This is a genomic window from Vibrio sp. KMM 9700 (assembly GCF_058545285.1).
Genome location: NZ_CM178589.1, coordinates 1 through 115,343, shown reverse-complemented (window position 1 = coordinate 115,343; position 115,343 = coordinate 1). Strand labels below are relative to the sequence as shown.

The window sequence follows — 115,343 nt, the reverse complement described above, 5'->3', positions numbered from 1 at the left end:
GAAAAGCTCAGCATAAGTTTCATAAGCTTTTTTACAGTTATCTAGGGCTTCTTCATTGATATCATACACAACGGCATGTTTATCTTTGTAGGCAACTTGCCACGCAATTTGTCCACCCAGTACACCTGAACCTAAAATAAGAACTTTATCAATTGGCATTATATCCATGCTGAAACCTTTTATAGAGTAAGAAATAACAAATTTTATCGTTTAACTAAGTGATGTATACCAAGCAAATATATGTGATGTCACTTGGTTAGTTTACTAGAGTTAAAAATTAAGATTGCATTTGTGTGAAGAACACTTAAATCTTACTCTTAATATTGGTATATAAAACATGAACAGGATCACGTTAGATTATTTTATACTATAAATTTAATAAAAAATAAGAAAAATAGTCTATGTAACCCACTCTGCTAAGCGAATTATTCTTCGTCTTTAAAGATAAATCTGTGTTTACCGTGTGAAGCCTTGGCTTTTAAGTAACCTTCGTTACCAGCTTTCATGTGTAAATGCGTTGGCACCACTTCTGCTAGTTCAATCCCTGCTTCTTGCAGTTCACGAATTTTCTTCGGGTTATTGGTAATAAGGCGAATTTTAGGCACGCCTAGCGCTTGAAGCATTTGCGCCGCTTCACCAAAATCACGTAGATCATCCGCAAACCCTAAATGGTTGTTGGCTTCATAAGTATTCATGCCTTGGCTTTGCAGCTCATAAGCATCAATCTTATTATAAAGTCCAATTCCACGACCTTCTTGACGTAAATAAAGTAAGATCCCGCCTTCTTTGCCCATGCGCTCGATGGTTTCATCAAGTTGTTCGCCACAGTCGCAACGTGAGGAATGGAATACATCGCCAGTCAAACATTCAGAGTGCATACGTACCAATGGCGTCTGCTCACTTTGATCCGCTTTGTTAAAAATCAGCGCAACGTGCTCTTTGTCTGTCGTGAGCCCACGAAAAGATAAGATCTCTGCATCAATATGACTTTGGCTACCTACTTTTAAATCAACTCGTGCTCTTACTTCAGCCATTTCTTCTCTCTTTACTTCAATTTCTTTGATCATGATCAAACATACTAATCAGCCAACAGGTATTGGCAAGCTATATTTTGATTTTCGTATTTAATTGGTTAATTTTTGATACCTTCAGCAGGCATCAATGGCGCTATATAGATCTGGGTAAATAAAGCGATAGCCTAAACCAATTAACTTGCTTGGGCTAACCTCTTTATTTGGCGTTTGATTCAAAGTGACAAAATCAGTCAAAGGCTCAGATCCAAGCGCTGCTTGATAAAATTGCGCCTTGGTCAAATCACTCGGGATGCTGACATTCAGCACTTGATTGGTAATGCTTTGCTCAATCATATACTGACATATGCCGATCACATCGGCTTGATGCACCATATTGGCTTTGGCAAGGCTGCTCACTGTCTTTAAATGCTGAACAAAACGCTTCGGATGACGATTGGGCCCAATGAGACCTGAGCAACGTAAAATACAATATGGCACTTGGCTATCAATGACAGCTTGCTCGGCTGCAAGCATAGCTTTGGATTTATCACTAAACGCATCGCTTTGGCTTGCTTGGATAAAACTTGCATCGTCTTCATGCATGAGTTTGGGCATATCTGGATATACGCCACTGGTGCTGATCATCAATACTTGCTTAACATCCAAAGCTTTGGCAAGGCTGCCTAAATGCTGCCAGCGATTGGCATAGCCGCGCATGGCGACATCCGTCACCGCGCGTCTTAGCTTAGGTGGAAATGCGCCAATAATAATATCAAAATGCGCTAACCCTGTTGCCGTTAATAGCTCATCTTTTTGCGCCTGCACTGCTTTCTTGGAGACAGGTTCTGCGCTTAAAGCTAATTCAAACCCTTGAATACCTTGCGCGGTGAGAGTAGCGACGCCTGCAACACTTGTGCGCGTGGCCCAAACCTGATGCCCTTGCTCGGCGAAAACTTTCGCCATCGGCGCGCCAAGCCAGCCTGCGCCAACAATTAAAATATTTTTTGAAGATCCCATCTCTTGCATCCTGTATCCATCAAGCGTTTGAATTAATTGATACCTGATACTAGCATATCAAGTTAACAATCCATGGCTTTAAAACAAAAAAATGCCAGCAAGGCGAACCCTACTGGCATGATTATCTGCGTGCGTTAACGATTACTCGTCGTTTGCATCATCTGCAGCTGGGCTTTCACCGGCTGCATCTTGATTTTGTTCAGCGTTTGCGTTTGTCTCATCCGCCGATTCTTCTGCTGCTTCATCGATAAGCTCTTCTTCGATCTCTTCGATGCGCTGCAGACCCACCACTTGCTCATCTTCTGAGGTGCGGATCAAGGTTACGCCTTGGGTATTACGACCCACTTGGCTGACTTCTGAAACGCGGGTACGAACCAAGGTGCCTGCGTTGGTGATCATCATAAACTCATCACCTTCAAGGGCTTGGATAGCGCCAACGACGCTGCCGTTACGCTCAGAAACCTTAATTGAAACCACGCCTTGGGTGCCACGACCTTTGGTTGGGTACTCAGCAATCGACGTACGTTTACCATAACCATTTTCAGTCACAGTTAAGATATCGCCTTCTGCATTTGGCACAATCAAAGATACCACTTGGTCGTTTTCAGCAAGTTTCATGCCGCGAACACCAGAAGCGGTACGTCCCATTGGGCGCACACCTTTGAACTTGATTTCAGGGTTACCGTTTTCATCAAGCACTGGGTTGCCGTTCTCATCAAGCACTGGCAGCTCTTCTGCTTCTTTAAAGCGAACCACTTTACCAGCTTGTGAGAAGAGCATGATTTCGTTTTCACCATTAGTGATATCAACGCCAATTAAGGAGTCTTCATCACGTAGGTTGACCGCAATCAGGCCATTTGCACGCACGTTTGAGAAGCTTGCAAGTGAGGTTTTCTTCACTGTACCGTCACCGGTCGCCATAAAGATAAACTTATCTTCGCTAAACTCATCAACACGTAAAATAGCTGTGATGCGCTCGTTTTCTTCCAATGGCAAAATGTTAACAATTGGCTTACCACGCGCAGTACGCGTCGCATGTGGCAATTGATATACTTTCAAGCGATACGCTTTACCACGGGTTGAGAAGCACAAGATATTATCATGGGTATTAGCAACTAATAGACGCTCGATGAAGTCTTCATCTTTCATCTTGGTTGCGCTCTTACCTTTACCGCCACGACGCTGCGCTTCATAATCACTTAGAAGTTGATATTTCACATAGCCTTCGTGTGACAGGGTCACAACAACATCTTCTTGCGCAATCAGCTCTTCCATGTCGATATCATGAGAAGCGGCTGTAATTTCAGTGCGGCGCTCATCGCCAAAGCCTTCACGAACAGTTTCTAGCTCTTCGCGGATCACTTCCATCAAACGCTCTGTGCTTGATAAAATGTGTAAAAGCTCTGCAATTTCTTCAAGCAATGTTTTGTATTCAGCTAAGATTTTTTCGTGCTCAAGGCCTGTTAGGCGGTGCAGACGTAAATCTAGGATAGCTTGTGCTTGTTGCTCCGTTAAATAGTATTGACCATCACGGATGCCATACTCTGGCTCAAGCCACTCAGGACGCGCAGCATCAGTGCCAGCACGTTCTAGCATTGCTGCCACATTACCTAAATCCCAACCACGAGCAATCAAGCCAGCTTTGGCTTCTTGTGGGGTTGGCGCTTGGCGGATAAGCTCAATGATTTCATCAATGTTTGATAAAGCCAGAGACAAACCTTCCAAGATATGCGCGCGATCGCGGGCTTTGCGTAATTCAAAAATAGTACGACGCGTGACCACTTCACGGCGGTGATCAACGAAACATTTTAGCATCTCTTTTAGGTTAAAGAGTTTTGGCTGGCCGTTATCTAGCGCCACCATGTTGATGCCAAATGTGGTTTGCAGTTGGGTCAGTGAATAAAGATTGTTTAATACAACTTCAGCAACCGCATCACGCTTACATTCAATCACGATACGCATGCCGTCTTTATCCGACTCATCACGTAGTGCGCTAATGCCTTCAACTTTCTTGTCTTTGACAAGATCCGCGATTTTTTCAATCAAGCGGGCTTTGTTTACTTGGTATGGAATCTCGGTCACGATAATGGTTTCACGACCATTTTTCTCGGTTTCGATATTCGCTTTAGAACGCATGTAAACTTTACCGCGGCCTGTTTTATAAGCGTCGATAATGCCTTTACGACCGCTAATTAATGCAGCCGTTGGGAAATCTGGACCTGGGATATGCGTCATCAGCTCATCAATGGTCACATCTTCGTTGTCGATGTAAGCCAAGCAGCCGTCGATGACTTCGCCAAGGTTATGTGGCGGAATATTGGTTGCCATACCGACAGCGATACCCGATGAACCATTGACTAAAAGGTTTGGGATCTTGGTTGGCAGCACTTCTGGGATTTTTTCAGTACCGTCGTAGTTATCAACATAATCAACGGTTTCTTTTTCTAGATCAGCAAGGAGTTCATGCGCCATTTTCGCCATGCGCACTTCGGTATAACGCATTGCTGCCGCGCTATCACCATCGATTGAACCAAAGTTACCTTGACCGTCCACCAGCATATAGCGTAAGGAGAATGGCTGCGCCATACGTACAATTGTATCGTATACCGCACTATCACCATGTGGGTGGTATTTACCGATCACGTCGCCAACAACACGGGCGGACTTTTTATAAGCTTTGTTCCAGTCATTGCCTAGTACATTCATCGCAAATAGAACGCGACGGTGTACAGGTTTGAGGCCGTCACGCACATCCGGCAGTGCACGACCCACGATGACAGACATCGCATAATCTAGGTACGAACCCTTGAGCTCGTCTTCAATATTTACTGGCGTAATTTCTCTTGCTAAATCGCTCATGGAGCCATTATCCCTCTAATTTTTGATCGTATATATATGCAGAAAAATTGCCAAGATTGCAAATTTTTGCATTTTGTACATCTTTTCACATATAAACGCACAAGAGCTAAAATATAACACAAAAATTTACCAAGCGGCACTAGTTTCCCTTGGCTTTTGTTTGGCGAGATCAAATTTAAATTCAAGTGCTTAAAAATCAAGCAAGGATTTTGCAAAAGCTTTACTTGGGCTAAATATTTGAGTTCAAATGCGCGCAAAAATACTGTGTTTGAATTTGTCTTGGCAAAAATTACTGCTATAGTGAAGCATCTTTTGTTAACCCTTTGACTTTTATCATGACACAGACCAATCAAAACCAAAATGTAGACCCAAGTGAAATCAAAAAATTTGAAGATATGGCAGAGCGCTGGTGGGACCCGTCTGGCGAATTTAAGCCTTTGCATCAAATTAACCCGCTACGACTTGGCTATGTCCTTGAAAAAGCAAATGGCTTATTTGACAAAAAAGTTTTAGACGTCGGCTGTGGTGGCGGCATTTTAGCTGAAAGCATGGCCCACGAAGGCGCAATTGTGACTGGTCTAGACATGGGCGCAGCGCCACTTGAAGTTGCGCGTCTGCACGCCTTGGAAACCGGCACTAAACTTGAATACATTCAAAGCACAATTGAAGATCACGCGGCGGCTCACCCACAAACCTATGATGTGGTCACTTGCATGGAGATGCTGGAGCATGTGCCAGATCCCCTTTCTGTGATCCGCGCGTGTAGCCAGTTGGTCAAACCGGGCGGGCATGTATTCTTCTCAACATTAAACCGTAATTGGAAATCATATCTGTTTGCGATTGTTGGCGCAGAGAAGCTGTTAAAGATCGTGCCAGAAGGCACTCATGAACATGAGAAGTTTATCCGCCCTGCCGAGCTCCTAGCAATGCTTGATACCACTGACTTAACCGAGCAAGGGATCAAAGGGCTGCATTACAATCCACTGACAGATACCTACAAACTTGGTGCGAATGTGGATGTGAATTACATTTTGCATACGCAATATCAATTGTAAATTAATCTTAATACGCTTATTTGAAACTAAGGGTGAACATTCACGAGATGTTTGCCCTTTTTTTAACCAAAAAACACCCATCCCTAAAACAGTGCATTGGCTCCCCAAACTCAGTCATTATTGATGCAAAATTGGTGCATTTTTCATACCAGTTTAAAGCAAGAAACCAAGCCCAAGTTTTCGTAAAGATCAAGCAAAATATTTTTGACAAATATCAATTTTGGCTAAACTTTATCCTAACTAAATTTACGGATTTTCGCTAAGTTAGAGCGGATAAAATCCACCTCGTAAGTAGTCACCAACCCAGAATCAAAAAAAAAATTTTATCCTCCGCTTATCCACAAGGCAAACAGACTTTGTCACTTGAAATATCCGAGCAAACGCATTATCTTGTATCCGCTAACACAATTACCCCTATATCTAGTGTTAAACAGATATTTGACATTCTTGTTTTGATCCACAAAAAACAGGAAGTGTAAACCTATTTTTTCCATTTTTTGCAGCAGGCACACGTCTCGTTGCACGACATATTTGTTAGGGACACAACTGACATGAATCAACATTTAACCGTCACCAAACGCGATGGCCGAGAAGAACCGATAGATCTAGACAAACTGCACCGAGTGATCACTTGGGCGGCAGAAGGTTTAGAGAAGGTTTCTGTCTCACAAGTCGCGCTCAAAGCTCACATTCAATTTTATGATGGCATCACCACCTCTGATATCCATGAAACCATCATCAAATCGGCGGCGGACTTGATTTCTGAAGAAACCCCTGACTACCAATATCTTGCTGCGCGCCTTGCGGTTTTCCACCTGCGCAAAAAAGCTTATGGTCAATTTGAGCCACCACGTTTGTTTGATCACGTGAAGCACTTAGTTGAAAAAGGTAAGTACGACAAACACTTACTTGAAGATTACACCCAAGCTGAATTTGACGAAATGGACGAGTTCTTAGTCCATGATCGTGATATGAATTTCTCTTATGCCGCAGTCAAGCAGCTCGAAGGTAAATACTTTGTGCAAAACCGCGTCACCAAAGAAATTTATGAGAGCGCACAGTTTTTATATATTCTGGTTGCTGCTTGCTTGTTTGCAAAATACCCAAGCGACACGCGTCTTGACTATATCAAGCGTTTTTATGATGCGGTTTCAACCTTTAAATTGTCACTGCCAACGCCTATTATGTCTGGCGTACGTACCCCGACGCGTCAATTTAGCTCATGCGTGTTAATCGAGTGTGACGATAGCCTAGATTCAATCAATGCAACGGCAGGTTCAATTGTACGCTATGTCTCACAACGTGCGGGCATCGGCATCAATGCGGGTCGCATTCGCGCACTAGGCTCTGAAATTCGCGGTGGTGAAGCCTTCCACACAGGTTGTATTCCGTTTTATAAATACTTCCAAACGGCTGTGAAATGCTGCTCACAAGGTGGCGTTCGTGGCGGCGCGGCGACTGTTTTCTATCCGCTGTGGCACGGTGAAGTACAATCTTTACTTGTGCTTAAAAATAACCGCGGGGTTGAAGAAAATCGCGTCCGTCATATGGATTACGGCGTTCAGCTAAACAAATTAATGTATACGCGTCTTATTCAAGGCGGCAACATCAGCCTCTTCTCACCATCGGATGTCCCAGGACTGTATGATGCTTTCTTTGAAGATCAAGCCAAGTTTGAGAAGCTGTATGTTAAATATGAGAACGATCCTAACATTCGTCGCCAAACTGTGCGCGCGGTGGAGCTTTTCTCATTATTAATGCAAGAGCGTGCCTCAACGGGTCGTATTTATATCCAAAACGTGGATCACTGTAATACCCATAGCCCGTTTGACCCAAGTGTTGCGCCTGTACGCCAATCAAACCTTTGTCTTGAAATTGCGCTGCCAACCAAACCGCTGCGCAATGTAGAAGATGAAGAAGGCGAAATCGCGCTGTGTACGCTTTCTGCGTTTAACTTAGGCAAAATTAAATCTCTGACTGACTTTGAAGAGTTATCTGATCTGATTGTCCGCGCGCTTGATGCCCTGCTGGATTATCAAGATTACCCGCTTCCTGCAGCAAAACGTGCGACCATGAACCGTCGTACTCTTGGTGTGGGCGTGATTAACTATGCTTATTATCTTGCCAAACACGGCGTGCGTTATTCAGATGGCAGCGCCAATGGCCTGACTCACCGCACCTTTGAAGCGATTCAATATTACTTGCTTAAAGCATCTATGAATCTTGCCAAAGAGCAAGGTGCATGCCCAAGCTTTAACGAAACAACTTACTCACAAGGTATTTTACCGATTGATTCTTATAAGAAAGATGTCGATAAAGTGTGTGATGAGCCGTTACACTTGGATTGGGAAACCTTGCGTGCTGAAATTCAAGAGCATGGTTTACGTAACTCAACTTTAACTGCGTTAATGCCTTCTGAAACCTCATCACAAATCTCGAATGCAACCAACGGTATTGAGCCGCCACGTGGGTTTGTATCGGTGAAAGCATCAAAAGATGGGATCTTAAAACAAGTTGTGCCAGACTTTTTAGAACTGAAAAACAACTATGAATTATTGTGGAAAATTCCAAACAACCAAGGTTATTTACACCTTGTTGGGATCATGCAAAAATTCATTGACCAGTCTATTTCTGCCAATACTAACTATGATCCAAGTGTTTATGAAAATGGCCGTGTACCAATGAAGCAATTGCTTCAAGATCTCCTAACGGCTTATAAATATGGCGTGAAGACGCTTTATTATCATAACACTCGTGATGGTGCAAAAGATGATCAAACCGAAGTCACTGTCCCAGAAGAAGATTGTGAAGGCGGCGGTTGTAAGATTTAATAGGCAGTATTGAACAGTCGCTTAAAATTGAGTTAGGGCGTATATCAGCGCAGCAAAGGTTTTGAGGCACATGGATGTGCCGAATGAAGTGCCCATGGATGGCTTGAACGCCTTTGCGAAGTCGATATATTCCTAACTCAATCTCAGCAGTCGTGATATACACTCATACTAGACACTATTTAAAAATTTAAGGTGAAAGGCAAATGTCCTATTCGACTTTTAATCAGACCAAAAATGACCAACTCAAAGAGCCAATGTTCTTTGGTCAATCCGTAAACGTCGCACGTTACGATCAACAAAAATTTGAAATCTTCGAAAAGCTTATCGAAAAACAATTGTCTTTCTTCTGGCGCCCAGAGGAAGTAGACGTCTCAAGTGATCGCATTGATTATAAAAACTTGCCTGAGCACGAACAGCATATTTTTATCAGTAACTTAAAATATCAAACCTTGCTCGACTCGATTCAAGGCCGTAGCCCGAACGTTGCCCTGCTGCCACTGGTTTCGATTCCAGAGCTTGAAACTTGGATTGAAACTTGGTCATTCTCAGAGACGATTCACTCACGTTCATACACGCATATCATTCGTAATATCGTCAATGATCCGAGCTTAGTGTTTGATGATATCGTTGAAAACGAACATATCCTAAAACGCGCCGCAGATATCTCGCATTACTATGACAAGCTCATTGAAATGAGTAATGACTATCATAGATTCGGTGAAGGCACGCATGAGCTCAATGGCGAGACAGTGACAGTGTCACTACATGAGCTTAAAAAGCAGCTTTATATTTGCTTGATGTCCGTCAATGCGCTCGAAGCGATCCGCTTTTATGTCAGCTTTGCCTGCTCATTTGCCTTTGCTGAACGTGAATTGATGGAAGGCAATGCAAAAATCATTAAGCTTATCGCACGTGATGAAGCCCTGCACTTAACTGGCACCCAGCACATGATCAACATTTTGCGTAATGGTCAAGATGACTTTAGCTTTATGCAAATTGCTGAAGAGTGCAAACAAGAATGTTTTGAGCTCTTTAGAAACGCCGCAGAGCAAGAAAAAGAATGGGCAGAATACCTATTTAAAGATGGCTCTATGATAGGTCTGAACAAAGACATCTTGTGTGAATATGTGGAATATATTACCAATATTCGTATGCAAGCGGTTGGCCTTGATATTGCGTATCCAAAAGCGACATCCAACCCAATTCCTTGGATCAACACTTGGTTATCGTCAGATAATGTGCAAGTGGCGCCGCAAGAAGCTGAAATTAGCTCCTACCTTGTGGGTCAAATTGACAACCAAGTCAATGCCAATGATTTTGACGGCTTTGAACTTTAAGTTAATTTTTTAAACGTTAAGCCCTCACTATCTAAAGAGCATGGGAATTTTTCATGCTCTTTTTTATTCTTTACACCCTGTCTATATTTTGAACGGTTACGCATGTCAAAACAAATCCATATCAATGCTCAACTTGTGATTAAATCAAAAGATCAAACGATTTTACAAGCGATGGAAGATGCAGGCCTTGAAGCTGAATACCACTGCCGTGATGGGCATTGTGGGGCGTGTCGCTGCAAGCTGAAAAAAGGTCAAGTCGAAGAAGTTGGCTTTGCGATGGCATATAAACATTCAGATGAGATCCTGCCGTGCATTAGCAAAGCAAGATCCGATATCGAATTAGAAGGCGTGAAGTATAAACATAACGAGTTTGTCTAAATTCACCCTCCTTTAGCCATTTAAACTGGCTGTCATCTATAAGATAGAGTGAGACTTAGCGCGATGAACTAAGCTTTAAACACTCAGCCAAAACCTTTTCATCAATATCCGCTAAACGATTGCAACCCGTTAACATCATCGCAATGCGCAGCTCTTCTTTGAATTGAGACAAAAGATGCTCGACCCCTGCTTGACCATTTGCTGCTAACGCATACACAAAGCTACGACCAATTAAAGTACAGTCTGCGCCAAGAGCCAACATTCGCAAGACATCCAGACCAGAACGTATCCCAGAATCTGCGAGAATTTTGATCTCCCCTTTGACCGCATCTGCTATTTTAGGTAAGACACTTGCTGTAGACGGCACACCATCAAGCTGACGTCCACCGTGATTAGAGACAATCAAAGCATCAGCGCCATATTGAACAGCATTTTTAGCATCATTCACCTCCATGATCCCCTTCACAACAAGATTCCCATCCCATTTTTCACGTATCTTTGCTAAGTCTTCCCAATCAAATGAAGCATCAAAATTCCAACCTATTGCATCTTCTAGATCAACCGGTTGCGAGCGAAAAACTGAGACATTGCCCAGCTCATGCGGTCGTCCAAACACGCCAACATCAAGCGCCCAACTTGGATGCATACAAGCTTGCGAGATACGGCGAATCGCAGCATAAGGGCCCATCATGCCATGTCTGACATCACGATAACGTGCACCCGGTGTCGGCATATCTACGGTAAAGACTAAAGTTTGTACACCACAAGCTTTCGCACGCTCAAGCATATTATCGAGAAAACTAGGCTCTTGTAACGGATATATTTGTAGCCATAAGGGACGGCTGATACTTTGACTCACTTCTTCCATTGAGCAGACAGAGACAGTAGAAAGCGTATATGGAATGCCTGCATTTTGCGCAGCTTTGGCTGATTGCACTTCCCCACGCCGCGCATACATACCATTGATGCCAATCGGCGCAAGTGCAATCGGCATTGATAACGCTTCACCAAAAAGTGAGCATTGCATATCCAGCGCAGACATGTCCTTTAACACACGCTGATTAACGGTCAGATTTTTTAGATCCTGAGTGTTTCGTTGCAGGGTTTCTTCTGCGAACGCGCCGCCATCTAAATAATGAAATAAAAATGCAGGTAGCTTTGACTTGGCAGCCAAGCGGTAATCACTGGGAGAGGAGATAATCATACCTAAATCCTTGAATATTTATTCTTAGTATGTGCGTAAATATCTCACAACTTTTACCCTTTGACCAGATGATAATAAATCTTTTCATATAAATAATAGGGATTTTATTTTTTAACTACTATTCATCTTTAATATATCTTTTTGTAAAGAATGAAACCCAATTTCAAAGTGTTATTTTTAACTAACAGATTTCTTTTTTAATTCTACATTGCAAACCAAATTTAATTACATACTCACTTATTTTGTAACAAAATTAACCGTCCTAAAAAATAAGACAATGAATTTCAATATTTAAAAGTGTTTTTAAATCTAAATTGATATTTTCGGCATAGCTCAAATATAACGAAGCAATATTGATCAAAATCATAGTTTGGTGACGCTATTGTCACATATAGCAGGACAGTGCTGTGCAAATTTGGATCTTATCGATCTAAGATCAAGTTGATAATATGCCACCAGCAAATACATATTATTACAAAGAAATATAAGAAGGCTTAATAATGTCCAGTAAGAAATCGTTAGCAAGGATATTTTCATATACCCTTGCCCTAGGTGCACTTTCCTCATCAATTTTATCTACGCCAGTTTTTGCCGAGGAAGAAATTTCACTAGAAGAAGCAGCTCAAAAATCAGCAAATCCAGTGTCTGACGTTTGGATGTTACTCTTACAAAATGATTACACGGCGCTTGAAAAAGAAAATGGCGCGCACGAGATGCGTAACCGTTTAAGCTTACAGCCTGTGATGCCTGTGCCGATCCTTGATGATTCTTGGAATATCGTGAACCGTGTGATTTTACCTGTTGTGACTGCGCCAGGATCAGGCGATTTGAACGGTTCACTAGAAGATATTTTCACCACAGATTCAACGACTGGTTTAGGTGACACTGTTGTCATGTCTGTGGCTGCGCCAAACCGTACTGATGGCTGGATCTGGGGTGTGGGTCCAACCATGATCATGCCAACCGCAACGGAAGATTCACTTGGTCAAGATAAATGGCAATTAGGTCCATCGGGTCTATTAATTCACTTAGGTAAAGAAACCGGTCAGCCATTTAACTTTGATAGCTGGAACATTGGTGTAATTGCACAACATTGGTGGAGTGTCGGTGGAGATGATGATCGCGCGCATACCAACCAATCTGATATCCAGTACCTATTGAACTATCGCTTAAATGCAACGGATCTATTAGGTATGACGCCAAATATCCAAATCGACTGGACCAAAGATGGCAAAGACAGATTTAGTGTGCCAATCGGTTTAGGTTATATTTCTATGTTCCGTATGGGTAACGTGCCTGTGCGTTGGGGTGTTGAGTTGCAATACTATGCAATGCGTCCAGATGCAGACAAATTCGATGAAAACTGGAAAGGCGATTCAATTGCTTATACGCCAGAATGGAACTTGAAGTTCATGATTGCACCTGTGATTAAAAACCCATTGAAATAATATAAGTTTCAATACAAGATAAACCAAGGGCCTAGAGTTAATCCACTTTAGGCTTTTTTGTTTTAGCAATCTAAGTCTTCTTTTTTACAGATTGCGTCAACGCTCGCACTTTTAAGCCCCTCACTTTCCTGCGCTCAACTAGACTCAAAGAGTACCCACTGATGAGACAGGAGTCCATTATGATTTATGCAAACCCAGGCACGCCAGATGCCATCGTCACCTTCAAAGATACCTATCAAAACTTTATTGATGGACAGTGGATTGCCCCAAGTGATGGGCAATATTTTGACAACATTAGCCCAGTCAATGGCAAAGTCTTTTGTAAAGTCGCGCGTTCCACTGAGGCCGACCTTGAAAAAGCAATCCACGCCGCGCAAACTGCGTTTGAAAGCTTTGGTAAAACATCTGTCCAAGAACGCAGTCATTTGCTGCTCAAAATTGCCGATCGTATGGAGCAAAACCTTGAAGCACTCGCTGTTGCTGAAACTTGGGACAATGGCAAGTCCGTGCGTGAAACCCTCGCCGCAGATATGCCACTAGCCATTGATCATTTCCGCTATTTTGCAGGTTGCCTGCGCGCGCAAGAAGGCAGCATTAGTGAAATCGATGCCAATACTGTGGCCTATCATTTTTATGAGCCTCTTGGCGTCGTCGGGCAGATTATCCCGTGGAATTTCCCAATATTAATGGCGGCGTGGAAACTTGCCCCTGCCCTTGCGGCTGGGAATTGCGTGATCTTAAAACCTGCTGAGCAAACCCCTGCTTCGATTTTATATCTCTTTGAGCTGATTGAAGATATTCTGCCTAAAGGGGTGGTAAATATCCTCAATGGTTTTGGGATGGAAATTGGTCATGCCCTTGCCACCAGCACAAAAATTTCCAAAATCGCCTTTACCGGCTCCACCGCAACCGGTGGCAAAATCTTACATGCCGCAGCAGATAACCTCATCCCATCAACTGTGGAGCTTGGGGGTAAATCGCCCAACATCTACTTTAATGACGTGTTTGCCAAAGACGATGCCTTCTTAGATAAATGTATTGAAGGCGCTGTGCTTGCCTATTTAAACCAAGGCGAAGTTTGCACTTGCCCGTCCCGCCTTTTGGTGCAAGAAGATATTTATGATGCTTTTATCGAGAAGTTTATTGCCCGCACCAAGCAAATTAAACGTGGCAATCCGCTTGATACAGAAACCATGGTTGGCGCCCAAGCCTCCAAAGCTCAGTATGAGAAGATCCTAAATTACATTGAGATAGGTAAAGAAGAAGGTGCAAAAGTCTTAATTGGGGGCGGCATTGAAAACATTGATGGGCTTAATACTGGTTATTATATCCAGCCGACCCTTTTAGAGGGGAATAACAAAATGCGGGTCTTCCAAGAAGAAATTTTTGGCCCTGTGGTCAGCGTGACCAAGTTTAAGGACATGGCGGATGCGATTGCGATTGCCAATGATACCGACTATGGCTTAGGCGCTGGGGTCTGGACGCGCGATATGAAAACCGCTTATCAAGTTGGGCGCGCGGTGCAAGCCGGACGGGTCTGGACTAACTGTTATCACGCCTACCCTGCGCATGCAGCTTTTGGCGGTTATAAAAAATCAGGTATTGGGCGCGAAACCCACAAACTTGCGCTGTCTCATTACCAACAAGTGAAAAACTTACTGGTGAGCTATGATGACAACCCACTTGGTTTTTTCTAACAGGCATTTTTAAAGCTAAAAAAAGGGACAACCAAACTGGCGTCCCTTTTATCAATTTAAGCTAACACTTTGCCAAGAGACAAAGTAATGCTTAATTATTCAAACTTTGGGCAAAATCTAACATGCGATTTAGCGGGATCAAAGATTTAACCCGAATCTCTTCATCAACAAAAATCTCATGTTGATTGCTCTCACCTGTCAGCGCAGATTCAATCGCGGCTAAACCATTCATCGCCATCCAAGGACAATGCGCGCAGCTGCGACAGGTTGCACCATTGCCTGCTGTTGGCGCTTCAATCAGCTCTTTTTCTGGCACTAATTGCTGCATTTTATAGAAGATGCCTTTATCCGTCGCCACCACCATTTGCTTATTCGGCAGCGCTTTTGCCGCTTTGATAAGCTGACTGGTTGAGCCGACTGCATCAGCAAGTGCGACGACACTAGCTGGTGATTCAGGATGGACTAAAATCGCTGCATCTGGGTACACTGCTTTCATTTTTTCAAGCGCTTGGGCAGAGAATTCATCATGCACCACGCACTCACCTTGCCAAAGCAGCATGTCTGCGCCCGTTTTATTGGCAATATAAGAGCCTAGATGACGATCTGGCCCCCAAATGATTTTTTTGCCTTCACTGTCTAAATGCTCGACAATTTCCAGAGCAATACTTGAGGTGACAACCCAATCCGCACGCGCTTTGACCGCAGCAGACGTGTTCGCGTACACCACAACCGTATGATCAGGATGCGCATCGCAAAATTTCGTAAAGGTATCAGCAGGACAGCCAAGATCAAGTGAGCATTCCGCCTCAAGGGTTGGCATCAAAATACGTTTTTCAGGGGTTAGAATCTTCGCTGACTCGCCCATAAAACGTACCCCAGCAATAATCAAAGTCTTTGCTGGGTGCTTATTGCCAAATTTTGCCATTTCAAGCGAGTCACCAACAAAGCCGCCGGTTTCTTCGGCTAAGGCTTGAATTTGTGGATCGGTATAATAATGCGCAATCAATACCGCATCTTGCTCCACCAATAAACGCTTAATATTTTCAATATGCGTCGCTTGCTGCGCATCCGTCAATGGCATCGGCTTTGGCGGAAAGGGATAAATCACACGCTCAGTTTTTACATCCAGTATATCAGTAGAAGTCATCTTGCTATCTCTACAAAATTTTAATTATTTAGGCATTGTACACCCCTGTTTGAAAAAGACAAAAAGGGGTGTTATTTAAGTTTAGGCAATATTTAAATATTTGTGGGTTTGAATCGACAAGCGCCAGTTACGTGCAATGCACACTTGCATACATAGCTGCGTTGCACGATCTTTTTGACTAATCGGCTGAAGCGCAATCTGTGCTTGGATATCTAGCCCTTCAAGCAAGGCATCAAGCTTTTCAATATCTTTTTGCGTGCCCACAGGATGCTTGATTTCATTCGCGCGTAGCAGTGCATCTTGGCGCACGTCAAGCTTACCTTTCATTGCAATCTTAGGTGACACCGTCACAAATGTATCCGCGCTGCAACGCACTTTGGACGTGCCACTGGTTTCTATTTGGCACTGACAACCAATGGCTTCAAACGCAAGCGTTAATTCTGTGAGATCATACAAACACGGCTCGCCACCTGTGATCACTATATGCTTGGCGGTGTAACCTTGCGCTTGATAATTGGCAACAATATCCGCTGCGCGAACAGAGCACCAAGTCGGTGAATCCGACGTTTTGGCAATAATTTGAGAAAGCCCCAGCTCATCTTCTGGGTTAGCATCCCAAGTTTGTTTGGTATCACACCAAGCGCAGCCGACATCGCACACTTGCAGACGAACGAAGACCGCAGGCACGCCAGTAAAACTTCCTTCCCCTTGAATGGTTTGGAACATCTCGTTGAGCTTATACATATTTTGACTCATTTGTTCTTCTTAACTATAAATAAAGTACGCATAAAACTAAAGTATGCAAAAGCTAAGGTTAAGCTTCACCACGGTAAATACAACCTGCAGTGCAAGTTTCTTTGATTTCAACTTTACTTAAAAGAGGCAATTGAGGCTTGATTTCATTCCAGATCCAACGCGCTAACACTTCACTGGTTGGGTTTTCAAGGCCAGGGATCTCATTTAAATAATGATGATCAAGGCGCTCATAAGTTGGCTTAAAGATTTGCTTAATCTCTGAAAAATCGATCAACCAACCTGTATGTTCATCCACTTCCCCTTCGATATAAAGTCGAACAAGAAACGAGTGGCCATGTAAACGACCGCATTTGTGGCCTTCAGGAACATGAGGAAGTTTGTGCGCAGCTTCAAAGATAAATTCTTTGTAGATTTCAGAGATCATTGAGTTTCCTAGATAAATCGAATTTTTAAATGGTGTTTATATCATATTTGGTTTAAATTCGACATCCAAAATAAATTTATTGACTGGACTGACCAATCAATGACAAAGCTTAGGTATAATCCTGCCTTAATCTTGTAACTTTTTATTTCTCTTGCTTAGCATTTTCTATACGGAAAACTTATGTTCTTGACCTCTTATGTGACGTGCCACAATCAAAGCTTTGAATTTACTCGCCAGCAAGCGAGCCAATTTGCCAAAAGAATTGCTGGGGATTTCAACCCGATCCATGACGAAGACAATAAACGTTTTTGCGTCCCGGGCGATCTGCTCTTTGCTGTGCTCCTCACTCAAGAAGGCATTAGCCAAAAAATGAGCTTTCGTTTCTCTGGCATGGTGAGTGATGGTATCTCGCTTAAAGTTGCCGAAAAAGGTGAACACGATAGCGCAGTTGTGGATGCAAATGAAAAAGAATATCTACACATGAGCCATCAAGGTGACAAGAGCCAAGATCCTGAATTAATTGAGCATGTGATCAAAAATTATGTCAAATTCTCTGGCATGAACTTCCCTCACATCATGGTGCCTTTAATGCAAGACGCTAACATGATGATTAACACCACACGTCCACTTGTGATTTATGAAAGCATGGATGTCGAGTTTACTCGCCTTGACATTAAAGCGCCTGAAGTTGAATTTAGTGGCGCAGATTTTAATGTGACAGGCAAACGCGGCGTCGTGACCTTAAACTTTGATTTCAAAGAAGGCAATGAAGTGGTTGGACACGGGATCAAACGTATGGTCGCCACCGGCTTACGTGAATATGATCAAGCGGCGATTGATGATTTAGTTGAGCGTTTTGAAGGTCGTAAAGCCCAGTTTCTAGCTGCTTAATTTACTAACTAGCTTGTATTCGTGAGCGAAGAATAAAAATTAAGGGCGCTGTTTCATTGTGACAGCGCCCTTTTTATTTAGCTTTTAAAGCTTAGTTCACAAATAAAGCTTAGACTCACAAAGCAAGCACTTGCAGTGGGTGTTTTAAGGCTTCTTTTTCAAAGCGTTTGACTTGCGAGCGGCATGAATAACCTGTCGCTAAGCAGCGCTCTTGCGGCAAGCTGTGAAGCTTATTTTGCCAGCTCATCTCATATATCCCTTTCGACAATTCAAGCTTATCCGCTTCATGCCCAAAGGTGCCCGCCATGCCGCAGCAGCCCACAGCGATATTATCCAAACGCTCACCAAAGAATTGGAAAATGCTTTGCCATTCTTTTTCGCTATTTGGCATTTTGGTTTTTTCCGTGCAGTGCGAGAATAAGTGCCAAGCTTTGGCTTCATATTCTGCAATCTGGGCGCTTTGCTTACGTATCTGCGCATAATTCACGACGCCTTTATCTTTCGCGTCAATCAATTTGATGAGCCACTCATGCACATGCAACACATTAAAGCTCGCAGGTTTATCTAGCACTTCTTTATACTCATCGCGATAACACAGCACCATCGCCGGATCGACCCCTATCATGTCGATCTCAAGCTGTGCGACTTGGCTTAAAAACTCAGCCGTTTGATTCGCGGTTTGTGTGAAATCTTTCAAAAAACCTTTGATATGCTGCGCTTTTCCGTTTGGATGAAATGGCAATAAGAGTGGCTGTTTACCTAATTTTTCAGCTAATTTAATAAAATCGGCGACAACCGATGCATCATAAAAACTGGTGAAAGGATCTTGAACAATCAGCACATAATTTTGACGCTCAAACTCAGGTAATGCTTGCAAGGTTTCCAAGTCAAACACAGGTGCAAGTGTGCCTTGATACTTAGTTTTAAGCATACTCTTTAACGTTGGGGTCGATAGCTTAGGCGTATCCACATAACCTATCACTTGTTTGGTTGCCCATGCGCTCACTGGATTGGTCGCAGCAAAGTTAACAAAGTTTGGCGCTTTCGCCATCCAAGGCAACAAGGTTTCGATTTTTGCAACTAAATAATCTTTCACAGGTCTTGGATTGCGTGAATGATATAAGTTTAAAAAGCGGCTGCGCATCAAAGGAATATCAACCTGAATCGGGCATTGGCTGGCACATGCTTTACATGCCAAGCATAAGTTCATCGCTTCAAATACTTGATTTGAATAGTCATTCTCATCTTTAGCTTTAAAGCGTAACAACTCCCTATCTAGCAAGGCTTTTAAGCTCAAGCCTTTGCTATTAATTTGCTGCTCAAGCGCCAAAATATCAAAATCTTGATTCGACAATAAGCGCAACCATTCACGCATCAGCCCTGCACGCCCTTTTGGCGAATGACGACGATCACGGGTGATCTTCATCGACGGACACATAGGTGAGTTCGGATCATAGTTAAAACACAGACCATTACCATTACAGTTGAGCGCTTGCGGGAAGTCCTCACGCACTGTAACGGGGATTTGTCTGTCATAAAAACCGCGTTTGGTCGCGCTGACTTTCACCAGCTCATCTTTGCTTTCAAGGGGCGTACAGATTTTCCCTGGGTTCATTTGGTTGAACGGGTCAAAGGCGGTTTTTAATGCGCGCAATTGCTCAAATAGCTCATCACCAAAGAACTCTGGCCCATATTCAGAGCGATACCCTTTGCCATGCTCGCCCCACATCAAGCCGCCGTATTTGGCAACCAGCGCCACCACTTGATCAGAAATTTGGTGCATTAAGAGCTCTTGCTCATGATCGCACATATCTAGCGCAGGACGGACATGCAAAACCCCAGCATCCACGTGACCAAACATGCCGTAATGCAAGTTGTGCGAGTCGAGCAAGTCACGAAACTCAACAATAAAATCAGCTAAGTTTTCAGGCGGTACGCAGGTATCTTCGGTAAACGGAATCGGCTTTTTACTCGATTTGGCTGCGCCAAGTAAACCCACCGCCTTTTTACGCATATTATAGATTTTGTTGATGCTTGGCAGATCGTCACAGACTTGATAACCAATAAAGCCCTTGATAAGATCTGCTGAGCCTGTCTCTTGCGCCTCTAAAGCATCGAGCGCAGCATCTAAACGCTTGGTCAGCGCCGCGACTCGCTCAGTCACTTCGCGCTCATCCGGCCCTGCAAATTCAACAATGTTGATCCCAAGCATAGTTTTGCCTTCCACGTCGGTCAGCAAGTCTTTCACGCTGTGCCAAACAATGTCTTCTTTGGCAAGGTTTAACACATTGGAGTCGACCGTTTCAACCGACAAGGCTTTGGCTTTGACCATATCCGGCGCACTGCGCAGTGCGGCATCAAAGCTGTCAAATTTTAAATTCACCAAAGCGCGCGCTTTGGGTAAAGGGGTTAAGTTCAGCTTGGCTTCAGTGATAAAAGCAAGTGAGCCTTCCGCGCCACACAACAGGCGTGTAAATTGAAACTCACCGGCATCGTCAATCGCATTTTTTAAGTCATAACCAGTTAAAAAACGGTTCAATGGCGGGAATTTAGCTAAAATGGCATCACGCTTTTGATGACAAATGTCATATGCTGTTTGAAAGGCTTTTTCAGCGCTCGAGCCTGCTTGTGGCGCGCCTTTTGAGCCATCGGTTTCATAGATAGAACCATCGGCAAAAATCGCTTCAAGGGATAAGACGTGATCGGATGTTTTGCCGTACTGAAGCGAGCCTTGCCCTGACGCATCTGTGTTGATCATCCCGCCAAGGGTTGCGCGGTTACTGGTCGATAAATCTGGTGAGAAGAAAAAGCCGGCGCTGCGCACAGCATCATTGAGCTGATCTTTTACCACCCCAGCCTGCACCCGCACCCAGCCTTCTTTGGTATTAATCTCAAGTACTTTGTTCATGTGCCTTGACACATCAACCACAATATCATGGGTCAAAGACTGACCATTGGTGCCGGTACCGCCACCGCGTGGGCTAAAACGAATCGCTTGAAACTCTGTTTGATGTGCAAGACGCGTTAAAATTTGTACATCTTGGCTATCTTTGGGAAACAATGCAGCCTGTGGCAGCGCTTGGTAAACGCTGTTATCTGTCGCTAAGCTTAAACGTGTGCCATAACTGGTTTCAATGTCACCTTTAAAACCTGCTTTGGCTAATGCTTCAAGATACTGAGAAACCAATGGCGCAACCGTTTGCGCGATATCTAAATTGGGGAGTTGACTCACTACGACCTCTTCCTTGGGGATATTTTTATTATATTTCCTATTTTTATCACTTTGCTCTGTAAAATAAAACCTAAAACCTGCGATCAATTTAGATTTCTACTCGCCTTGGCTTTTCCTTCGACCAAAAAAAGGCTAAAATACCCGCCCTTCACATTACCTAAGGTCGACATGGATAAACAAAAAGCGCTCAAAAAAATTGCCAAGTGCTTAGAGCTTGGTAACTCAGCAAACGTTAACGAAGCGGCGCAAGCGATTAGAATGGCGCATCGCTTAATGGCGAAGTATGGCTTGGATAAAGATGATATTGATCTTATCAAGATGGGGAAAACCCGTTCATCCAACCTTTTGCCTGCTGACATTGGCTCACATATTTTACGCCTGATCCGTGGGATTAACACACGTTTTGGCGTGGAAGCGGTTTTGCTTAACCATAAAGGTTTGAAAAAATTAGAATTTATTGGCGATGCCGATCGTGCGATTTTTGCTGCATTTGCCTTTGATATTGTTTACCGTGAAATGAACCAACAAACTGGCCAGTTTCGCAATAAGTTTGCCGGCACGGGCACTAGCACAGCAGATGTCACCAAGCGCGTGAATTCATTTTTAAGTGGTTGGATTGAAGGCGCACTTGAAAAACTGCCTGTGATTGCACCGGATGAAGACTCAAGCAAAAGCATCAACTCATATATTGATAAAGAGTTTGAAAATGTCGATCGTGAAACCTTTAAGCAGCAACTTGGTGAAGCAATGAAAAAACTCACCAAAGACTATGAAGTTGGGTTTAAACAAGGTAAGCGCATCAATGTGAATCGCCCTGTCGATGGCGCGGCTGAGAAAAAGCGCTTATCACAATCATAAGCCTTTCCTTGTTTCCAGACGCCACCAAAAACCTTAGGTAAACAATGACTAAGATTTGCTCCAAAGTATTAAATAGATGATAATTGAGAGAAATCTCACATATTTATTCCCGCACTCTGGGATCTTTGGAGCTTATGTGTACCAATCTCAACTCTTAATGTTGTTTGAAGTCTTAGAACGCGCAGCCTTAATGCTTACTGCGCTGTTTTTGCTCACTCAAGCCAAATCTTTCAAGCAAATCATGAATAAACAGGCCTCTGAGCGTAATGCGCTTGAAATTGGCCTTATCTCTGCACTATTCGTCTTTTTTGCTATTTTCAGTACTTATACCGGCGTTGATGTCGAAGGCTCTTTAATCAATGTGCGCATCATTGCGATTGTTTCTGGGGGGATTCTATTTGGCCCTTGGGTTGGCTTGCCTGCCGGAATTTTATCAGGCATTCACCGCTATTTGATTGATATCGACGGTCCCACTTCCCTGCCTTGCCTGATTACAAGTATTTTAGCCGGCGTGCTCAGCGTGCTGATTTATCGCTACACAAATAGAAAAGATAATATGTGTTATGGCATTGGTGCTGGGATCGTCTGTGAATGTCTCACCATGCTGCTGATTTTGGTTTTGGCGGAAGATAAAGCCCTTGCCAAGAGCATTGTTGCCAATATTGCTTTGCCTATGATTATAGGTTCCACATGCATCGGTCTTATCATTAAGCGGGTGCACGATATTGACGATGAAAAAGAGCAAGCGGCCGCCAGCCAAGCGAAAGTTGCGCTTGATATTGCGAACCAAACCTTGCCCTTTATGCGTAAAAATGATCAGCAGAGCTTACAACAAGTGTGTGAGATCATTTACCACGAAACGGGCGCAGATGCAGTTTCGCTGACCAATACCTCTGAAGTGCTTGCTTATACAGGGATTGGGCATGAGGATTATTTTGATCGCAGCCATGCGGTGATTCGGGATAAAAAAATTAGCCAACTCACGCAAAAAACCGTCCAAGAGCGCACCTATACCTTGCACAACAATCTCAAAACTGGTCAATTTAAATCCATATTGATTCTGCCTTTGTTTGAGAATAACCAAGTCACAGGCACACTTAAAATCTTTTTCGTCAAAGAAAACAAAATCGGCCAAGCAATCCAAGAAATGGCGCAAGGTCTTTCCCAACTCATTTCTACTCAATTGATGGCGTCCAAGCTTGAACAGGCGAATCACATGCTGCAAAAAGCTGAGTTTTCGGCGTTGCAACACAAGATCAACCCGCATTTTTTGTTTAATGCCCTCAATGCAATTTCGACCTTAATTCGTATTAAGCCCGATAAGGCGCGTGAGCTGATTGCCAATTTGGCCGACTTTTTACGCTATAACCTTGAGCGTGGTGATGACTTAATCGATATCTCGCAAGAGCTTCAACAAGTGAAAGATTACACAGCAATTGAGCAAGCCCGCTTTGGCGATAAGCTCACGGTTATTTTTGATGTCGATGATGTACATACACCCATTCCATGCCTGTTGATCCAACCTTTGGTTGAAAATGCCATCCAGCACGGGATCCAACCTGCGCGAGGCAAAGGCCAAGTGATTATTCGAGTCAAAAGTTTGGAAGACAGATTACGCGTTTGTGTGGAAAACACAGGTTGTGAAATTGCCCCTGAGATTGTGGAGAAACTACAAACCAATCAAATGGAAAAACATAAAATAGGTTTAATTAATGTTCATCAGCGCGTCTTGCTGCAATATGGTCAAGGCTTACACATAGACCGCATCACCCATAATGGACAAGATTTTACCCGCGTTTATTTTGATATTGTCGAAGTTGAAAGAGTAGAGGAAGTGACAGCATGAGCACCGCAATCATTGTTGAAGATGAATACTTAGCGCGTGAAGAGCTAAGTTATTTTATTCAAAAGTACAGTCAATTGGAGGTGCTTCATCACTTTGAAGATGGCCTTGATGCGTTTAAATATCTGCAAAGCGCGCAGGTGGATGTGGTTTTTCTCGATATCAATATCCCATCGATTGATGGCGTGATGCTGGCAAAAAACCTCCATCAAATGCAAAATCCGCCGCAAATCATCTTTACCACAGCCTATAAAGAGCATGCGGCTGAGGCCTATGAAATTGAAGCCTTTGACTATTTGTTAAAACCATTGAATGAGCAGCGCGTGATCCGCACCCTTGAGAAATTAAGCGCACAACTCACGCCGACTCACGTTGAGGAAGTCAAATCAGAGCCAACCCAAGATCACCTTGCCTTAAATCATGGCGCAAATATTCGCATCATAGATAAAAATGATATTTTATATGCCCATGCGCAAGAAAAGCTGACTTATGTCTACGCCATGGCAGAGAATCAAGTCATTGAACTCATTGCGCATTACAGCATTAGTGAACTGTGCACTAAGTTGCCTGAATCACAGTTTTATCGTAGCCATAGATCTTATTGCGTCAATCTTTCTAAAATCAGTCAAATCAAACCTGGGTTAAATAGCACTTATCTTTTAAATCTAACTGGCTCAGATGTGGAAGTGCCAGTCAGTCGCGCGAACATCAAGGCTTTTCGTCAAATCATGGGGTTATAAAATCCATAAGCTTCATATATGTATTTTGCATTTCATGCCTAAATATTGCATTTCATGAAGCTAAAATGCAGCTCATTTTATATATTTCCATACCTATTGCAGTTCTTTTTTTTCGGCGTAAATTCAATCCCAGAAACGAAATTTAGTCTTAGAAAATAAATTTTTGGGAGGCACTTATGCCAAATCAAATCGCATCACCTGAATCTGCAAACGCACCTGTTGCGCATAAAAATAGCACACGTCTTTGGACCTTGCTTGGCACTATTATTACTCAGTTCGCATTAGGCTCTGTATACACTTGGAGCCTCTTCAATGCGCCGCTTTCAGATATGCTCGATGAGCCAGTGAATCAAGTTGCACTTTCATTTGGTATCTTGAGTCTTTCACTTGCTGTTGCATCATCGCTTTCAGGCAAGCTTCAAGCTAAATTTGGCGTTCGTAAAGTAACAATTGCCGCAGGTATTGTGCTTGGTCTTAGTCTGATGGCTGTCTCGCATGTGACAGGCCTTTGGGCATTGTATTTGACTGCTGGCCTATTGGTTGGCTTTGCAGACGGTACAGGCTATTTGATGACGCTTTCTAACTGCGTGAAATTCTTCCCAGAACGTAAAGGCTTAGCTTCGGCTTGCGCCATTGGTGCTTATGGTTTAGGCAGCTTAGGCTTTAAATATATCAACTTGTATTTCTTAACGAATAATAACTTAAACGTGACTTTTGAAGTTTGGGGTATTTTAGTTGCAGCAATGGTTGTGATTGGCGGTCTGATGATGAAAGATGCACCATTAGTTGAAGCGTCAACATCTTCTGACAACGCGCAAGTAAATACTGAGTTTAGTTTAAATGAAGCAACAAAAACCACTCAATTTTGGTCACTTGCAATTATCTTCCTTACTATCTGTATGTCTGGTTTGTATGTCATCGGTGTGGCAAAAGATATCGGTGAAAGTTATGCGCACCTAAGTGTTGCCGCAGCGGCAAGCGCAGTAGCAGTGATTGCTGTGGCAAACTTAAGCGGTCGTTTAGTACTTGGTATTCTTTCTGACAAAATTGAACGTATGCGTGTGGTTGGCATTGCGGTGGTGATTTGTTTACTTGGCGTGAGCGCACTACGCTTTATGCCACTGACAGAAATCAGCTTTTATATTGCGATTGCTTGTGTTGCCTTTAGCTTTGGCGGCACCATTACTGTCTACCCATCACTTGTGAGCGACTTCTTTGGTTTAAATAACCTAACTCAAAACTATGGTGTGATTTACCTTGGCTTTGGTATCGGTAGCTTGCTTGGCTCTATCGTCGCGTCACTCTTCGGCGGTTTCTCTGCAGTCTTTGGCTTTATGCTTGCGCTACTTATCATCTCTCTTGCGATTTGTTTGATGATTAAAACGCCAACCAAAGCAAACCAACATAATCAAAACCATTTAGTAAATGCTTAATCAATAAGCACTCTATCTGGCTTGACGAATACAGAAACTGGCAATGCATCTTGTGTGTATTGTCAGTTTTTTTGTGTATGCTATTTTGCTAGATTCTGCGCCCTTAATCTGCGTTCAGTATACCTATATGCGACGTTGTCGTTCCTGCTAAGAAATGGACACATAATGGGCAGATAAAAAAATGCCCCTAGCATGACTGCTAAGGGCTCAAATTCAGCATAAGTCGGAGCGAAGATTAGGCTCTAGAAACAAAAAAACCTCCAGCATTTCTGCTAGAGGTTAAATTGGAGCGACATACGAGGTTCGAACTCGTGACCTCAACCTTGGCAAGGTTGCGCTCTACCAGCTGAGCTAATGTCGCATATTTTTTACTCTTCAACGAGTGATTAGATAATGGAGGCGCCTCCCGGAGTCGAACCGAGGTCCACGGATTTGCAATCCGCTGCATAGCCACTCTGCCAAGGCGCCATATCTGGTTTCATTATCTATTTGTAGATGGTGCCCCGGGCCGGACTTGAACCGGCACAGCGCGAACGCCGAGGGATTTTAAATCCCTTGTGTCTACCAATTCCACCACCAGGGCACGCAATTTCTTGCGATGGTTAGACACCATCTTCAGTTTCCCTACCCTTCGGGTAGAAAATAGAAAGTGGAGCGACATACGAGGTTCCCTATCTCAGGCTTAAGGCATGACCTCAAGCTTGGCAGGTTGTGCTCTATCGCAAAACTCAACATTAGCTGTTGAATTTAAATTTGGAGCGACATACGAGGTTCGAACTCGTGACCTCAACCTTGGCAAGGTTGCGCTCTACCAGCTGAGCTAATGTCGCAAAATATTGTACTCGTCTGATATGGATAGAAAATGGAGGCGCCTCCCGGAGTCGAACCGAGGTCCACGGATTTGCAATCCGCTGCATAGCCACTCTGCCAAGGCGCCATCTCTATCTCGCTGAGCAAATCTTTATTTCGTTTTGCTCTTGAGTACGGGGATGCATTTTACGGATTCTAGCTAGTACGTCAACACTATTTTTGAAAAAATAAATCGTTTGCCTAAAATACCGACGAAATCTATGTTATTGCCTAAAATAAATTCTATTTCTGAATAAAATCAGAGCATTTCAATGAGTTATTTTTCAAATAGAAATGGATAAAAAAGATATCTGCACAAAAAGTTCTTCTCTATTTAAAGGATATTTCAGCTGGATGTTGAAAAAATCGTCCATACGCTGCTTAAAAAATGAATCGTTAGTAATACACAAGTAATTAAAATTGTCATTGAGATAAGTTTTTTCGTATTGATAGATGCTGCTGTGGTGAGCGTCTTTTCCGTCAAAATCGCATCGCCTCGATAGACAGACGCATAATAGAGCCAAATCGATAAAAACATAAAAAACCAGCCACAAAACGTCACTAAGATCACATCTTCTTTCGCTCCGATACGCAGTAAGAGTAAGCTATTTACAAAAATAGAAAAGGCGGTACGAAACCAAGACAAAGTCGTGCGTTGGGGTTGCAGTCCGGTGTCACGCTTACGCTTTGGATAGGTTTGAGTATATTTGGGCAATAAAATTCGGCGCCGTTTATTTAACGTTTGGCTACGCTGATCTTCATTTTGCGGCTTAACTGCCCGGCCTCGAAATCGATTTCTAAGCTTAGGCGTTTCGACATCTGCAGGCTCACTAGGTTGCGCCTGAGGGCTTTCTGGCGGTTCAGTTTCTGTTTGCTCTTGAGGTAAAGGGTGCGGTGGCAATCGACGTTTCATAAGCGCCTCAAAGAGCGAGAATAACGATAAAGCCTAAGGCCAATGCAAGTACAGCAAAGCTGATAACAGCTAAGAAACGCGTATAATTTAGTTCACGATTAAAACGCATCGATTTTTCATTATCGCGCCAGCGGCGATAGGCATAAAAGGAAACAAAACCGGCAAAAAGTGTTAAGCCAGCTGAAATTAACTCTCGATACATAGGCGGGGCTAAATTTGGCGTAAGCTGATCAATGGCCACAGCCCCTGCTAATAAGGCTAATGCTGTGCGCACCCAAGCGAGGAAGGTTCGTTCATTGGCCAAAGAAAAACGGTAATCTGGTGCTTTGCCACGTTTGCGCCAATGGGTTGATTTGAGCATAGAAACTCCTAATACGAGAGCAGAAACATAGTCTTTGTTTTAGAGAGTAAAGACATTGAACCGGCTCTGCCCTACTGGATCACGAAAGACTTTAAATACCTAAAGATTTTAGGCACATACTAAATGGTATGATAAAGCTATAACAAAACCAAGCCAAGGGCGAAAAAAAACCTCATCAATCCGAGGATAAATGAGGTTTTTATTCATTTTAGTGATCTCAATGCTTATTGCACAGAATCATCTAATAAATCATCTTTTGCCGCAGCAAGGTATTGGAACATCGACCAATAAGTCAAAATCGTTGCCGCATAAAGGCCGATATAACCTAAATCTGTGACCCAGTTATTTGGGTGCCAGATAAGTAGCAGCAGAGCAACCATTTGCGCTGTGGTCTTAAACTTACCAATCCAAGACACCGCAACGCTGGCACGTTTGCCTATCTCCGCCATCCACTCACGCAGTGCTGAGATAATGATTTCTCGAGCAATCATAGTCGCGGCAGGAATCGTGATCCAGATGCTGTGGTATTCTTCGGTGATTAAAATCAGCGCTACCGCGACCATGACTTTATCCGCCACAGGGTCTAGAAATGCGCCAAAGCGTGAGGTTTGTTGTAATTGTCTTGCGATCAGGCCATCTAGCCAGTCGGTAATCGCAGCAACCAAAAATACGATGGCAGCCATAAATGGCGCCCAAGCATAAGGAAGATAGAAAACAAGGATAAATACAGGGATCAGCACTAGTCTGAGTAAAGTTAGTATATTTGGAATGGTATATCTCATAGTTAATGCTCGTTGAAGGTGCTGATTAAACCTTAATCTTTATTTAGGTATATGGTGCGGTAAATCACGTTTTTTTTCAAACGCTTTTTTCCCTAAAGCGAATAAAAGGTCTGCTTTGTACAAGTTTTAATCTTTTAATGCTGCATAAATATCATGCGCCAAGCTTTCACTTATCCCTGGCACTTTTTGAATGTCTGCGACACTGGCTTTTTTCAGCCCCTGCAAGCCGCCCATATATTTAAGCAAGGCTTGACGTCGTTTGGGGCCAATCCCAGCTACATCTTCTAGCACACTTTTTTGACGCGCTTTACCGCGTTTGGCTCTGTGTCCTGCAATCGCATGATCATGACTTTGATCGCGAATATGTCCCACTAAATGCAGTGCAGGGGAATCTGAGCTAAATTCATATTCTGAGCCATCCACCTTAAATAAGGTCTCAAGACCAAATTTTCGCCCTTCTCCTTTGGCAACCCCAATCAATAAAGGGCGTCTTGGCCAGTCTTGCCAACATTGAGTTAAAATTTCATGCGCGCGTGATAACTGCCCCATCCCCCCGTCAATAAAGATAATATCGGGGATCTTGTCGACATCGAGCTGCTTTTGATAGCGTTTAGTCAACACTTGCGCCATTGCGGCGTAATCATCACCGCCAGTAATGCCTGTGATATTGTAGCGGCGATATTCTTGACGTACTGGCCCTTCTTGGTTGAACACGACGCAAGAGGCAACCGTGTTTTCACCCATGGTATGACTGATATCAAAACATTCCATACGTGAAATACCGTCAATGCCAGTGAGCGCTTCAAGGCTTTTTAGGCGCTGACGCATGGTCATTTTATGGCTAATTTTTGAAGCCAGCGCGCTGCTCGCATTAGTGGTAGCTAAACGTAAATAGCGCGCACGCACGCCACGCGAATTGCCCTGCAAGCTGACCTTGCGCCCTGCCATGTCAGTTAAGGCTTCGCCTAATGCTTCACTTGGCGAAAAACTTGCATCAAACACAATCACTTGAGGAAGATTATAAGCATCACTATGGCTTAAATAATATTGCTCTAAGAAGCTCTCAAAAACTTCATCATCTTGGGTATTGTGTGGCACTTTCGGGAAAAAACTGCGGCTCCCTAAAATGCGCCCCTGGCGAATCATCAAAAGATGGATACAAGCACTTCCCGATTCTTTGGCAAAACCAATCACATCCAAGTCATTTTGGCTTTCATCTGACACGGCTTGCTGGGTTTGAATTTGACGAATCGCTTGGATTTGATCGCGCAAACTGGCGGCCTCCTCAAATCTTAACGCTTGGCTTGCCGCTTCCATTTTTTGAATTAAGGACTCTAATACTTGTGAGTCCTTGCCTTGTAGAAATAAACGCACAAAATCAACTTGTTGTTGATAACCATCATCGCTGATCAAGCCTTTTACGCAAGGCCCGAGGCAACGCTCGATTTGATACATCAAACAAGGACGTGTACGATTTGCATAGACAGAGTCTTCACACTGTCGGACTTTAAAAATCTTTTGTAAAAGGTGCAAGGTTTCGCGCACTGCGCCAGCATCTGGGTATGGTCCAAAATATTCACCAAGACGCTTTTTCGCCCCACGATGATAAGCAAGTTTGGGGTGTTTATGCTTGGTGAGCAGCAAATATGGGTAAGATTTATCATCACGCAGCAAGACATTATATTTAGGCTTATATTGCTTAATATAATTATGCTCAAGGATCAAAGCTTCGGTTTCGGTATGGGTCACCGTCACATCAATATGTGCGATATGACTAACTAATGCCTTGGTTTTCTCGTTATCCAAACGCTTGCGAAAGTAACTCGCCAGGCGTTTATGCAAGTTTTTGGCTTTACCGACATAGATAATCTCATTTTCAGAGTTATACATGCGATATACGCCAGCTTGGCGTGATACAGAAGCTAAAAATGCACTTGAATCAAACATAACTGCCTTTTTAATACAAAAGATTCACACATAAAAAAACCGCTCTAATATCAAGCGGTTTAGTTTAAATAGAGATCACCAGAAAGCTTGCTTATAAGCTATCTGCATCTAACATGCCATAACGAATGGCAAGGTGCGTCAGCTCAACATCCCCACTGATATCTAATTTATTGAATAAACGATAGCGGTAGCTGTTAACAGTTTTTGGGCTTAAGTTGAGTTGCTCAGAGATATCCGTGACTTTTTCACCCTTAGTGATCATCATCATGATCTGGAGCTCTCGTTCAGAGAGATCTTTAAATGGGTTATCACTTGAGACAACTTGACTCAAAGCCATTTGTTGCGCGATTTCTGGTGAAATATAACGTTGGCCACAACTGACAACGCGAATCGCATTGGTCATTTCATCAGGCCCTGCGCCTTTGGTTAAATATCCTGCTGCGCCAGCTTGCATCACTTTGGTCGGAAATGGATTTTCAGTATGAATCGTCAATACAATGATTTTTGTATCCGGATTAAAACGTAAAATCTTTTTCGTTGCTTCAAGGCCACCGATGCCAGGCATATTCATATCCATTAAAATCACATCCGCATGATTTAATCGGCACCATTTTACAGCATTCTCACCACTGTCAGTTTCCCCTACTACTTTCATGCCACGGACGTCTTCAATAATACGTCGAATCCCTGTGCGCACCAGTTCGTGATCATCTACAAGGAAAACATTTATCACTCTTGTATCTCCACACTCGGTTGCGAGCAAAGTTAAATGAGAGCATCAAGCAGGCTCATTACGGCTAACTTTACTAAAATTTATTAATTCTCGACCTTAAACATTAAAAACAAACTCTTCATTTTACTAAGATTAGTCTTCATTATGTAATACAGGCTGTCACTGCTTAGCATTATATATACTTTTTCAATAAAAGCATTAATGATTTACTGTGAAAATTAAATCGAATCACTCACTTCACATTACTTTGGAATAACGTCAAAAGACAAGCATTTTTTGTATAAACCCCGACAAATCACGCTATTTAGATATTTTTTGTACACATTTAAACGCACGACGTATAAAAAACACACAGTTCTTTAACCGCCTTTATGTTAAAATACTCAGTATTATATCCATTATAACCCGTAATTCTATGCACACTACTCAAGGCTTTATCCTTACTAAACATAGTCGTGATGTACCCAGTGCACAAGGTCTGAGTGCACAGTTAAAGCTTTGGGTCAAAACCAAGCAGGAAGTGATCGAACTGATTTTCGACAATCAAGAATTGGTTCTGTTTATCGCACAAACGGATGCCCTACGTTTGAAACCACTAAGTCAAACCATTGACGCGCGCATACATTCTCAGCCGCGCGCATTAACAGACTTTGATAAACATCCCATGGCTGCGGTCTATTGCCCCTCGCATCAAAGTTTAAAAGCTTTAACTCAAACCTTAGATGCGCATGAAATTGCATATTTTGAGCATGATATACGCCTTCATGATCGCTTTTTGATGGAGCGCTTTATTCAAGGCGGAATTGAAATCAATCAGCCTAGTGCGCCAAAAATTAAAAATCCGCAATGTCGCGCCTGTGATTTTTTACCTGATTTGTCATCCGTCTCTTTAGATTTAGAATGCTCAGAAAAAGGCGTTTTATACTCAGTTGGTTTAGATTCGACGCTTGATTCACGGGTGATTATGGTGAACCCTTTGGCTCAAGAAGAATATAACCAAAAACACGATTATTTGATCCAATGGGTCAAAGACGAAGCTGCGCTGCTGCATGCTTTAATCGCTTGGTTTGAGCGTTTTGATCCAGATTTAATTTTAGGCTGGAATGTGATTGATTTTGATTGCCAACTGCTTGATAAACGTGCCAAGGCGCACCAGATCCCGCTGAGCCTTGGTCGCGATAAAAGCCAGCTCTATTTTCGCAAGTCAAATCAGTCTAACCAAGGTTTTGTCTCGATTACTGGGCGCTTGGTGCTCGATGGGATTCATATGCTGAAAGCTGCGACCTATAGCTTTTCATCATGGTCACTTGAAAATGTTGCTCAAAGCTTGCTAGCGCAAGGCAAAACCATTACTCCTGAGCAAAATAAGATGGCGCAAATTAACCATTTATTTACCCATGATAAAGAAGCACTAGCGCAATACAATTGGCAAGATTGCCGCTTAGTCGTTGATATTTTTAAGCATACTCATTTGCTTGAGTTTTTAATTGAGCGCACCCGCTTAACTGGGCTCGATCTAGATCGCATCGGCGGCTCAGTCGCAGCCTTTACCAATTTATATCTGCCGCGTTTGCATCGCGCGGGCTATGTGGCGCCAAACCTTGCTTCTGAAAATTGGATCGCAAGCCCCGGCGGTTATGTGATGGACTCTACCCCAGGTCTTTATGATTCCGTCTTAGTACTTGATTTTAAATCCCTCTATCCATCAATTATTCGCAGTTTTAAAATCGATCCACTGGGTTTGATTGAAGGCTTAGATCTCCCAATTGGTAAAGGGGATAATGAGGCCATCCCCGGCTTTCGTGGCGGACAGTTTCATCGCAGCCGCCACTTTTTGCCTAAAATGATCGAAAACCTGTGGCAAGCACGCGAAAAAGCCAAAGCGAACAAAGAAGTGGCCTTTTCAACCGCGATTAAAATCATCATGAATTCTTTTTATGGTGTGCTCGGCTCATCCGGCTGTCGCTTTTTTGATACTCGTTTAGCCTCATCGATCACCATGCGCGGGCATGAGATCATGAAAAAAACGTGCCAACTCATTGAAGACAAAGGTTATCAAGTCATTTACGGGGATACCGACTCTCTCTTTGTCGCGCTCAACACCCCGCACTCCAACCAAGCGGCCAATCAGATTGGTCAAGATCTTGTTCACATGCTAAACCTTTGGTGGCAAGAACATTTACAAGATGAATACGCCCTAGAAAGTGCGCTGGAGCTGGAATATGAAACCCACTATGCACGCTTTTTAATGCCGACGATTCGCGGCGCCCAAACGGGTTCGAAAAAACGTTATTGCGGCTTAATCAAACAAGAAATTGAAGAAAATGGGCAGGTTAAAACAAGCTCCAAACTTATCTTTAAAGGGCTTGAAAGTGCGCGCAGTGATTGGACTGAACTGGCGCAAAAATTCCAAGCCAAGCTATATCAAATGGTATTTGAGTTACCTGATCCACATACGGCGCCCCAGCTGCAAGACTATGTCCGCAAAACTGTCGAAGAAACCTTAGCAGGCCAACATAACAGCGATTTAGTCTATCAAAAGCGTTTGCGTCAGCGCTTAAGTGAGTATCAAAAAAATATCCCACCACAAGTGCGCGCCGCGCGCGAAGCGGATCAGAAAAACCAAGCGCTTGGCAAACCGCTGCGCTATCAAAATAAAGGTGCAATTCGTTATGTGATCACCCTATCAGGGCCACAAGCTGTTGAATATCAAGATGCTGCTTTTGATTATCAACATTACATTGATAAGCAACTCAAGCCGGTTGCCGATGCCATTTTGCCCTTTATTGATCTAGATTTTGAATCTATTATTGCGCCTCAAATAGGGCTTTTTTAGTTTGGTTTTAGCAAGCTTTATGCTATGTTTTGCATCAAATAAAATCACCATAGGAAATCTCTCATGCCAAAAGCAAGTGAAGTGAAAAAAAATGCGGTTGTCGAGCACAATGGCAAAGTTTATTCTGTTAAAGAAATCAGCAAGTTAACACCAAGTGGCCGCGCTGGTGCAAGCCTTTATCGCATGCGTATGTATGATGTCGCAACAGGCGCAAAAGCGGATGAGAGCTTTAAAGCGGATGAAATCTTAACCCTTGCAGATTTTAGCCGTAAGAGCGTGATGTTCTCTTATATTGATGGTGAAGAATATGTATTTATGGATAATGAAGACTACACGCCATATCACTTCAATAAAGAAATGATCGCAGACGAAGCCTTATTCTTCAACGAAGATACCCAAGGTTTAAGTGTATTAGTGGTCAATGACGCACCTGTTGCCGTTGAATTACCATCATCGGTTGATCTAGAAATCGTTGAAACCTCACCATCGATCAAAGGCGCTTCAGCAAGTGCACGTACTAAGCCTGCGACATTAAGCACTGGCCTTGTTGTACAAGTACCTGAATACATTGCAAATGGTGATAAGATCCGTGTCAACACGACGGAACGTAAATTCATGAGCCGCGCGGACTAATTCTTCATCCTTGAAGCTGTAACTAGGTTAGCGTCGCGACACCGACCTTGTTACAACGGCAATGATTTTGAATTCAACAATGATGAGAAAAGCATGACAAATCGTATTTCGTTAGATGATGCTATTGACCTTGGTTATGATATTTTCCTTGAGATGGCACCAGACAACTTAGAGGCAGCAGACGTTGCCCTCTTTACCCTTCAATTTGAAGATCGCGGCGCAGCTGAAGCCGTTGAGCTTGGCACAGATTGGCCTGAGCATGTTGGTTTTGAAGTTGACGCTGATGATTATGCTGAAGTGCGTATTGGTCTCGTTAACGAAGCGGATGATGCGTTGGATGATGTGTTTGCTCGTCTTTTGATAAGCCTAGATCCTGAGCATAAGTTCTGCCATATTTTATGGAAGCGTGATTAAGTCTTAAGCTATCTAAAATGAAGGCTTTAAGCTTAGATTAAAAGCATATAGCGCGCATAAACATTGTAAAAGAAAGACAAAAAAATGCCCCAATTCTTATGGGGCATTTTTATATATACTTTTCAATCACTCAAACTTAACGTTGGCGTGTTGGTTTTGGCGATGGTTTACGCGAACCAGGACGGCCATTTGTCGTAATGCCACGGCCATTAGTTGCGCCACGAGCATTGGTTTGGCTTTGGTTACGTCCACCGCGACCTTGACCTTCTGCCGTTTGCCCACGGTTTGTGGTCGTGCCTTTGGTGTTAACTTTACCACGTGCGCCTTGACGGCCGCCTTTACCAGTTGTGACGCGCTCTTCGTGACGCTTAACTGCGCGACGAATCTTCTGACCACGCGCACGATCACGCTTACGCGAACCTGCATTTGGATCGATAAAGGTTTCACGCTCAGGTTTTAGCTCAACCATTTCACGTAAGTAGTTAACTTCTTTCAGCTCAAGTTCAACCCATCCACCACGTGGCAGGCTTTTCTCAAGGAAGATGTCACCATAACGAACACGTTTTAGACGGCTTACCGTCACGCCTTGTGATTCCCACAAACGACGTACTTCACGGTTACGACCTTCGGTGATCATGACATAGAAAGTATGGTTCATACCTTCACCACCAGCGTATACCACATCTTCAAAACGCGCCATGCCGTCTTCAAGTTCTACGCCGCGGGTAACGTTTTTAACCATCTCTTCGTTGACTTCACCAAAAACGCGGACTAAGTATTCACGTTCTACTTGGCGACTTGGGTGCATCAAGCGGTTAGCTAGTTCACCATCTGTAGTAAAGAGCAGTAGACCACCAGTGTTGGCATCCAAACGACCCACAGATACCCAACGTGCACCTTTGATATTTGGTAGACGATCAAAGACGGTGCGACGGCCTTCAGGATCATGACGTGTACATAACTCACCTTCTGGTTTGTTATACGCCAATACGCGACAAACGACTTCGCGTTCTTCTTTGACTGAAACCTTGTGTCCATCAACACGCACAATAGCCGTATCGTCTTCAAGACGATCACCTAGTTTTGCAACATTGCCATTGACGCTGACGCGACCTGATTGAATTAAACTCTCCACTTCACGACGTGAGCCATGGCCTGCGCGAGCTAAAACTTTTTGTAACTTTTCGTTCATTCATTTACCTTATTACGTCGACTTCACAGTCGTCGGTGCCTTAAAATTAGGCGGTTCACTTTCAGATAGTTTATACGCGGGTATTATGCCAAAAACTGGCTAAAACTGCATCATTTTTCAACAAATATTATTCAAATGGAGTCGCATCGCCTGCGCCGCGGCGCACAATCACTGCGTCATCGTCACTAAAATCAATCACAGTTGTCGGATCTTCACCTAAATAACCACCGTTAATGATGAGATCAACTTGGTTTTCAAGCATGTCACGAATTTCTTCGGGATCGGATTCTGTGGTGGATTTACCCGGTAAAATTAAAGAGGTCGACATTAAAGGTTCGCCCAACGCTTCGAGTAAATCGAGCGCGATTTTATTGTCAGGCACGCGGATCCCAATGGTTTTACGTTTTGGGTTCATTAAGCGGCGTGGCACCTCTTTGGTCCCTTTAAAAATAAAGGTATAAGCCCCAGGGGTGTTATTTTTGAGTAAGCGAAACGCTGTATTATCCACGCGCGCATAAAGCGAAAGCTCAGATAAATCACGACAAAGCAAAGTGAAGTTGTGCTTTTCGTCTAATTTACGAATGCGGCAAATGCGCTCTAATGCTTGCTTATTTTCAAGCTGGCAACCTAAAGCATAGCCCGAATCTGTTGGGTAGATAATCACTCCACCTTGACGAATGATCGCCACAGCTTGATTGATTAAACGTGCTTGCGGGTTTTCAGGATGCATATAAAAAAACTGACTCATGATCTCTCCTGTACTGCTAATTTCTTATTTATTAATCATTATTTAACTAAGTCCCACTCATGCCAGACTTCGGTGACGCCGCTTGGCAACCAAAGATTGCGCCCAAGTTCAGTCCAGGCGGAAGGATAATGAAAATCTGAACCTTGTGAAGCGAGTAACTTATACTCAATGGCATAATCGGCGTACAACCTACGATCGGGCATGCTTTGTTGCGGCTGCGCCACTTCCATTGCATCGCCATTCGCTTGCACAAAGGCGCTTAATAAACGCTTCAACCATTTGGCTGTGAATTTATAACTCCAAGGATGTGCGAGTACTGCTTGCCCACCGGCGGCCTGAATCACTTCGACTGCCTCAGCAATTGAGCACCAATTTGGCGGCACATAGCCTGGGTTATTGCGAGTGAGGTATTTTTTAAACACCTGCGCCATGGTATCGGCGTAGCCATGATCAACCAGCCACTTCGCAAAATGGGAGCGTGAAATCGCCGCGTCCCCAGCAATCGCTTGTACGCCTTCAAAAACGCCTTCTTGAGTGTGCTTTTCAAGGCGCGAAGCCATGAGTTGGGCACGCGCTAAACGTCTGTCTTTTTGCGCGACAATTAAATCATTTAGGGCTTTATTGTCTAAATCTACCCCAAGGCCAACAATATGAATATCTTTATTCTGCCAAACCGTTGAGATTTCAATGCCGTTGATAATTTTTAAATCATAATTTTGATCCGCCACGTAAGCATGCGCAGTTGGCAGTGCATCTAAGGTGTCGTGGTCGGTAATAGCGAGAACATCTAAGTCAAACTCAAGCGCCCGCTCAATTAAATCAATCACACTAAGGCGTCCATCGGATGCAGTCGTGTGACTATGTAAATCTATTTTCATTCAATAACCTATGCGCGAGGGCTCAATTCATATTTGAAGAGATGTTATTTTGGTTATCATTAGTGTAACTTGAATTGATAGCGATTGTGAGTTTATTTTTAGCTTTTAAAAGAAAAAACCTCAAAAGTATTCATCCAAACCAGCCTGATTAAAATTCATACAATTTTGTTTTTGTTAAATTTTTGCTTGACAGTCAAGGTTAATACTAGTTTACTAGTACACAAATACAAGAGGTTAATGAAAGGGTTTTCAATGAACAAGCCAGCGCAGCGTCCACACGCACACTTTACACATCAATCAGCATTGGTAGCAATTCACCGAACATGTCACTACCATGATGATCCCACTCAAGTTTTTTATAATCTTTGCATGCAAGGCAAGGCGCAAGGCAAACAAAACAGCTTGCTGCTTGAGAGTGCTGAAATTGATTCAAAAGAAAACCTAAAAAGCTTGCTTTTAGTCGATGCGGCTGTACGTATTGAATGTCGTGGCAATCAAGTGGAATGTATTGCGCAAACGCCAAACGGCGAGGCCCTGCTCGCAGCTTTAACGCCAAACTTAACCAAACTTGATACCACCCAAAGTGACAATAGCTTGAGCTTAACCTTCACCCCAGATCCCGATATCTTGGATGAAGATTCACGCTTAAAAATGAGCGGCTCACTCGATGCCCTGCGCCTGATTCAACATAGCTTTGATTTAACGGCCCACCAGTCAGAAGAGGATAAATTTAATCTCTTTATCGGCGGTTTGTTTGCCTATGATTTAGTCGGTAACTTTGAGCCAATTGGCGAGGTTGAAGCCATTGATAACTGCCCTGACTATGTGTTTTATGTGGCGGAAACCTTGATGGTGTTTGATCACCAAAAACAAGAAGTTCGCCTGCAAGCAAGCGCGTTTAAACAAGATAGAGCCCTTATTGATAGCCTTAATACGCGTTTAGATGAGATCAGCGCCCATTATCAAGATTTAACCCATTTACCTGCGGCAACTGCCCTGCCAAGCATGGAATTAAAAACAAATATTGACGATCCAGAGTTTAACCAAATCGTCACCGACCTTAAGCAGCACGTGGTGCAAGGTGATATTTTCCAAGTGGTGCCATCCAGACGTTTCTTCTTGCCGTGCCCATCACCGCTTGCGGCGTATAAAACATTAAAGCAAACCAACCCAAGCCCTTATATGTTTTATATGCAAGATGAGCTTTTCACTTTATTTGGCGCCTCACCTGAAAGCGCAATTAAATATGAAACCCAGAGCAACCAAGTGGAAATCTACCCGATTGCAGGCACCCGTCGTCGTGGCAAAAATCCAGATGGCAGCATTAACCCAGATTTAGATAGCCGCATTGAGCTTGAACTGCGAGGCGACATGAAAGAAAACGCTGAGCACATGATGTTGGTGGATTTAGCACGTAATGATGTGGCAAGAATCTCCAAGCCAGGCACGCGCCATGTGGCAGATTTACTAAAAGTGGATCGCTACAGCCACGTGATGCATTTGGTGTCACGCGTGGTGGGTCAATTGCGTGATGATTTAGATGCCCTGCATGCGTATCAAGCGAGCATGAATATGGGGACCTTAACCGGCGCGCCAAAAGTGCGTGCAATGAAATTTATCCGTGAAGTTGAAAAAGTACGTCGCGGCAGTTATGGCGGCGCTGTGGGTTATTTAACTGGCGATGGCGATCTTGATACCTGTATTGTGATCCGCTCAGCTTATGTCGAAAATGGCATGGCCTCGATTCAAGCGGGCGCAGGCGTCGTCTTTGACTCCATCGCCCAAGCTGAAAGTGATGAAACCCGCACCAAGGCGCAAGCTGTTATTTCTGCGATTCAAATCGCCCACCAAGCCAAGCAATAAGGATAAATATTATGGCGCAAATCATTTTTTTAGATAACTTTGACTCTTTTAGCTACAACTTGGTGGATCAATTTCGCAGCCTAGGCCATGAGGTTACAATTTATCGCAATAACCTGAGCTTAGATCAATTTCAAACGGCGATTCAAAGCCAAGAAAACCCTGTGCTTGTGCTTTCACCTGGCCCGGGTAAACCAAGTGATGCCGGGATCATGCCGCAAGTGATTGAAGCATTTAAAGGCAAGGTGCCTATGATTGGGATCTGCTTAGGCCATCAAGCCATTGTCGAGAGCTATGGCGGCATTGTTGCCGGCGCAGGCGAAATTGTGCATGGTAAGACCTCGGCTATGCGTCATGATAATCATGCTATTTTTAATCGCCTGCCGAGTGAGTTTGCGATTGCGCGTTATCATTCTTTGGTGGCAACCAAAGTGCCGGAGAGTTTAGATTTAGTCGCGCAAGTGGATGGTTTAGCCATGTGTGTGGTGAATGAAGCAGACAAAATTTGCGGCTTTCAATTTCATCCTGAGTCAATTATGACAACTTATGGCGCAAGTTTGCTTGAAAATGCAATTGATTGGGCGTTAGCTGAAAAACCTTGTGAAGCATAAATAGAAATTGTGGAATGATTAAGGGGTTATATATCAGCGCCGCAAAGCTTTGAGCCAAATGGATGTGGCGAATAGAGCGCCCATGGATGGCTTGAGCATCTTTGCATCAGTCGATATATGACCACTTAAGCACTTACGGAAAAGATTGATAAGCACATAAAAATTTAAGGAAAAACCATGCAACAGATACTGGAACAGCTTTACAAGCAAGAAAATTTAAGCAAAAACCAAAGCCAAGATTTATTTGCCAACATCATCCAAGGGGATCTTGATCCGCTCGTGCTCAGCTCAGCCCTCACCGCACTTAAAATCAAAGGCGAAACCGCCGAAGAAATCAGTGGCGCAGCCGAAGCACTGCTAAAACATGCCGCGCCTTTCCCACAGATTGAAGGCGAGTTTGCAGATATCGTTGGCACAGGTGGCGACGGTTCAAATACCTTTAATATCTCAACCACAGCCGCCTTTGTTGCTGCTGCCTGCGGAGTGAAAGTTGCCAAACACGGTAACCGCGGCGTTTCAAGTAAATCAGGCTCCTCAGATCTACTCGATGCATTTGGCATTGCACTGGATTTATCTAGCGAGAAAACCAAACAAGCAGTTGAAGAAATTGGCGTCGCATTTTTATTTGCGCCGCAATATCACCAAGGCGTACGCCATGCAATGCCAGTGCGTCAAGCATTGAAAACCCGCACTATTTTTAACCTGCTTGGGCCACTGATTAACCCAGCGCGTCCGCAAATTCAAGTTATGGGCGTGTATGACAAAGCCCTGCTGCCAACGCTTGCGCAAGCGCTCAAGCAAATGGGTCTAAAACGCGCCGCTGTGGTCAACGGCAGTGGCTTAGATGAAGTGGCAATTCATGGTCCAACCGATGTTGCCGAGCTCAAAGATGGCAAAATCGAGCAATATCAGCTCACAGCCGAAGATTTTGGGGTGAAATCTTACCCGCTCTCGAGTATTGTAGGTGGTGAGCCTGAAGAAAATAAAGCCATTGTCACCAATATCTTAACTGGCAAAGGCACAGAGGCACAAATGGCAGCCGTTGCTGTCAACGTGGCTTTATTACTCAAGCTCTTTGGTCATGAAGACCTCAAACAAAATACCCAACGCGCCATTGAAGTAATGCAAAGTGGCAAAGCCTATGCCCTTGTTCAAGCGTTAGCCGAATATAAATCGTAAGCAAACGCACAATTAAGCATCAAAATTCAATGCGTCAAAGGCTGTGAATGAAACAGAGGGAAAAATGGAAACAGTATTAGCAAAAATCGTTGAAGACAAAAAAGTCTGGATAGCGCAACGTAAGAAAACTCAGCCTTTAGCCAGCTTTCAAGCTGAAATTAGCAAAAGTGATCGTAGCCTTTACGCGGCATTAAGTGAGCCAAAAACGAGCTTCATCCTAGAATGTAAAAAGGCCTCACCATCAAAAGGTTTGATTCGAGAGGATTTTAACCTTGATGAGATCGCCCAAGTATATGCGAACTATGCCACAGCAGTCTCAGTATTAACCGATGAAAAGTACTTTCAAGGTCAATTTGAATTCTTACCACAAGTGCGCAGTCATTTGACTCAACCTGTCTTGTGCAAAGACTTTATGATCGACCCATATCAAGTCTATTTAGCGCGTTATTATCAAGCTGATGCCATCTTATTGATGCTTTCAGTGCTTGATGATGAGACCTATCTTAATCTACGTGAGTTAGCCTATTCGTTAGACTTAGATGTCTTAACCGAGGTCAGCAACCCAGATGAACTGATACGCGCCAAAGCCTTAAAAGCCCCTATTGTTGGGATCAACAACCGTGATTTGCGTGATTTAAGTATCGATCTTGCGCGCACCTTTGAGCTTGCTAAAGATTTAGATGAAGACACCATAGTGATTTCAGAATCTGGCCTTTATCATCATCATCAAGTGAAATCACTTTCGAAAGTTGCGGATGGCTTTTTAATTGGCAGCGCTTTAATGGCAGAAGAAAAGCTTGAACAAGCGGTGCGCAGCGTGATCTTAGGTGAAAACAAAGTTTGCGGCCTGACTCGTGTGCAAGATGCCAAAGCGGCGCTCAAGGCTGGCGCTGTCTATGGCGGCTTAATTTTCGCTCCAAATTCAAAACGTTATATCGAGCTTGAAGATGCCGAGAAAATCACCCAAGCGGTAGAGCTTAAATTTGTTGGTGTGTTCCAAGACGCAAAAATAGATGAAGTTGTCGACATTGCTCGCACGTTAAAACTAAGCGCGGTGCAACTGCATGGTGAAGAGTCGCAAGTTTATGTCAATGATTTGCGCGACGCTCTGCCAGAGACTTGTCAGATCTGGAAAGCTTACGGGATCCATGATCTTTTGCCTTTGCGTCTTGAAAGCCATATTGATCGCCATGTCTATGATTGCAAAGTTGGCACACAAAGTGGTGGCACAGGCAAAACCTTTGACTGGGCACTGCTCGATGATGTCAGCCTTGAGCACAAGCAAACCACGCTTATCGCCGGTGGCATTACTCCTGAAAATGTCAAGCAAGCCGCAAGCTATGGCTGCATTGGGCTGGATATGAACTCAGGGCTGGAAGATGCACCGGGTCTTAAAAACGAATTAAAAATTAAACAAGCTTTTCTCGCGCTGCGTGAATACTAATATTGAAAAAGTTTAAAGGATAAATAATGACAAAGCTTAACCCTTATTTTGGAGACTTTGGCGGCCAATACGTGCCACAAATTCTCGTTCCAGCGCTCGAGCAGCTTGAAAATGCTTTCTTAGAAGCCGTCGATGACCCTGACTTTCAAGCCGAATTTATGGGACTTTTGCAAGAGTACGCTGGTCGTCCAACCGCGCTAACCTTAACCCGTAACCTCACCAAAGGCACCAAAACGAAACTGTATCTCAAGCGTGAAGACTTGCTCCACGGCGGCGCACATAAAACCAACCAAGTGTTAGGTCAGGCCCTGCTTGCAAAACGCATGGGTAAACATGAAATCATCGCGGAAACTGGCGCAGGTCAACACGGCGTGGCGACAGCGCTCGCTTGTGCGCTACTTGGCTTAAAATGTAAAGTTTATATGGGCGCAAAAGATGTGGAGCGCCAAAGCCCAAACGTGTTCCGCATGCGTTTAATGGGCGCTGAGGTGATCCCTGTTCATTCTGGCTCGGCAACCTTAAAAGATGCGTGTAATGAAGCCATGCGTGACTGGGCTGGCAGCTATGAAAAAGCGCACTATCTACTGGGCACCGCCGCAGGTCCGCACCCCTTCCCAACAATTGTGCGTGAATTTCAAAAGATGATCGGTGAAGAAACTAAGCTACAAATCTTAGCCCGTGAAGGACGCCTGCCAGATGCTGTGATTGCATGTGTCGGCGGCGGCTCCAATGCGATTGGGATGTTTGCAGATTTCATTGAAGAAGAAAACGTTGCACTAATCGGCGTTGAACCTGCGGGCAAAGGCATTGATACCGACATGCACGGCGCACCGCTTAAGCATGGTAAAACCGGTATTTTCTTTGGCATGAAATCGCCAATGATGCAAGATGAACACGGTCAAATCGAAGAGTCTTACTCAATTTCAGCCGGCCTTGACTTCCCATCTGTGGGTCCGCAACACGCGCACCTTAACTCAATCGGCCGCGCGACCTATGACTCAGTGACCGATGATGAAGCTTTAGAAGCATTTCAAGAACTGGCTCGCCACGAAGGCATTATCCCTGCACTTGAATCTGCCCATGCGCTTGCTCACGGCCTGAAAATGGCGCGTCAAAACCCAGATAAAGAACAATTACTTGTCGTGAACTTATCCGGCCGCGGCGACAAAGATATTTTCACTGTGCACGATATTTTAAAACAAAAAGGAGATTTCGCATGAGCCAGAATACTTCCCAACCCAATGCGGATCGCTACCAAGTTTGTTTTGAAAACCTAAAAGCAAGTAAGCAAGGCGCTTTTGTCCCTTTTGTCACCTTAGGCGACCCAAGCCCTGAAATCTCGATGCAAATTTTAGAAACCTTAGTCGATGCTGGCGCCGATGCGCTTGAACTTGGCTTGCCATTTTCTGATCCGCTCGCCGATGGCCCAACGATTCAAGGGGCTAATGTGCGCAGCCTTGATGCAGGCACCACCCCAGCCCAATGCTTTGAAATGATTGAAGCATTGCGTCAAAAACACCCAGACACCCCCATTGGCCTACTCGTTTATGCCAACCTAGTGTTTGCCAACGGCGTTGAAAACTTCTATCAAAGATGTCAACAAGCTGGTGTCGACTCTGTGCTGATTGCAGATGTGCCGCTGCATGAAAGTGCGCCGTATGTGGCTGCGGCCAATAAATTTAATGTTGCGCCAATTTTCATTGCGCCGCCGAATGCAGATGATGCAACACTGAAAAAAGTTGCCGAGCTTGGCAAAGGCTATACTTATTTACTTTCACGCGCAGGGGTTACTGGCGCAGAAACCAAAGCAAATATGCCAATTGACCATGTGTTAGAAAAGCTGGAAACTTATCAAGCAGCGCCACCTTTGCTTGGTTTTGGGATCTCTGAGCCTGCGCAAGTTAAAGCGGCGATTGATGCAGGCGCAGCCGGTGCCATTTCTGGCTCTGCTGTGGTCAAAATCATTGAAGAAAACAAAGATGCGCCAAGTGTTATGCTTGAAAAACTAGCTGCGTTTGTACGCGCGATGAAGGCAGCGAGCCTAGGCTAGTCGCTTCAATTGATGAAATTTTAAGCTTTACAATTAAAATATGCGCCGAGACTCCGAGCAATTGAGACTAGGCGCATAATTAATTAAAATTAATCGGTTTAATTTGTCACAAAATATCTATTTTAGTTTTTCATTATCTAAAAAGTCGGTAGACTAACAGGCAAACATTGCCCCAGTGCTAAGACACTTATTGCTTGGGTATGGATCTTGTATATTGATATGGAAACCAAATCTTTCTATGAAGCAGTTTATCGACTTTATCCCTCTCGTCATTTTCTTTGCCCTCTACAAACTTTATGATATCTATGTCGCCACAGGCGCATTAATCGTTGCGACTGCGTTGCAACTCATCATTACTTATTGTGTATATAAAAAAGTAGAGAAAGTTCAGCTTATTACCTTTGTGGTGGTGGCCGTCTTTGGTTCGATGACCATTTTCTTTCATAACGATGATTTTATTAAATGGAAAGTGACTGTTATTTACGCACTTTTTGCTTTGGGATTGTTTATTTCAAACTTTTTAGGCAAACCTGTGCTCAAAGGCTTATTAGGTAAAGAAATCACGCTGCCGGATCGCGTTTGGGAGCATATCAACTGGGCATGGATTGGCTTTTTTGCTGTGTGCGCCGTAGTTAATGTTTATGTCGCATTTCGCTTACCACTTGATGTATGGGTGAATTTCAAAGTCTTTGGCTTAATGATTGCTACCTTTGTCTATACCTTATTTACTGGCATTTATATTTATAAACATCTGCCAAAAGATGAGACCCAAGACGACTAATTTTGCTAATAAACTCTGCATTTACAATGCAAAGATACTTAAGTAAAAGTAATACTTATGTTACAGTGAAGTTCTCACTAAAACTTGTATATGCACGTTTTAAACTTTCATAAAACGTGCATATGATGCTATAGGGATTGATATGTCACAGCAAATGAAAGGACAATCTGCGCCGAAGGGTGAATTATTATTACGCACACTTGCCATGCCTGCTGACACCAACGCAAATGGTGATATTTTTGGTGGTTGGATAATGTCACAGCTTGACCTTGCTGGCGCAATCCTTGCCAAAGAAATCAGCTATGGCCGTGTGGTGACAGTGTCGGTTTCAAGTATCAGTTTTAAGCGTCCAGTTAAAGTTGGGGATGTGGTATGCTGTCATGGTGAATGTACGCGTATTGGCAATACCTCTTTGTCTGTCGCCCTTGAAGTTTGGGTGAAATCTGTCAATACAGATGGCATTGGTAGCCGCGAAATCGTTTGTGATGCCACTTTCAACTATGTCGCGATTGATAAAGATGGCCGCCCACGCCCGATTCGTGCGATAGATTGTGACGATGCTGATGCGAGCATGAATATATAAACGCAGTGGTGTCAATAAAAGACCCTACGCCTGAAATCGAATAAGGAAATAGAATGAATTGGTATGTGATTTACGCTCAAGACGTTGAAAACTCTTTAGAAAAACGCTTATCTGTGCGCGATGCACACCTTGCGCGATTAGAAGCCTTACATCAGGCGCAACGCTTGTTAGTCGCCGGTCCCATGCCTGCAAGTGATACGCAAAGCCCTACGCAAGCTGGTTTTACTGGCTCAACTGTGATTGCTAAGTTTGCTAGCCTTGAAGATGCAAAAGCTTGGGCCGAGCAAGATCCTTATGTCGAAGCTGGCGTGTATGCCAATGTTAGCGTGAAGCCTTTTCTTCAAGTTTACCCAAAATAATCGAACAGTTTTCAACCTTAATTCGAGTCAACTATGAATTTTAAAACCCTGAGTGTTTTCTCTCTTCTAAGCCTAGGTCTTGTAGGCTGCGCCTCCGTACAAGAACAAAACTCTATGGCAGAATACCGTGCGAATGTCATTTCTGCTGGTTTACCAGTGCAATACGGCCCACTCAATGTCGTATCTGCCCGCTCACAAGAAAATCAAGTGATCATTAACATGATTTATAATGATTTAAGCGCCGTTGTTAGCCCGCAAGAGTTGATGACCAAGAGCACTCGCACCCTATGTAACAACCCTGAAGTGAGCACTTTACTCAATAAAGGTGTGAACTATCGCGTGGTGATCCGCAGTGACCGTGGTCAACTGTTAACCGATGAAGTGATCAGCTCAAACAGCTGCGAAAATATTGATAAATAAGCTATTTTGAGCCTAGATTGGCATAAATAATGCTTTAAATCAGTCACCTTTGTCCATATACCAGATAAAGGTGGCTAAAGATTTAAACTAGCTACCTGTCATGCCTTTATTTCAAAATCAACACGCCCTTGCAAAGCCTTAACGAGCAAAAAGCAGTACCTTTAAACCCGCTTCTTGATCTATATCTTCAAACACTCTTGGATTTTCCAAGCGCTTGATAAAGGTCAATTCACTCGCATGCTCAGCCATCCCGTCAATCAAAAACTGGCTATCGACCGCAGGTGAATTCACACAAGCAAGCACTTGGGCTGTATCCGTCATCAAACTTGGTAAACGGCGTAAAATCTTTTGATAATCTTTTGTCAGCGCAAAACTTCCCTTTTGAAAAGATGGCGGATCAATCACGATCAGATCATAAGGCCCAGCTTTACTGATTTTACCCCAAGATTTTAGAATATCGTGCCCCATAAAACTCACTTTAGATAAGTCGTGTTCATTCAGACGATGATTATCACGCCCCTTGGCTAATGATGCTTTTGCCATATCGACATTCACCACATGGGATGCGCCGCCAGCAATCGCTGCCACTGAAAAGCCGCAGGTATAAGCGAATAGATTTAAAACTTTTTTATCTTGTGACTGCGCCTTTACAAATTCACGCCCTTTCGCCATATCTAAAAATAAGCCCGTATTTTGCGCGCGCCCAATGCTCAGATGATATTTTAAGCCATTTTCCGTGCCAATCACTTGCTCTTGATGTGACCCTGTCACTACTTGATAAGGCGCGCCATGTTGATAGCGATGGGCGATACCAATACTTTGCCCTGAAACGTGCTGCCAGATCTCAGTTTGTGCCAGTTCAGTTAAACCTTGCACTAGCTGAGTTTGAAAATCTTCATCTACGGCTTTAAACAAGCTCACAACCAAGTGCCCGGCTAACCAGTCGGCGGTGATCTGCTCAAGGCCGGGGTAACAGCGACCACGACCATGAAATAAACGTTGTAACTCTTGGGTATCTTGATTTGCGCTAGCCGTTTCAAGCGCACGAGTGAGCTGAGTAAAAAATAGATCTAATGCGTCTGGGGTCATGTTTAATTCTTGTTGGTTAAATTTCATATTCATTCTAAAGATACTTAATTACGCTCGTTCGATGCCGCTTTGACGACGGCGGCTGATAATTTAGGCCAAACCAGTTGCCAAGGTTCTTGCCAATCTAGTATTGCTTTTTTCACCCAAGGATCTTGCCATAATTGACCACAATCTGTTAGCTCTGATGGCGAAAGAACATAGCTATATAGCTTGTCTTGGTAGGAAAAACGTATCGCAAAGGCATGTAAATAGCCGCGATCAGCGTTGAAGTGTGGATTTGAAACTTGCTTATCGGCATATAAAGGATCGCCAAAAATCGCGCTGCCAAGGGCATTTAAGGCGACACGAATTTGATGGGTTTTGCCTGTATAAGGTTTACACAAAAATAGACGCAAGCCAGATTCAGCGCCTTTTGAGAAGAACTGGGTGACAGCAGGTTGTTGCATGCTCGGCAAAAGTTTCCACATGCCGCGACGCGATTTTTGCATATCTCCGCAAATTAAACCCTGTTTTTTCTTCGGCTTTTGGATGCTCAGTGCAAGGTAGAATTTTTCAACTTCGCGCTTGGCAAAATTTTGACTCAAGGCGGCAGCGGCCTCTTTATGTTTCGCAAGTACCACTAGCCCAGAGGTCATTTTATCAAGACGGTGGACTAAATAGAGTTTGTCTATACCAAGCTTGGCTTGGATGTATGTCAACCAAGGTTCATCCGCATCATCTTTATGCACGGAAACATTCGGATGCTTATTCACGAGAATAAAATCTGGCGTATCTGCAATCAGATCAAACATGCTGCGCCCTTTTGAAAATAAAAGCCAAACTTTAACTTATTTTATTAAAAAAGACAGGGGTTTTACTAAAAACTAGGATATTTAATCAATCATCCACCACGTTGAAACAAAATACCATGTAGCTGAATGTACGCTCAAATATAAAAAAAGGACCTGAATAAATCAGATCCCTTGAAAGGTTATATCAATGTATTTTTATTTCTGCGCGAACTTAAATCGTTGCTGCAAAAACAAGTCCCATCAGAACTGGACAAACAAAACGCAAGTAGTTTGGCCAGATGCGCCAGAACAATGTTTGCTCAACATCATCAAAGCCGTTACGAATTTCTTCAAGTACTGTCGCACGGCTCCATAACCAACCTGTGACGATTGCCCATAGAAGACCAAGCAATGGCTGCATATAAACGGTTGCAACGTTTACGACAAGGCCAAACAAAGCGCCAAAATTAAAGATGATTAAAATAGCAATCAAACTTACGGCGATACCAATAGTAAGTACGGCTTTGTTACGGCTAATTTTTAGCTCTTCAATTGCGCATGAGACTGGCACTTCTAGCAAAGAAATAGATGAGGTTAGTGCAGCAATGATCATCAGAGCAAAGAACACCATGCTGATCAGAGGCCCGACTGCGCCCATGGTATCAAACATTGCTGGCAATACAGTAAAGACGAGCGTATCAGAGTTTAGCAGCGTGCCCGCATCACTATAGATTTCAACACCGTTGTTTCTTGCAACAAACATCGCAGGCAAAATCAAAAGCCCTGCGCCAAAAGCAATCGCCGTGTCAATTAAGGCAACTTGGGTCGCTGTCTTCGGAATATTGGCATCTTTTGGTAAGTAAGAGCCGTATACCATCATCACGGCAACGCCGAGTGACAACGAGAAGAAGGCTTGGCCCATTGCGTTGACCACAAGATCAGCATTAAAGTAAGAAAAATCAGGTACTAGATAAAGTTTTAAACCTTCTAATGCGCCCTCTTGGGTGAAGATATAGATGATTAGCAAGATGAAAAGTACAATCAGTACAGGCATTAAGCGGCTTGACCAACGCTCGATACCGTCTGTCACGCCCTTACGCACCACATGCATAGTAAGCAACATAAAGAGCAATGTAAGAAACAAGTTACGGCCCAGACCAAAGCTTTCAAGCCAAGTCGATGCACCTGTTAAACCAACCATATCAAGCGCAGGTGAAGCAAAAAAGCCCATCAACCAACCGGCGATAATGCTATAAAAGCTTAAAATTAACGCTGCTGCGGTTAATGCCATCACGCCCATAATGACAGCTGCGCTGCGATTAGACACAATTTTATTTAATGCTCGCACTGGGTTTCCTTGGCCATAACGACCAATGGTTAATTCACTAATTAACATAGGAAGTGCAAGTACAAATACCATTGCAAGGTAAACAAATAAAAATACTGCGCCACCATTGCTCGCAGCTTGAGTGGGGAAACCCCATACGTTGCCAAGGCCAACCGCAGAACCTGCCGCTGCCATGATAAAACCTAATCGTGAGCTAAATTGCCCTCTATCACTTGATGCCATTTCAATTTACCAAATTAATTAAGATTGAGCCTTGTTAAGTGCCATCCACAGAGTGTATAAAAAAGTTTACACTTAACGTTATTGTTATTTTATGTCCATATCTAGTAAGTAAAACAGGTTATGATTATAATTGAAAGGCATATCTTATATTTCTAGCTATTCTAGGTTAATTTGCGCATCAAACGCTCACTTTTTACACACTTCCTCTGAAAATTCTTATCTATTCTTGCATTCCTTCTCAGTGCCTCAACGAAGTTGAAATCTAACTTTGAAGCCGGCCAAACTTAAGTTATAGTGTTAACAAACCTAATTTGATTAGAAAGTAATGGATAATTTATATCAAATCATCATCTTAGCTACCCCTATTGCATTTTGGATGCTCTCCATTGGGCTAGCATTACGCGTCATCTATAAGCGCCGCCCTGTGGGGGTTTCCATGGCTTGGCTGCTGATCATATACGTGCTGCCGTTTGTGGGTGTACCGATTTACTTTATTCTCGCTGAAGTTAATTTAGGTAAAAAGCGCGCGGCGCGAACCAAAGAGATGTATTCCCCTTATCAAGAGTGGTTCCGTCAAGTTCAGCGATGTGATGCGCACCAACCTAACCTGATTGAAGGTCAAACCTCTTTTATTCACGATCTTTGTCGTCAGCGGATCAGTATTCCGCCGCTTTGTGGCAACCAACTCGATTTATATCAAACCACACCAGAAATCTTGCAACAGATCTTAGATGATATTAAAAAGGCGCAAAGCCATATCCGCATGACCTTTTATATCTGGCAGCAAGGCGGCTTAATCGATAGCATTAGCGCAGCGTTGATTTTGGCGCGCAAACGAGGGGTAAGAGTACAAATTCTTGCTGATTCTGTCGGCAGTAAAGTCTTTTTTAAAAGCTCATGGCCAAAGCAATTTCAAGATGCAGGAATTGAAATCAACCAAGCACTAAAAGTCTCACCAATGCGCATGTTTTTCCGTCGCCTTGACCTACGTCAGCACCGTAAAATTATTGTAATTGATGACAAAGTCGCCTACACCGGCTCGATGAATATGGTTGATCCTCGCTACTTTAAGCAAGATGCGGGCGTTGGCCAATGGGTCGATGTAATGGCGAAAGTGACAGGCCCTACCGCTAGTATTTTGGCAGCGATTCATGCGTGGGATTGGGAAGTTGAAACCGGTGAGCGCCATCTGCCTAACTTGCCTGTATGCGACATTGAGCCAAATCCCAATATGGCGCACCCGATTCAAGTGATCCCATCAGGCCCGGGTATGCCTGAAAATATTATCCAACAAGTGTTAGTGCTTTCGATCATGCAGGCAAAAGAATCGGTGCGTATTACCACGCCCTACTTTGTGCCAAGTGAAGAGCTGCTGCAAACCTTTATTATGACCGCGCAGCGCGGCGTCAAAGTTGAACTTATTTTACCGGCGAAAAACGACTCACGACTGGTCGCTTATGCGTCTAAATCATACTTTGAAGAGCTGCTGAAAGCTGGGGTGATCATTTATCAGTTTAAAGGTGGTTTGTTGCATACCAAATCAGTGGTGATCGATCAAAAAGACTGTTTAATCGGCACGGTAAATATCGACATGCGCAGCTTATGGCTTAACTTTGAGTTGACCATGGCCGTGCAGGATCAAGGTTTCTCTGAAAAAGTTTATGCTTTGCAAACCCAATATATTCAAGATTCCAGTACGCTTAATATTCAAGCATGGAAGGATCGAGGTGTGTGGAAGAAATTTGTTGAGCGGGTTTTTTATATGTTCAACCCATTGCTCTAGTCTTAGGTTAACAACCCAAAACTTTAAGCCCTAGAATTAAATCGCTTTAAATTGAAGCACTAACACGATATAACTAGTTATTTAGACCATAGATTAAGGACAATCATAGTGAGTGACGATAAGCTTTCCCAACCTTCAAATTCAAACCAAGCCCCACATGACTCACAAAAACTCTCAACCAAGCTTGTGCATGTTGGGCGAGATAAAGCGTGGACGCATGGCGTAGTCAATCCGCCAGTGCAGCGCGCTTCAACCATTATTTTTGATACCGTCTCAGAGAAGAAAAAAGCCACCGCCAAGCGCATGGATAAAACCCTATTTTATGGGCGTCGCGGCACTCAAACTCACTTTGCACTGCAAGATGCGATGGCAAAACTTGAAGGTGGTGCTGACTTTAAAGGTGGATGCGCGCTTTACCCTTGCGGCACTGCAGCCATCACCAACAGCATCTTAGCTTTTGTTGAAACCGGCGATCACATCTTAATGGTGGATACTTGCTATGAGCCAACCCGTGACTTTTGTAACAATGTCCTCAAACGTCTTGGTGTTGAAACCACTTATTATGCGCCGCAAATTGGCGCAGACATTGAAGCTTTAATCAAGCCAAACACCAAGCTGATTTTCACCGAATCCCCGGGCTCGATTACGATGGAAGTGCAAGACATTCCAACACTTTCCAAGATTGCCCACCAGCATGACGTGATTGTTATGCTAGATAATACCTGGGGCGCCGGGGTGCAATTTAATGCCTTTGATTATGGGGTGGATATCTCCATTCAAGCAGCGACTAAGTATATTGTTGGCCACTCAGATGTGATGCTTGGCACTGCTGTGGCAAATGAAAAACTTTGGCCACAACTGCGTGAGCAAAGCTATTTGATGGGTCAGTGTATTTCACCTGATGATGCTTACCTTGCGCTGCGCGGTTTACGTACCTTAGAAGTTCGCTTAAAACAGCACCAAGATACTAGCTTAAAAGTTGCTAAATGGTTGCAAACGCGTCCTGAAGTGGATCATGTGCGTCACCCAGGATTAGAAACTTGCCCAGGGCATGAATTCTTTAAGCGTGATTTTAATGGCGGCAATGGCTTGTTCTCGTTCGTCTTAAAAACAAGTCAGCCTGCAGCGACCACTGCTTTATTGGATGCGACCAAGCTCTTTAGTATGGGGTATTCTTGGGGGGGATTTGAAAGCCTTATTTTGGCAAATGAGCCAAATAGTTTTGATGTACTGCGCACGGTTGCCAACCCTCACTTTGAAGGTACATTAGTGCGGATTCATACTGGTCTTGAAGATGCGGATGATTTGATTCAAGACTTGGCGCAAGCACTCGATGCATATAACCAAGCCTTATAAGTCACTATCTATCACCGCTTAGTTATCTAAACTAAAATTCTCTGCTGCTTGCTTGCATTTATCATATTGCGGGCAAGTGGTGAGGTGATCATTGACCATCCCCACTGCCTGCATCAAGGCATAACAAATCGTCTCGCCGACAAACTTAAAGCCTTTATTTTTCAAAAACTTACTCATCGCTGCAGACGCATCAGTGCTCGTTGGCACGCTCTGCATCCGCTCATATTGATTGACGATAGGTGTTTCATCAACAAATTGCCACATGGCTTTAGCAAGCGAGCCATATTCAGTTTGAAGCGCTTGCGCAGCAATCGCATTACTGTATACAGATTTAATTTTAAGCTTATTTTTGACAATCGGATACTCAGCGATCAGCGCCGCAACCCCTTGCTCATCAGGGATCCCTTGCTTAGCGAGGGTTTGAATATCAAAATTCGCGAAAGCTGCGCGATAGGCAGGACGTTTGTCTAAAATCGTGCGCCAGCTTAAGCCTGCCTGCGCCCCTTCAAGGCAAATGAATTCAAATAAGGCATTGTCATCGCTTAATGGCATGCCCCACTCTTGATCATGATATGCCATTTCACCTTGGCTATTAAACGCCCAGTCACAAATCTTTTGCTCGTCCATACCTATCCTATTTCGTGATTATAGATTTTCGAAATCACGGCGCACGCGGTACGCATCAGAAGTCACGTAAGCTTCCAATTTGCGGATACGTTGCTCAGTCTTTTCAAAATCTGTTTCTAATTCTGCTAGTAATTCTGCGGGGGTTTGTCCTTTTTGCCAAGGTTTATCTTTTAGATTATGGCGTTGCTCAAAGCTTGGCTCTGGTGTTTCAATGTGCGCAGGCTTTTTTTCGAGCATAAACCACATTGCGACATAGACTAAAAGTGCAATAAAGCCAAAGCCGATTAAAAATAAACTCACGGCAATAATGCGTACAATCCACAACTCAACCCCAAGATATTGGGAAACACCCGCACAGATGCCGGCAATCATGCCTTGGCGGGGATCGCGATATAAAGTATTCGACATATTAACTCCTCTGCCCGCTACTTTTTCCAGCCGGGTGTTTGCAAATCTAAGATTTTTTCTAGCGTATCGACACGTTCTTGTAAGCTGTGCGCTTTTTGCGTCATGACTTCGAGTTGTGCGCGTTCATCATGAGATAACCCTTGGCTTGTTTTACTCTTATTTCGATAATGTAAAATCAGCCACAATGGGGCAACAAAAATCAAAAATGCAACCAAAGGCGCTGCTATCCAACCACTCATTGACGACTCCTTAATGATGTGTATTTCTTTATTATTTATGCCAAGTTAAACAAATAAGGCCAGCCTTTGCCAGCCTCATTCATCTTGACATACTTTATGCATCGTTAGACTGATTTTCATCAGTTTGCGCAGGATCTTTCTTCTGCGTTTTTGCTGTGCTCTCTGCCATTTGCTGCTTTAGCTTGGCTAGTGCTTGTTCAATTTCATCATCAGCTTGCAATTGCGCAAATTCGTCATTTAAATTACGCGCTTGGCTTGAAGTATCATAACTCTCGGCTTCGGCTTCAAGTTCATCAATTTTACGCTCATAATGGGCAAACTTAGACAAGGCTTCTTCTGTCTTGCTATCGTTTAATTTGCTTGAAATATCACGACGATGCAAGGCTGATTGACGACGAATCACTAAAGCTTGCTGACGCGCACGGGTTTCTGAGATTTTATTCTCAAGTTTTGCCGTCTCAGAAGCAAGACGCTCCAATGTTTCATCAACTAAATTTTTCTCTACGGTTAAGCTTTGCAAGGTCTCTTCTAGCTTTTGCTTTTCAATTAAGGCGGCACGTGCAAGATCTTCACGCCCTTTTTCAATCGCAAGCATTGCTTTGCTTTGCCATTCTTGCACTTGCTGCTCCAAGTTTTGAACGCGGCGATTAAGCGTTTTTTGATCCGCAATTGATTTTGCAGATTGGGTGCGTACTTCCACTAGCGTGTCTTCCATTTCTTGAATAATCAAGCGAATTAATTTTTCTGGATTTTCTGCTTTATCTAGAAGCGCACTAATATTTGAATTAATAATATCGCTAAAGCGTGAAAAAATACCCATGACATCTTCCTCTTTCATTAGTTTGACCAACTCGATTCATTTGAGTGGTCCTATTGTAGACAAGTATTACATTGCAACTACCATGCCAAGTTTTTAAATTATTGTTTTTAATGATAAATATTTATATCCTCATGTTTTAAGATCCAAACATCAAATAAAAAATAGTTAAATTGACTAACTAGTAGTAAAATTAACCAAAATAATTAGTCATTTTAACCAAGATCGTAAAAGGGATGCCATGGCAGACAATTTGATTGGACAATCCAGAGCGTTTTTAGCTTGTTTAGACAAAACTGCGCAGCTTGCGCCAATTATGCGACCTGTGCTGATTTTAGGTGAGCGCGGGACAGGGAAAGAGTTGATAGCCCAGCGTTTGCACTATCTTTCACCGCGTTGGCGTGAACCCTTGGTAAGCCTAAATTGCAGCGCCTTGAGTGAGGGCTTGATGGAGTCGGAACTTTTTGGTCATGAATCAGGTGCATTTACTGGCGCCAAACAAAAACACTTGGGCCGATTTGAGCGCGCGCATAATGGCAGTTTGTTTTTAGATGAGCTCGGTACTATGCCTTTATCGCTGCAAGAAAAGCTTTTGCGCGTGATTGAATATGGGCAATATGAGCGCGTGGGTGGACGGCAAATGCTGCAAGCCGATGTTCGCCTGATTTGCGCGACCAATCAAGACTTACCAGCAATGGCCGCCAAAGGCGAGTTTCGTTATGACTTGCTTGATCGCCTCGCGTTTGATGTGATCCACTTGCCGCCACTGCGTGAGCGCGAAGAAGATATATTACTCCTTGCTGAGCACTTTGCGATTGCGATGTGCCAAGAGCTAAAACGCTCTCATTTCACAGGTTTTTCTGAAGCTATCAAGCATGCTTTACTCAGCTATTCTTGGCCGGGCAATGTGCGCGAGCTTAAAAATGTGATTGAACGCGCCGTGTATCAACATAGCGATCCAGATGCTGCCATTTCAGCGTTAGAATTTAATCCATTTGCGCGCGGTAAAAACCTGAGCAATCAGCAAACCTATGAACCCAGCACAGAGCAAACTCATGAACCGCCCACCACCACACAGCAAGAAAACTCAAAAATAGAAGCTGCCAAAATCAACTTGCCGCTCGACTTAAAAGCCTGGCAACATCAAAATGAGCTAGAAATGGTACAAAAAGCTATGATAGCGGCAGAATATAATCAAAAAAAAGCAGCACAATTACTCTGTCTTAGTTATCATCAATTAAGAGGCTTATTACGTAAACATCAGATTTAAATTTGCTGAAAAATCAGTTATCTTGAAGTAAGACACTGATAAGCGTACAATCGCCGCTTTGTCTTACCCGATTTAGCGACCCATACTAGGAAGCAGGCTTATTATGAATTTCCCTTTTGCTCGTTTACTGACTTTTTTCGGGCTGATTTTAGGTCTTAGCGCATGTGATGATATCGAAAATGATATTACCCAAATTAGACAAGATGGCTTCGTGTATTGCTCACCAGGCGGTTTTGTGACCTTAAATCCACAATTAAATGAAGCAGGTGTGGTCAATTCGAGTATTGCACCGCAGGTTTTTGATACCTTAGTCACGCTTGATAAGTCTGGAAGCCCTCAGCCCAATTTAGCAACCTCATGGCAAGTCAGTGCCGATGGTCTCACTTATACATTTAACCTGCGTAAAAATGTTTGGTTCCATACCACGCTTTGGTTTACGCCGCTGCGTGCCTTTAATGCCTCAGATGTGGCCTTTAGCTTCAACCGCATGCTAGATAGCAATAATCCCTTTTATTATGTCAACCAAGGCCACTACCCTGTCTTTGAAAGCTCTGGCTTGCCGCAGTTGATCAAATCAATAAAAGTGCTCGATGATTATCAAATTCAGTTTCAGCTCAATCAAGCTAGCCAAGCCTTTCTAGCGAACCTTAGTGCGAGTTTTGCTGTGATTCATTCACAAGAATATGCGGCGCAACTGGAAAAATCGGGACAAAAACGTTTGATTGATACCCAACCTGTGGGCACAGGGCCTTATCAATATGTGGATAATGACCACCAGCGAATTGTGCGCCTGCAAGCCAGCCCGACTTACTGGGGTGAAAATGCAAAAATAAAAAATATTGTGTTTAACTTAGGCCGCATTGGGACTGGTAGTATTGCTCAACTTTTAAAAAATGAATGTGACGTTATTGCTTCGCCAATCACGAGCCAGCTAACCCTTGCTGAGAATAACGAAAACTTAGCTCTGCATATGGAGCCGGCGATGAATGTGTCGTACTTGGCGCTCAATACCCAACACTATGCACTGTCTAACCCAAAAGTTCGCCAAGCGATTTATCATGCGATTAACCGCCAAACCATTATTGATGCCATCTATTATGGCAGTGCAAGCATTGCAGACAGCCTTTTACCTCCGCATTCTTGGGCGTATCCTGCGCATAAAAGCCAGCCTAGTTATCAGCTTGAAGAAGCCAAACGTCAGCTCCAAGCATCTGGTATTATGCTGCCGCTAACTTTAAATTTATTTATTCAAAGCGATCCGAAAACCTATAACCCAAGTCCGAAGAAAACGGCAGAGATTTTACAATATCAATTGGCTAAAATTGGAATTAAACTCAATATTATTCAAGGTAAAGAGCGGATGCGCCGAATTCAGCTCTCTGAGCAAAATGCCGATATGATTTTAACCGGTTGGACAGCTGCAAATAACGATCCTGACAGTATTTATCGTCCGTTATTATCTTGTAATGCTTATCAAGCGGGGCTCAATATAGCCAATTGGTGTAATCCTGAGTTTGATGCTTTGCTTGAAGCTGCGAGTCAAAATGAAAATAAAGCCACGCGTCAGCTGCAATATCGCGCTTTATATCAGCATTTACGCTCACAAATGCCTTTGATCCCATTAGCACATAGTCTGCAATATCGCGTTTACCACAGCTCATTAAAGGGCTTTAATTTCTCACCATATAGCGCTGGGCCATTTAACCAAGTAGAAAGGGTATATTAATGTTTATTTATACCGTACGCCGACTCAATTTATTTGTGATCACCTTGCTGATTTTAACCTTTGTCAGCTATAGCATTTTGCGTCTTGATCCGCTTTCTCCTTGGGCAATTGAGCCGCTTTTTCAGGGATTTATCCATTATATTGAGCAGTTAATACAGTTTGATTTTGGGGTGGATTTACGTGGTGAAGACATTGCGACACAAATCCTACAAGTCTTCCCTGCGACCCTTGAATTATGCTTTTTTGCCATGTTAATCGCCTTAATGATAGGCCTGCCGATTGGCATTTTATCAGGGCTACGCCAAGGCAAAAGTGTAGATACAGTGATTTCCTTCATTACTATGCTTGGCTATGCTGCGCCAATCTTTTGGTTCGCACTTCTGCTTATTTTATTTGTATCAATTGAGCTAGGCTTAACCCCCGTCGCCGGACGCTATGACTTTTTATATCACGTTGATCAGATCACAGGCTTTGCTCTAATTGACTCATTTTTAGCCGATACAGATAACCGCTTAGCGCTATTTAAAAACGTGATTCTACACCTTGCATTGCCATCAATTGTTCTGGCTGTCGCGCCTACCACTGAGGTGATCCGCCTCATGCGCAGTAATGTCTCAGAAGTGATTAAAAAGAACTACATCCGTACAGCGAAAGTGCGCGGATTAAGTAAGTTTCAAATTTTATGGCGCCACGTGCTGCCCAATGCGATCCCACCGATTATTCCAAAAATTGGTTTGCAGCTTTCTGTGATGCTGACTTATGCCATCATTACTGAATCTATTTTTAGCTGGCCGGGAATTGGACGTTGGCTGTTGGATGCCCTATCCAACCAAGATTACAATGCCATGGCTGCGGGCCTGATTGTGGTCGCAAGTTTAGTTTTAATTGTTAACATATTATCGGATCTAATTGGCGCAGCCTTAAACCCGGTTAAAAGGAAGCAATGGAATGTTGTCAAATAACATTTATCAAGAGAATCAAGTCCCAAGACAGTTTAAACAGTTTTGGAACCACTACCATGCCAATAGCCTTGCGATGTTTGGCTTGTGGTGTTTTGTGCTACTTATGCTTGTGATGCTCCTTTCACCTTGGATCACCCCACATGATCCATTTGAGCAAACCTCTTACCTGCTTAAGCCGCCCTCTTGGGATCCTAATGGCAGTGTTGAGTTTTTCTTAGGCACAGATGATCTTGGACGAGACATTTTATCGCGTCTTATCTACGGCGCTAAATATACCTTTGGCGCAGGCCTTCTCATTGCCTTTATCGCAGGCTTAATTGGCTGTGTCATTGGGATTTGGGGCGGGATGTCAAAAGGCTTAACCTCAAGTATTTTGAACCACTTACTTGATACCGTCATGTCGATTCCATCGATTTTACTGGCGATTATTTTTGTCGCGTTTTTAGGTCCTGGTGAGCTCAATATTATGCTCGCGATTTGCCTCGCCCTGATCCCGCGTTTTATCCGTAGTATCTATCTTGCGGTGCAGGCCGAAGTCAGTAAAGATTATCACATCGCAGCCAAACTCGATGGCGCGAATAATATCAATCTAGTGCTGAGCTCAGTGCTGCCTAACTTATCCAATATTATTGTTTATGAGTTAACCGTTGCCGTTTCTGTGGCAATTTTAGATATTTCGGCACTTGGCTTTTTAGGCTTAGGCGCACAAATCCCAATTCCTGAATGGGGCGCGATGCTTGGTAATGCAATTGAGCTGATTTATATTGCTCCATGGACAGTCACCCTCCCTGGCCTCTTTATTATGTTTAGTGTGGTGATCATCAACTTGGTTGGTGAAGGGGTCCGCCGTGCAATTAATGCTGGCGTAGAATAAAAGCGGGAGCCAAAGATGCCATTACTTGATATTCGAAATCTAACCATTGAAATTGAAACCCCACAAGGCTATGTGCGCGCGGTTGATCGCATGAGTTTGACCTTAAATGAAGGTGAAATTCGCGGTCTTGTGGGCGAATCAGGCTCAGGTAAAAGCCTTGTCGCCAAAGCCATTGTTGGGCTAATCAAAGAAAACTGGATTGTCACCGCCGATCGCATGCGTTTGGGCCAAGTGGATTTACTCCAACTCACACCAAAAGAAAGGCGCAGAATTATTGCGCGCGATTTTGCGCTGATCATGCAAGAACCGAGTAGTTGTCTGGACCCATCTGAAGAAGTTGGCGCGCAATTAATGGAAGTGATCCCAAACAGCGCTTATCAAGGTAAATGGTACAAACGTTGGAACTGGCGTTATAAACGCGCCAAAGCCTTATTACACAAAGTAGGGATCAAAAATCACCGTGATGTGATGCGCTCTTATCCTTATGAGCTGACTGACGGACAGTGTCAAAAAATCATGATTGCGATGGCGATTGCCAACAAGCCAAAACTCTTGATTGCCGATGAGCCAACCAATGATCTCGATGCCATCACTCAGTCTCAAATCTTGCGTTTGCTGCGCCGCATGAATCAGGTTGATAAGACAACCATAATGCTAATTGGCCACGACTTAGCCACCATTACTCAATGGGCAAGTCGTATTAGTGTGATGTATTGCGGACAAACGATTGAAACCGCTGACACCAAGCTTTTAGTTGAAAAACCAAAGCACCCTTATACGGTTGCCCTCTTGCATGCGATGCCTGATCTGAACCAGTGGGTGCCACATAAAAGTAAACTTCCAGCGCTTCCTGGCTCCATTCCACCCTTGCAGCACTTGCCAATTGGCTGTCGCTTGGGACCTAGATGCCCGTATGCACAAACTCAATGCGTGCATGTACCGCCGAAAAAACGTGTGAAAAGCCATGTATTTAGTTGTCATTTCCCTTTGAATGTAGAACAAGAAGCAGTGATCACGGAGACGGCAAGTCATGAGTGAGTTATTAGAAGTCAAAAATTTGTCTAAAGATTTCGTGAGCCGCAATTGGTATTTTAAAAAGAAATATTTCCATGCGGTGGAGCCGATTTCGTTTAGTTTAAGCGCAGGTAAAACCGTCGGTATTATCGGTCAAAATGGCTCAGGTAAATCCACTCTCGCGCGTATGCTTGCGGGAGTAGTTGAGCCAACGTCGGGCGAGATTTGGGTCAATGGTGAAAAGCTTGAACATAAGGATTATTCAACCCGTTGCAAACTGATCAGGATGATCTTTCAAGATCCCAGCACTTCGCTGAATCCTCGCTTGCAAGTAGGTAAAATTCTTGAACGCCCATTGCGCCGCAATACAAAAATGCCGGCGGCAGCGCGTGAAAAACGCATTAAGGAGACCTTAATTAAGGTCGGACTTTTGCCTGAGCATGCCTATTTTTATCCGCAAATGCTTGCCACAGGGCAAAAGCAACGTGTGTCACTCGCGCGTGCACTTGTTTTGCAACCTTCGGTCATCGTCGCAGATGAAGCGCTCAACGGTTTAGATATGGCGATGCGGGCGCAAATCTTGAATTTGTTCTTAGAATTGCAGCAAGAGATGAATATTTCGTTTGTCTATGTGTCACAACATTTAAGCATTATGAAACATATTTGCGATCAAATCATTGTGATGCATGAAGGTAAGGTGATTGAGTCGGGCCCAACAGAAAGTGTGCTCCTAGACCCTCAATCTAAACTGACTAAAAAATTAGTCGATAGCCATTTTGCCAGTTCCATTCAAGTGAAAAAATAGCTTAGTACTTCAGTGCAGATAAAAATTTGCGGTCAAGAAATATGGCTAATAGTCCTTCTTGGCCGCTTTTTCACTGCACTGAGACGTACTTAGTCAAGCATATGCTCAAATTCATCCGGGTACAGGATCACGCCTTCACCTTCTAGACTTGGGAAGACTACAACAAATAGCTCGTCATCGGTTAAACCATCTGTCCAGCGGCTACGCCATTGTCCCAAAGAGATAGACTTTGCTTCACACATTTCCCACTCACCTGTTGCCCACGCCTGCGCTAGTTCTTGATGCGGCCAAACCGGCACACAGTCTTCATCTTCAGTGTTCAGCATCACGCAGCCAGACTCATCAATTAAAATCCAAACTTGCTTCGAATTTTTAATTTCTTTGACTGTATATTGGCAACGTTTTTCAGCGTCTTGTTTGATAAGGCTTGATAGATCTTGTACTGCTTGTGACATGTTCTGTCTCCAACAAAAGTTTTTACTTAACTTTGATCATAGTCTGACTTAATGACAAATTTAAGAAATCTAAATAAAAAACCTTCAAATCAATCTTGCCTAAAGATAACTTGCAAGTGATTTGAAGGTTTAAATGTTAATTTGACGCAACAGCCAAATGGCTTAAGCTAACTTATACAAGCTCAGCTTGCAGCCAAGGCCAGCCTTGTTTCTTACGGCTTAGCGTATTTTCCATCACTAATTTACCATCAACAAGGTGCTTTTCGAGCTTGCTCGCCCACTCACCTTTAAATAGTAATTCAGTGGTGCTGGTTGTGATATCCGTTAGCATCACAGCAGCAAAGGCTAAGTTTTCTTCTTCACAGCGGCGCTCAAGATCAGCATTAAGTGCATCAATCATGTCAGCCACTTGATCCATCGTTGCTAATTCAACTTGACCGACAACCACATCACGACCATTGAATGGGTATGCTTTTAAGTCTTTCTCAACTAATTGCGCAGCGTTTAGACCTTCGATGTCTGTTTTGGCAATTAATAGATCACGGATAAATGCGTCGAGATCAGAAACTTCTGCAAGTTTAGCTAGGGCTTCAACCGCGTCTTTGTCTTTTTGCGTGCAAGTTGGTGATGCAAAACCTACTGTGTCAGAAAGGATTGCAGAAAGCATTAAGGTTGCGATTTCTTTATTGATTGCATGACCTTCAATTTGGAACATGTTGAAAAGGACAGTACAAGTACAGCCAACCGGCCAAATCCAAGCTTCAAGTGGGTTGGTTGTCATCACATCACCCAGACGGTGGTGATCGACAATACCTAAGATTTCAGCATCTGCAATGTCATCTGGCGCTTGCGCAAGATCGCTATAGTCAACAAGCCAAACTTTTTCACCGGCAACGCCTTCACACATTTTAGGTTGGTCAACATTGGCAACATTTAGGATATGCGCCGTTTCACGGTTGATTTCACCTTGACGTACAGCAACGGCTTCAAGGCCGCGTGCTTTTAATAGTTCGGTTGCAACCAATGCACTACAAATACTATCGCTATCTGGGTTTTTGTGACCAACAACTTGGATCATGTGACTTCCTATATGTTCAACATCTATTAATATGAGAATGACTCACTCTGATGCTTTTTAGCAAAAATGACAAAGAGTGAATTTGAAAGCGCATATTTTACCTGATTTTTAAAAATACGCCTAGCTTTTACAGGTGATTTTTTAAGCGCTCAAAAAAGCTTACCCTGCTTTGGTGAGCAAGGTATCAAAATATAGGTAATTTTGTATGTTTCTCATAAACTTAAAGTTAGAGTGGGTCTATTGGTTAGAAAGTGATATCAATTACTTGCAAAACCTTAAATAACAGCTCACATTTATAAGTAAGCGTATTAAAAAGGAAATTACAATGAAATATACCGTGGAACACTTAGCTCAACTTAACCTACTTCTTCAATTCGACCCAAAAAGCACCCAAACTGGGATTAAAATTCATCAAGATGCTGCGCCAGAGCTACAAGCTGCGGTCAAATCTTTGTATGCGTTAAACTTATGCACCTTGCCTGATGGCGGATATTTAACTACCGAAGGGTTAGAGCTTGCTGAACATGCGTTAAAACTTTTAAATGTGCTAAACGCTCGCGCTTAATCGTCACATACAAAAATGCCCAAGTCGAAGAAAGCATCACGCTTTTAGACTTGGGCATTTTTAGTGAAACTTGGCCCAAATTTGAGCCAAGCTTAACCTGTCTTGATTAACTCGCTTCAACTTCCGAGCTAGTATCTTCCAATGCATTGACTGGGGCTTGACCAAAGCCTTTTAAGCCAACCACATGCACATGCTCATGATCTTTAAAGATTTTACGCACGAGCTTATAGGTTGTGCCACGCTCTGGACTGATATTCTCAGGCGCTGCAATCAGAAGTTGCATGTCCAAACGCTCACACAATTCAAACAAGGTGTTTATCGATTTGGTATCCAAACGCGCCGCTTCATCTAAGAAGAGCAAGCGACAAGGCACTATGTCTTTACTGCGCAGACGACGTGACTCTTCTTCCCAGCTTTGCACCACCATCAGCAAGATAGACTGACCGGTACCAATCGCCTCACCCGTTGACAATGCGCCAGATTCAGCTTGAAGCCAGCCTTCGCTGCCACGGTTCACCTCAATGCTCAGCTCAAGATAGTTACGATAATCAAGTAGCTCTTCACCTAGCACTTGCGCCGAACGTTGTCCCATATCAATATGCGGGTTCACACGTTGGAAGAGTTTCGCCATCGCTTCAGAGAAGGTCAGGTTCGCATTATCAAATAAATCTTGATGCTCTTGCTCTTGTTGCAAGCCAGCCAATAAGGTTTCATGGCTTTGGCGCACATTCACATTCAAGCGCACACCGCGCACTTGTCCGAACGAGATATTCGACAAGCCTTGGTTGAGCATACGGATGCGATTTTGCTCACGTAAGATAGTTTTCTCGATGATGCTCGCGACCGATTTTGAGCTCATTGCCAAGCGATTTTCACGCATAGATAGCTCTTCGGTTAAACGCGCCAGCTCCACTTCCATCTCTTCGATCGCTTCGACTGGATCATTGGTATGGATAATATCTTGGCGAATTCGCTCACGTAGATGCTGATAAACGGCAATATAAAACAGCACTTTACGTTCAGGATAGGCTGCATCTTCAGAGCCGCGTAATGCGTCACGTAAGGTTTCGTTATCCGCGACCGCAATACGCAGTGCACCGAGCGCTTTATCCGACATGGAGCGTAGCTCATTATCAGAAAGGTACGCCAGTTCACGGCGATGCAAACGACGCTCGACATCATGATCTCGCGCCAGTTTCAACACTGAGCACCAGCCAGCTTTGGCATTGACCACATAAGTGCGCAACGCTTGGTAATCTTTTTGAACCTTCTTCACACGCTTGGCAAGGGTTTTCACCTCAAGCTCTGTCGCAGTCAATGTGCGTTCATGGTCGCGTTTTTGATTACGATTTTGGCTCAAGCGCTCATACAAAGCATCTTTGCGCATTTGCGCTTGCTCTAACGCATCTTCTGAAACGCTGATCCCATAGGCTACGAGCTCTTGACGGAACTCTTGCACTGTCTCTTGCTTAGCTTGATAAGAAGATTTAAGCGATGCCAACACTTGGTTGTACTCACCAAACTTCATTTGCGCTTGTTTTAAACTTGCGCGGGTGCTTTGTTTTTTCACTTCGGCGGCGGCAAGCTTAGCTTTTAGCTGCTCACTTAACTCACTGCTCTTATTGACCAAGTCAATCGAGTCAAGGTAAGTAAAGTGATGACGACGCTCATACACATCAGACAAAGCAAACAAGCTAGTTTTGATTTGTTGCAGCGACTGATCCGCTTCTTTATATGCTGCTTCAATGCTGCTAAATGCTTGCGGATCCGCATCCAGTGCTTGCACAATCGGCGCGAGTTTTTCAAGCTGACGCTGATGATTTTGCAGATACACTTGATAGGTTTCATACTCAGCTAATTTCTCATTTAGCTCATCCAAACGCGCGCCAATGGTATCATCTTCCACCAAGTGGATAAGACTTGCCAATTGACCAAGCTGATTTAGACCTTGTTGCGTGCTGCTAATTTGGCTACGGATTTGCTCAATTTTCTCGCTGACCTTACTCACTTGCGCTTGGTTTTGGCTCAATGCATCACGCGCGGTTTTAATTTGCGCTTCAGGATCGGCAATAAAGGCAATTTGAATATGCTTGGAAACAAACTGATTAAAGCTTTGATATAAACGCTGCTGCTTTTGCGCGTCAAAGGAAGCTTTGGCATACGACTCTTGGACTTGCTCACGCTCATCACGCAATAAGGCTAAGCGATCTTCACGCGCCGCGCGGCCAAACAAAGGAATTTGTGGCAGACGTGAATAACGAATTTGACGCTCATTTAAACGTACACACACGGCGCCTTCGATTTCACTCGCATTAAAGCTGCTGTCATCAAATGCATCCACATCCCCTTCAATGATATACACATCATCTGGGCAATCATCAAGGCTTGAAAGTTTCTCTTCAATGCCGTCAAGATCAGACACCACAATACCGTGACGCGCAGGGCCATACATGGCGCTAAAATATGGCGCATCATCAATTGTAATGTCATCATAAATTTCAGATAACAGCACGCCGCCAAGAGTATCGGCTAGAGATTTTAAACGCGGATCCGAGACGCCAGATGGCGATGCAAGGCGATCAATTTCTTGATCTAATTCCGTGCGTTTTTGACCTAAAGTCGCTTGCGCAGCGGTGAGCTGTTTTTCCTCTTCAAGGATCAGCTGCATTTGGCTCATCACGCTTTGGCTATCTAAAAGCTCAGCGCCACTTTGCTCACGCAATTGCTCTAATGCTTCGCTAGCTTGGATCCAACTTGGGGCAATTTTTGATAGCTCATTAATTTGCTGATTTAAATCCGCTTGCGCGCGCTTTAGATCGCCCTGCTTGTCACGGGCTTGCTCAAGCGACTGGGCTAAGGTTTCGCTCACTTCTTGTAAACGTTCTTGTTCAAGTTCAAGCGTGTCTTGGCTATCAATAATTTGCTGATGATCTTGAGCGTAAGTGCGAAGTAATGCTTGGGCTTTGTCTTGCTCTGCCAGTTGACGGCTCAAGTCTTTATGCTGGGCGCGCCATTGGCTTTCATTTTGCTGCCACTGTTTCGCCACTTGGAATTTTTCAAGTAGTGCTTTGGCCTCTGCCGCGGCATTGTCACGACTTGCTGTCGGCGCAATTTGTTTCACCAACTCAAACGCGGTTTCAAACTGCTGGCTAACTTTTGACACCATATCAAGCTTATGTTTAAGGCTTAATACTTGCTCTGTCGCCGCGTTTTGCGAAGCTTCAAGCTCGCTCATTTTCGCGCTAACATTGTCAACACTTAGCGTATCATCCGCAATTAAGGTTTTCGCTTTTTCCAAAGCGCTGATCGCTTGGTTATATTGCAAAGCGCGAGTTTGCTGCACATCCAATGCTTGCTGATAGTCGGCTAATTGCGATTTTAAACTATCCACTTCATCTTCAAACAGCATGGCTTGTTCGCTGGCTTCTTCCACCTGCTCACTTGCCTCTTCGACCACCATGATTTGCTCTTCTAAACGCTCAGAAAGCTCATCGAGATCATCTTGATAACGAGTGATTTTTTCTTGCTGGCGCAAGGCATTTTGCACCAATTGGAAGTGATCCGCTGCGCCTTGGTGATCTTGCTCAAGACTCGACTCTTGTTCTGTCAGCTCAGACAAGGCTTGGGTCAGCTCATTAATCAGATTATTTTGACTGATCAATTGGCTGCGTGACTGCATTAACTCACTGCGCAGTGCCAAGGTTTGCTCAAGCTTGATGCGTCGTTCATTGGCGTGGCGCATATAATCCGCCGCCACATAGTTGGTTGATTCTAAAATCAAATGTTTGAAAAGATCACGATCAGCTTGGGTGGTTTTAATCGCTTCAAGTGTCATGCGGTTTTCACGCAGCGCAGATTCCATATCTTGGAAAGCTTTTTTTACCCCGCCATTTTGCGGCAATAAGTAATCACGTAATGAACGGGTGATCGCACTTGAGATCCCGCCGTATAGCGAGGCTTCAATCAAGCGATAGAATTTTGATCTGTCACTGGTGTTACGCAATTTCTTCGGCAACACGCCCATATCAAACATCAGGCTGTGATAATCAGTGACCGAGTTAAATGTCTTAAATTGAACTTCTGGGTAGCTTTCAAGGGATTGCTTGAGCTCATCGAGTGGACGCACGCGCGCCGCCGTATCAGATAAAGTTTCGACAAACACTTGCGTCGGTTTGACCTCACTTGGCAGACCTTGGATTAAGAAAGGTTTGATGTCGACTTTCTTATCACGCCCTGCCACTTGTTGTAGTTTCACCGCAAAAATTAAACGCTGATTGCGTGAGTTGACGATATCTAAACTAGCATAACAAGTGCCTGGCTGAAGCTTACCAAACAGGCCCTTATCGCGCGATGCGCTTGAGCTGCCCGCTTCGGTAGTATTACGGAAATGAAGCAAGCTTTGATCGGGAATAAGCGCGGTGATAAATGCCGCCATGGTGGTGGATTTACCTGCGCCGTTACCGCCAGATAAGGTTGTGACTAAGTTATCAATGTCAAAGGTTCGCGCAAAAAAGCCATTCCAATTGACCATAGTTAAAGATTGATATTTACCGCGCGCGATCATAACTCACCTGCTTGATTTGCGTTTGTCTCTTGATTTGTCTCATCTTGCTCAAGATCTTCATCTTCAGCATCGCTTGCTTGATCTGCTAAGTCCAAGCTATTTTGGGTTGGCGCTTCGGTATGCACCACGGCTTCACCATCACGAATAAGGCGTAATTGCGCAGCTTTCGCATCATCGCCCACACGCACATCGGCGCCGAAACGAAAAACCGCTTCACTGATGCGAAACTTGCCATCTTCACCGACCGGTAAAATCATCCCAATCGAGCGTAAACGGCGCAATGCAGCGCGCACTTTCTCAAATAGCTTTTCTTTATCTAAGTCCGAACCTGTGGCGCGATTGGTCACAAGTTTCATCAGCTTAGGTTCATCACACAGAGTCAGCAGCTCTTCATATAGCTCTTGATTGGTAAAAATACCTTCGTGAGCTAAACGCTCAGGGCTAAGGTATAAATAACACAATACCTTGCCGACTAGCATATCCATTTCAGATAAAACGCTGCGGCGAATGTGCGAGGTCGAACGTGGACGTAAATAGAAGAAACCTTCTGGCGCACGCACCAACTCCACGTTATATCTTTGATAAAAATTTGACAGCTCGTTCTCAAAATCACTTAACAGTGCATGATTATCCATATCATCGATAGAAATATGGCGACCTGCGCGTAATTGGCTATCTAGCGCCGGAAATAGCGGGTTTGCAATCGCTTTGGCTAGACGTTTAGAAAATTCAAAATCAGTATTTGTCGATGACATTTGCTTGTACCTTTGCACCAAAATCATTAATTGCTTGCCAGTTTGGCTGAATTGCGCGGTAATCCGCTTCGCTATAACCCAGTTTGACCGCGTTATCAATTAATATTCTAGTGAGATCAAAATGTTGTGCTTGTTCGTGTTGCGCAAGATAATCACGTAAGAGGCAGGCTAAATCAATTGGCTCACCGGTTTCTTTGTGCACCGTGAGCATGGCAGCAATGCGCTCATTGAGCTCATCATGCACCCTGTCAATGGATTCAAACTCAAGGGCGCTTGGAAGCTGACCTGTGACTTCATCATTGCGCAGCACCATGGCTTCATCACGCATATCCAGCAGTCTGTCTGCGCTGGCGTAAGTGAGATACCAAGGCATATCGAAATAATCTTTCACCGATTGACGCAGACGCTGACTAAAGGCTCGGTTTTGATCCATATCGATAGCGGTACGAATAAACTTATGCACGTGGCGATCATAGCCAATCCATAAATCTATCGTTTGCTGGCCCCAACTTGTGATCCGATCTAGCTTCATTTGCAGTGAAAACAGCAAACTATCAATAAACTCGAGCTCACTTTGATGATAAATGATCTGCTGAATATCAATAATTTGCGTCTGTAAGTCATCGCCTGCCGCTTGCAGTGTGTCGTGCAACTCGCGCAAGGTGTCTGAGGTTTCACTTAAGAGCTGCTCACAGTTTGAAATCGCTTCACGCCAACCTTGATTTAACAGCTCAGCAATTTGGGTTTTCACCTCTTGCTGCTGCTCATCCATCACGCGTTGGTTTAAATCGATGCGATCAAAAATCTCGCCAACTGAGTATTTCAGCACGCCATAAACATTCTTACGCCAATCTTCTACCGTGTTCGCCACTTGCGCAGCATTCACCGCTTTGCTCATTTCATCGGCAAGCATGGAAAGTTGGATCGAGAGTTTGAGTTTAGAAAATTCACGGTGGCGCACATAATAATCACTGATCGCCATCCCAAGTGGGGATAAACGATAAATACTCGCCCCTTCCGTGACTTCACTGACAAAACGGCTCATCAAACGTGAGCTCACTAAGTCATTGATTGCATTATTAGCGCGAAAGGCGGATGGCCCTGCCGTGTCGGGAAAAAGCTTGCTCACAATTGCAAATGCATCATGTAGCTCTCCTTCGCCTAATTCTTCATCAAAGCTTTCCGCACTGAGCACCGCAATGGCAATCAAAAATGCCAAACGCTCAGGGGAGAGGTTCAATGAGAAATCATTTTGCTTCACCCAAGTGACCAACTCATCTATAGGTTGCTCAGATAAAGTGGGTGTTATTTCATGCATTGTTTTTCCTGTCTTTCTTGATTCTGCTTTGGTTGCAGTCTACTTAGGTGAGGCGCTTACTTGCCCGCTCAACTAAGGGATAAATTCATTAAACCCTGTCACTCTAGCACGAGTCGAGTTTCTTTTTTACTGCAAATTCGTATGAATGTAAAACTTGGGTAAAAAATCAGTTTAAGTGGTCATTTTTTACGCCTTTTGCGCCCATAAATGCATGTAACGTCCAAGGGAAGCATAAGGTTCTTGTCGACAAAGTTGCTGCTCAAGCGCCAACACATCTTGCTCGGTGTAATCGCCCATATATTTTTGATCGCCAATATAATCACTGACGCAGCGCACCCCTGATTTACCGAGTAAAGTTAATTCATTGGCATCAAGCCAAGACAATACATCTTCTGGATATAAACCTTGCGTCGGTTGAAGCTTAAAACGTTTTTTATGCGGCATTCCGGCTAAAATATGCGGCAAATTGCCACAGCGAATATTTTTCATCACTAAGCCATGTTGATTATAAAAAAGCACTGAGATAATTGCGTGAGGTTGCATATGCTTAATCAAATGCTCAAGCACAGCGCGCGGATCGGCAAGCCACTCCATGACAGCATGAAATAAAATCAAATCTGCTTTATTGATCGCCTGAGCCGGCAAGTCTTGAATCGCGCAATTCGTGATACTGTATTGGGAAGTTAAGCCTTGACGCTCAATTTCTTGTGATGCCAACGCAAGCATCTCACTCGATAAATCGCACAAATGCACTTGATGCCCAAGTTTTGCAATTAACTGTGACATTTGGGCTAAGCCGCCTCCCGCATCGAGCACATGCAAGGCCTGCTGCCCTTTTGCTTGGCTTAGGGATTCTAATACTGGGGTTAAATCTTGCCAGAGGATACTTTGTCTGATGTCACCTTTATCGGATCCATAGATATTTTGGGCAAACTTTTGAGCAATGCCGTCAAAGTTTCTATCTTGGGGAGCTTGGGTCATTTTATCCTCGGCAATTTGAACAAAGCGACGCGCATTTTTGTTATAAAAGGAGCTTTTATTGCTAGATCGCGTCTCAAAACGCATTATTCTATACAATCAGTGTCACAAAAACATTATTTTTCATGCTATATTAGCGACTTTATTGCGCTCAAAAACCTTTCATTACTCCCTTTAGGAATACTCATCCATGTTTGAACTTAAAAAAGTTTTTGCCTCTTTGATCATGCCTATACCCTTGTTACTTATCATAGGCTTTATCGGACTTTGGCTGATCACTTTTAGTCGCTTTCGTCGCATAGGTGTCAGCCTTACTTTTAGCTGTTTACTCGGATTTTTTCTGCTCTCATTTCAACCTGTTTCATCTAACCTTTTAATGCCGACTGAACGTGAATATCGCGGTTTTTTACCTGTTGAAAAACCAGTTGATTTTATTATGGTAATGGGCAGTGGACACGTGCTGGATGATGAATTGCCTATCACTTCAGAAATCTCACGTTCAGGCTTAATGCGACTCGTTGAAGGGATACGTATCTTACGTATGTATCCAAATTCCAAGCTGATTTTATCTGGCTATGCCAATGGTAGTGAGCTGAGTAATGCCCGCGTGATGGCTAATATTGCGCTCTCTCTTGGGGTCTCAAAGTCTTCAATTGTCTTGTTGGAAACGCCAAAAGATACCTACGAAGAAGCCCGACAAGCAGCGCTATATGTCAAAGATAAAAGTCTTGTTTTAGTGACCTCGGCCAGTCACATGCCGCGCGCGATGATGGAGTTTAAAGACGCAGGGCTTGATCCTATTCCAGCGCCAACCAACTACCTTGCACATACCAATATCCAGCAGCCTTGGGAGAAATATTCCCTGAAAGCTAAATATTTAGAACAAAGTGAACGTTTTTGGTATGAGCAGCTCGGCCGTTGGTGGTCAAATATTCGTGGTGATGTCTCGCTCGATAACACAGAAAGCATGCAAGCAACTCCGATGGCGGATGAATCACAAGAGGCAGTCATGGATACGCCAACCGAGCAAAATCAGGTGACAGAACAAATCGCTCCTGATTCAAACACTTCAGAGGAAGTGGCACAATAAATCACCACGAAATCGTTTGCATTGTGATAAAAGTCACAGAAAATAATTGTTTTATCGACTTTTTCCCATTAATATACGCTTCTTAATTGAAAGCTAGCCATACCGCTCTAATCTTGGGCGGTATTTTCTTTTCTGATAAGTAACTTTTACTACTCATTGTCTTAAACAAGTGCGGCTGTGCTTTCATAATTTCTTATACTTTAAACATACTGATCCCACATCTAGCCTAGATGTATTGGTATGAGGATTATTTATGGCAACAATTAAAGATGTCGCGCGCATTGCTGGTGTGTCCACCACAACCGTTTCTCACGTGATTAACAAAACTCGTTTCGTCGCAGAAACCACACAGAAAAAAGTGATGGATGCTGTTGAAGAATTAAATTATGCACCGAGCGCTGTGGCGCGTAGCTTAAAATGTAATACGACAAGCACGATTGGCATGTTAGTGACCCAATCCAATAACCCTTTTTTTGCGGAAGTGATCGATGGCGTTGAGAGCTATTGCTATCGTCAAGGTTACACTTTGATTTTGTGTAATACTGGCGGCATTTTTGAAAAGCAACGTGACTATATCCGTATGCTTGCAGGCAAACGTGTCGATGGTTTGCTTGTGATGTGCTCAGATTTAACAGAAGATCTTTGCAAGATGCTTGATGCCCACCCAGATATTCCAAAAGTAATTATGGACTGGGGCCCTGAGAACTCAAAAGCGGATAAGATCATTGATAATTCAGAAGAAGGCGGCTATCTAGCAACTAAGTATCTGATTGAAAAGGGTCATACTAAGATTGCATGCCTGAGTGGTCACTTTGATAAAGTGGCATGTATTGAGCGTATTCGTGGCTTTAAGCGTGCGCATGAAGAAGCAAATCTAGAATTTAACCAAGATTGGATTTTAGAAGGTAACTTTGAATGTGATACGGCTGTGATTGCTGCTGAAAAAATCATTGCAATGAAGGAGCGACCTACTGCGATTTTCTGTTTTAACGACATTATGGCAATGGGCCTGATGAGTCGTTTACAGCAAGCCGGCATCCGCATACCAGAAGATATTTCTGTGATTGGCTATGACAATATCGATTTAACGCCTTATTTCTCGCCACCGCTGACAACGATTCACCAACCAAAACGTCGCGCGGGTAAAACTGCGCTTGAGATTTTGCTGGCGCGTATTAAAGATAAAGATCACGAGCCACGCACGTTTGAAATGCAACCTGAGTTGGTTGAGCGTGCATCGGTGAAAGATTTAAACGCTAAGTAAAAACAAGTTTACTTGATAAAGAAGAAGGTACAGTGATTCGCTGTACCTTTTTTTATTGGAACATATAAACAAAAAAGACGCCTCAAGGACGCCTTCTAAATATATAGTATTGAGTTAAACTTAAGCCACGGGACGCATATGTGCGAGCAGTTTCGTTTCAGCGCGCTTAAATAGCCAAATCAAGCTCATACTTAAGATCATATAGAATAAGCCAGCCGTTAAGTAAGCCTCAAACGGTGCGTAATAACGCGAGTTAACCAAACGTGCCACACCGGTTAAGTCTAAAATGGTGACAATCCCTGCAATCGCTGAGCCGTGCAGCATAAATATAACTTCATTACTGTATGCAGGCAGTGCGCGACGCAATGCACTTGGCAAAATAATACGCGTATACGTCTTAAATGGCGTCATCCCATAAGCTTTTGCAGCTTCCACTTCACCACTTGGCAGGCCAGCAATCGCGCCGCGAATAATTTCTGAGGTATAAGCCCCTGTATTAAGCGAGAATGCAACAATAGCGCAGAACCAAGCGTTTTCCCATAAAGTGCCCTTCACCGCAACAAACTGATCCATCCCATAATAAATAAGGTAAAGCTGAATCAAAAGTGGCGTGCCACGAAAGAAATAACTATAACTCCAACTGACCAAACGAACCGGCATAAAGCGACTGTCACGCGCCAGCGCCGTCGGAACCGCAAGGACTAAACCAATCACGAGGGAAACGGCCACCAGCCAAAGCGTGGTCCACATGCCACTCACATAAAGCGGTAAGCTATCAATAATTACTGAAAAATCCATCACCTACCTTCCTGCGATCGCATATTTACGCTCAAGGACTTTCAAAAGCGCAGTTGATATACTGGTGAAAAATAAGAAAATCACCGCCACCGTCATATAAAAAGTAAACGGCATCTTGGTAGAACCTGCTGCGAGTGCGCCAGTTCGAACCATGTCTTCAAGGCCAATAATTGAAACTAAAGCTGTGGTTTTAAGTAGCACCAGCCAGTTATTACCAAAGCCAGGCAGTGCGTGACGTACCATTTGTGGAAACATCACACGGTGAAAGCGTTGCCAAGGGGACATGCCATAAGCAGTAGCCGCTTCAAGTTCGCCGCGATCAACCGCAAGCATCGCACCACGAAAGGTTTCGGCCATATAAGCACCGAAAATAAAGCCAAGGGTTAACACACCAGCCGCATAAGGGCTAACGTCTATATAATCTGGAAGGTATTGAACATAATTATCTGGGGTAGAAAACCAAGCATTAAAGGTTTCATTTAAACTGTATAAGCTATTGTTGAGCATGACTTGACCGCCAAAGAAGATCAGCATCATCAGCACAAGATCGGGGATACCACGAATAATTGTCGTATAGGTTGTGGCAACCATTCGCAAACAGCGATTGGAAGACATTTTTGCCACCGCGCCCAATAGGCCAAACAAAACGGCAAGCACAAGCGAAACTAACGCCACTTCAACTGTGACCCAAGCGCCTTTTAAAATCGAGGCTTCATAGCCTTGTAGAAAATCTAACATATTTAAAATAATTTTTATTATATTACATGAGTATGTAAGGATCTAAATCCTAAGATCTAGATCCTTTATCCTGCCACAGAAGTAAAAAACACTGCGGCAGTTTGCTTTGCTCACCAAATATTAAAACTTGATGGTCAGCAAGGTTTAGTCACCATAAACATCATAGCTAAAGTATTTTTTCGCAATCTCATCATAAGTACCGTCAGCACGGATCGCTTCGATTGCTTTATTTAACTGCTCTGTTAAGTCTTTATCTTGCTTACGCGTTGCAATACCGAAACCTTCACCAAACCATTTAGGATCTGTCAGTGATGGACCAACAAACTCGTAACCTTCGCCGCCTTCTTTATCTAATACACCACTTTGTAGTGCTGATGCATCACCAAGGACAGCTTGGATACGACCGTTTGCAAGATCAAGATATGCTTCATCGAATGTGCCGTAACGTACTACTTCAACATTGTCGCCATAAGTGTCTGTTAGGTATTTATCATGCGTAGTTGCACGTTGCACACCGATTTTCATGCCTTTCATACCTTCTTCTGTGAAGTCAAGATTGGCATCTTTTTTCGCGATATACTTGTTTGGTACCAAAGCATATTTGTTTGTGAAATCAACTTTAGTTTTACGCTCTTCGGTAATCGACATCGCAGCGATGATACCGTCAAATTTACGCGCAAGCAGTGATGGGATCATGCCATCCCAATCTTGTGGAACAATCTTACATTCTGCTTCCATTTGCTTACACAGCGCGTTTGCAATATCCACATCAAAGCCTGTTACACTGCCATCAGTTTCTGTTTTGCTAAACGGAGGGTAAGCGCCTTCCACACCAAAGCGAATCGTTTTCCACTCTTTTGCCATGCTCATGCCCGAAACCAGCGTTGATGCTACGGCTGCAGCTAAAATCCATTTTTTCATTGTGAACTCCTTAAGGTAATTGTTGTGTTGTTCTTTTTTATAAATTTCACTCAATCTTTATGTTGAGTATTTAATGTTGTAATAAAATAACACCTAAATAGCAAGTGATTATCCGTAAGCCATTTATTTACTTATAATTACTCATCTTATATCACAGATTATTTATGCATAAATATGAATTAATAAACGGACGAGATAAATTGTTTTAAACGCTCAGATTTCGGGTTATTAAATAGCTCTTCTGGCGCGCCTTGCTCTTCCACTAAACCTTGGTGTAAAAACATCACTTTACTTGATACATCACGCGCAAATGCCATTTCATGGGTCACTACAAGCATGGTGCGCCCTTCTTCTGCCAAATCACGCATAACGCCAAGCACTTCACCCACAAGCTCAGGGTCAAGCGCAGAGGTTGGCTCATCAAAAAGCATCACTTCAGGATCAACCGCTAGCGCACGCGCAATCGCAGCGCGTTGTTGCTGGCCACCAGACAAGTGCCCAGGATAATGATTCTTACGTTCATAAAGGCCAACTTTTTTCAAAAGCAACTCTGCATTTTCAATTGCTTGTGCGCGTGGTACGCCTAAAACATGAATTGGCGCTTCAATCACATTTTCTAAAACAGTTAGATGCGACCACAAGTTAAAACTTTGGAAAACCATCGCAAGACGAGAACGAATGCGTTGCACTTGCTTTGGATTGGCAGGTAATGCGCCAAGCTTCTTGTCTTGTTTCATTTCAATCAGCTCACCATCAACAATGATATCGCCTGATGTTGGGGTTTCAAGCAAGTTGATACAACGTAGAAAGGTACTTTTTCCTGAACCAGAAGAGCCAATGATAGAAATCACATCCCCTTTATTTGCAGAAAGTGAGATCCCTTTTAAGACTTGATTCTCACCGAATGTTTTATGTAAGTCATTAATTTCTAATGCTGGGGACTGTGGCATAAACGAACTCCCTGTATGACGCAATCGTTTTTAGTGAATAATTATGCATAATATAAGAAATAAAACTTAATTCAATACTTATTTTGCGTTTTTTAACTTTTTATTCCTTTTAATACGATCAAACGCGACATCCGTGCCGCAGCTTGATCTTATCTAAGCATAGACTGATATACCGATTCTGCCTTACACTGTTCGCTTGCAACATCTATATAGCTTTCTATACTCTCTTAAATAATAAGACAGCATTAAATTAACCTTACATGTGCAATATCCACAATAAAATCAAGCGTTAAGTGATACAAGCAGAGGCTATAAAAACCTGCTTTTAGTAATTTTATTTCATAAAAACAAGCGTATCTTCATACTTCTTTTTACGTATACCTCTAAAGAATAATAATATAAGGTTAATTTATTACAAAAGACAGGAAAAAATGATCCAGATCAAATCATTTCCTAAATCATGTTGTTACTCTTGTTCTCGTTCAAGGAAACAAACAAACTTTCAAATTTAGTTGAAAGGCTGTTTAGAAGAAGGTTCTTACTCTCATGGATGATAGATTTGTAAGAATAGTTATAGCTATAGATTATCAGCTTTAATATGTTTGTTATCTTTATCTGTTAAGTTCGCATTAGAAGCGGGTATAGCTATAATTATTTTTCAGAGTATGTTCGCGTGTGCCATCAAGAGTACTGTGAACATGTGTTTTTTCTACTACAAAGGTAGGTTTATCATGGCAGAGCAATTTGCTAAAGCTTGGGAAGGTTTTGCTGCAGGTGACTGGCAAAACGAAGTAAACGTTCGTGATTTCATTCAAAAAAACTACACACCTTATGAAGGTGATGAGTCTTTCCTAGTTTCTGAGGGTACTGAAGCAACTAATAAGCTTTGGGCGAAAGTAATGGAAGGCATTAAAATTGAGAACTCAACTCATGCGCCTCTTGATTTCGACACCTCTGTCATTTCTACGATTACAGCTCACGACGCTGGCTACATCGAAAAAGATTTAGAAACAATCGTTGGTCTTCAAACTGATGCTCCCCTAAAACGTGCGATTATCCCTAATGGTGGTATTCGTATGGTTGAAGGTTCGTGCAAAGCATACGATCGTGAACTAGATCCTCAAGTTAAGAAAATCTACACAGAATACCGTAAAACACACAACCAAGGTGTTTTCGATATCTATACTCCTGACATCATGAAATGTCGTAAATCTGGCGTTCTAACAGGTCTTCCTGATGCATATGGCCGTGGTCGTATCATTGGTGATTACCGTCGCGTTGCGCTATATGGTATTGATTTCTTAATGAAAGACAAATTCGCACAATTCACTTCGCTTCAAGAGCGTTTTGAAAATGGCGAAGACCTAACTGCAACTATGCAACTTCGCGAAGAAATCGCTGAGCAGCATCGTGCACTTGGTCAAATCAAAGAAATGGCTGCTAAATATGGTTGTGACATCGGTCGCCCAGCTGAAACAGCTCAAGAAGCAATCCAATGGACTTACTTCGGTTACCTAGCTGCTGTTAAATCTCAAAACGGCGCAGCTATGTCTCTTGGTCGTACTTCGACTTTCCTAGACATCTATGTTGAGCGTGATATTGCTGCTGGTCTTCTAACTGAAGAACAAGCACAAGAAATGGTTGACCACTTCGTCATGAAACTACGTATGGTTCGTTTCCTACGTACGCCTGAATATGATGAGCTATTCTCTGGTGACCCAATCTGGGCAACTGAGTCTATGGGTGGTATGGGTCTTGACGGACGTACACTTGTTACACGTACAAACTTCCGTTTCCTAAACAGCCTATACACTATGGGTCCAAGCCCAGAGCCAAACATCACTGTACTTTGGTCTGAGCAACTACCTGACGGCTTCAAACGCTTCTGTGCGAAAGTGTCTATCGATACTTCATCTATCCAGTATGAAAACGATGACCTAATGCGCCCTGACCTACAATCTGATGACTACGCAATCGCTTGTTGTGTATCTCCAATGGTTGTTGGTAAGCAAATGCAGTTCTTCGGTGCTCGTGCTAACCTTGCAAAAACTATGCTTTATACCATCAACGGTGGTATCGATGAGAAGCTTAAAATCCAAGTGGGTCCTAAAATGGACAAAATCACTTCTGAAGTTCTTGACTATGATGAACTTTGGGACAAGATGGACCACTTCATGGATTGGCTTGCAAAACAATACGTGACTGCATTGAACTCAATCCACTACATGCACGACAAATACAGCTATGAAGCTTCGCTAATGGCACTTCATGACCGTGACGTACGTCGTACAATGGCTTGTGGTATTGCTGGTCTTTCTGTTGCAGCTGACTCACTATCTGCAATCAAATACGCAACAGTTAAACCTGTTCGTGACGAAGACGGCGTAGCAGTTGATTTCGAAATCGAGGGTGATTATCCTAAATTCGGTAACAACGACGCACGTGTAGATGACATCGCTTGTGAACTTGTACGTGTATTCATGAACAAGATCCGTCAGCTAAAAACTTACCGTGATGCAATCCCAACACAATCTATCCTAACTATCACTTCAAACGTGGTATATGGTAAGAAAACTGGTAACACACCTGACGGTCGTCGTGCTGGCGCGCCATTTGCTCCAGGTGCTAACCCAATGCACGGTCGTGACGAAAAAGGTGCTGTAGCATCACTAACTTCAGTTGCTAAACTACCGTTTGCGGACGCTCAAGATGGTATTTCTTATACTTTCTCTATCGTTCCTAACGCACTTGGTAAAGAAGAAGCACAACAACGTGCTAACCTTGCTGGTCTAATGGATGGTTATTTCCACCACGAAGCAAGCATCGAAGGTGGTCAACACCTTAACGTGAACGTTCTTAACCGTGAAACGTTAGAAGATGCAGTGAAACACCCTGAGAACTATCCTCAGCTAACAATCCGTGTTTCTGGTTACGCAGTTCGCTTCAACTCTTTAACTAAAGAGCAGCAACAAGACGTTATCGCACGTACTTTCACTGAATCTCTATAATTGAAGCATTGCTTTAAAATTTAGATTGATTGAGTAGTAAGCTCTGCCTTCGGGTGGAGCTTTTTTTCATCATAAAACACCCTCCTAAGTGGTATTCAATTACCAAAGAAAGCTATCTTAAAACCTTATTTTGTAATAAAATTAAGGGTATCTGATACACTACTTTGCCTTTGCAAGAGATTACATTATGTCTACTACTGGTCGCATCCATTCTTATGAAACCTGTGGCACCGTCGATGGTCCTGGGATCCGCTTTATCGTGTTTACCCAAGGCTGCTTAATGCGCTGCATGTATTGTCATAACCGAGATACTTGGGACACTCATGATGGTAAGGAAGTCTCAGTTGAAGAAATTATTACGGAAGCAAAATCTTATCGTCACTTTATGAATGCATCTGGCGGCGGCATCACCTGCTCTGGTGGCGAAGCTATGCTGCAACCTGAATTTGTGCGTGACTTATTCCGTGCAGCGCACGCTGAAGGCATCCATACTTGCCTTGATACCAATGGATATATTCGTAAGCACACAGAAGTGATTGATGAAGTCTTAGAAGTGTCTGATCTTGTGATGCTTGATCTTAAGCATATGGACGATGAGGTCCACCAAGAATTTATTGGCGTGTCAAATAAGCGCACCTTAGATTTTGCCCGTTACTTACATAAAATCGGTCAAACCACTTGGATCCGTTATGTGGTGGTGCCAGGTTATACCGATGATGAAACCAATGCCCATCGCTTGGGTGAGTTCATTAAAGATATGGATAATATCGAAAAGATTGAACTTCTGCCTTATCACAAATTAGGCGCGCATAAATGGGAAGCGCTGGGTCACGATTACCCACTTGAAGGGGTTAGTCCACCAAGCAAAGACACCATGGAAATGGTAAAAGGCATTCTAAGCCAATATCACAACAATATTGCCTATTAATAATTGAATACATGTGAGGAAATCTAGATTATGGAAATGACCAATGCACAGCGTTTGATCTTATCAAATCAATATAAAATCATGGCAAAGCTTGAGCCAGAAAGCGCTGCGCAATATGAGCGTCTGCAAATGATTGTTGAGCGTGGCTATGGCCTGCAAATGCGTGAACTAGACAAAAACTTTGGTAAACTCACTGAAAGCGAGTGCCGTAGTGTCATTGAGGTGATGGAAATGCATCATGCGATGCAAGAATCATACAAAATGCTTTCTGCTGCAGATCAAGCGAACATTGATGAGCGCCGCCTAGCCTTCTTAGGTTTTGATATTGCAACTGAACATCAAGCGGTTAACTATGTGCGCTTCTTAGTTGACAGTGAAGGCATGTATCCGCAGTTTGCTGATGAAACCCATTACTTCAACGCACAAGTTCCTATGACTGAAAAGTATAGCCGCATGTTAACAACATGGCGTCAATGCCCACGTCAATATCACTTATCTAGCACTGAGTTGGCACAAATTCTTGCCTCTTAAGTCAAAAGTATGAATTGATTGTATCTCACACTCATACCACAAAGTGATTTTAAGCCACCTTTTTATAGGTGGTTTTTTTATTTTTAATACCTTTGCGATCTGTCAAAAAATTGCGATCTATGTAATTAAGTCTCTCATTATCAATTAAAAATTTAGCAAAAGCTCAAAATCTGACTAATCTTAAATTGATAGGATGATTAAAAAACAAGCATCCCAAGTCAGATAAGGGGAAGACCATGAGCATTTTTGACCATTATCAATCCCGCTATGAAGCGGCGAAGCATGAAGAACTCTCATTACAAGAATTTCTACAGTTATGCAAACAAGATAAAAGCGCTTATGCCAATGCAGCTGAGCGCCTTCTCATGGCAATTGGCGAACCTGAAATTATCGATACGGCGCAAGATCCACGTTTAAGTCGTATTTTTTCAAACCGTGTTATTGCCCGTTACAAACCTTTTGAGCATTTTTATGGCATGGAAGAAGCGATTGAGCAAATCGTCTCTTACCTCAAACATGCTGCGCAAGGCCTTGAAGAGCGCAAACAAATTCTATACTTACTTGGTCCTGTTGGGGGGGGTAAATCCTCACTGGCTGAAAAGCTCAAAGCCTTAATGCAACAAATGCCGATTTATGTGCTGAGCGCCAATGGCGTGATAAGCCCAGTTAATGATCATCCTTTCTCTTTGTTTGATTTAGAAGAAGATGGTGAACTGCTTGCTAATGAATATGGCATTAACCCACGTTATCTACACACCATTATGTCACCCTGGGCAGCCAAACGCCTGCATGAATTTGGCGGCGATATTACTAAATTTAAAGTCGTCAAAGTGCGTCCATCAATTCTAGAGCAGCGTGCGATTGCCAAAACCGAGCCGGGTGATGAAAATAACCAAGATATTTCCTCATTGGTGGGTAAAGTCGATATTCGCCAACTCGAACACTTCTCGCAAGATGATCCAGATGCTTACAGCTATTCTGGCGCACTTTGCCGTGCCAACCAAGGCTTGATGGAGTTTGTGGAGATGTTTAAAGCGCCGATTAAGGTGCTCCACCCTCTGTTAACTGCCACCCAAGAAGGCAACTACAACGGTACTGAAGGGCTTTCTGCGTTGCCTTTTGATGGTATGATTTTAGCCCACTCAAATGAATCTGAATGGCTGACATTTAGAAATAACAAAAACAACGAAGCCTTTTTAGATAGGGTGTATATTGTAAAAGTCCCCTATTGCTTGCGTGTTTCTGAAGAAATCAAAATCTATCAAAAACTTTTGGCAAACTCTGAGCTTTCCAAAGTGCCATGCGCGCCAAGTACGCTGGATACACTTGCCCAATTTAGTATTTTGTCACGCTTAAAAGATCCTGAAAACTCCTCCATCTACTCAAAAATGCGCGTCTATGATGGCGAAACGTTAAAAGATACGGATCCAAAAGCCAAAAGCTATCAAGAATATCGTGACTATGCTGGCGTTGATGAAGGTATGTCCGGCCTTTCGACCCGTTTTGCATTTAAAATCCTATCGCGCGTGTTTAACTTTGATCAAACTGAAGTTGCCGCCAACCCTGTCCATCTTTTCTATGTGATTGAAAAACAAATCGAGCGTGAGCAATTCCCACAAGATGTGGCGGAGCGTTATTTAGAACATTTAAAAGGTTATTTAGTGCCTAAGTATGTTGATTTTATTGGCAAAGAAATTCAAACCGCTTATCTCGAGTCTTACTCTGAGTACGGTCAAAATATCTTTGATCGCTATGTCACCTACGCGGATTTTTGGATTCAAGATCAAGAATATCGCGATCCTGAAACGGGGCAACTCTTTGATCGCAGCGCATTAAATGATGAGCTTGAGAAAATAGAGAAAACCGCAGGGATCAGCAATCCAAAAGATTTTCGTAATGAAATCGTTAACTTTGTCTTACGCGCTCGCGCGAATAACAAAGGCCATAACCCTGTCTGGACCAGTTATGAAAAACTTCGCACTGTGATTGAGAAGAAAATGTTCTCCAATACTGAGGAGCTATTACCTGTCATTTCCTTTAGCGCCAAAACATCTTTGGATGAGCAGAAAAAACACGAGGATTTTGTCGAACGCATGATGGAGAAAGGCTACACCAAGAAACAAGTGCGTTTGCTCGCTGAGTGGTACTTGCGTGTTCGCAAATCGAGCTAATCAATAAGCTGAAGCAAACTGATTAAAGCTGATTAAATGGGCAATGATGGAATAAAGTTTAAAAGTATATGGATGTACTTTTTAAAGCGTGCATGGATGCTTTAAGCGTCTTTATGGAATCATGCCCATTTTAGCTGCGACTTCACTTTAGCTAAGCGAAGCGCTTTCACTAATCAATAGCTTCACAGTGACGAGTTTTTGGGGGAAAGTTGTATGGCTCAAATAATAGACCGCCGTCTCAATGGCAAAAATAAAAGTACCGTCAATCGCCAACGCTTCTTACGACGCTACAAAGATCAAATCAAGGAATCGATTAATCATGCGGCAAATAAACGCTCCATCACTAATACAGATGCGGGCGAAGATGTCAGTATTCCTGTGCGCGATATCGAAGAGCCCGTCTTTCATCAAGGCAAAGGCGGTAAACGCACCCAAGTGCACCCTGGTAACGACCAATTTGTTCCGGGCGATAAAATCGAGCGCCCACCTGCTGGCGGACAAGGTCAAGGCAGTGGTGAAGGTGACGCCAGTCCTGATGGTGAGGGCCAAGATGATTTTATTTTTCAAATTACCAAGGATGAATATCTCGAAATTCTCTTTGAAGATCTAGCCCTGCCAAATATGAACAAGCGCCAAGCGCAAAAAGTCAAAGAATGGAAAACCCACCGCGCTGGTTATCAAACCGCAGGCATGCCTTCTAACATCGCGATTGTGCGCAGTTTGCAGCAATCGCTTGCCCGTCGCATGTCGATGACAGCGTCCAAACGCCGTCGTCTGCGTGAGCTTGAAGAAGAGTTAGACCAGATAAGCTTTCATGATTTAGAGCAGCTTAAAGTCAAAGGGATCCAAGAAGAAATTGAAGCGCTACGAGCGCAAATTGCTGCTGTGCCTTTTATTGACAGCTTTGATTTACGTTATAAAAACTATGAACGTCGCCCTGTGCCATCGAGCCAAGCCGTGATGTTTTGCTTGATGGATGTTTCTGGATCTATGGATCAAGCGACCAAAGATATTGCCAAACGCTTTTATCTATTGTTATACCTTTTCTTGAGTCGCCGTTATGAAAATGTCGATGTGGTCTTTATTCGTCATCACACACAAGCCAAAGAAGTCGATGAGCATGAGTTCTTTTACTCCCAAGAAACCGGTGGCACCATTGTCTCTAGCGCCCTCACCTTGATGGATGAGATTATTAAGGAAAGATATCCGCTCAATGCATGGAACATTTATGCTGCGCAAGCCTCTGATGGTGACAACTGGGCGGATGATTCCCCACGCTGTAAAAAAATTCTTGAAGAGTCAATTCTCCCTGCATGTCAGCATTATGCGTATATAGAAATTACCAAGCGCTCGCACCAGTCGCTGTGGCATGAGTACACCCAACTTGAATCTAGGTTTAAGCATTTTGCCTTGCGACACCTGCAAAGTGCGGACGAAATTGTTCCCACCTTCCGCTCTTTATTTAGCGCAGCGCAACATGAAGGAGAAGTGGCATGATTATTCAAACTACCGCCGACAAGCTTGATAACCATTGGCCACTCCCTACAGGGCCAGAGTGGACCTTTGATTTGATTGAGCAATATCATCAAGAGATCAAGCGTGTTGCGCAGATTTATAAGCTCGATACTTATCCCAATCAAATTGAGCTGATTACTTCTGAGCAAATGATGGATGCTTATTCCAGTATAGGGATGCCCATCAATTATCATCATTGGTCTTTTGGTAAGAAGTTTATCCAGACTGAGCGTAATTATAAACATGGGCATATGGGGCTTGCCTATGAAATCGTAATTAACTCTAATCCATGTATCGCTTATTTAATGGAAGAAAACACCATTACCATGCAAGCTTTGGTGATTGCGCACGCTTGCTATGGGCACAACTCATTTTTCAAAGGTAATTATTTATTCCAAACTTGGACGGATGCGAGCTCAATTATTGATTATCTTCTTTTTGCGCGCCAATACATCACCAAGTGCGAAGAAAAATATGGCGTGGATGCGGTCGAAAAAATCCTCGATTCTTGTCATGCCTTGATGAATTATGGCGTGGATCGCTATAAACGCCCTGAAAAGATCTCCATTATTGAAGAAAAAGCACGCCAAGAAGCGCGCGAGGCGTACCTGCAATCACAAGTCAATGAGCTTTGGAAAACATTGCCTAAGCATCATGATGAGAAGAAGAAATCTAGCCAACGCTTCCCACCTGAGCCTGAAGAAAATCTACTCTATTTTATCGAGAAGAACGCCCCGCTGCTTGAGCCTTGGCAGCGTGAAATTGTACGCATTGTACGCAAAGTCAGTCAATATTTTTACCCTCAAAAACAAACTCAGGTGATGAATGAGGGTTGGGCGACCTTTTGGCACTATACCATTTTAAACCATTTATACGATGAAGGTGTGGTGGCTGATAAGTTCATGCTTGAGTTTTTACACAGTCATACCAACGTGGTAATGCAGCCAACCTATAACAGCCCTTATTATTCAGGAATAAACCCTTATGCGCTTGGGTTTGCCATGTTTAGTGATATTCGTAGAATTTGCGAGAAACCTACTGATGAAGATAGACATTGGTTCCCTGACTTAGCTGGCTCTGATTGGCTTGAGGCGGTGCACTTTGCGATGCAAAACTTCAAAGATGAGAGTTTTATTAGCCAATATTTATCACCAAAGCTTATTCGAGATTTTAAGTTTTTTAGCGTGCTCGATGATGACCTGCAAAACTATATTCAAATTGATGCAATACATAATGAATCTGGTTATCAAGCGGTGCGCGAAACCTTAGCTGCGCAATATAATTTGAGTAATTTAGAGCCGAATATTCAAGTCTTTGATGTGGATTTGCGCGGCGATCGTTCACTCACCTTGCAATATATTCCGCAAAATCGTATTCCGCTTGCGCCAAGCTATAAGCAAGTGATGAAGCACTTACACAGGCTTTGGGGGTTTGAAGTAAAACTTGATGAGCTTAAAGAGTCAGGCTTAACGCAACGTTTGGCGACCTGCCCTGAATTGAAGAATGAGGGGTACTGATAACTCAGCGTGTTATTGAGAAGTTGTCACTCGAGGCTGAGAGTTGGTTATGCTGATAGCATAGAGCAAAGATTATTTGTACAGGGATGTACAAATCAGAGCGTGCATGGATGCCTTAAGCGTCTTTGCGGCATGCTACAGCATAAGCAACTAGGCACTTATCATAAAGAAAATGCGTTGCTTATGCTGATTTAAATATTGAAACTAACCTAAAATTTGACGTACTACTTCCAAATCTTCCGGTGTATCCACACCCGCAGCCGGCGCTTCAAGTGCAAGGGCCACATGGATTTTCTCACCATGCCACAGCACACGTAACTGCTCTAAAGATTCAATCTTCTCAATCGGACTTGGCGCCCAATTAATATAAGTTTGAATAAAACCCGCGCGATACGCGTAAATGCCAATATGACGCCACAAAGCTTGCTTCATCTCAACTTGCTTCGCATCTTGTGCGCCTTGGGCGAAACTCGCAAACGCATCACGATCCCAAGGAATCGTTGCACGGCTAAAATAAAGTGCATGCCCTGTTTTATCTGCAATCACTTTCACTGCATTCGGATTAAAGGCTTCTTCTTTATCATGAATTTCAACCGCAAGGGTTGCCATCGGCGCTTGGCTTTGGGCGAGATTTTGCGCAACTTGCTCAATAATGCTTGCAGGAATAAGCGGCTCATCACCTTGCACGTTTACAATGATCTCATCATCAGATAAACCAAGTAATTCAACGACTTCCGCTAAACGCTCAGTACCAGATTCATGATCAGCGCGCGTCATGCAAACCTTGCCACCAAAGTCCTGCACTACTTTTTCAATTCGCGGGTCATCGGTTGCCACAATCACTTGGCTTGCGCTCGTCTGCATGGCTTTTTCATAGACCCATTGGATCATAGGTTTGCCAGCAATATCAGCCAATGGTTTGCCAGGCAAACGTGAGGATTGATAGCGCGCGGGGATCACAACTGTAAAGCTCATTAGCGACCCTCGTCCATCGACATTTTACGCGCTTCCACTTCAAGCATCACAGGAATGCCTGCTTTAATTGGATAAGCCAGACGATCAAACTTACAAATAAGCTCTTGATTTTCTTTATCTAAAGCTAGCTTTCCCTTGCATACAGGGCAAGCCACGATTTCAAGCAGACGGTGATCCATAGTCTTTTATAACCTCTTGTATTTTTTCAATAATTTGTTGTTGCGATGCGCTATTAATCTGAGCACTAACGGGTAAATACCACCAATTAGATTGAGCAAACCCTTGGCATTTGACCGCATCTTTTTCTGTCATAATTAGATTTTGCGGCGCATGAGTGAGCACTTTTAACGCATCAATATCAAAAGCTTGATGATCGGCAAAAGGATGTGTCGCTACTAAGTTAGCATCCAGAGCTGTTAAGGTATCAAAAAAGCGTGGCGGATGCCCAATGCCAGCCATCGCCACCAATTCGCCCAACTCGGACACTTGACGACGCTCACCTGTCATAAGATTAACGGCGAGATCTGGCGCAAGGCTTAAGCTTATTTCCCCAACTTGCGCAATGCCGCCATTGGTGATCAAAAAATCGACCTCTTGCAAACGCTGTGTTGACTCGCGCAGCGGGCCGAGTGGCAGTGTATGACCATTGCCAAAACGGCGTTTACCATCAATCACAATCAATTCAATATCGCGTTGCAGGGCATAATGTTGCAAGCCATCGTCTGTGATAACGATATCAACGTCCATGCTTTCCAAAACTTGCACCGCTTGGCTACGATTTGGGTCAACCACCACATCTGCGCCAGTGCGCTTAAAAATAAGCAGTGGCTCATCACCGGATTGATTGGCGCTTGTTATTTGCGTTACCGTTAAAGGGTATTGCGCCTTGCCGCCATAACCACGCGACACAACGCCCACCTTGTAGCCTAACGCTTGTAGCGCTTCGACAAGAAAAATCACCACAGGGGTCTTACCATTGCCGCCTACACTAATATTGCCCACGACAACAATCGGCACACTTGCGCGATAGCTTGGCTTTTTTCCGCTTTGATAAGCACGACGGCGTTTTTGCGCAATCGCATCAAACAAACGACTCAAAGGCCAGAGGGTAATCAACGCAAGCTTATGCCCTAACTTGCCAAGCCAAGTATTTGGCTGCTTAAACCACAAGGATTCAATCATAAGACTTAGCTATTAAATTGAATTTTATGTAGTTGGGCGTAGGCACCATTGAGCGCCAATAACTCACTATGTGTACCGCGTTCAACAATTTCACCTTCGTCAACCACTAAGATTTGATCGGCGCTTTCAATCGTGGATAAACGGTGCGCAATCACAATGGCAGTTTTATTTTTCTGCAATTCATCCAGCGCAGCTTGAATCGCACGTTCAGATTCAGTATCTAGCGCTGATGTTGCTTCATCCAAAATTAAAATTGGTGCATCACGCAGTAATGCACGCGCAATCGCTAAACGCTGACGTTGACCACCAGATAGATTGACACCATTTTCGCCAATAACCGTGTCATACCCTTGTGGCATTTTTTCAATAAATTCATGAGCATAAGCAAGCTTGGCAGCGTGTTCAATTTGTTCACGGCTATACTTATCGGTTGCCGCATAAGCGATGTTATTGGCTACCGTATCATTAAATAAGTGTACATTTTGCGAAACCAATGCAAAGTGAGAGCGTAAGTTCGACAAGGTAAAGTCACGGATCTCATGTCCATCGACAAAGATTTCACCACTATCCACATCATAGAAACGCGTGAATAGGTTCGCTATTGTACTCTTGCCCGAGCCCGAACGCCCAACGAGTGCAATGGTTTTGCCTTCTGGTAAATCAAAACTAATGTTGCGCAATGCCGGCGCTTCTTTAGTCGGATACGTGAAGGTCACATTTTTGACTTCAACATTGCCTTTGACTTTATCTGTTTCAAAAGTGCCCGTGTCTTTCTCACCTTCCATTTCCATCAAACCATATAAGGTTTGCGTTGCGGCCATACCTTTTTGGAAGTCAGAAGTCACACTAGTCAATGACTTTAAAGGACGCATCATGGCAAACATAGCGGAGAAAATTACAGAGAATGTCCCCGGAGTGAGATCCGCTTTAATCGACTCAAAACTTGCTAAGAACAAAATCACAAATAAAGCAAGTGATGCAATAAGCTGCACAGCAGGGTTGGCTATCGCCTGCGCAGTCACCATTTTCATTGAATGCTGGCGAATTTTATTACTGACTTTATCAAAGCGTTTAGATTCAACCTCTTGACCGCCATAGCTGAGCACAACTTTATGTCCTTTTAACATTTGCTCGGCAGAAGATGAAACCCCACCCATCATATTTTGGATATTTTTACTAATCGCGCGAAAACGCTTGGAAACAAATCCAATGGCCCAAGCCACCACAGGCCCAATCACTAGCAGCACAAGTGATAGCTCCCAGCTATTCCAAAACATCAAAACCAACAGGCCAATAATATATGCGCCTTCACGTACCAAGCTCACTAATGCCTTACTGGTTGCAGAGGCAACTTCTTGTGAATCATAAGTGATCCGCGAAAGCAGCGCACCAGTAGATTGCTGATCAAAAAAGCTCACTGGCATCTGCATAAAGTGGTTAAACATTTTGCGACGCATCTGCATCACCACATTACCAGAGACCCAACTCAAGCAATAGGTAGAAACAAAGCTGGTCACGCCACGTAATAAGATAAGCCCTAAAATCAAGAAAGGTAAGGTACGCAGGAAATTAGACTCAGCATTACCAAAGCCTTCATCAAGTAAAGGTTTAAGCAAGGAAACTAGATAGGTATCAGTCGTTGCGTTAATAACAAGGGCAACCACAGCGACAACTAAGCCTTTTTTATAGCGGCTAATCAGCGGCCAAAGTTTTTTAAAGGTTTGATAAGTTGTCTCGTCTCTTTCTGTTGTCATAAATAATTTCTATATTTTAATCAATAGTATCGCTCATTCTACCTTGCTTCGAAGCATCTGCCTATACCAAGGTGAGAATTCGCCTTTACGCTCGCTTTTTATTTGTACAACACCTTGGCTGATTTGCAAGCGGATTTGCCCAGAATTTGCAGTATCAAGCCAAGTCGCCCCTTGGGCAAGATAATTTTGCTTCACCACTTTGCTTGGTAAGTTCCAACGGTTGAAATAACGATACGATGCGAGTGCATAACGTGGACTAAGCGCCTCGACAAAGGCTTCGCGTGATGAGGTTTTACTTCCATGATGCGGCACCACGACAATATCAACATCCAATTTGGCTTTCGATGTTTGCCTAAGAATCAAATATTCAGCGACAGCCTCGATATCGCCTGTTAGCAATGCACTTGTCTTGCCATCATCAATACGAATGACACATGAATGCGGGTTATAGCTTCGGTGGGCAAGCTGATTTGGCCATAAGACTTCAAAACGTAAACCATGCCAATGCCAAGTATCCCCTTGCTGACAGGTTAAAATATTGCTCGCTTGCCAACTGCCTCGCACTGTGGCTTGTGGATAAGCACGACGCATGTCCTCAAGCCCCCCTGCATGATCTTTATCTTGATGCGATATCAATATGCCATCAAGGCGAGCAGCTTTATCTTTGAGTACAGGCAACACCACTGATTGTGCCATGCTATGATAGCTATCTGCGTCGATTTGCCACGCATCTCCTGTATCATATAAAAGCCAATGCCCTTGCTTACCAATTAACACAGCCAAACCATGCCCCACATCAAGAACTTCAATTTGCCAAGCATCAGGGGGATCTTTCTCAACATTCACAACAATGATAATTAAAACTGCCAACCAGACATATTGATAAGCTCTTAAAAAGAAATATATAAACCACAAGCACGGCAAAACAAACCAGATATCCAGCGATATAGCAAGCCAAGTGCCAGTTTCATGCCAAAAGTTTTGTGCGTAAGCAGAAGCGAAATCTAAAGGATATAAACTTAGATTTGCGATATTCCAAATAAATTGGCTCACTGCAGAAGAGAAAAATAACGTACTCAATCCGCCTAAAAAGATAAGCGGCACCGTAATCACACTCACCCAAGGCAATAGGACTAAGTTAACAATAGGTGCCGAGAGACTAACTCCTTGAAATAAGGTCTGTGATAGCCAACTCATTGCTAACGAAATGAAAACTTGATACCAAATCAGTTGGCGTAATTTCGCCTGCCAGTTATGGCCTTTACAAAACAATGGCATACTTTGATGGGCTAGATATAAATAGAAAACAGCGCCAAAAGAAAGCCAAAATCCAGATTGCAGCATAGCAAAAGGTGAGATCAGATGGATAACCAGTGCTGCGATAGCCAAGACTTTCACCGGATGTACATGCATGCCTAATAAGCGGACACAACTAAACACGCAGCACATCGTCAAAGCGCGCTGAGTAGACAAGCTAAAACCAGCTAAATAAGCATAAGTAAATGCAAAAATTAAGCCGCAACTAAACATTAAATATGTCTGGATCGGCGCAATCGAATAAGCTTCTCGCTTTGTTTTATATAACCATAAGCGTAACCTTGCAGGAGCAAAGACCCCGACGCTTAAGATTTTTCCCACAAAGTAGCCGATACCAAATGCAAGCCCAATGTGCAGACCTGAAATCGCCATTAAATGCGCAAGGCCTGAACGCTGTAAGGCTTGCCATCTTTCATCTGAGATAAACTCACGTCGACCAAAACTAAGGGCTGCAAGTTCACCAAAATAAGTTTGATGTTCAATCAAGGGGCGAATTTCTTGCCATAGTTTTAAACGCAAACTATCTGATTGGTGAAGTTTTTGATTGTCATTTGAAGCGAGCACATTGCCCGCAATGATAATACCCTGGCTAAAGGCATAGGCTTCTTTATCAAAGCCCGCTTGATTTTTTTGCCCAAACACAGGACTTAGTTTGACTTTAAATTGCCATATCTCTCCAAGTTGAGGAGCTAAAAGAGTATTGAAGGGGCTTTTAGAAACATTCACTTGGGATTTATTTATATCATTTTCACTGTGCTTGTTTGAAATGAAGGTGGAGTCTGGCAAAAATAAGACTATTTTACCTTGCGCCCCAATAGGCAGTTTTTGCCCGCCAACATCACTCACACTTAGCTTGAGACTTCTGCCTTGTGGGTGATAGGAAACGAAACTTGCAACCTCGCCTGTCACACTAGTAATTTGATCTGATTGGGTAAAAATCTGTTTTGTGGAAATAAAACTATTTGCTTGTACTAAAACAATGCAAATCCCCCAAAACAATGCTCTTATTTGCTTGGCTTTTTGGGTGAAATAGCAGTACAATAATCCAACAAGGCAAATTATTAGCCATGGATTTAAAGCAGGCATGCTAGGCCAATATAAACTTGCGCCAAAAATAAATAAAACTAGCCATATATTGAATTGAATTTTAATGCGAGCCCCCTTTTACTATGCCAAAGAAACTTATACAGCGCTTTATGCCAAATCCGGAAAAAATCCGCCAACAAAAGTCGCTCAAGATCTTTGGTAACCTGCTGTATAATCCCAACCTTTGGTGTTTAAATCGTCGTTCTGCTGCGGGCGCATTTGCGGTCGGCTTATTTATTTGCTTTATTCCGCTTCCTAGTCAAATGTTACTCGCTGCGGCGGCGGCAATTGCTTGTGGCGTAAACCTGCCACTGTCTATTGCATTGGTTTGGATTTCAAACCCAATTACCATGCCGTTTATGTTTTATTTTGCATACAAGATTGGCGCCTTTATTTTAGGTACACCTGAATACCATTTTCACTTTGAACTCACTTGGCAGTTCTTACAAAACCAACTTGGGCATATTGGCCCACCACTTTTATTAGGTTGCTTAGTTTGTGCTAGCATCTGCGCAGTGGTTGGTTATTTTGGGATTAATGGCTTATGGCGTTACTCTGTCGCGCGCAGTTGGCAACAACGCAAACTTAGATTTGGTCAAAAACTGGCTCTACGCAAAAAAAAAGTCAACTGCGAACAAATCCAGACCGTTAAAGAACAAGCACAAATCATGAAAGAAAAAATCATGCCTGCGTCGCTAAAGCAAAGTGAACGACCAGAAACAAAGCTTGCCACCAAGAAACGAGTCGCTTAAAAGCTCAAATTCCAATATTTACCCCAGACATAAAAAATGCTATTGCCTTATCCAATTGAATATATAAGCAATAGCATTTTTTGTTTTATTAGGCTGTCTTAGTTCTTAGACTATCGATTTATTTTGTTGCGCTCTCAAGGTGAAACAGACAACAATTATTTACTGCTCAAGACAGTAGCAGGATTCATATTGCTCGCCTTGGAAGCCGGATACCAAGTCGCGAGTAAGCTTAAAGTCATCGCTGTGCCTGACACCAAGGCGACATCTTGCCAAGCCACTTGTGAGGGTAAAAAGTCGACAAAATAAATATCGCCAGATAAGAACTGATAGCCAATTAAGGACTCAAGTCCTGAAATCAAAGGCGTTAAATTAAAGGCAATCAAAACGCCGACAATACTGCCAAACACGCTCCCCAACACGCCCGACATCACCCCATACCAGATAAAGGTTTGTCTGACCAAAGCATCCGATGCGCCCATAGTGCGTAAAATCGCAATGTCACCGGCTCTGTCTTTGACCGCCATCATCAAGGTGGAAACAATATTAAAACTTGCCACCCCAATGACTAGCACCATAACTAAATACATGATCCCTCTCACCATTTGAATGTCATGGTATAAAAAACCGTATTTATTTTTCCATGTTTTGAGGTATACATATTCTTGGATTTTGCTGCCAATTCGCCCAACAACACTTTCAGCTTGAAAAACATCTTTGGTTTTTATCGAGATGCCATTGACCTTATCTGGATAATCTAAATAGTCCTGACTATCAAGAAGCGGAACTAAGGCAAGGCTATGATCAATCTGACCGCCAAGACTTAATAAGCCGCTTACTTGTAAGCGAATGCGTTGCGGCGCTTGCAACTTGTCTTTGGTATCTTTTGGCGGGATCATAATTGTGACGTTGTCACCAACTTCAACCCCAAGTTTATCCGCAACGCCTTGCCCAAGGATAATTTGCTTTTCATCTGGGCGAAAATTTTGCCACGCATCGTCCTTTATATACTTATATAAATCTGAAACGCCGACTTCCAGCTCAGGCTCCACACCACGGACTTCAACCGCTTTCATCTTTGTGCCATGTTCCACCAAGCCGGTAAAGCGTGTATATGGCGCGCCGGCCAGCACATCCGGCTCAGCCTTGACTTGATTCATCACAGTGCGCCAATCTTGCAGCGGCTGATCCACACCTTCAATCTCACCATGCGCGACAACGGACAATACGCGATGTTCTAATTCACGCTCAAAACCATTCATCGCCGACAAACCTATGATGATCACCGCCACACCGACCGCAATCCCAAGGGTTGAAGAAAGTGAAATAAAGGAAACGAGCTGATTACGCTTTTTGCCTTGGCTAAAGCGTCGCCCTATCCATAAAGACAACATCTTAGTGCTCCTCAACGCGTTGATGGACAGTTAACACGCCATCTTGCATATCGTATTGCTGATCCATTTTTGCCGCTAGGTCTTGATCATGGGTCACAACCAAAAACGCCGTGCCGAGATCCTGATTTAAGCTGCGCATCAAAGCAAAGATCTCTTGCGCAGTTTTTTGATCTAAATTCCCAGTCGGCTCATCTGCTAGCACAACATCAGGTGAGTTAACCAACGCGCGCGCAATCGCCACACGTTGACGCTCACCCCCAGATAATTCTGACGGTCTGTGGCCTAAGCGATGCCCAAGGCCGACTTTTTCAAGCAAACTTTGCGCCGCTTGTTTGGCTTTACCTTGTGACATATTGGCAATTAAAAGCGGCATCATGACGTTTTCAAGGGCGCTAAAATCGGCTAACAAATGATGAAATTGATACACAAAACCTAGGTGCTGATTGCGCAATTTTGCTTGTTTGTTTGAGCTTAAATCAAGCAATTGCTGATCAAGTAAATCCACCTGTCCGCTATCGGCATTATCTAATGCGCCAAGGATATGCAAGAGCGTACTTTTGCCAGAACCAGAAGCGCCAACAATGGCAATAAAGTCACCTTTATTTAGAGAAAACGACACATCTTTTAGCACTTGGGTTGATAAGTTGCCATCGCGATACGTCTTTTGAATATTTTGACAGCTAAGTAATTGAGTCATTGAAACGTCCATAATTATTCTGCGTCGTGACGCATTATTCATAACGCAGCGCTTGCGCAGGTTTCACTTTTGAAGCGCGATACGCTGGGAAAATTGTTGCCACTAGGCTAAGCATCACTGCAAGTAAAATCACTAATATAATTTGCACTGGGTTGATTAATACCGGCAAGCTAAGACCGACTTCAAATAAAGAAATCCCCAGCAGTGACATAATTTGATTTAAGTTTGAAGCAATGAGCGTGCCTAAAATGCCGCCAATCACGGCGCCAAACACGCCACTGGTTGCGCCTTGGATCATAAAAATTGCCAAGACTTTTTGATCGCTCATGCCTTGGGTTTTTAAGATAGCCACTTCGGCTTGTTTCTCCATCACCACCATAATCAGCGCAGAGATAATATTAAACGCAGCCACGGCAATAATAAGCAGAAGCATCAAGCTCATCATGTTTTTCTCCATGCGAACGGCTTGGAAAAACTCACCACGCTGCTCACGCCAATCCGACCATTGCCAGCCTTTTTTGAGCGGCAGATCGGCATCAGTTGTCACATCAAAAGGATCTTGATAGAAAAGTCGCCAACCTGAAATCGTGTCCGCATTCATCCGCAGCAAACGCCCTGCATCTTGAATATGCGTCACCATCAAGCTTGCATCCACATCAGAGCCAGTATTAAAAATCCCTGCCACAGTAAAATTGCGCTGACTAGGAATGCGGCCTAGCGGCGTATATTGGCTCACGCTGGTTACCAAAATGCGCACTTCATCGCCTAAATTCACATCTAAATTGCGTGCCAGACTATGGCCTAAAAAGACTTGATAGCGCCCGGCTTGCAACGCATTGATCCGACCCATCATTAGGTGTTGGTTAATCGGATCATCGGTTGTCGGCTCAATCCCAATGAGCATCCCTGCGCTAATTTGACGCGGGCTTTGGATCACCGCCTCGCCACGCACTAGCGGCGCAACATGGGTGACTTTTTTATATTGACTTAAAAATTCAGGGACTTGATTGCGATCGGTTTGACCATCTTCTTGGCTAACCACAGCTTGTGGCAGTACGCCTAAAATTTTATCTTTGAGTTGACTTTCAAAGCCATTCATCACAGATAAAACCGTGACCAATGCCATCACCCCAATGCCTATCCCTAGTGTCGACATCATGGAAACAAAGCGGCTAAACCTGTCTCCTGAGCGGCCTCTTAAATAACGTAACCCGATAAAAACTGAAACCGGATAATGCATATTCCTCTCCATGCGCTGAGTTACCTAAAAATCAACGCCTTATAAAACCATTATGAAGCGCAAGTTTACCCGATACATAAAATATTTTCACTTGCTAAGTTTTGATGAGTTTTTACTTGATAACCTAGCCCAGTGCGAGATAATTCAATTAACGTTTTTATTTTTGATTATCTTATTGATTAAACAGGTTCAAATGTCTCAATCTCAATCTTTAGCAACGAGCAAGGCGCGAAACTATCAAGCCATGTTTTCCCTGCCGCTTGCCAGCAAGCCCGGCGACAAAAAATATATCGGGGATTTAATTGCCTCGGCCTATAGCGTGACATTAAGCGACTTGGCGATGCAGCATTCAGGGTTTAGCCTGATTTTAGTCTCGGATCACCAAAGAGCCTTGCGTTTGTATGATGAACTTGCCGCTTGCCTTGAGATCCCCGTGCATTTATTCCCAGATTGGGAAACCTTGCCTTATGATAATTTCTCGCCGCATCAAGATATTATCTCAGAGCGCATCGCAAAACTGTATCAATTGCCAAAAATGCAACATGAGGTGATGATTTTACCGGTTAGCACCTTATTGCAGCGCCAGTCGCCACAAGATTTCTTACTCCAAAATACGGTGATCTTTAAAAAAGGCGAACAAGTTTCATTTGAAGCCCTACGCTTGCAGCTTGAAAAAGCGGGTTATCGTCATGTGGATCAAGTCTTTACGCCAGGTGAATATGCCTGTCGTGGCTCGATTATTGATCTCTTTGCCACTGGCACCAATGAGCCGTTTCGAATTGATTTTTTCGATGATGAAATTGACACGATTCGCACCTTTGACCCTGAAAATCAACGATCCATTGAAGATATCGACTCAATTCGATTGATGCCAGCGCATGAGTTTCCAACGACTGAAGAAGCAATTGAGAGCTTTCGTGTGCGTTTTCGCCAAAAGTTTGAAGCAAGACGAGAAGATGAGTCAATTTACTCGCAGGTAAGCAAAGGCATTTGGCCACCAGGGATTGAATATTGGCAGCCTTTATTCTTTGATGCGATGCAAACCTTGTTTGATTACCTGCCTGCCAATACCATGCTATTTAGCTATGAAGGGCTTGAAAAACAACTTGATACCTTTATGGAAGATGTAGCGTATCGTTATGATCAGCGCCGCGTGGATCCCATGCGTCCACTCTTGCCGCCAAGTGAATTATGGCTTGAAAAAGACGAATTTTTTGCTCAGTTAAAAACGCTGCCGCAAGTGATTTTAAGCCAACATGCAGTTACTGAACGCGCCGGTCGCGTCAATCTGAAGTTTCAAACCCTGCCGGATATCAGCACCAAGCAGCAACTAAAAACCCCACTTGCGCCACTTCGTGATTATTGCAAAGAATATTTAGCGGCAAATGAGCAAGGCAAAGTCATTTTCTCAGTTGAGTCCGAAGGTCGCCGTGAAGCCTTGCTTGAATTGCTTGCTGGCGTCAATATCACGCCTCAGCTTGTCAGCAACATCAGTGAAGCGCTCAGCCAAACGAAGCCTGCCTATTTCATCTTGATCAGCGCATTTGAAAATGGTTTTATTAGCCAAAATCCTGATTTTAGTTTGATTTGTGAATCTGATTTACTAGGCGAGCGCGTGGTTGCAAGGCGCAAAAAAGATCGCCAAAACGTCAACCCTGATACGGTGATCCGCCACCTTGCCGAGCTTAAACCTGGGCAACCTGTGGTACACCTTGATCACGGTATTGGTCGCTATATCGGCTTGCAAACCTTAGAGGCTGGCGGCTTAATCTCAGAATATGTCACCCTTGAATATGCCAATCAAGCCAAGCTGTATGTGCCTGTATCATCGCTAAACCTAATTAGCCGCTACTCTGGCGGCGCTGAAGATACTGCGCCACTGCATAAACTCGGCGCGGACACATGGACCAAAGCAAGGCAAAAAGCTGCGGAAAAAGTGCGCGATGTGGCAGCAGAGCTGCTTGATGTCTATGCCAAGCGCGAAGTTAAAAAAGGCTTTGCATTTAAGCTAGATAGACCAAGTTACGCCCAATTTAAAGCCAGTTTCCCGTTTGAAGAAACCCAAGATCAAAGCATGGCTATTAATGCAGTGCTGTCTGACATGTGCCAAGCCAAATCTATGGATCGCTTAGTCTGTGGTGATGTAGGTTTTGGAAAAACCGAAGTGGCGATGCGCGCAGCCTTTGTCGCAACAGATAATGGCAAACAAGTTGCCGTCTTGGTGCCAACCACCTTGCTTGCGCAGCAGCACTTTGAAAACTTTCGCGATCGCTTTGCCAATACCGCAGTAAAAGTTGAGGTTTTATCGCGCTTTAAATCTGCCAAAGAGCAAAAACAAACCTTGGAGCAAGTAGCCAATGGTCAAGTCGATATTATTATCGGCACTCATAAACTGCTTCAAGAAAGTGTTGGATTTTCTGATCTTGGGCTTTTGATTGTCGATGAAGAGCACAGATTTGGCGTGCGCCAAAAAGAGAAGATGAAAGCCATGCGCGCCAATGTAGATATCTTAACTTTAACTGCAACGCCTATTCCGCGTACCTTGAATATGGCGATGAGCGGCATGCGTGACTTGTCGATTATTGCCACCCCACCAGCGCGTCGATTAGCAGTTAAAACCTTTGTTCGCGAGTATGACGGCCCACTTGTGCGTGAAGCGGTACTGCGTGAGATCATGCGTGGCGGTCAAGTGTATTTCTTGCATAATCAAGTTGATACGATTGAAAACGTCGTCCAAGATCTTGCAAAGCTTATTCCTGAGGCGCGGATCACCAGTGCTCACGGGCAAATGCCTGAGCGCGAACTTGAGCGCATTATGAATGATTTTTATCATCAAAGGTTTAACTTACTGGTGTGCTCAACCATTATCGAAACAGGGATTGATATTCCAAGTGCGAATACGATTTTAATTAACCGCGCCGATAAACTTGGGCTTGCGCAGCTGCACCAATTACGTGGCCGTGTTGGACGCTCGCATCACCAAGCCTACGCTTATTTATTAACGCCGCCACCAAAAGCCTTGAGTAAAGATGCGACCAAACGATTGGACGCGATTGCTTCACTCGAAGATTTGGGCGCAGGCTTTACCCTTGCCACCCATGATTTGGAGATTCGCGGCGCAGGTGAGCTGCTTGGTGACGATCAAAGTGGTCAAATCCAATCGATTGGTTTTCATTTGTATATGGAAATGCTTGAGCAAGCGGTTGAGAGCTTAAAACAAGGCCGAGAAGTCAGCTTAAATGAAATGCTCAAAGAACAAACGGAAGTGGAGTTGCGTCTGCCAGCCCTATTGCCTGAGGATTATATTGCAGATGTGAACATGCGCCTGTCTTTGTATAAGCGGATTGCGAGTGTCGAAAGTGAAACTGAAATTGCTGAGTTAAAAGTGGAGCTCATTGATCGCTTTGGGCTTTTACCTGATGCGGCGAAGAACTTACTTGAAGTCAGTAAAATCAAGCTTGAAGCTGCTAAGTGGCAAGTTAAGAAAATTGAAGCGCATGATAAAGGTGGTTATATCGAGTTCTATCAAAATGCCAACTTAAACCCAGCCTTTATTGTCGGATTATTGCAATCTGGCAAAGGTGAGTATGGGATGGATGGGCCAACTAAGCTTAAATTTAGCAAAAACTTAGCCGATAGACGTGAGCGTTTGAAGTTTATCAGTGATTTTGTTGCGCAAGTGGCGAGTAATCAATTGTAAGTCAGCGTGACTGCTTATCGTGATGCCAACCACAAAGACGCTTAAACCATCCTTGGTCGCTATCATTTGCACGTCCATGTGCAAATAATCTTTGCTCTATGGCATTCACGATAAGCAGTACATTCATTAAGTAGTCAAGCTAAGCGAATGTCTGCTTTAGGCATGCAGAATAATTAGTGAAGCTTAAGGTTTGGACGTAGCATCTTATTAATACGTCCAACTAACATCATCATACCTGTCTTAAAGGTGCCGTGAAGCGCCATCAAGTGCATGCGATAAAGCGAGATATACACAACCCTTGCAATACGCCCTTCAACCATCATAGAGCCCTTGGTTAAGTTCCCCATCAAGCTACCAACTGTACTAAAGCGGCTGAGTGATACAAGTGAGCCATGATCTTTGTAAACATAATCTTTAAGCGGCTTATCGTGAATCATCGCAACAATGTTACTAAAGGCGCGGCTTGCCATTTGGTGTGCAGCTTGCGCACGTGGTGGCACAAATGAGCCATCTTCTTGCACGCATGATGCTAAATCACCGATCACAAAAATATCATCATCACGAGTGGTTTGCAGTGTTGGTTTAACCACTAGCTGGTTAATACGGTTCGTTTCAAGACCCGCAATCTCTTTCATATAATCTGGCGCTTTAATTCCGGCCGCCCACACCATGATTTGCGCGTTAATTTTTTCGCCATCTTTGGTCGTAAGGCCCGATTCATCCGCTTGCGTCACCATAGTTTGGGTGCGCACTGTGACGCCAAGCTTGGTTAACTCTTGGGTTGCCGCAGATGAAATACGCTCAGGCAGTGCTGGCAAAATACGCTCGCCGGCTTCCACTAAAGTGACTTTCAATTTACTTGAATCAAGATCATCATAGCCATAAAAGTTAAGTGCTTTGACCGCGTTATGCAGCTCGGCAGACAGCTCAACACCTGTTGCGCCACCACCAACAATCGCAATCTCAACTTGGCCATGACCGCCATTTGCATTCAGGCGCAAAAATTCATTGTTCATTTCTTTACGGAAACGATCGGCTTGATCTGGGCTATCAAGGAAAATACAGTGATCGCTCACCCCAGGAGTATTAAAGTCATTTGATTTTGAGCCAATTGCCAAGATTAAAATATCATAATCAATCGTGCGCTCAGGTGCGAGGCAAGCCCCATGCTCATCTGTGATTTCAGCCAAACGGACATTTTTGTTTTCACGGTCAATATTAATTAAGCTACCCATTTGAAAGTGAAAGTGATGGTTTTTAGCATGCGCAAGATAACTTAATGCATCCACACCAGCGTCCAATGCGCCGGTTGCCACTTCATGCAATAAAGGTTTCCATAGGTGGCTTGTGTTGCGATCAACTAAGGTCACATGCGCATGTTTTTTACGCCCTAAGGTATTTCCGAGTTTAGTTGCAAGCTCTAAACCACCAGCGCCACCGCCAACGACAAGAATTCGTTTCATGGATTCTCCTAAAAAGATAATAATAAAAATGGCATTGATAAGGTCAAACCTCACCAAAAAAATTGGGTGTAAAATAGACAACTTTTCGCATACATTTATTCAACAATGTGTGAATGTATTCTTTGTCCGAATGGACTTTGTTTTTATATTTTTTTGAAAAATTACTCTATTTTTTGATCTAGCTCATTATATCCATGATTTTTTTCGGATCAATAAAAAAATAGCCCTAACCGAAAATGGCAAGGGCTATTTGATTAACAAAATGTCAGCAAATTGATTAAATTGGCTTCACATTTTAGCTTAATTTAAATGCTTTTATTTTTTGCAAGTGCTGCGAGATTTTAGGGAATTTATGCGGCTGCTCTTCATCCCAAACGATTTGATAATATGGGCCGAGCTCTTTTTCGCTGCGCGATACATCTAAAGCCTCATCATGGCGAGACAAGAAGACTAAGCAATTATCTTTATTTTTACTGCGAAAATCATGGATACATTTTGTTGCAATATCTTGATATTCTTCTGGGCGGTCAATTTTACCTTCCATGATTTCTTCAGGAAAAAGATTAGGATTAAATAAGGCTTGTTTAATTCCGCATAAAAAGCCAATACGCTCGGCCCAATATGCGCCTAAACCCACACCACAAATTAAAGGTGATTCATCTTTCGACTCCAACACAAGCTTATTCACTTCCTTTAATAAATGCTGCATATCGTGTTTAGGGTGCACCGTAGAATAAGTCACAAAACGTACATCTTGATCAATAAATTGCAATTGTAGTACTTTTTCATGGTTGCCTGGGCTAGTACTATCAAAACCATGCAAATAAATAATCATAACAAGTTCCTTTTTTATTCATAATTAAGCGTTTAAAGCGACGTTTGAGCAGGTCTAAATTGTACCCTGTATTTTTCTGCGAGAGCATCTTGACTGATTGCGTTCACTTCAAGCATAGATAAAGCATTTAAAGATATCTGTGTCCAAGCGTCATCTTTTGCATTGATTTCAAGCCCTGTTTTGTCATACCAAAAGATTCGGTATTCTAAATTTTGAGTTTGATTGGCAAGATTGGTGACTTTAAAATAAGCAGATTTAAAGCCATCTGTTTGGATAGTTTTAATATCGCTAACTTCAACACTTTGTGCAAGCATTTGATTTGAAAAATAAACTTGCTGATAATTATCAACATTGAGTTTTAGCCCCTGACTACAGCCTGCAAGACCAAGCATGAGTGCGATGGTGCTTGTCACACGCAACCAATTGCGTCCTATATACTTACTCATTGTATTCTTGAACACCTCTATTATGCAAAAAACCATTAATGTTTAATCGACCAACATAGGTCCTAGTGGACGCCCACCAACGAGGTGCATATGTAGATGATAGACTTCTTGACCACCAAAACGGTTGCAATTAATGATCAAGCGAAAACCATCTTCTGCAATCCCTTCTTCTTTAGCAATCTGTTTGGCTGCGCTAAACATTCGTCCAACAATCGCTTCATCTTCAACTTCAATATCATTGACTGTCGGGATGATTTTATTCGGGACGACCAATACATGCACTGGCGCTCTGGGGCTAATATCACGAAAAGCTGTCACTAGATCATCTTGATAAACGATATCCGCAGGGATCTCTTTATTAATGATGCGCGTAAATAATAAATCGGTACTCATTTGGGTCTCCATCAATTTCCAGTATTCAGGACTTATCGAATACTTTATCATGTGTCAATACTTGGTATCCACTTACTTGCGATATTTCGAGTATGCCATAAATAAGACAAAAAAGATTGAACTTGATCGCTTTTTGTATGTCTTTAATTTCAAATCTTTAGCTTAATTTTAACTTTTAAGGTACTCACTTATGCATGTCCATGTCGGCATTCTCGATCAAGACCCTGTGCGCTTAATCACCCCTATTTTTGATAGTCGCTCTGAATGTAATCATATGGTATTTATTGGTGCGCCACATGCCAAACCTATGTATGACAGACTAAAGGGAATTTTAACTGAGCATAAGGTGACAGCTGAGTTTTTTGAAGTTGATTTTGAAACGGATATCTCAGCGATTAATGAACGCTTACAAACCCTTGCGAAGCGTTTAAAACAAGAAGCAGAAATTATTAAATTCAATGCCAGTTGCGGTTTACGCCATCTTTTACTTACCACTTATGAAGTCTTTCGCAGCTATGAATGGCCAATTTTTGTTGTCGAGCCACAAACTGATCGCCTTTGCTGGCTCTATCCAATGGAACTTGATGAAAGACAGCTTCAAGACCACTTGAATATTCAAAACTACTTGGCTATTTTTGGTGCGCGTTGTGAATTCCCCGAACAAGATATTCCTCAGCATTTAGATGATAAATTACATCAACTTGGGCAACGTTGGGCAAGTCATGCACTGGAGCTTGGACCTGGCCTTGCCACACTCAACTATTTAGCAACCACTTGTCGTAAAGAGCAAGTCCTCGATGTTGCCTTAACTGAAAAGCAGCAAGGTTATAAAGAGCTTGCTGAGCTGATTTCCGATCTCGTTGAAACTAAAATTGCCTCGTATAAAGATGGCGTTTTAACCTTTAAAAGTGAAGATGCCAGACGTTTTGCCAATGGTTTATGGCTCGAAAACCTTGTCCACAGCACCTTACGTAAAATCCAATCGCAATTACCGACGATTCAAGATCATAGTTTGAATGTGCAAGTCTACCGCGACCATGAAGGACGAGAAGTTCGTAATGAATTGGATGTTGCGGCAGTAGTGAACAACAAACTACATATTATTGAATGTAAAACCAAAGGCATGCGTGATGATGGCGATGATACGCTATATAAACTTGAATCATTGCGCGACCTATTAGGTGGTCTGCAAGCACGTGCTATGTTGGTGAGTTTCCGTCCACTTCGTTACAATGACCTCTCGCGCGCAGCAGATTTAGGTCTTGCCATCATAGGCCCTGATGAGCTGAAAGATTTACACCAACATCTAAGTCATTGGCTACTTGATGCCGGCGGCTTGAAATAATTAAATTGTTGTTGGACATAAAAAAGGAGCTAAACTTGCATCTAGCTCCTTTATCTATTTTATGCTTTTAAACCTGATAAAAGACAAAGTTAAAGCTTAACCGTCTTGCGTGAGTAAGATTCGCGCCGCTTCAACCACAACTTCAATTGAGCGATTTTCAGCAGCTTTCAATGTCTCATGATCAGGAATTTCATCAAGGCTGCGGTTTACAATCACGCCTGCAACACAGCCCGCTTTTAAGCCATTACTGGCACACATAGTCAGCAAAGTGGCGGATTCCATCTCAAAATTAAGCACGCCCATTTCTTGCCACTCTTTCATTGAGCCGCGAAATTTACTCAAGACCCGGCCATTAAAAGTATCGTATCTTTCTTGGCCTGGATAGAAAGTATCACTTGAGGCTGTGACCCCTGTGTGCACTTTCACGCCCGTTTGCATCGCTGCATCGCGCATCGCAAGTGCCACATCAAAGTCTGCAACAGCAGGAAACTCAAGTGGCGCAAAGTGAGAGCTTGCGCCATCTAAACGCACCGAGCCTGTCGTCACTATCATATCACCTAGGTTAATATGTGGCTGAATCGCCCCCGTGGTACCAACTCGCAAGAAGGTACGTACGCCTAGTTGCGCTAATTCTTCTACGGCAATTGATGTTGACGGTCCGCCAATACCTGTGGAGCAAACCACTACTGATTGGCCAGCAAGTTTCGCCAGAAATAAAGTGTATTCACGTTGACTGGATAAGAATTTTGGTTCATCCATTAATTTGGCAATTTTCTCAACACGCGCCGGATCACCAGGGATAATGGCGATGCTCGCCCCTTCAAGAGAGTCTTGATTAACACCTAAATGGAATACATTTGTTTGAGACATAAGTTCGCCTTTTTTGTTTTTATGAACTTCAATTTGTTTTGTAACGTCTAGATTACAGAAGAATCATAACCGATCGCGTGATCAAAATCACAGTGTAAAATTCTCTTGTTTTTAGTGGGCAAGGCAAACGGTTTGGATCTCACTTTCGCCCAGATCCTTTGCTTCGCGCATAAAAAAGCCAACCGCTTCACTGGGTTGGCTTCGCACACATTGACAAACTAAATGAAACAGCCTGCCGCGCTTTATAATGGATGCGCAAAACAGATCTTAATATTTTCATTCACCGCTTTTAACACCTCACGCCTTGAGATAATACCAACTAACTTTTTATTCTCAACGACAGGATAAACCTTTGGCTTACCTTCTTTCATCATTTCAGCCAACTCAAGAACCGACATTTCAGGCGAAACCGTCAGCACTTCAGTACGCATACAATCGCCTACACTATGTGTGTCGTGGCAATGGTATCCAACTTGAACCAAGCGATGCAACAGGTCTTGCTCAGAGACAAAGCCGACGACTTCATTTCTATCATTCACGACAGGGCCACCAATGTTGACCGCATTGAGCACCTTGTCTAATGCAACCGATAAAGACATTTCAGGCGTGAAAGTTACCGCCCTTGGTCGCATATAATCTTTTACTTTTAATGATGTCATCTGTATCTCCTTTCAAACTCTACTCATAAAAGATTGATCAGTGATTCATCCATGGATTCACCTATAAGATCTCTTTCTTGGAATGAGCACCTTTTTTGAAAACCATTGTTGTCTATAAAATCAATCAGTTATATTTATCAGCTAGCCATGGAAATATGATTTAGCCTATTTTTAGCTTAGTTTAAATCTTCAAAAATTGTATATAAAATAAACGCTTCTGTGATAAACATAGCTTTATTTAATCGCGATAGTAAAATTTTGTGCTCTGTCTCAACTTTAGAAGTATATTATTTTATAATCTATATACTTTTGATTTTAGAGTTTAAATCTATGCGCCCTGCTAAACAGTTTTTGTATTCAATTTTCCCAGGCAATCAACCAGATAAAACCTCGGTTGCCTTACTCATAACATGCTTTTTAATGGGCATTGCAAGCGCCTTTACTGTCCCCGTGATGAGTTTATTTTTATCTCAAAGCGTACAAGTAAGGCCGATTTATATTGGTCAATTTTTTGTCATTATGACCTTAAGTGGGGTATTAATTAGCCAAGGTATTGCATGGTTTTCAGATAAAGGGATAGATAGAAAGAAACTCATTTTATTTGCCAACCTGATGGGCACAATTGGCTTCTTAATTTTTGCATTTTCACGCCAGTACTGGGTGCTTGTTGCCAGCGCCGCCATTTTTATTAGTGCAAGTTCTGCGGCAATGCCACAGGTCTTTGCCCTCGCGCGTGAGATCCTCGATAAGCAAAATCGTCCATCCATGCAATTTAATAATATTCTTAGAGCACAAATCTCTCTCGGTTGGGTCATCGGCCCACCGATTGCATTTTTTCTTGCTGATAGTTTTGGCTTTGTATTCTTATTTAGCTTGGCCGCTTTAATGTTTTTACTGCTATTAATCGTTGTCGCTATTTTCATACCCGCGCAGCCAATTAAATACGTCAAATCGGAATCGGATACCCCTGCCGCACTCGATTCATTATGGCGCGACAAACACATTGTCTTTTTGTCGCTCGCTTTTTTGCTTATGTATGCCGGGAATAATATGTATCTCATCAGCATGCCATTATACATGACGCATACTTTAGGATTAGATTCATCCTTTGCCGGCAGTCTGATGGGCACCGCGGCATTTATTGAGATCCCCATCATGCTAATTATCGGCAAATACGTCTCTCAATTTGGCAAAAAGCGTTTAATTAACTTATCTATTTTGTGCGGTGTGTTGTTTTACATTGGTGTATTGTTAAATACGACTCCTGCTATTTTCCTCTTTTTACAGCTGTTTAACGGGGTATTTATTGGCGTCACCGCGGCCTTAGGTATTGCATATTTTCAAGATTTAAAACCAAGTAAAATGGGTCAAGTGACAACTTTATATACCAATGCGATAAAGACTGGTGGGATTATCGGCAGCGCTTGTGCGGGGGTGATTGCTGACTTTGCAAGCTTACATGACGTCTTCTTTGCCGCCTTAGCTGTTGTGATACTATCGTATGTGTCGATGCAACTAGTCAAAGATGTTGATAAGCCTGAGTAAAAATAGACAAATCAAGGAAGATATAAACTAAAACGCCAACACTGACAGCATTGGCGTTTTGTTATTTATTTAAGAAGAATAATTAGCTTGTGCGATCAAAGTGAAGTAACTGGCTCGTTTGACTTCCAACAAAATTTAAACTGACTTCGTGTCGACCTGAAGCGTGTGCTGCCTCTTTCGCACGATACATCTCAGTGTCTGCGCGTTGGATCAACTCACGAATATCATAACCTTGCTCTGGGTTCACAGATGCACCACCAATACTCAAATTAACGGCATACGGACGCAATCTTTCATATTCAGCCAAGAAACGATTAATATAAACTGACGCGTTCTCAATCGGCGTGTTTGGCAATAATATACAAAACTCATCGCCACCATAACGCACTGCAATTTCAGTTTTACGCATCGTTTGTAAAATAGCTGTCGCGACGGATACTAACACTTCATCACCAGCTAGATGGCCATGTGTGTCATTGATTTCCTTAAATTTATTGACATCTATATACAGTCCGGTCAAATGACTTTGGGTGCGTTCTGCAACCGATGCCGCCATTTCAAGTTGCTCATAAAAAGCACGCTGATTATATAGATTGGTCAAAGGATCACGCATAGAAAGCTCTGTTAGCTCTTTGGTACGCAATGCAACTTTTTCTTCCAAGTTAGCCGCATAAGCCTCAAGTTGACGGTTTGCTGTTTCAACCTCGGATTGCAAGGCTGCGATATAAGTATCAAACACAAACTGGTTATCAAAGTATAAAACCTTACGCAGTGCTTGCTTGAGGAGTTTAATATTTAACTCTTTACCATTTTCATCTGCATACTCATCAAGCAAGTCTTCTAATAAAATTTGCAATTGATTGATCCCAGACAAATACAAACGTGGACTCACCCCAATGCGTTGGTGTACTTTACCAATACGTAAGCGCTTCTCAACATATGCCAAATCATAATGGCCTGCGAATAAATCTATGACATATTGACGTAAGCCAAAATGAAGATTTGAAAGCGTCTCACTATCACCAATTTTTAATGCGATCTCAGGAATTTGGGTTTGCAAACGATAAAACTCTTCTACTAACTCGTTTACACGTGGTTGCACCCATAAAAGAACAGATTTTAGTAGTGTTTCATCTTCAGGTGTCAGTCCCATAAAGACTTTTCGACGCTCTATTTCATGCTCTCCAATGCGAAGTTGCTCCGAAAGAGTTTGCATTACTTGTTGCATAGACTAAGGCCTTAAACTATCAAGGTTAAAATTTAATGAAAATTATCTAGCCCGAGGATACTAAAATTATCTATATACTTTCAAGGTATATCATGTAAATTTTGGTAATATAATAATATATTTTTAGTTATATGTGACATTACCTGTTTATTTACAATAATTAATATATATGTGTTATATGAGAGCGATAAATTATATAAAAATATTATTATTTAGGCCTTTATTATGAATAATGACTCTTCACCTTCACCTTTGAATACAAAACATTGCTTAATTGTTGAAGGCGGTGCAATGCGAGGTATTTTTGCCGCAGGTGTGTTTGATGCATGGTTAGAGAAACCAGCCCAAGTGCCGCAATTTGACTGGTGTATGGGGGTTTCAGCAGGCTCAACGGCGCTTGCGTCGTGGTTGTCTAAACAACATGGCCGAACCTATAAGGTCATTACTGACTACTCGTGCCGACCTGAATTTATTAACCTTTTACGCTTTATTCGTGGCGGGCATGGCCTTGATTTAGATTGGTTATGGGAGATTTGTTTACAAGAATATCCTATTGATTTAGATATATTATTCTCTAGCCAGATACCTTTATATGCCGTGACCACCCAGGTCAGTACTGGGCATGCTCACTATATACAGGCGACACCGAATAACGCTGAAACATTACTCAAAGCGTCTTGCTCTGTGCCCTTAGCTTATCGTGATTACCCTAAAGTATTCGAGCAAGCGATGACAGATGGTGGCGTCGCGGATTCAATTCCAGTCCAACGTGCCTATGAAATGGGAGCTCGAGAAATTACTGTGGTGTTATCGAACCCTGATGGCTATTGCAAATCTGCGCCGAAATCACCTTGGTTCACCCAAAGGTTATTTAAAAATTCCCCTGCACTTGGCCAAGCAATGCTCAAGCGCGCCGACGTTTATAATCAAAGTATGGGGTTTATTAAATCACCACCCAAAGATTGTAAAATAAAAGTGATTGCACCACCTGCGCAATTTCCAGTTAAACGTTTGACCAAACAAAAAGAAAAACTCGATATTGGCTATCAAATGGGTAAAGATGCGGGTGTAGATTTTTTAAAGCAGCATGCAAGTGCACTCAAATCAGACCGCTAGCCTAACTTAACTGCCAAAGCGTGTGGCTTGAAAACAATTCAGCAATTTGTGCATAAAATAGCAGCAAATTAAAGTGCAAGTAATCGCAAAGCAAATACTTGAAATGCGATAAAAAGCACTATAAATCAAGTCACTATTTGGCTGTAGATACTGTCCAAAGAGTACTCCAAGAGAGCTCATGGCAGCAAAACCAACCCCAGATCCTGAACTTTCTGTCACATGGATATGCGCAAAGAGCATGAGGCCGAGCCAAAAAATTGGGATCACGAAGATAAGTTGCCCAGACCAATCATACAAAACTAGTTGCGCTAAGATCCCATAGCTAACGCCAAGCAAGGTACCTGTTGCCCGCTTTCTTGCATAGACCAGCATCCCATTCCAATGCATCGGAAATAGAAGTAACAGACTCGTCGCTTGCGCAGACATTGAACCTTGTAGATCAAAGACTTGAAAGACGATATAAGAAAGAGTAGCCATACTCGCACCAAGCAAAGCTTCATGCCGCATTCTATTCTTATTTTTATCTACCGGTGTGGGTTTAGCACGTTCGCTGACATCAGGGCAAATCATATACATAAACGCGGTTAAAATGAGCGCCATCAAGGTGCCATAAAAATTATCCGCAATCAGGCGGTTTATATCCACATTCTGATAACTGGCAAAATGCAGCATGATGCTTAAATTAATCACCCCATTGGAGCCAAACAAAAATAGGCTGCCTTTAGACATACCGATAAAACGATATAAAAAAAGCAAGAATACAATCAGGATCATTAACGCAGGCTTATCGCCAAAAATACCTGTAAGCAGCCCAACTTCTACCCCACACATCACCGCAGCCATAATCATCTGTATCACAACAGAGCGGTTCACTTTTGGCGCTAGGGCTAAAAGCAAGATAGGATTTATCACATAAAAGATTGGGTTAGCAAACTCACACACTTTCGCGATAAATAGCGCTATCGCGCCAGCACATGCCACGCGTAAACACTGTCGATAAGCATTATCTGTGAGTGGAAAATTTCGAATTAACATGCTGTTGTGGCTCGTTTAATAAATATAATGTAAGACACTGATAAGCTTAATTTGAAAATGTGCAAGCCATGCAAGAATTGGATTTTCAGGGACAAGCTGAACACTCGCAAGCGATCCAGCAGCAAAAGCTGGCACAGGTTGGGTATCAAGAGCAAAGTGAATTCGCAAACGCTGCGCATCACGTACCCATCGGTCTGAAGCGCTTGGTGTCGCGAGCACACCATTCGCATCAAACTGCCCACTACTCACCCCAGCATCAATACTGGTTACTTGCGCAATATAGAGCACCCCTGGGTGACCATCAAAGGTAACATAAGCTTTATCCCCTGCTTTCACCCCGCGCAATGCTTTCTCTCTAAAATCAGCAATCACATCCATTTGATTCGCGATTAACGCAAGAGACGATTGACCCGCAGACACATAACCACCAACATCAAGCTGTAAATTTGAAATTTGACCATCAGTACGTGCCGTCACCTGTGTATAAGCAAGATTCAGTTTGGCTTGTTTTAAGTTATTTTGTGCCACACGAAGACTTAAGTTATTTGCCCCCTTTTCGCCACGCGTCACCTCAAGTTGGCGTAGCTGAGCTTTTGCAGACAACAGATTCGCTCGTGCACTCGCAGCTGCGCTATCTGCAGCATCTTTTTCTTGACGTGAAACCCCTTTACTTGCATAGAGGCTATCCATGCGCGCAGCTTCTTTATTTTTTTGACTACTTGTGGCTTCACTCGCTTTAACTTGCGCACGTGCAGCCTCAATCGATGCATCCAATTCTTGATTCGTTTGTTTCGCCTTTTCCAACGCTAAATGCGCATCTTGAACCGCAAGTAAATACGGCTCTTGATCAATTTCAAATAAAGGATCGCCTTTATGTACGACTTGGTTATTCTTAACATTTACCTTCACCACACGCCCACTCACCTGAGGCGCAACTTTAGTCACAAGACGAGTAGACATCGCTTGGGTTGTCATCGGCATCTTCAAGTCTGCAAATAAAAAGTAGATGAACACAAAAATAAAAATGCAACTTGTTACTTTGACTAAACGGTTAAATTGTTGATCTGGTGTCATACCTTTCTCTTAAATAAATTCTTTTTCACTTTATTACAAATCTTACGGACTAAAACCGAATGATTATCATTTATTTTTAACGCAATGTACTTGTGCATTTCTGGTCATCATCGCGAGGAGACGATTAAAATCATCTAACTCTTGTTCAGAGATCCCAGTCAAAATATCCAAGCGTAAGCCCAAAATAATGACTTCCATTTCATCTAGGATTTGTTTGCCTTTTGGCGTTAAAAAGACCAATCGCGAGCGTTTATCTTGCGGCGATTGATGACGTTCGATGAAAGATTGCTCTTCCAACTGACTAAGCGTACGCATTAAAGATGGCAATTCGATTTCAAGATGTTGCGCGAGCTCTTTTTGACTGACTCCATTCCCTAAGGCGGCAAGTTTCCATAACGCGGTCCATCTTGGATGAGTTAAGCCAAGTGGCGCAAGCTTCTCATCCGCAGCTTTACGCCATAGGCGGCTCAAGCGACCGAGACGTTCGGCAAGAGAATGATGGGGTAGATCTAAATGGGACACGGACATATTACTTAGCCTGCTAACTAAAACATGCGCCAAGTATACATTTGATTAGCACGCTAAGTAAATATCTTTTTTTGCTGATAATTAGACGTGTTTAAGATTAAATAACTGCTTGATGCGTCGCTAACTGAACGAAAGTATTGACAAAAAGTACGAAAAACATCACACTTTGAAGATGCTAGAGCATATGAGATCAAGAATTACTTTGTGTTATGTCAATTTTTGTAAAGATTTACAGGAAAGAATAGCATTTAAAAATAAAAGTCTTTACACTCTAGTAAAGGTAAATGAGAAAATTAAAGAGATATTAAGCGCAATAGAAAACACTATTTGATTAAAAAACAATCTTAAAATGTGATTTCTTAAGCAAGTTAAAAACAATGTTTCTTAAAAGTTCAATTTATTTGGTATAATAACCATAGATTGAACCGTGATACGACAAGCGTTTACAAAAGATCAAGCAAAAAATCATGTAAATTAACAAATAAAGTATTATTGAACTATTTACACTTGGTCGTTGTCGTT

97 protein-coding genes, 5 tRNA genes and 1 pseudogene (1 of these 103 running past the window's edge) are annotated in these 115,343 nt (G+C 43.1%); 46 read left to right on the top strand and 57 right to left on the bottom strand.

Annotated elements, in window-relative coordinates; all coding sequences use genetic code 11:
• The 4 genes from AC2VOY_RS00515 to gyrA all read right to left on the bottom strand — a co-directional run.
• On the bottom strand, positions 1-168 hold the beginning of the coding sequence (locus AC2VOY_RS00515) for a 3-hydroxyacyl-CoA dehydrogenase (RefSeq protein WP_491831651.1). Its footprint begins 798 nt before the window's first position; 168 of the gene's 966 nt are visible here — the first part of the coding sequence; the start codon lies at positions 166-168; its stop codon lies beyond the left edge, outside the window.
• Positions 169-425: 257 nt separating this feature from the next.
• Positions 426-1,034, bottom strand: coding sequence for a GTP cyclohydrolase II (ribA, locus tag AC2VOY_RS00510; RefSeq protein ID WP_491831650.1), 609 nt, complete (start codon positions 1,032-1,034; stop codon positions 426-428).
• Between the two features lie 114 nt (positions 1,035-1,148).
• Positions 1,149-2,030, bottom strand: a complete 882-nt coding sequence (locus AC2VOY_RS00505) for an NAD-dependent epimerase/dehydratase family protein (protein ID WP_491831649.1) — start codon at positions 2,028-2,030, stop codon at positions 1,149-1,151.
• Between the two features lie 141 nt (positions 2,031-2,171).
• Positions 2,172-4,889 (bottom strand): DNA topoisomerase (ATP-hydrolyzing) subunit A, encoded by a 2,718-nt coding sequence (gene gyrA / locus AC2VOY_RS00500; protein WP_491831647.1) that lies wholly within the window; start codon positions 4,887-4,889, stop codon positions 2,172-2,174.
• 335 nt (positions 4,890-5,224) lie between these two features.
• Between gyrA and ubiG the strand changes: the two genes are divergently transcribed.
• The 4 genes from ubiG (at position 5,225) to yfaE (ending at position 10,490) form a co-directional block, all read left to right on the top strand.
• On the top strand, positions 5,225-5,944 hold the full coding sequence (gene ubiG, locus AC2VOY_RS00495; RefSeq protein WP_491831645.1) for a bifunctional 2-polyprenyl-6-hydroxyphenol methylase/3-demethylubiquinol 3-O-methyltransferase UbiG: 720 nt from the start codon (positions 5,225-5,227) through the stop codon (positions 5,942-5,944).
• Positions 5,945-6,495: 551 nt separating this feature from the next.
• Positions 6,496-8,775, top strand: a complete 2,280-nt coding sequence (gene nrdA, locus AC2VOY_RS00490) for a class 1a ribonucleoside-diphosphate reductase subunit alpha (protein WP_491831643.1) — start codon at positions 6,496-6,498, stop codon at positions 8,773-8,775.
• A gap of 203 nt (positions 8,776-8,978) precedes the next feature.
• Positions 8,979-10,112: a class Ia ribonucleoside-diphosphate reductase subunit beta gene (gene nrdB, locus AC2VOY_RS00485; RefSeq protein ID WP_491831641.1), complete on the top strand. Its 1,134-nt coding sequence runs from the start codon at positions 8,979-8,981 to the stop codon at positions 10,110-10,112.
• A gap of 102 nt (positions 10,113-10,214) precedes the next feature.
• The gene (yfaE, locus tag AC2VOY_RS00480) at positions 10,215-10,490 is read left to right on the top strand and encodes a class I ribonucleotide reductase maintenance protein YfaE (RefSeq protein WP_491831639.1); all 276 of its coding nucleotides are present in this window, start codon (positions 10,215-10,217) and stop codon (positions 10,488-10,490) included.
• 55 nt (positions 10,491-10,545) lie between these two features.
• On the opposite strand, the gene lldD is transcribed toward yfaE, so the two are convergent.
• A complete protein-coding gene (lldD, locus tag AC2VOY_RS00475) occupies positions 10,546-11,694 on the bottom strand; it encodes an FMN-dependent L-lactate dehydrogenase LldD (RefSeq protein WP_491831637.1) in 1,149 nt (382 codons plus the stop codon).
• A gap of 500 nt (positions 11,695-12,194) precedes the next feature.
• Here lldD and AC2VOY_RS00470 point away from each other — a divergent pair, with 500 nt between their 5' ends.
• The gene (locus AC2VOY_RS00470) at positions 12,195-13,142 is read left to right on the top strand and encodes a transporter family protein (protein ID WP_491831635.1); all 948 of its coding nucleotides are present in this window, start codon (positions 12,195-12,197) and stop codon (positions 13,140-13,142) included.
• Positions 13,143-13,321: 179 nt separating this feature from the next.
• Positions 13,322-14,839: an acetaldehyde dehydrogenase ExaC gene (gene exaC, locus AC2VOY_RS00465; RefSeq protein ID WP_491831633.1), complete on the top strand. Its 1,518-nt coding sequence runs from the start codon at positions 13,322-13,324 to the stop codon at positions 14,837-14,839.
• Between the two features lie 91 nt (positions 14,840-14,930).
• On the opposite strand, the gene nadA is transcribed toward exaC, so the two are convergent.
• The 3 genes from nadA to queD form a co-directional block, all read right to left on the bottom strand.
• On the bottom strand, positions 14,931-15,986 hold the full coding sequence (nadA, locus tag AC2VOY_RS00460; protein WP_491831631.1) for a quinolinate synthase NadA: 1,056 nt from the start codon (positions 15,984-15,986) through the stop codon (positions 14,931-14,933).
• Between the two features lie 81 nt (positions 15,987-16,067).
• On the bottom strand, positions 16,068-16,730 hold the full coding sequence (queE, locus tag AC2VOY_RS00455) for a 7-carboxy-7-deazaguanine synthase QueE (protein WP_491833084.1): 663 nt from the start codon (positions 16,728-16,730) through the stop codon (positions 16,068-16,070).
• 70 nt (positions 16,731-16,800) lie between these two features.
• The gene (gene queD / locus AC2VOY_RS00450) at positions 16,801-17,166 is read right to left on the bottom strand and encodes a 6-carboxytetrahydropterin synthase QueD (protein WP_491831629.1); all 366 of its coding nucleotides are present in this window, start codon (positions 17,164-17,166) and stop codon (positions 16,801-16,803) included.
• 180 nt (positions 17,167-17,346) lie between these two features.
• Here queD and AC2VOY_RS00445 point away from each other — a divergent pair, with 180 nt between their 5' ends.
• On the top strand, positions 17,347-18,057 hold the full coding sequence (locus AC2VOY_RS00445; protein ID WP_491831627.1) for a DUF3581 domain-containing protein: 711 nt from the start codon (positions 17,347-17,349) through the stop codon (positions 18,055-18,057).
• A 115-nt stretch (positions 18,058-18,172) separates the two neighbouring features.
• Here AC2VOY_RS00445 and ydiJ read toward each other — a convergent pair whose 3' ends face one another.
• The gene (ydiJ, locus tag AC2VOY_RS00440) at positions 18,173-21,289 is read right to left on the bottom strand and encodes a D-2-hydroxyglutarate dehydrogenase YdiJ (protein ID WP_491831625.1); all 3,117 of its coding nucleotides are present in this window, start codon (positions 21,287-21,289) and stop codon (positions 18,173-18,175) included.
• 168 nt (positions 21,290-21,457) lie between these two features.
• Here ydiJ and AC2VOY_RS00435 point away from each other — a divergent pair, with 168 nt between their 5' ends.
• The 4 genes from AC2VOY_RS00435 (at position 21,458) to AC2VOY_RS00420 (ending at position 26,163) form a co-directional block, all read left to right on the top strand.
• Positions 21,458-22,147, top strand: a complete 690-nt coding sequence (locus AC2VOY_RS00435) for a DUF2786 domain-containing protein (RefSeq protein ID WP_491831623.1) — start codon at positions 21,458-21,460, stop codon at positions 22,145-22,147.
• Positions 22,148-22,283: 136 nt separating this feature from the next.
• Positions 22,284-23,993: a LytS/YhcK type 5TM receptor domain-containing protein gene (locus AC2VOY_RS00430; protein ID WP_491831621.1), complete on the top strand. Its 1,710-nt coding sequence runs from the start codon at positions 22,284-22,286 to the stop codon at positions 23,991-23,993.
• Entirely contained in the window at positions 23,990-24,730 is a 741-nt protein-coding gene (locus AC2VOY_RS00425) for a LytR/AlgR family response regulator transcription factor (RefSeq protein WP_491831619.1), read from the top strand. Before AC2VOY_RS00430 ends, AC2VOY_RS00425 begins: the two co-directional genes overlap by 4 nt.
• Positions 24,731-24,906: 176 nt before the next feature.
• Positions 24,907-26,163 carry an MFS transporter gene (locus AC2VOY_RS00420; protein WP_491831617.1) on the top strand — a complete coding sequence of 419 codons (1,257 nt, stop codon included), beginning with the start codon at positions 24,907-24,909 and terminating at the stop codon, positions 26,161-26,163.
• 285 nt (positions 26,164-26,448) lie between these two features.
• Here the strand turns inward: AC2VOY_RS00420 and AC2VOY_RS00415 are convergent.
• The 10 genes from AC2VOY_RS00415 to uvrY form a co-directional block, all read right to left on the bottom strand.
• Positions 26,449-26,524, bottom strand: a tRNA-Gly gene (locus AC2VOY_RS00415).
• A 33-nt stretch (positions 26,525-26,557) separates the two neighbouring features.
• Positions 26,558-26,631, bottom strand: a tRNA-Cys gene (locus AC2VOY_RS00410).
• Positions 26,632-26,659: 28 nt separating this feature from the next.
• A tRNA-Leu gene (locus tag AC2VOY_RS00405) sits at positions 26,660-26,746 on the bottom strand.
• A gap of 171 nt (positions 26,747-26,917) precedes the next feature.
• Positions 26,918-26,993, bottom strand: a tRNA-Gly gene (locus AC2VOY_RS00400).
• A 33-nt stretch (positions 26,994-27,026) separates the two neighbouring features.
• Positions 27,027-27,100 (bottom strand) — tRNA-Cys (locus AC2VOY_RS00395).
• Between the two features lie 258 nt (positions 27,101-27,358).
• Positions 27,359-27,925: a DUF202 domain-containing protein gene (locus AC2VOY_RS00390; RefSeq protein WP_491831615.1), complete on the bottom strand. Its 567-nt coding sequence runs from the start codon at positions 27,923-27,925 to the stop codon at positions 27,359-27,361.
• A gap of 7 nt (positions 27,926-27,932) precedes the next feature.
• Positions 27,933-28,286 (bottom strand): YidH family protein, encoded by a 354-nt coding sequence (locus tag AC2VOY_RS00385; RefSeq protein WP_491831613.1) that lies wholly within the window; start codon positions 28,284-28,286, stop codon positions 27,933-27,935.
• A gap of 224 nt (positions 28,287-28,510) precedes the next feature.
• On the bottom strand, positions 28,511-29,068 hold the full coding sequence (gene pgsA / locus AC2VOY_RS00380) for a CDP-diacylglycerol--glycerol-3-phosphate 3-phosphatidyltransferase (protein WP_491831611.1): 558 nt from the start codon (positions 29,066-29,068) through the stop codon (positions 28,511-28,513).
• Between the two features lie 126 nt (positions 29,069-29,194).
• Entirely contained in the window at positions 29,195-31,015 is a 1,821-nt protein-coding gene (gene uvrC, locus AC2VOY_RS00375; RefSeq protein ID WP_491831609.1) for an excinuclease ABC subunit UvrC, read from the bottom strand.
• Positions 31,016-31,106: 91 nt separating this feature from the next.
• A complete protein-coding gene (uvrY, locus tag AC2VOY_RS00370) occupies positions 31,107-31,748 on the bottom strand; it encodes a UvrY/SirA/GacA family response regulator transcription factor (RefSeq protein ID WP_491831607.1) in 642 nt (213 codons plus the stop codon).
• A gap of 415 nt (positions 31,749-32,163) precedes the next feature.
• Between uvrY and AC2VOY_RS00365 the strand changes: the two genes are divergently transcribed.
• The 3 genes from AC2VOY_RS00365 (at position 32,164) to AC2VOY_RS00355 (ending at position 35,631) form a co-directional block, all read left to right on the top strand.
• Positions 32,164-34,584 (top strand): DNA polymerase II, encoded by a 2,421-nt coding sequence (locus AC2VOY_RS00365; protein ID WP_491831606.1) that lies wholly within the window; start codon positions 32,164-32,166, stop codon positions 34,582-34,584.
• Between the two features lie 63 nt (positions 34,585-34,647).
• Positions 34,648-35,217 carry an elongation factor P-like protein EfpL gene (gene efpL, locus AC2VOY_RS00360; protein WP_491831604.1) on the top strand — a complete coding sequence of 190 codons (570 nt, stop codon included), beginning with the start codon at positions 34,648-34,650 and terminating at the stop codon, positions 35,215-35,217.
• A gap of 93 nt (positions 35,218-35,310) precedes the next feature.
• Positions 35,311-35,631 (top strand): HI1450 family dsDNA-mimic protein, encoded by a 321-nt coding sequence (locus AC2VOY_RS00355; protein WP_491831602.1) that lies wholly within the window; start codon positions 35,311-35,313, stop codon positions 35,629-35,631.
• A 136-nt stretch (positions 35,632-35,767) separates the two neighbouring features.
• Here AC2VOY_RS00355 and rluB read toward each other — a convergent pair whose 3' ends face one another.
• The 3 genes from rluB to rnm all read right to left on the bottom strand — a co-directional run bounded on the left by rluB (position 35,768) and on the right by rnm (position 38,449).
• Positions 35,768-36,823, bottom strand: coding sequence for a 23S rRNA pseudouridine(2605) synthase RluB (gene rluB, locus AC2VOY_RS00350; RefSeq protein ID WP_491831600.1), 1,056 nt, complete (start codon positions 36,821-36,823; stop codon positions 35,768-35,770).
• Positions 36,824-36,950: 127 nt separating this feature from the next.
• Positions 36,951-37,571: an L-threonylcarbamoyladenylate synthase gene (locus AC2VOY_RS00345; protein ID WP_491831598.1), complete on the bottom strand. Its 621-nt coding sequence runs from the start codon at positions 37,569-37,571 to the stop codon at positions 36,951-36,953.
• 38 nt (positions 37,572-37,609) lie between these two features.
• A complete protein-coding gene (rnm, locus tag AC2VOY_RS00340) occupies positions 37,610-38,449 on the bottom strand; it encodes an RNase RNM (RefSeq protein WP_491831596.1) in 840 nt (279 codons plus the stop codon).
• Positions 38,450-38,701: 252 nt separating this feature from the next.
• Here rnm and AC2VOY_RS00335 point away from each other — a divergent pair, with 252 nt between their 5' ends.
• From AC2VOY_RS00335 to gspS2, 10 genes are all read left to right on the top strand, one after another.
• Positions 38,702-40,312 carry an anthranilate synthase component 1 gene (locus tag AC2VOY_RS00335; protein WP_491831594.1) on the top strand — a complete coding sequence of 537 codons (1,611 nt, stop codon included), beginning with the start codon at positions 38,702-38,704 and terminating at the stop codon, positions 40,310-40,312.
• 11 nt (positions 40,313-40,323) lie between these two features.
• On the top strand, positions 40,324-40,920 hold the full coding sequence (locus AC2VOY_RS00330; protein WP_491831592.1) for an aminodeoxychorismate/anthranilate synthase component II: 597 nt from the start codon (positions 40,324-40,326) through the stop codon (positions 40,918-40,920).
• Positions 40,921-41,097: 177 nt separating this feature from the next.
• The gene (gene trpD / locus AC2VOY_RS00325; RefSeq protein WP_491831590.1) at positions 41,098-42,099 is read left to right on the top strand and encodes an anthranilate phosphoribosyltransferase; all 1,002 of its coding nucleotides are present in this window, start codon (positions 41,098-41,100) and stop codon (positions 42,097-42,099) included.
• Positions 42,100-42,163: 64 nt separating this feature from the next.
• A complete protein-coding gene (trpCF, locus tag AC2VOY_RS00320; RefSeq protein ID WP_491831589.1) occupies positions 42,164-43,543 on the top strand; it encodes a bifunctional indole-3-glycerol-phosphate synthase TrpC/phosphoribosylanthranilate isomerase TrpF in 1,380 nt (459 codons plus the stop codon).
• A gap of 26 nt (positions 43,544-43,569) precedes the next feature.
• Complete coding sequence (trpB, locus tag AC2VOY_RS00315; protein WP_491831587.1) at positions 43,570-44,763, top strand: tryptophan synthase subunit beta; 1,194 nt, start codon at positions 43,570-43,572, stop codon at positions 44,761-44,763.
• Positions 44,760-45,593, top strand: a complete 834-nt coding sequence (gene trpA, locus AC2VOY_RS00310) for a tryptophan synthase subunit alpha (RefSeq protein ID WP_491831585.1) — start codon at positions 44,760-44,762, stop codon at positions 45,591-45,593. The genes trpB and trpA overlap by 4 nt, the downstream gene beginning before the upstream one ends.
• A gap of 238 nt (positions 45,594-45,831) precedes the next feature.
• Positions 45,832-46,374, top strand: coding sequence for a septation protein A (locus AC2VOY_RS00305; protein ID WP_491831583.1), 543 nt, complete (start codon positions 45,832-45,834; stop codon positions 46,372-46,374).
• A gap of 142 nt (positions 46,375-46,516) precedes the next feature.
• Positions 46,517-46,957 (top strand): acyl-CoA thioester hydrolase YciA, encoded by a 441-nt coding sequence (yciA, locus tag AC2VOY_RS00300; protein WP_491831581.1) that lies wholly within the window; start codon positions 46,517-46,519, stop codon positions 46,955-46,957.
• Positions 46,958-47,010: 53 nt separating this feature from the next.
• The gene (locus AC2VOY_RS00295; protein ID WP_491831579.1) at positions 47,011-47,316 is read left to right on the top strand and encodes a YciI family protein; all 306 of its coding nucleotides are present in this window, start codon (positions 47,011-47,013) and stop codon (positions 47,314-47,316) included.
• 33 nt (positions 47,317-47,349) lie between these two features.
• On the top strand, positions 47,350-47,736 hold the full coding sequence (gspS2, locus tag AC2VOY_RS00290) for a type II secretion system pilot lipoprotein GspS-beta (RefSeq protein ID WP_491831577.1): 387 nt from the start codon (positions 47,350-47,352) through the stop codon (positions 47,734-47,736).
• Positions 47,737-47,874: 138 nt separating this feature from the next.
• Here the strand turns inward: gspS2 and AC2VOY_RS00285 are convergent, their stop codons facing one another.
• The 3 genes from AC2VOY_RS00285 to AC2VOY_RS00275 all read right to left on the bottom strand — a co-directional run bounded on the left by AC2VOY_RS00285 (position 47,875) and on the right by AC2VOY_RS00275 (position 51,165).
• Positions 47,875-48,825 carry a class I SAM-dependent methyltransferase gene (locus AC2VOY_RS00285; protein ID WP_491833083.1) on the bottom strand — a complete coding sequence of 317 codons (951 nt, stop codon included), beginning with the start codon at positions 48,823-48,825 and terminating at the stop codon, positions 47,875-47,877.
• A 44-nt stretch (positions 48,826-48,869) separates the two neighbouring features.
• Entirely contained in the window at positions 48,870-49,616 is a 747-nt protein-coding gene (locus tag AC2VOY_RS00280) for a TIGR01621 family pseudouridine synthase (RefSeq protein WP_491831575.1), read from the bottom strand.
• Between the two features lie 211 nt (positions 49,617-49,827).
• The gene (locus tag AC2VOY_RS00275) at positions 49,828-51,165 is read right to left on the bottom strand and encodes a sodium-dependent transporter (protein ID WP_491831573.1); all 1,338 of its coding nucleotides are present in this window, start codon (positions 51,163-51,165) and stop codon (positions 49,828-49,830) included.
• A gap of 325 nt (positions 51,166-51,490) precedes the next feature.
• Here AC2VOY_RS00275 and cls point away from each other — a divergent pair, with 325 nt between their 5' ends.
• Both cls and AC2VOY_RS00265 read left to right on the top strand, forming a co-directional pair.
• Entirely contained in the window at positions 51,491-52,948 is a 1,458-nt protein-coding gene (gene cls / locus AC2VOY_RS00270) for a cardiolipin synthase (protein WP_491831571.1), read from the top strand.
• Positions 52,949-53,056: 108 nt separating this feature from the next.
• The gene (locus AC2VOY_RS00265; RefSeq protein WP_491831569.1) at positions 53,057-54,304 is read left to right on the top strand and encodes a cystathionine beta-lyase; all 1,248 of its coding nucleotides are present in this window, start codon (positions 53,057-53,059) and stop codon (positions 54,302-54,304) included.
• An 18-nt stretch (positions 54,305-54,322) separates the two neighbouring features.
• Here the strand turns inward: AC2VOY_RS00265 and AC2VOY_RS00260 are convergent, their stop codons facing one another.
• From AC2VOY_RS00260 to pspA, 4 genes are all read right to left on the bottom strand, one after another.
• Entirely contained in the window at positions 54,323-54,931 is a 609-nt protein-coding gene (locus AC2VOY_RS00260) for a DNA-3-methyladenine glycosylase I (RefSeq protein WP_491831567.1), read from the bottom strand.
• Positions 54,932-54,949: 18 nt separating this feature from the next.
• Positions 54,950-55,339: an envelope stress response membrane protein PspC gene (pspC, locus tag AC2VOY_RS00255; protein WP_491831566.1), complete on the bottom strand. Its 390-nt coding sequence runs from the start codon at positions 55,337-55,339 to the stop codon at positions 54,950-54,952.
• A 17-nt stretch (positions 55,340-55,356) separates the two neighbouring features.
• Entirely contained in the window at positions 55,357-55,578 is a 222-nt protein-coding gene (pspB, locus tag AC2VOY_RS00250; RefSeq protein ID WP_491831564.1) for an envelope stress response membrane protein PspB, read from the bottom strand.
• 94 nt (positions 55,579-55,672) lie between these two features.
• Positions 55,673-56,398: a phage shock protein PspA gene (gene pspA / locus AC2VOY_RS00245; RefSeq protein WP_491831563.1), complete on the bottom strand. Its 726-nt coding sequence runs from the start codon at positions 56,396-56,398 to the stop codon at positions 55,673-55,675.
• A 238-nt stretch (positions 56,399-56,636) separates the two neighbouring features.
• Here pspA and pspF point away from each other — a divergent pair, with 238 nt between their 5' ends.
• From pspF to AC2VOY_RS00215, 6 genes are all read left to right on the top strand, one after another.
• Entirely contained in the window at positions 56,637-57,665 is a 1,029-nt protein-coding gene (gene pspF, locus AC2VOY_RS00240; RefSeq protein WP_491831561.1) for a phage shock protein operon transcriptional activator, read from the top strand.
• Between the two features lie 103 nt (positions 57,666-57,768).
• Positions 57,769-59,391 carry an ABC transporter substrate-binding protein gene (locus AC2VOY_RS00235; protein ID WP_491831559.1) on the top strand — a complete coding sequence of 541 codons (1,623 nt, stop codon included), beginning with the start codon at positions 57,769-57,771 and terminating at the stop codon, positions 59,389-59,391.
• Entirely contained in the window at positions 59,391-60,353 is a 963-nt protein-coding gene (locus AC2VOY_RS00230; protein ID WP_491831558.1) for an ABC transporter permease, read from the top strand. Before AC2VOY_RS00235 ends, AC2VOY_RS00230 begins: the two co-directional genes overlap by 1 nt.
• Positions 60,340-61,227 carry an ABC transporter permease subunit gene (locus tag AC2VOY_RS00225; protein WP_491831556.1) on the top strand — a complete coding sequence of 296 codons (888 nt, stop codon included), beginning with the start codon at positions 60,340-60,342 and terminating at the stop codon, positions 61,225-61,227. The genes AC2VOY_RS00230 and AC2VOY_RS00225 overlap by 14 nt, the downstream gene beginning before the upstream one ends.
• 15 nt (positions 61,228-61,242) lie before the next feature.
• Complete coding sequence (locus AC2VOY_RS00220; protein ID WP_491831554.1) at positions 61,243-62,265, top strand: peptide ABC transporter ATP-binding protein; 1,023 nt, start codon at positions 61,243-61,245, stop codon at positions 62,263-62,265.
• Entirely contained in the window at positions 62,258-63,046 is a 789-nt protein-coding gene (locus AC2VOY_RS00215) for a peptide ABC transporter ATP-binding protein (RefSeq protein ID WP_491831552.1), read from the top strand. Before AC2VOY_RS00220 ends, AC2VOY_RS00215 begins: the two co-directional genes overlap by 8 nt.
• Positions 63,047-63,135: 89 nt before the next feature.
• Here the strand turns inward: AC2VOY_RS00215 and AC2VOY_RS00210 are convergent, their stop codons facing one another.
• Positions 63,136-63,501, bottom strand: a complete 366-nt coding sequence (locus AC2VOY_RS00210; protein ID WP_491831550.1) for a DUF2750 domain-containing protein — start codon at positions 63,499-63,501, stop codon at positions 63,136-63,138.
• 172 nt (positions 63,502-63,673) lie between these two features.
• A complete protein-coding gene (locus AC2VOY_RS00205; RefSeq protein WP_491831548.1) occupies positions 63,674-64,579 on the bottom strand; it encodes a manganese-dependent inorganic pyrophosphatase in 906 nt (301 codons plus the stop codon).
• A 325-nt stretch (positions 64,580-64,904) separates the two neighbouring features.
• On the opposite strand from AC2VOY_RS00205, the gene AC2VOY_RS00200 reads away from it, so the two are divergent.
• On the top strand, positions 64,905-65,144 hold the full coding sequence (locus tag AC2VOY_RS00200) for a TIGR02647 family protein (RefSeq protein WP_491831546.1): 240 nt from the start codon (positions 64,905-64,907) through the stop codon (positions 65,142-65,144).
• 106 nt (positions 65,145-65,250) lie between these two features.
• Here the strand turns inward: AC2VOY_RS00200 and mukB are convergent, their stop codons facing one another.
• The 4 genes from mukB to AC2VOY_RS00180 form a co-directional block, all read right to left on the bottom strand.
• Positions 65,251-69,708: a chromosome partition protein MukB gene (gene mukB, locus AC2VOY_RS00195; RefSeq protein WP_491831544.1), complete on the bottom strand. Its 4,458-nt coding sequence runs from the start codon at positions 69,706-69,708 to the stop codon at positions 65,251-65,253.
• Positions 69,705-70,463 carry a chromosome partition protein MukE gene (gene mukE, locus AC2VOY_RS00190; RefSeq protein WP_491831542.1) on the bottom strand — a complete coding sequence of 253 codons (759 nt, stop codon included), beginning with the start codon at positions 70,461-70,463 and terminating at the stop codon, positions 69,705-69,707. Before mukE ends, mukB begins: the two co-directional genes overlap by 4 nt.
• Entirely contained in the window at positions 70,444-71,781 is a 1,338-nt protein-coding gene (gene mukF / locus AC2VOY_RS00185; RefSeq protein ID WP_491831540.1) for a chromosome partition protein MukF, read from the bottom strand. The genes mukE and mukF overlap by 20 nt, the downstream gene beginning before the upstream one ends.
• 186 nt (positions 71,782-71,967) lie before the next feature.
• On the bottom strand, positions 71,968-72,762 hold the full coding sequence (locus AC2VOY_RS00180; protein WP_491831539.1) for a methyltransferase: 795 nt from the start codon (positions 72,760-72,762) through the stop codon (positions 71,968-71,970).
• 187 nt (positions 72,763-72,949) lie between these two features.
• Here AC2VOY_RS00180 and elyC point away from each other — a divergent pair, with 187 nt between their 5' ends.
• The gene (elyC, locus tag AC2VOY_RS00175) at positions 72,950-73,849 is read left to right on the top strand and encodes an envelope biogenesis factor ElyC (RefSeq protein ID WP_491831538.1); all 900 of its coding nucleotides are present in this window, start codon (positions 72,950-72,952) and stop codon (positions 73,847-73,849) included.
• A gap of 253 nt (positions 73,850-74,102) precedes the next feature.
• A complete protein-coding gene (gene purR, locus AC2VOY_RS00170) occupies positions 74,103-75,113 on the top strand; it encodes an HTH-type transcriptional repressor PurR (protein ID WP_491831536.1) in 1,011 nt (336 codons plus the stop codon).
• 120 nt (positions 75,114-75,233) lie between these two features.
• Here purR and AC2VOY_RS00165 read toward each other — a convergent pair whose 3' ends face one another.
• The 4 genes from AC2VOY_RS00165 to AC2VOY_RS00150 all read right to left on the bottom strand — a co-directional run bounded on the left by AC2VOY_RS00165 (position 75,234) and on the right by AC2VOY_RS00150 (position 78,520).
• Positions 75,234-75,911, bottom strand: a complete 678-nt coding sequence (locus tag AC2VOY_RS00165; protein WP_491831535.1) for an ABC transporter permease — start codon at positions 75,909-75,911, stop codon at positions 75,234-75,236.
• A 3-nt stretch (positions 75,912-75,914) separates the two neighbouring features.
• Complete coding sequence (locus AC2VOY_RS00160) at positions 75,915-76,649, bottom strand: ABC transporter permease (RefSeq protein WP_491831534.1); 735 nt, start codon at positions 76,647-76,649, stop codon at positions 75,915-75,917.
• Positions 76,650-76,793: 144 nt separating this feature from the next.
• Positions 76,794-77,570: an ABC transporter substrate-binding protein gene (locus AC2VOY_RS00155; protein WP_491831533.1), complete on the bottom strand. Its 777-nt coding sequence runs from the start codon at positions 77,568-77,570 to the stop codon at positions 76,794-76,796.
• A gap of 179 nt (positions 77,571-77,749) precedes the next feature.
• A complete protein-coding gene (locus AC2VOY_RS00150; RefSeq protein ID WP_491831532.1) occupies positions 77,750-78,520 on the bottom strand; it encodes an ABC transporter ATP-binding protein in 771 nt (256 codons plus the stop codon).
• Positions 78,521-79,251: 731 nt separating this feature from the next.
• On the opposite strand from AC2VOY_RS00150, the gene pflB reads away from it, so the two are divergent.
• From pflB to AC2VOY_RS00120, 6 genes are all read left to right on the top strand, one after another.
• A complete protein-coding gene (pflB, locus tag AC2VOY_RS00145) occupies positions 79,252-81,528 on the top strand; it encodes a formate C-acetyltransferase (RefSeq protein WP_491831531.1) in 2,277 nt (758 codons plus the stop codon).
• 187 nt (positions 81,529-81,715) lie between these two features.
• Positions 81,716-82,456: a pyruvate formate lyase 1-activating protein gene (pflA, locus tag AC2VOY_RS00140; RefSeq protein WP_491831530.1), complete on the top strand. Its 741-nt coding sequence runs from the start codon at positions 81,716-81,718 to the stop codon at positions 82,454-82,456.
• A gap of 30 nt (positions 82,457-82,486) precedes the next feature.
• Positions 82,487-82,987 carry a YfbU family protein gene (locus tag AC2VOY_RS00135; RefSeq protein ID WP_491831528.1) on the top strand — a complete coding sequence of 167 codons (501 nt, stop codon included), beginning with the start codon at positions 82,487-82,489 and terminating at the stop codon, positions 82,985-82,987.
• Positions 82,988-83,223: 236 nt separating this feature from the next.
• Positions 83,224-85,158: a PrkA family serine protein kinase gene (locus AC2VOY_RS00130; protein ID WP_491831527.1), complete on the top strand. Its 1,935-nt coding sequence runs from the start codon at positions 83,224-83,226 to the stop codon at positions 85,156-85,158.
• Between the two features lie 213 nt (positions 85,159-85,371).
• Positions 85,372-86,655, top strand: coding sequence for a YeaH/YhbH family protein (locus tag AC2VOY_RS00125; RefSeq protein ID WP_491831526.1), 1,284 nt, complete (start codon positions 85,372-85,374; stop codon positions 86,653-86,655).
• Positions 86,652-88,190 carry a SpoVR family protein gene (locus tag AC2VOY_RS00120; protein ID WP_491831525.1) on the top strand — a complete coding sequence of 513 codons (1,539 nt, stop codon included), beginning with the start codon at positions 86,652-86,654 and terminating at the stop codon, positions 88,188-88,190. The genes AC2VOY_RS00125 and AC2VOY_RS00120 overlap by 4 nt, the downstream gene beginning before the upstream one ends.
• A gap of 204 nt (positions 88,191-88,394) precedes the next feature.
• On the opposite strand, the gene kdsB is transcribed toward AC2VOY_RS00120, so the two are convergent.
• From kdsB to AC2VOY_RS00095, 5 genes are read right to left on the bottom strand one after another with little or no spacing between them, the layout of a single operon-like run.
• Positions 88,395-89,165, bottom strand: coding sequence for a 3-deoxy-manno-octulosonate cytidylyltransferase (gene kdsB / locus AC2VOY_RS00115; RefSeq protein ID WP_491831524.1), 771 nt, complete (start codon positions 89,163-89,165; stop codon positions 88,395-88,397).
• Complete coding sequence (locus AC2VOY_RS00110) at positions 89,165-89,344, bottom strand: Trm112 family protein (protein ID WP_491831523.1); 180 nt, start codon at positions 89,342-89,344, stop codon at positions 89,165-89,167. Before AC2VOY_RS00110 ends, kdsB begins: the two co-directional genes overlap by 1 nt.
• Positions 89,325-90,347 (bottom strand): tetraacyldisaccharide 4'-kinase, encoded by a 1,023-nt coding sequence (gene lpxK, locus AC2VOY_RS00105; protein ID WP_491831522.1) that lies wholly within the window; start codon positions 90,345-90,347, stop codon positions 89,325-89,327. The genes AC2VOY_RS00110 and lpxK overlap by 20 nt, the downstream gene beginning before the upstream one ends.
• A gap of 5 nt (positions 90,348-90,352) precedes the next feature.
• Positions 90,353-92,101 carry a lipid A ABC transporter ATP-binding protein/permease MsbA gene (msbA, locus tag AC2VOY_RS00100; protein ID WP_491831521.1) on the bottom strand — a complete coding sequence of 583 codons (1,749 nt, stop codon included), beginning with the start codon at positions 92,099-92,101 and terminating at the stop codon, positions 90,353-90,355.
• Between the two features lie 33 nt (positions 92,102-92,134).
• Positions 92,135-94,504: a DNA internalization-related competence protein ComEC/Rec2 gene (locus AC2VOY_RS00095; RefSeq protein WP_491831519.1), complete on the bottom strand. Its 2,370-nt coding sequence runs from the start codon at positions 94,502-94,504 to the stop codon at positions 92,135-92,137.
• 83 nt (positions 94,505-94,587) lie between these two features.
• Here AC2VOY_RS00095 and AC2VOY_RS00090 point away from each other — a divergent pair.
• Positions 94,588-95,097, top strand: a pseudogene (locus AC2VOY_RS00090) (DUF2062 domain-containing protein); the annotation flags it as partial.
• 314 nt (positions 95,098-95,411) lie between these two features.
• Here AC2VOY_RS00090 and lolE read toward each other — a convergent pair.
• Genes lolE through lolC form a run of 3 tightly spaced genes read right to left on the bottom strand, consistent with a single transcriptional unit; the run spans position 95,412 to position 98,584 of the window.
• On the bottom strand, positions 95,412-96,647 hold the full coding sequence (lolE, locus tag AC2VOY_RS00085) for a lipoprotein-releasing ABC transporter permease subunit LolE (RefSeq protein WP_491831518.1): 1,236 nt from the start codon (positions 96,645-96,647) through the stop codon (positions 95,412-95,414).
• 1 nt (position 96,648) lies between these two features.
• A complete protein-coding gene (lolD, locus tag AC2VOY_RS00080; protein ID WP_491831517.1) occupies positions 96,649-97,344 on the bottom strand; it encodes a lipoprotein-releasing ABC transporter ATP-binding protein LolD in 696 nt (231 codons plus the stop codon).
• 34 nt (positions 97,345-97,378) lie between these two features.
• The gene (gene lolC, locus AC2VOY_RS00075; RefSeq protein WP_491831516.1) at positions 97,379-98,584 is read right to left on the bottom strand and encodes a lipoprotein-releasing ABC transporter permease subunit LolC; all 1,206 of its coding nucleotides are present in this window, start codon (positions 98,582-98,584) and stop codon (positions 97,379-97,381) included.
• A gap of 244 nt (positions 98,585-98,828) precedes the next feature.
• Here lolC and mfd point away from each other — a divergent pair, with 244 nt between their 5' ends.
• Positions 98,829-102,284: a transcription-repair coupling factor gene (gene mfd / locus AC2VOY_RS00070; protein WP_491833082.1), complete on the top strand. Its 3,456-nt coding sequence runs from the start codon at positions 98,829-98,831 to the stop codon at positions 102,282-102,284.
• A gap of 173 nt (positions 102,285-102,457) precedes the next feature.
• Here the strand turns inward: mfd and AC2VOY_RS00065 are convergent, their stop codons facing one another.
• The 4 genes from AC2VOY_RS00065 to AC2VOY_RS00050 all read right to left on the bottom strand — a co-directional run bounded on the left by AC2VOY_RS00065 (position 102,458) and on the right by AC2VOY_RS00050 (position 105,421).
• Positions 102,458-103,747, bottom strand: coding sequence for an NAD(P)/FAD-dependent oxidoreductase (locus tag AC2VOY_RS00065; protein ID WP_491831515.1), 1,290 nt, complete (start codon positions 103,745-103,747; stop codon positions 102,458-102,460).
• 295 nt (positions 103,748-104,042) lie between these two features.
• Positions 104,043-104,582, bottom strand: coding sequence for an alpha/beta hydrolase YcfP (ycfP, locus tag AC2VOY_RS00060; RefSeq protein ID WP_491831514.1), 540 nt, complete (start codon positions 104,580-104,582; stop codon positions 104,043-104,045).
• A 32-nt stretch (positions 104,583-104,614) separates the two neighbouring features.
• Positions 104,615-105,028 (bottom strand): YcfL family putative periplasmic lipoprotein, encoded by a 414-nt coding sequence (locus AC2VOY_RS00055; protein WP_491831513.1) that lies wholly within the window; start codon positions 105,026-105,028, stop codon positions 104,615-104,617.
• A gap of 42 nt (positions 105,029-105,070) precedes the next feature.
• Positions 105,071-105,421, bottom strand: coding sequence for an HIT domain-containing protein (locus AC2VOY_RS00050; protein ID WP_491831512.1), 351 nt, complete (start codon positions 105,419-105,421; stop codon positions 105,071-105,073).
• Between the two features lie 190 nt (positions 105,422-105,611).
• Here AC2VOY_RS00050 and AC2VOY_RS00045 point away from each other — a divergent pair, with 190 nt between their 5' ends.
• Positions 105,612-106,766, top strand: coding sequence for a Card1-like endonuclease domain-containing protein (locus AC2VOY_RS00045; protein WP_491831511.1), 1,155 nt, complete (start codon positions 105,612-105,614; stop codon positions 106,764-106,766).
• 96 nt (positions 106,767-106,862) lie between these two features.
• On the opposite strand, the gene udp is transcribed toward AC2VOY_RS00045, so the two are convergent.
• Positions 106,863-107,636, bottom strand: coding sequence for a uridine phosphorylase (gene udp / locus AC2VOY_RS00040; protein WP_491831510.1), 774 nt, complete (start codon positions 107,634-107,636; stop codon positions 106,863-106,865).
• Positions 107,637-107,878: 242 nt separating this feature from the next.
• Positions 107,879-108,295: a CBS domain-containing protein gene (locus AC2VOY_RS00035; RefSeq protein WP_491831509.1), complete on the bottom strand. Its 417-nt coding sequence runs from the start codon at positions 108,293-108,295 to the stop codon at positions 107,879-107,881.
• A gap of 330 nt (positions 108,296-108,625) precedes the next feature.
• On the opposite strand from AC2VOY_RS00035, the gene AC2VOY_RS00030 reads away from it, so the two are divergent.
• Positions 108,626-109,840, top strand: a complete 1,215-nt coding sequence (locus AC2VOY_RS00030) for a sugar efflux transporter (protein ID WP_491831507.1) — start codon at positions 108,626-108,628, stop codon at positions 109,838-109,840.
• An 82-nt stretch (positions 109,841-109,922) separates the two neighbouring features.
• Here AC2VOY_RS00030 and AC2VOY_RS00025 read toward each other — a convergent pair whose 3' ends face one another.
• Positions 109,923-111,068 carry a GGDEF domain-containing protein gene (locus tag AC2VOY_RS00025; RefSeq protein ID WP_491831506.1) on the bottom strand — a complete coding sequence of 382 codons (1,146 nt, stop codon included), beginning with the start codon at positions 111,066-111,068 and terminating at the stop codon, positions 109,923-109,925.
• A 225-nt stretch (positions 111,069-111,293) separates the two neighbouring features.
• Here AC2VOY_RS00025 and AC2VOY_RS00020 point away from each other — a divergent pair, with 225 nt between their 5' ends.
• Positions 111,294-112,184 (top strand): patatin-like phospholipase family protein, encoded by an 891-nt coding sequence (locus AC2VOY_RS00020; RefSeq protein WP_491831505.1) that lies wholly within the window; start codon positions 111,294-111,296, stop codon positions 112,182-112,184.
• Between the two features lie 6 nt (positions 112,185-112,190).
• Here AC2VOY_RS00020 and AC2VOY_RS00015 read toward each other — a convergent pair whose 3' ends face one another.
• From AC2VOY_RS00015 to slyA, 3 genes are all read right to left on the bottom strand, one after another.
• Positions 112,191-113,219 (bottom strand): DUF2955 domain-containing protein, encoded by a 1,029-nt coding sequence (locus AC2VOY_RS00015; RefSeq protein ID WP_491831504.1) that lies wholly within the window; start codon positions 113,217-113,219, stop codon positions 112,191-112,193.
• Between the two features lie 15 nt (positions 113,220-113,234).
• Positions 113,235-114,293, bottom strand: coding sequence for an HlyD family secretion protein (locus tag AC2VOY_RS00010; protein ID WP_491831503.1), 1,059 nt, complete (start codon positions 114,291-114,293; stop codon positions 113,235-113,237).
• Positions 114,294-114,359: 66 nt separating this feature from the next.
• Complete coding sequence (slyA, locus tag AC2VOY_RS00005; protein ID WP_491831502.1) at positions 114,360-114,821, bottom strand: transcriptional regulator SlyA; 462 nt, start codon at positions 114,819-114,821, stop codon at positions 114,360-114,362.
• Between the last annotated feature and the right edge of the window lie 522 nt (positions 114,822-115,343).

Bases quoted from the DNA above. Each gene is read 5' to 3' on its own strand.
- ribA (WP_491831650.1), bottom strand. From the start codon at position 1,034: ATGGCTGAAGTAAGAGCACGAGTTGATTTAAAAGTAGGTAGCCAAAGT.
- AC2VOY_RS00505 (WP_491831649.1), bottom strand. From the start codon at position 2,030: ATGGGATCTTCAAAAAATATTTTAATTGTTGGCGCAGGCTGGCTTGGC.
- gyrA (WP_491831647.1), bottom strand. From the start codon at position 4,889: ATGAGCGATTTAGCAAGAGAAATTACGCCAGTAAATATTGAAGACGAG.
- ubiG (WP_491831645.1), top strand. From the start codon at position 5,225: ATGACACAGACCAATCAAAACCAAAATGTAGACCCAAGTGAAATCAAA.
- nrdA (WP_491831643.1), top strand. From the start codon at position 6,496: ATGAATCAACATTTAACCGTCACCAAACGCGATGGCCGAGAAGAACCG.
- nrdB (WP_491831641.1), top strand. From the start codon at position 8,979: ATGTCCTATTCGACTTTTAATCAGACCAAAAATGACCAACTCAAAGAG.
- yfaE (WP_491831639.1), top strand. From the start codon at position 10,215: ATGTCAAAACAAATCCATATCAATGCTCAACTTGTGATTAAATCAAAA.
- lldD (WP_491831637.1), bottom strand. From the start codon at position 11,694: ATGATTATCTCCTCTCCCAGTGATTACCGCTTGGCTGCCAAGTCAAAG.
- AC2VOY_RS00470 (WP_491831635.1), top strand. From the start codon at position 12,195: ATGTCCAGTAAGAAATCGTTAGCAAGGATATTTTCATATACCCTTGCC.
- exaC (WP_491831633.1), top strand. From the start codon at position 13,322: ATGATTTATGCAAACCCAGGCACGCCAGATGCCATCGTCACCTTCAAA.
- nadA (WP_491831631.1), bottom strand. From the start codon at position 15,986: ATGACTTCTACTGATATACTGGATGTAAAAACTGAGCGTGTGATTTAT.
- queE (WP_491833084.1), bottom strand. From the start codon at position 16,730: ATGTATAAGCTCAACGAGATGTTCCAAACCATTCAAGGGGAAGGAAGT.
- queD (WP_491831629.1), bottom strand. From the start codon at position 17,166: ATGATCTCTGAAATCTACAAAGAATTTATCTTTGAAGCTGCGCACAAA.
- AC2VOY_RS00445 (WP_491831627.1), top strand. From the start codon at position 17,347: ATGTTCTTGACCTCTTATGTGACGTGCCACAATCAAAGCTTTGAATTT.
- AC2VOY_RS00435 (WP_491831623.1), top strand. From the start codon at position 21,458: ATGGATAAACAAAAAGCGCTCAAAAAAATTGCCAAGTGCTTAGAGCTT.
- AC2VOY_RS00425 (WP_491831619.1), top strand. From the start codon at position 23,990: ATGAGCACCGCAATCATTGTTGAAGATGAATACTTAGCGCGTGAAGAG.
- AC2VOY_RS00420 (WP_491831617.1), top strand. From the start codon at position 24,907: ATGCCAAATCAAATCGCATCACCTGAATCTGCAAACGCACCTGTTGCG.
- AC2VOY_RS00390 (WP_491831615.1), bottom strand. From the start codon at position 27,925: ATGAAACGTCGATTGCCACCGCACCCTTTACCTCAAGAGCAAACAGAA.
- AC2VOY_RS00385 (WP_491831613.1), bottom strand. From the start codon at position 28,286: ATGCTCAAATCAACCCATTGGCGCAAACGTGGCAAAGCACCAGATTAC.
- pgsA (WP_491831611.1), bottom strand. From the start codon at position 29,068: ATGAGATATACCATTCCAAATATACTAACTTTACTCAGACTAGTGCTG.
- uvrC (WP_491831609.1), bottom strand. From the start codon at position 31,015: ATGTTTGATTCAAGTGCATTTTTAGCTTCTGTATCACGCCAAGCTGGC.
- AC2VOY_RS00365 (WP_491831606.1), top strand. From the start codon at position 32,164: ATGCACACTACTCAAGGCTTTATCCTTACTAAACATAGTCGTGATGTA.
- efpL (WP_491831604.1), top strand. From the start codon at position 34,648: ATGCCAAAAGCAAGTGAAGTGAAAAAAAATGCGGTTGTCGAGCACAAT.
- AC2VOY_RS00355 (WP_491831602.1), top strand. From the start codon at position 35,311: ATGACAAATCGTATTTCGTTAGATGATGCTATTGACCTTGGTTATGAT.
- rluB (WP_491831600.1), bottom strand. From the start codon at position 36,823: ATGAACGAAAAGTTACAAAAAGTTTTAGCTCGCGCAGGCCATGGCTCA.
- AC2VOY_RS00345 (WP_491831598.1), bottom strand. From the start codon at position 37,571: ATGAGTCAGTTTTTTTATATGCATCCTGAAAACCCGCAAGCACGTTTA.
- rnm (WP_491831596.1), bottom strand. From the start codon at position 38,449: ATGAAAATAGATTTACATAGTCACACGACTGCATCCGATGGACGCCTT.
- AC2VOY_RS00335 (WP_491831594.1), top strand. From the start codon at position 38,702: ATGAACAAGCCAGCGCAGCGTCCACACGCACACTTTACACATCAATCA.
- AC2VOY_RS00330 (WP_491831592.1), top strand. From the start codon at position 40,324: ATGGCGCAAATCATTTTTTTAGATAACTTTGACTCTTTTAGCTACAAC.
- trpD (WP_491831590.1), top strand. From the start codon at position 41,098: ATGCAACAGATACTGGAACAGCTTTACAAGCAAGAAAATTTAAGCAAA.
- trpCF (WP_491831589.1), top strand. From the start codon at position 42,164: ATGGAAACAGTATTAGCAAAAATCGTTGAAGACAAAAAAGTCTGGATA.
- trpB (WP_491831587.1), top strand. From the start codon at position 43,570: ATGACAAAGCTTAACCCTTATTTTGGAGACTTTGGCGGCCAATACGTG.
- trpA (WP_491831585.1), top strand. From the start codon at position 44,760: ATGAGCCAGAATACTTCCCAACCCAATGCGGATCGCTACCAAGTTTGT.
- AC2VOY_RS00305 (WP_491831583.1), top strand. From the start codon at position 45,832: ATGAAGCAGTTTATCGACTTTATCCCTCTCGTCATTTTCTTTGCCCTC.
- yciA (WP_491831581.1), top strand. From the start codon at position 46,517: ATGTCACAGCAAATGAAAGGACAATCTGCGCCGAAGGGTGAATTATTA.
- AC2VOY_RS00295 (WP_491831579.1), top strand. From the start codon at position 47,011: ATGAATTGGTATGTGATTTACGCTCAAGACGTTGAAAACTCTTTAGAA.
- gspS2 (WP_491831577.1), top strand. From the start codon at position 47,350: ATGAATTTTAAAACCCTGAGTGTTTTCTCTCTTCTAAGCCTAGGTCTT.
- AC2VOY_RS00285 (WP_491833083.1), bottom strand. From the start codon at position 48,825: ATGACCCCAGACGCATTAGATCTATTTTTTACTCAGCTCACTCGTGCG.
- AC2VOY_RS00280 (WP_491831575.1), bottom strand. From the start codon at position 49,616: ATGTTTGATCTGATTGCAGATACGCCAGATTTTATTCTCGTGAATAAG.
- AC2VOY_RS00275 (WP_491831573.1), bottom strand. From the start codon at position 51,165: ATGGCATCAAGTGATAGAGGGCAATTTAGCTCACGATTAGGTTTTATC.
- cls (WP_491831571.1), top strand. From the start codon at position 51,491: ATGGATAATTTATATCAAATCATCATCTTAGCTACCCCTATTGCATTT.
- AC2VOY_RS00260 (WP_491831567.1), bottom strand. From the start codon at position 54,931: ATGGACGAGCAAAAGATTTGTGACTGGGCGTTTAATAGCCAAGGTGAA.
- pspC (WP_491831566.1), bottom strand. From the start codon at position 55,339: ATGTCGAATACTTTATATCGCGATCCCCGCCAAGGCATGATTGCCGGC.
- pspB (WP_491831564.1), bottom strand. From the start codon at position 55,578: ATGAGTGGTTGGATAGCAGCGCCTTTGGTTGCATTTTTGATTTTTGTT.
- pspA (WP_491831563.1), bottom strand. From the start codon at position 56,398: ATGGGTATTTTTTCACGCTTTAGCGATATTATTAATTCAAATATTAGT.
- pspF (WP_491831561.1), top strand. From the start codon at position 56,637: ATGGCAGACAATTTGATTGGACAATCCAGAGCGTTTTTAGCTTGTTTA.
- AC2VOY_RS00235 (WP_491831559.1), top strand. From the start codon at position 57,769: ATGAATTTCCCTTTTGCTCGTTTACTGACTTTTTTCGGGCTGATTTTA.
- AC2VOY_RS00230 (WP_491831558.1), top strand. From the start codon at position 59,391: ATGTTTATTTATACCGTACGCCGACTCAATTTATTTGTGATCACCTTG.
- AC2VOY_RS00225 (WP_491831556.1), top strand. From the start codon at position 60,340: ATGTTGTCAAATAACATTTATCAAGAGAATCAAGTCCCAAGACAGTTT.
- AC2VOY_RS00220 (WP_491831554.1), top strand. From the start codon at position 61,243: ATGCCATTACTTGATATTCGAAATCTAACCATTGAAATTGAAACCCCA.
- AC2VOY_RS00215 (WP_491831552.1), top strand. From the start codon at position 62,258: ATGAGTGAGTTATTAGAAGTCAAAAATTTGTCTAAAGATTTCGTGAGC.
- AC2VOY_RS00210 (WP_491831550.1), bottom strand. From the start codon at position 63,501: ATGTCACAAGCAGTACAAGATCTATCAAGCCTTATCAAACAAGACGCT.
- AC2VOY_RS00205 (WP_491831548.1), bottom strand. From the start codon at position 64,579: ATGATCCAAGTTGTTGGTCACAAAAACCCAGATAGCGATAGTATTTGT.
- AC2VOY_RS00200 (WP_491831546.1), top strand. From the start codon at position 64,905: ATGAAATATACCGTGGAACACTTAGCTCAACTTAACCTACTTCTTCAA.
- mukB (WP_491831544.1), bottom strand. From the start codon at position 69,708: ATGATCGCGCGCGGTAAATATCAATCTTTAACTATGGTCAATTGGAAT.
- mukE (WP_491831542.1), bottom strand. From the start codon at position 70,463: ATGTCATCGACAAATACTGATTTTGAATTTTCTAAACGTCTAGCCAAA.
- mukF (WP_491831540.1), bottom strand. From the start codon at position 71,781: ATGCATGAAATAACACCCACTTTATCTGAGCAACCTATAGATGAGTTG.
- AC2VOY_RS00180 (WP_491831539.1), bottom strand. From the start codon at position 72,762: ATGACCCAAGCTCCCCAAGATAGAAACTTTGACGGCATTGCTCAAAAG.
- elyC (WP_491831538.1), top strand. From the start codon at position 72,950: ATGTTTGAACTTAAAAAAGTTTTTGCCTCTTTGATCATGCCTATACCC.
- purR (WP_491831536.1), top strand. From the start codon at position 74,103: ATGGCAACAATTAAAGATGTCGCGCGCATTGCTGGTGTGTCCACCACA.
- AC2VOY_RS00165 (WP_491831535.1), bottom strand. From the start codon at position 75,911: ATGGATTTTTCAGTAATTATTGATAGCTTACCGCTTTATGTGAGTGGC.
- AC2VOY_RS00160 (WP_491831534.1), bottom strand. From the start codon at position 76,649: ATGTTAGATTTTCTACAAGGCTATGAAGCCTCGATTTTAAAAGGCGCT.
- AC2VOY_RS00155 (WP_491831533.1), bottom strand. From the start codon at position 77,570: ATGAAAAAATGGATTTTAGCTGCAGCCGTAGCATCAACGCTGGTTTCG.
- AC2VOY_RS00150 (WP_491831532.1), bottom strand. From the start codon at position 78,520: ATGCCACAGTCCCCAGCATTAGAAATTAATGACTTACATAAAACATTC.
- pflB (WP_491831531.1), top strand. From the start codon at position 79,252: ATGGCAGAGCAATTTGCTAAAGCTTGGGAAGGTTTTGCTGCAGGTGAC.
- pflA (WP_491831530.1), top strand. From the start codon at position 81,716: ATGTCTACTACTGGTCGCATCCATTCTTATGAAACCTGTGGCACCGTC.
- AC2VOY_RS00135 (WP_491831528.1), top strand. From the start codon at position 82,487: ATGGAAATGACCAATGCACAGCGTTTGATCTTATCAAATCAATATAAA.
- AC2VOY_RS00130 (WP_491831527.1), top strand. From the start codon at position 83,224: ATGAGCATTTTTGACCATTATCAATCCCGCTATGAAGCGGCGAAGCAT.
- AC2VOY_RS00125 (WP_491831526.1), top strand. From the start codon at position 85,372: ATGGCTCAAATAATAGACCGCCGTCTCAATGGCAAAAATAAAAGTACC.
- AC2VOY_RS00120 (WP_491831525.1), top strand. From the start codon at position 86,652: ATGATTATTCAAACTACCGCCGACAAGCTTGATAACCATTGGCCACTC.
- kdsB (WP_491831524.1), bottom strand. From the start codon at position 89,165: ATGAGCTTTACAGTTGTGATCCCCGCGCGCTATCAATCCTCACGTTTG.
- AC2VOY_RS00110 (WP_491831523.1), bottom strand. From the start codon at position 89,344: ATGGATCACCGTCTGCTTGAAATCGTGGCTTGCCCTGTATGCAAGGGA.
- lpxK (WP_491831522.1), bottom strand. From the start codon at position 90,347: ATGATTGAATCCTTGTGGTTTAAGCAGCCAAATACTTGGCTTGGCAAG.
- msbA (WP_491831521.1), bottom strand. From the start codon at position 92,101: ATGACAACAGAAAGAGACGAGACAACTTATCAAACCTTTAAAAAACTT.
- AC2VOY_RS00095 (WP_491831519.1), bottom strand. From the start codon at position 94,504: ATGCCTGCTTTAAATCCATGGCTAATAATTTGCCTTGTTGGATTATTG.
- lolE (WP_491831518.1), bottom strand. From the start codon at position 96,647: ATGTTGTCTTTATGGATAGGGCGACGCTTTAGCCAAGGCAAAAAGCGT.
- lolD (WP_491831517.1), bottom strand. From the start codon at position 97,344: ATGACTCAATTACTTAGCTGTCAAAATATTCAAAAGACGTATCGCGAT.
- lolC (WP_491831516.1), bottom strand. From the start codon at position 98,584: ATGCATTATCCGGTTTCAGTTTTTATCGGGTTACGTTATTTAAGAGGC.
- mfd (WP_491833082.1), top strand. From the start codon at position 98,829: ATGTTTTCCCTGCCGCTTGCCAGCAAGCCCGGCGACAAAAAATATATC.
- AC2VOY_RS00065 (WP_491831515.1), bottom strand. From the start codon at position 103,747: ATGAAACGAATTCTTGTCGTTGGCGGTGGCGCTGGTGGTTTAGAGCTT.
- ycfP (WP_491831514.1), bottom strand. From the start codon at position 104,582: ATGATTATTTATTTGCATGGTTTTGATAGTACTAGCCCAGGCAACCAT.
- AC2VOY_RS00055 (WP_491831513.1), bottom strand. From the start codon at position 105,028: ATGAGTAAGTATATAGGACGCAATTGGTTGCGTGTGACAAGCACCATC.
- AC2VOY_RS00050 (WP_491831512.1), bottom strand. From the start codon at position 105,421: ATGAGTACCGATTTATTATTTACGCGCATCATTAATAAAGAGATCCCT.
- AC2VOY_RS00045 (WP_491831511.1), top strand. From the start codon at position 105,612: ATGCATGTCCATGTCGGCATTCTCGATCAAGACCCTGTGCGCTTAATC.
- udp (WP_491831510.1), bottom strand. From the start codon at position 107,636: ATGTCTCAAACAAATGTATTCCATTTAGGTGTTAATCAAGACTCTCTT.
- AC2VOY_RS00035 (WP_491831509.1), bottom strand. From the start codon at position 108,295: ATGACATCATTAAAAGTAAAAGATTATATGCGACCAAGGGCGGTAACT.
- AC2VOY_RS00030 (WP_491831507.1), top strand. From the start codon at position 108,626: ATGCGCCCTGCTAAACAGTTTTTGTATTCAATTTTCCCAGGCAATCAA.
- AC2VOY_RS00025 (WP_491831506.1), bottom strand. From the start codon at position 111,068: ATGCAACAAGTAATGCAAACTCTTTCGGAGCAACTTCGCATTGGAGAG.
- AC2VOY_RS00020 (WP_491831505.1), top strand. From the start codon at position 111,294: ATGAATAATGACTCTTCACCTTCACCTTTGAATACAAAACATTGCTTA.
- AC2VOY_RS00015 (WP_491831504.1), bottom strand. From the start codon at position 113,219: ATGTTAATTCGAAATTTTCCACTCACAGATAATGCTTATCGACAGTGT.
- AC2VOY_RS00010 (WP_491831503.1), bottom strand. From the start codon at position 114,293: ATGACACCAGATCAACAATTTAACCGTTTAGTCAAAGTAACAAGTTGC.
- slyA (WP_491831502.1), bottom strand. From the start codon at position 114,821: ATGTCCGTGTCCCATTTAGATCTACCCCATCATTCTCTTGCCGAACGT.